The following is a 113473-nucleotide window of genomic DNA, read 5'->3' as shown; positions in this document are numbered from 1 at the left end:
TTCGTATCAATCTAAAATTACTACAAATACTTGTTTTGTATATTTTCCTTTGGATATGGATATAGAAAATACAGTATATTGTCAATTAAAAGATAAGATAACAGTCAGTGTGTTTATTGGAAATGAAATATTTAATGAGGAATTTTTTAAGAAGAAATTGTATTATAACTCTTTTTATTTCTTAGGTAGTAAATCTGAATATAAAAAGTTTCTTCATGTATATAAATCTAAATATATTAAGTGTATTTCCTATAAAAATTTGATAGATAGAATAAAAAGGTTTGATAATATTTTTTATAATTATAATATAAATCAAGAAATTGATTTGTTATTGCTAGAAGTTAAGAATTTTTATATCAATTCTCTAAATAGATTAAATAATATACTAAAAGGGCTAAAAACAGATTTACTTAGAATCCAAGATGATAAGCTAAAAGAACAATTACAGTATTATTATGAGTATAAACAAATAGAATATGATGAGTTAAGTATTAGTAAAAATAAATTCTGTAATTTTTACTCGGAAATTTTAAATTATATATTGAATAATGGTTTGTCAAATGAATATTTTGATATAACTCTTTTAAATTTAGAAAATCAATTTGAGGTAATAAATCTACTTATTAGAAAATTTTTTATCTGTTCTAATGTTAAAGATATTGAGGAAATGCATAATATAATTTTGCAACTAAAAAAAGCTAATTTTGATTATACTGAGATATTTGAGATATATCTTAAATATCTTAATCAAGATGTTTTGTCCAAAGAAGAATTATATTTAGTAGCGAATGTTAAAAATATTTATTTTAATAGTAAAATTAAAATAGCGATGTCTAGTGTCTTGAACTTATCTGAATCTGAACTGATAGAAATAGTTTCTTTTGTTGATAATGTTGAATCTGGTAAAGAGCTATATTATTTAGGCTTATCTTTATTTAATCGAAAAAATTATAAGAAGAGTATTCTAATGCTCTTCAGAGCCCTAGAATTGGAGTATCATGTTGCAGGAATAAAATTGTTAGAGATTTCAGAACAAATACATCAATCTAATATTAGAGTAGATAAATGGACTAATAATAAAATTAAGGAACTCATATCTGATTATTTAGATCCACAAACATGTTTTAAATTAGCTTTAGAGAATTTGAATGAAAAATCTAGTAAAGCAAATATCTTTTTGAAAATTTCTATATCAAAAGGATACTTGCCAGCTGTTGAATTTTTAGCTTATCAACTGTATGATAAATGCAAAATGCTTGATAATAAATCAATGGAAAAAGATGATAATCGGATAGCAGCTAGTAATGCAATTGATTTTTTTTGTATGCTTAGTCAGATAAAAAAAGATAATGATTATAGTTTAGAAATTGGTTTGTTACACTATAGATTGGGAAATTATCCTATTTCTTTAAAACTTTTGCGTAAGTGCCAGAGTGATATTGCTACTTATTATATAGCAATGATGTATCTTAATGGGCTAGGTATATCTAAGAATATTAAGAAATCCCGTGATTTATTTTTCAAAATTAGGCATTACAGGGATTCAAATGACTGGTATTTAGAATTAAATAAAATTATTAAAAAGGAAGAAAAGCGTAAGGATTCATATAATTCAAGTAAGAGTTATAATAGGAAAATTGATGTTGAAGACTATCATGATTCTTGGTGTTTTATATCCACTGCTACTTGTATCGCACTGAAAAAAACTTCTAATTGTGATGAATTAAATTTATTAAGAAGGTTTAGAGATACATATTTAAAATGTTTTGATAAGGATGGATTAAAACTAATAAATGAATATTATAGAATTGCTCCAACTATTGTAAATCATATAGATGAGGAGGAATTATCAAATCAAATCTATATCAATTTATATCAACATTATATATCTAAATGCTGTTTTTATATAAAAAATTATCGCTTTAATGATGCAAAAGCATTATATATTGAAATGGTGGCTAGTCTTTGTGAAATTTACAATATTACAATTTCTCCTGATATAAAGAAAATTTATAATTATAATAACTAAATGTATATACTTTAGGAGATATTAAATGCCAAAATTCTACCCAACAATAATAAATAGTTTCCACGGTAGTGAAGGAGAGCGTCTCGTATATGAGGCGCTCTCTAAATTAAATAACGAATATGTAATTTTTCATTCTTATAGATGGTTAGGGGAATTAAATCAACGTAGGAGTGAAGGTGAGGCAGATTTTGTTATTTTACATCCTAAAAAAGGTATTTTATCTATAGAGGTAAAAGCTGGTGGGATTTCCTATCGTGATGGAAACTGGATTCAAACGAATCGAAATACAAAGGAAGAAAAAATTATAGACCCTTTAGGACAAGCTGCAGAGAGTCAATTTAGGATTCAGAATTATTTACGTAAACATTATAATGGTCAAATGCCTGTTATTGGTCGTGCCGTATGGTTTCCATCTGTGGCAATTCATAATAAGGTTTCATTACCACTAGAAGTAAATAGAGATATTGTGTTTGATGTAGATTGCTTACTTAATCCACAGGAATCTATGGATAAAGCTTTTAGCTATTGGAAATCTAATTTAGGATTTAGAGATTCTGAATTATCAATTAATGATTTTCAGAACATGATTAAGACGTTGATGCCTACATTTAATATTGTTGAATCAGTTGCAAGTACAGCTCTTGAATCAACGAAAAGTTATATTCAAATGACGAAACAACAAGCATCTATATTGCATTTTTTACGTGAGCAGCCAACGGCTGTTATTCATGGCCCTGCAGGTACAGGTAAAACGATGTTGGCTATTGAAAAGGCTAAAATGCTGGCTGCTGAAGGTAAGAAAGTCTTATATTTATGTTTTAATGAGTTCTTATTATCTTATGTGAAAGAGCATTATTCTTGTGAGAATATAGTATTCCATAATGTGAGATCATTAGCTGAAGAGTTGATGCCTAATACTGATTATGCTATTTCTGAAATTATCCCCCAGTTTATAGAGTACTTTCAAAATGAATATGATGATTTAGAATGGTCTTATGAAAATGTAGTTATTGATGAAGGTCAAGATATTGATGAACGTATATTGGAACATATTTCTATATTAGTAGACATGTTAGGCGGTCATTATTATGTGTTCTACGATAAAAATCAGTATATAATGATGCATAAATCGACGCATTGGTTAGATACTTATGGGGATTGTCGCCTTGTATTGTATAAAAATTGTCGCAATACTGCAGAAATAGCAAAGACTGTAGGTACAACATTAAGTGATATAAAGAAAGATGCTTATATAAATGAACTGTCAGGGATAAAACCATTTGGCTCATTTTACAAGAATGAAAATGAATTACGTAACATTGTTACAAAGTTTGTTACAAAAATGATTCAAGATAAGGTTAAACCTGAAGACATTGTTATTCTTACTACAAGTAGTGTTCCTAACAGTATGTTAAAAAATATTTCTGCTATTAATGGAGTATCTATTTCTACTGAGCCAAAGAAAAATAATATATTGTTCACATCAGTTCGTAAATTTAAAGGATTAGAAGCCAAAGCAGTTTTACTAATTGATATTTTAGTCAATCGCCTCACTAATGAATTACATAAACGTTTGGTTTATGTTGGTTCATCGCGGGCAAATACATATTTACAATTAGCATTCTATGATAATGTACCTAATGAAGATTATAAGTCCATTTTAAATCATTTAGGTGTAAATGAAATCAATGGACCTAGTAAAGAGGCTTTATTAGATACGTTTGGTCTCGATTTATTAAAATAATATTTTGATGCGTTATTTTTTACGTATACACTTTTGTACAATATATATGTAATCAGTTAGTTAGTCTAATGTTGTTTTGTAGTATAGAGGTGTATGGTATGAAAACAGATGTTATCAAAGAAGCTCTTGAAAGTGTAAAAAAAGAAGATCCTAAATTATACGAGGATGTAGTAGAGTATGTTTCTTCCAATAGAAATAAGACCGGTGTTCATCCTGATGGGGTGTATCAAGAACATAGATGGCCTAATATTATAGGACCTATGCCTGGACCATTTCCTCATCCACGGAATCCATTTGAACAAAATCCATTTGGTGTATTTTGGCCATTGGCTGGTTTATATCTGTTCTATAAATTAGTTAGAAAGGTATGGCGATTATTACGAGGCAAGAATCATAATATTTCCATAGATGATATTATTACGTATATGAATAATCATAAATGATGTGTTGTATGGGAGAGTAATAATGGGTTCAAGAAAGTTAAAATTAGGTGATATCGTATTTTGTCAACGAAGCAATTTTCTCTTTGGTGATGTATATCAACATTATGGTGTATATGCTGGTTATCATAAGATTATCCATTATATAAAAGGGGATTCTCCACTAGATGGGCGAATTGCTGAAACTAGCATTGAAGAATTTTGTGAAGGAGATACCTTATATATTGCCGAAGACGATACGTTATTATCTATTTTCCAAGATGCAGATGTGACCTCTACTTTTTATGGGCCTCGTAAAACGGTTCAACGTGCTAGATCCATGATTGGCAAAGGCGATTATAATTTGTTTGGCCATAACTGTGAACACTTTGCTATTTGGTGTAAAACAGGTCAACTAGAATCTACACAACTTAGTATAGAAGGCATGACGGCAAGATTTCTACGACCATCACGCGGACCATTGAAATGGTTAGCTGATGAAATTTGGCGGGTAGAGGCCAAGTATTAGTAGTAACTATAAGGGACTAGCAATACAGTAAAATATGTGTTGCTAGTTCTAACTTTCAAAAAAAAGCAAAATATTAAAAAAAATAATTGTTGACACACACGGATACGTGTATTATAATAACATCATCAGGTGAAAGTAATCACCAACATGTAGAACAGAAAGACTTAGATTCTAACAGCAATCCTGTCACATATAACTTGATTAAGATGAGTATAGAATCTAGTATAATTTCATAGTTATCGTTCATAAACGATTCATAAGGTTAGACACTAGCAGCAATCTTTGATGATTTAACCAGAAAAAGTGATTTTGGAGACCCTTTGGTCTAGAGTATCGTGTCTAGTTATCCTTAGCCTCAGTGAGGTTAGTAATTGTCTTGAACTTTGTATTGTAACCGCTCATGGTTGTCTTGTTTATTTTGCTTTCAAAATTTACGTTGTGATAATCCGTAGCGGTTTTTTATATGCCAAGGAGATATGAACTATGAATACATTTATGGACGCTTTAACAAACAATGAGAAATCTTATACTGCTAATGACGGTACTGCGTATCGTACGAGCGGTAGTACATTGGTTGACCTTAATTTCTCTGTGCCTGCATTGCGTCAGGTCGCAGTTGATTTTTATGGTAAAAGTAAACATAACCGATATTTCTATGGTGCAGATCGCGCTATGGATGCAGTAGAAGCGTTACGTTTATTCATTACATCCTATGAGGAAGACCCTCTGTATACTATGAAATGGCTTATGTATGCCCGCCATATTAAGCTAGGTCTTGGTGAACGCGATGTATTTCGCATGATGCTCACTAAAATTGGTGACTTGCATCCAGAGATGGCATTGCAGTTCATCATCGGCACCGAGTTATGGAACTATGGCCGTTGGGATGATGTGTTACGCATCTTTTTTGATACTACAAGTGGTATCTTACACGATGGACTAGGTGAATTAATTGCCAATCAGTTTAGACGTGATGTAATGGCGTGTGGACTCGGTGACTCTATTAGCTTGTTAGCGAAATGGATGCCATCCAATAATACATCGTCTAAGAAAAAACGTTCTGAAGCAGTTATTTTACAATCCTTGTTACATCTAAATGCACGAGAGTACCGTAAAACTCTGTCTAGATTGCGCGAACATCTAGCGGTGGTAGATCGCAAGGCTTCTCTTAACCAATGGAACGATATTAACTATAATCATGTGCCATCTAAGGCGAATCTTAAATATCGTAATGCCTTTTTAAAACATGATGAAGAACGCCGCCAGGCGTATCTTACATCATTACAAAAGGGCGATGATTCTGTTAAGATTAATGCCAATTCTATGTTCTTATATGATATTGTGCAAGCCTATATAGACAATAATAGTTGCTGGAGGAATATTTTAAGACCGTATGATGAAACATTAGAGCAATTATGGCATGCCCAAGAATCACCTAAGGATTATGACGATATCTTAGTTATACGCGACGGGTCTGGATCTATGGGGCAACAACTATCTGGTAATAGTTCCGTTACCGCACTTAACGTAGCAGATTCGATTGCATTGTATTGTGCTCAGCATAATAAGAATGAATCCTTTAAAAATCGATTCATTACCTTTAGCAATCGCCCTCAGATGGTAGACATTTCGATGTGTGAAACTTTGCGAGATAAGCTAAGGCGATTGCATCGCTTTGACGATTACAGCAATACGGATATAGAGGCAACATTTGACTTAATTCTAGATACAGCTGTAAAAAATCATCTGCGTCAAGAGGAATTACCTTCAGCGTGCCTCATTATTTCTGATATGCAGTTTGATCAGGCTACAAAGCATGAGGATAATACGTCCGTTATTGAATCATGTCGTCAGAAATTTGAAGCCCTTGGGTATACTATGCCACGGCTCATTTTCTGGAATGTATCGGTCTATGCGCATAATACAATTCCTGTACAAATGCATCCAAGCGGTGTTATTCTCGTATCTGGATTCTCTAAATCTATCGTAGATATGGTGGTATCTAGAGAAGTCAATCCTGAAACGGCACTTAAAGCCGAATTAGATGCTAAATGTAGTATTGTAGATACAGTATTACAAGGCTATGTAAAGGTAGCGTAATATTTATATAATCTCATTAAAATAGGTTTCTATTAGTCGCAAAATGACTAGTAGGAACCTTCTTTTTGTGTAATTAATTTGTGCTATAATGAGTTATGGGTTTTATACTATAACAATCATTTTATATATACGAGGAATTAAGTATGGCAATTAGCAAAGAAGTACAAAAATCTAGCGAAATGAAGTTTGATGGTAAACTAATTAAGGTTACCTATGATATAGCTGATGTAAATGGAAATGATGCGTGGCGTGAAGTTGTCCATCATCCAGGTGCTACAGCAATCGTAGTTGTTACAGAAGACAATAAAATTGTGATGGAACGTCAATTCCGTTATGCCTTGCAACAGCCTTTACTTGAAATTCCAGCAGGTAAATTAGATCCAAATGAAGAGCCTCTAACTTGTGCTAAACGTGAGTTAGCAGAGGAAACAGGTTACCGTGCTAATCAATGGATCCCATTGGGAACTATTGCAACAAGTCCTGGTTTCTGTAATGAAGTATTACATTTATATTTAGCAAAAGAATTGACGATGGGTGAAACTAACTGGGATCCTGATGAATATGTAGAGCTTGAGTACTTTACATTACCTGAACTGCTAGAGGCTATTAAGAATGAACAAATTAAGGATAGTAAATCCTTAGCAGCTCTAATGTTAGCTATGCCTTATCTTAAGTAGACTTCCTTTGGGAGGAGTTATTATGTATAAAAGAATCATTATATTAGTTATGGATTCTGTTGGCATTGGTCATGCCCCAGATGCTGCAAAATTTAATGATGAAGGGGCTAATACATTAGGACATATCGAAGCAACTGCAGGTTTGATTCATTGTCCTACATTGCGTTCTTTGGGATTGGCCAATATTGCTGATATTAAGACCGATGAAACCTCTGTTATGGGGGCTTATGGGAAAATGGAGGAGGTCAGTACGGGAAAGGATACAACCAGTGGTCATTGGGAAATGATGGGCCATCCTGTGACGGTGCCGTTTCCAACATTTTACGATGGATTTCCTAAGGAATTAATGGCTACCTTTACCAAAGAAACCGGTTATGGGTATCTTGGTAATGAGGTAGCATCTGGCACTGAAATCATTGAGCGTCTCGGCGTAGAGCATATGAAAACGGGAAAACCTATTGTATATACCTCTGCCGATTCTGTATTTCAAATCGCAGCACACGAGGATGTAATCTCTCTAGAGGATTTGTATCGGATGTGCGAAATTACGCGTAATAAAGTATGCGTTGGTGATTATTATGTAGGTCGTATCATAGCTCGTCCGTTTGTAGGTAAACCAGGTCATTTTGTACGCACGTCCAATCGTCATGACTATAGCCGTATGCCTGAACACCGCATGGTGCAACAGGAATTACAATCTGCTCAAATTCCTACGGTAGCCGTCGGCAAAATTGGTGATATTTATGCTCATGTCGGATGGGATGAAAGCTATCCAACCAAATCGAATGCTCACGGCATGAATGTGGTGCCTTACTTATTAGGTTCCTCCTTTGAAAGAGGCCTCATGATGGTAAACCTTGTAGAGTTTGATAGTCTATATGGTCATCGCCGTAACGTAGAGGGCTATAAACGTGCCATCGAAGATTTTGATTACCAATTAAGTGGATTATTACCGTTATTGAAAGAAGATGATTTGCTTATCATCACAGCTGACCATGGTAATGATCCTACATGGCATGGTACAGATCATACGCGTGAACATGTTCCATTAATTGCCTATAGCCCAAGTATGAAAGAGGCTATCGATTTAGGTTTACGCCATAGTTTTGGTGATATAGGACAAACCGTATTGGCGAACTTTGGACTTTCACCATATGCAGTAGGCACATCATTTTTAAAAGATATTATGAAATAGTCGTATTGTGTAATATAATCCTTGCGTCACAATATCTTGTATGATATAATCATTCAGGTATAAGAAACGATTTTTAAGGAGGTGACTCAATTGCCAAACATTAAATCCAGTATTAGAAGCGTAAAAACGGATGCTGAACGTCGTGCGAAAAACGCCGCTGTGAAATCTCAAATCCGTACAGCAGCTCGTAAAACCGTTGAAGCTGTTCAAGCAGGCGCAGTAGAAGAAGCAAAACAAGCACTTGTTCAAGCTACTAGCGTAATTGATAAAGCAGCCTCCAAAGGTGTACTTCATAAAAACACTGCAGCTCGCAAAAAATCCAACCTTGCAGCTAAAGTAAACGCTTTATAATTTTATAGAGCCAAAGCCCATCATCGATGGGCTTTTTTTATACCCAAAGGACGCCAAAAGGCGTCCTTTTCTCTTGTACCTAGCAGTAACAAAATTGATTTATATATCGTAGAAGCAGAATGTAAAAATATATGTATATATGTTTTAAATGCTTGATATGGGGGAACACGGGTGGCCTAAAGCTGACTTTGGCCCTGCGAAGGCCGCAGGCCGTAGACAGACCCGGCCGGTGGAAGCTTTAGACCACCTGTGTTCCCATTCTTCTTAAGAAAGAATGCTTATTACATATATTTTTACATGGCTCTAAACGATGAAAAATCAATTTTATTACGCCCCAATATGCTATAATGAAACATATGATTAAGCGAGGTGTACTTATGAAAAAATTAATGATTATAGATGGCAGCAGCCTATTATTCCGTGCCTTTTTTGCGCTTCCTCCGTTGAAGTCTGCCCTTGGCACGCCAACGAATGCGGTATATGGTTTTTTGACGATGCTCATTAAATTATATGAAGAGATTAAACCTGATTATATTGCTGTAGCCTTTGATAAAGGTCGTCAAACGTTCCGTACGGAAATGTATAGTGAATACAAGGGTAATCGCCCTGATGCACCAGAGGATTTACGGCCTCAATTTAGTTTGATTCAAGATGTGTTGAAGGCTCTTGGCATTTGTGTTATTGAAGAGGAAGGTTATGAGGGGGATGATATTCTTGGTTCCTTGTCTAAGAAATTTGGATCTTCTGATTTAGCAGTGCAAATTATTACTGGTGACCGTGATAATTTACAGCTTGTTACCGATTACAGTCATGTATTCTTAACGAAAAAAGGTATCTCGGATATGCTGGAGGTTACCTTGGATAATATGACTGAATTATATGGCTATGGCCCAGATAAAGTTATCGAAATGAAGGCGCTTATGGGCGATTCTTCCGATAATATTCCAGGCGTTCCAGGGGTTGGTGAAAAAACAGCTCTTAAATTGATTAATGAATACGGTGATTTAGAGTCTGTATATGAGAATATCGATAACATTTCTGGCAAGAAATTAAAAGAGCGTCTTGTTGAAAATAAGGATTTGGCGTTCTTATCTCGTCAATTGGCTACCATCAAGACTGACATGGACTTGTCCTATACACTTGATCAATTTGTACAGAATTTCCACCTTGGCGAAGTAAAACCTATGTTTGAAACATTAGGTTTTACAAAATTGACACCTCGCTTGGCTAGTGTGATGGGCGCAGAAGGTAGCGATACAGAGGATTTTGGTGGACTCTTTAGTATGGCCGAAGAGATTAAAATTGAAGATCTATTAGATGCATCTGCTCTTACTGAGGACTTTTACAAAAATAAAACCATTGGTGTTCATATTATTACGGATGGCAAGGCCCCATTCCGTACGATTACATCTGCTTTCATTAATAATGGTGAAAGCATTATCAAGCTAGATGGTTCTCATAATGACAAATTATTGAATGCATTGAATGGTGCAAAGACGGTTGTAACGACGCAAAGTAAGGAATTGATGGAGGTTCTTTGCCACGATGAACCGGCTCAAATCCGTTTGTATGAAAATGGTGTGGCTCGTATTCACGATGTATCCTTGATGGCTTATCTATTGGACCCAACGCGTACCAATTATGGATATCTTTATTTAACAGAGCGTTTTAGTGTGTCACCCATTGCTACAGGTAGTATAGATGTAGAGTGCGTCTCTATGGTGAAAGCATTGCTTGCTATGGACGATGCTGCTGTTAAGGCATTGCAAGACGAATCCTTATGGGATTTATACAACAATATTGAATTGCCATTGATTCATACATTATTAGTTATGGAGAAAAATGGTATTTATATTGACCCTGTAAAATTAGAAGAAACAACTGTTAAATTCAAGGCGGAACTCGAAGCTGTTCAGCAAGAAATTTATGAATTGGCAGGGGAAACGTTTAATATTAATTCTCCAAAACAATTGGGAATCATCTTGTTTGAAAAGATGAATCTACCTGTCATTAAAAAGACGAAAACAGGTTACTCCACAGATGCAGAAGTATTGGATATGCTTCGTCATGAAAGCCCTATTGTAGAGAAGATTTTGGCCTATCGGTCAGTTGCCAAATTAGTTTCTACCTATTGTGAAGGCTTAGCGGTCCTCATCAATCCTGAAACGCATCGCATTCATACCACATTCAACCAAATGGTAACAGCTACTGGACGCTTGAGCTCTTCAGATCCGAACTTACAAAATATTCCTGTTCGTACAGAAAAGGGTCGTGAAATTAGAGCGTTATTCTATCCTGGAGAAGGCTTTGATACACTGGTGAGTGCCGATTATTCACAAATTGAGCTCCGCATCTTGGCGCATTTGTCTGGTGATGAAGCGTTAATTAAGGCTTTCAACGATGGTAAAGATATTCATAGATTTACCGCTGCTGAAGTGCTTGGAAAGTCTCAAGATGAGGTAACCAGCGAAGAACGGTCTCATGCAAAGGCTGTCAATTTCGGAATTATTTACGGTATTTCTGATTTTGGTTTATCTCGTGATTTAGGAATTACACGTCAAGAAGCAAAAAACTATATTGAGCTTTATTTTAGCCGCTATCCGAAGGTTAAGGAATATATGGATAACATGGTGAAAGAAGCCCATGAAACCGGTAAAGTACGTACGATGTTTGGTCGCATGCGCGAGTTACCAGATATTAATAGTCGTAATTTTAACCGTCGTTCCTTTGCAGAGCGTACGGCTATGAATACACCGATACAAGGTACTGCTGCTGATATTATTAAGCTCGCTATGAATAAGGTAGAATCCATTTTAGAAGAGAAGACATTTAAATCTCGCTTATTATTACAGGTGCATGATGAACTTGTATTAGAAGTGGTTAACGATGAATTGGATGCTATTCAAACGTTGCTTAAGGAAACCATGGAATCCATTGTAGAATTACATGTTCCACTTATCGTCGATGTACATAATGCGGAAAACTGGGCACTTGTAAAATAAATTTTACATATAACGTTTAGAGTAGAAGGATAGATGCAGGAGGCACATATGTTAAAAATAGGTTTAACAGGTGGAATTGCATCTGGCAAGAGTACAGTACTAGACTTTTTTAAAAAGAAGAATGTACCTTATATTGATGCCGATGTAGTAGCACGTGAAGTGGTTGATCTTGGTACGCCTGGACTCGCTGCTATTCGTGAATTATTTGGTGATACAGTGATTCTCAATGATGGTAGATTAAACCGTGAAGCGCTTGGGAGTATCATCTTTCACAATGAGGAAAAACGTTTACAGCTAAATAGTTGTTTGCATGGTTTTATTCGTCAACGTATTGATGAACTGACTGCGATGTATGAGGATGAAGAACAACCAGCTGTTATTTATGATATTCCTCTTCTCATTGAAGGTAAGTGGTATGAGCGACTTGATACGGTTTGGCTTGTCTATGTATCGCCAGAGGTGCAAGTTCACCGATTAGTGGAGCGCAATGGATATTCAAGAGAAGACGCATTAGCGCGTATTCAAAGTCAAATGTTATTAGATGATAAACGCTCATTTGCAGATGTCATCATTAATAATGATGGTACACCTGATGAATTATATATTCAGTTAGAAAAATTGTGGCATGAGAAACTACTACCGTTGTATAATAAATAATCATCAATATATGTGATTGAATCGATTCAAAATATATACGGTTAGGATTAAGGGGAGGATGTATGAAACGAAATACAGCAACAGCATTGGCTGTTGTCGTGTTGGGATGGTTTTATTTTAACCATATGCAAGATCCTGTAGCACGCTATACGGCATACCCCTTTGATTATAGAGATGTAGTTGTATCGGCTGCGGAAAAAGAAGAGGTGTCACCATCGTTGGTGGCTAGTGTTATTTTAGCTGAAAGTAAATATAAGAATACGGCGGAATCCGAGACGGGGGCGCTTGGACTGATGCAGCTCATGCCGGATACAGCCCGTTGGGTAGCACAACAAATGGGACATGGTAACTACACGGATCGTCAACTAAAAGAGCCAGAAACAAATATTCAGCTAGGTACGTGGTATTTAGGGTATTTATTAAAAGAATTTAACGGTGATGAAGTGCAAGCGTTAGCTGCTTATAATGCAGGTCGTGGACATGTAGAATCATGGATTAAGGAAAAAAATTGGAATGGCATGGTTGATACGATTCCATTTCCAGAAACGCGTATGTATGTTAAAACCGTTTTAACCTATCAAGAAAGGTATGAGTCACTATATGGAGAACATCATTGAAACCTGTAAGTCTTTAGACTATTCTTGGTTGCCACCGGAGATTGGTAATTTTAAACTCAAGGTGACAGGGCCCGATGAAATTGTGAAAGCGCAAGAAACATTAGCTGCAGGTGAAGCCGTGTTGACTTTACCTTTATTTCACTATGAAAATGATTTAGGTTGGAAGTGGTGTGCTCTCTATGATAAAGAGGTAGAGGATTATACCGTGCACGTAGTGATGCCTTTGTTCACATTTGTAGATATATCTTTTGTGCGCCAAGAGTTCGAACCGTATTGGCAGGGATTACAAGAACGCTGTGTACAAGGACTTTCAAAATTACTAATCAACAGTGCAGAAAATTTTACCTATACCTATATGCGTAAGGGGCTACAAAATTGGGATTATGAATCTGTTATGCCTGCTGAGTTAGAAGGATTTGTGCGAGATATAACACCTAAAAATGCGGTGCGCATGATTAATGGTTCTTATATCATAGGTGAATATCGAAAGATGGATGAATGTACAGGATTACTGTTGTACTATAATGAATATCGCGATGAATTCTTTGCAGAATTACGGTATCAAAATTATCCAGAAATTGATCATCATCTTGATGCTAAGTCATTAGATGATTTGGAACATGTACTATCTGAACATTTAAAAAATATACTGTGTGAACTAAATTCACGCGGTTAAATTGTACATTTTAGCGGAATTATGCTATACTATACATGACTTTTATATAAACTTTTTTAAGAGTGGGCTATTTTTTGCTCACTCTTTCGTTTATGATTGGGTGAAATTAGTCATATAATTGTATCAAATTGTATGATGAAAACAGCGTATATAATCGATATGTAGTATGTTATAAGGAGGCGATCGCTATGAAAAGAGAGGCCGTAGAGGAATTTGTATCCTCTGTAGTTGAAGGCGTTATAGCTGGCACGAATCTGGAATTAGTCGATGTCGACTATGTTCGAGAACGGGATTGGTATTTGCGCGTGTACCTTGATAAACCAGGTGGTGTCGATTTGGATGACTGTCAAATGGTCAGTGAAAAATTGAGCGCTGCTCTCGATGAGAAAGACCCTATTGCAGAAAACTATTTGCTTGAAGTGTCTTCTCCTGGTCTTGATCGAGTTCTAAAAAAGGATAAAGATTTCATTCGGTATAATGGCCGTGATGTAGATATCCAATTGTTCAAACCTATTAATGGTAGTAAACAATATACGGGTGTGCTACAAGGCTTTACAGATACAACGATAGAATTTTCAATCAATGGTGAAAGCGTAACATTTGAACGCTCTGCCATTGCACAAATTCGATTACATCTTGATTTTTAATATATGGAGGCATACGAGTGAGTCAAGAATTAATTCAAGCAGTTATGGTGCTGACAAAACAAAAAGGTTTTGCACCTGAGGTTATTTTTGAATCCCTAGAAGCTGCATTACTACAAGCATATCGTAAGGAACCACATTCTAATCCAGATGCGTATGTGGAATTGAATCGTGAAACTGGTGCCTATAAGGTAATGGCAAAGAAACAAGTTGTAGAAACTGTAGAATTACCAGAAACCGAAATCAGCCTTTTAGATGCTCGTAAAATTGATAAACGCTATGAAATTGGCGATATTGTTGAAGCAGATGTAACACCTGCTAATTTTGGTCGCAGTGCAGCTCATACAGCTAAACAAATGTTGATTCAACGTTTGAAAGAAGCTGAACGCAGTGTGGTTTACGAAGAATATTATAGCCGTGAAGGCGATATCATTACCGGTGTTATTACACGCGTTGAAGGTAAAAACGTATATATTAATCTTGGTAAAACAGAAGCTATCTTACCTCCAACTGAGCAAATCGGTACAGAAACATATCATGAAGGGGACCGCATTAAATGCTATATCGTAGAGGTTAAGAAAACTACGAAAGGCCCTCAAATTATGATTTCCCGTACTCATCCAGGCCTATTAAAACGCTTGTTTGAATTAGAAGTGCCAGAAATCTATGAAGGTGTGGTAGAGCTTAAATCTGTAGCACGTGAACCTGGTATGCGTTCTAAAATCGCTGTATATAGCCGCGATGAATCTATCGATCCGGTTGGTGCTTGCGTAGGTCCAAAAGGTCAACGTGTTCAACACATTGTAGACGAATTACACGATGAAAAAATCGACATTGTAAAATGGGATGAAGATCCTGCCATTTACATTGCGAACTCTTTAAGCCCTGCAAAGGTAATCTCTGTAGATGTTAGCGAAGAAGAAAAATCTTCTTATGTTGTAGTACCTGATTACCAATTGTCCTTGGCTATCGGTAAAGCTGGTCAAAATGCTCGCTTAGCAGCTAAATTGACAAACTGGAAAATCGACATTAAGAGTGAAACACAAGCTGCAGAAAATCCTTTCACAGGTTTTACAAGTACTGAAGCAGCGGAAAGCGAAGACTAATGAAAACCAAATCTCAACCTATGCGTACCTGTGTAGGCTGTGGTGAACCAAAGAGTAAGCGCGAGTTAATGCGTGTTGCTCTAAGCCCAGAAGGGACAATCAGTATCGACAGAACTGGTAAAGCTCCTGGTCGTGGTGCTTATATCTGTGCATCCATGGACTGTTTTGAGGCTGCGTATAAGGGTAAAAAATTAGAACGCTCTTTAAAGCATGCTGTATCAAAAGAGGTATATGAAGCATTGAAGCACGATTTGGAAGGTCATGAATAATTTCAGCATATGAATGAAGAAAAAGTTTTAAATCTCTTAGGCTTGGCACAACGGGCCGGAAAATTAAGTTCCGGAGATTTCATCGTAGAGAAAGCGATGAAAAAGAAAACCCCTAAGCTTGTTCTATTAGCAGGTGATTGTGCGGCCAATAATGAAAAGAAATACATACAATTAGCAGAAATACATCATATCCCATTGCGTAAAGTCGGCAGTAAAGAAACATTAGGTACGGCTATAGGCAAAGAAGTACGTGTAGTGGTAGCCGTAGAGGATGATGGATTTGCAAAAGCATTACTAAAAGAGATTGATCAGTAAGAAGGGGGTATGTAGATGTCCAAAAAGCGCGTACATGAAATCGCTAAGGAATTTGGCGTTGAAAGTAAACAGGTTATTTCTATTTTGCAACAACATAATTTTAATGTTACAAAAGCCGTTAATACAGTAGATGATGCAGGTTATACTGTGGTGAAAAATCAATTAGGTGGTAAGTCTAGTGGGGCCGATACAAAGGCGGCAGCTGCTCCAGCTAATCCAAGCAAACATGAAAAAGCGGCTGTTAAAGCTGAAAAACCTGCAAAAGCAGATAAACCAGCAAAAGAACAGAGTTATAAAAAAGAGGCTAAACATGATGATAAGAAACATGAAGATAAGAAATCCAATGTTCGTCATGTACAAATTAACGAGCCTACTAAAAAACAAAATAATGGCGGCAATAAACAAGATGGCCGTAATCATCAGAAACAAGATCGTCCTAATGGTCAACAACAAGGCCAAAAGAATGATGGCCAACAAGGTCAAAAAAATGACAACCGCCACAATGGTAATGCAGATAATCGCAACCGCAATGGCCGTGTAGATAACCGCAACAACGGTGGCAACCAACAAAATGGCAATGATCGCCGGAACAAGAAAAATAAAAAAGGCAATAACCGACCTCAATCCTTGTTGTCTACATCCATGCAAAAGAAGAAAAACAAGGTAAAACATCGTAACGAGCAATACTTGCAACATAAGGCGGAAGAAGAGCGTAAAGCGCAAGAAGCAATTGCTACGGAAATCGAATTAAGCGGTCCTTTAACAGTTAAAGAATTGGCTGAAAAAATGGGGCGTGAAGTATCTGAAATCATCAAAAAATTGATGCTCTTAGGTGTTATGGCTAGCATTAACCAAGAAGTAGATGTTGATACAGCTACTATCGTAGCCGAAGATTTTGGTGTAACCGTAACAGAAGTAGAACCTGAAGAGGATCCAACAGATGTTATCGAAATTGAAGACGCACCAGAAACATTGAAACCTCGTCCTCCTGTTGTAACTATCATGGGTCACGTTGACCATGGTAAAACATCCTTGTTGGACGTAATTCGCCAAACCAATGTAACAGCTGGTGAAGCAGGCGGTATTACACAACATATCGGTGCATACCAAGTTCGTTACAATGACAATAAGATCACATTCCTAGATACACCAGGCCATGAAGCTTTCACAGCTATGCGTCTACGCGGTGCGAAGTCTACGGATATCGCAGTTCTCGTAGTAGCTGCCGATGATGGTGTAATGCCACAAACTATCGAAGCTATCAACCATGCTAAATCTGCAGATGTGCCTATTATCGTAGCCATCAACAAAATGGATAAACCAGGTGCTAACCCTGATCATGTTAAACAACAATTATCTGAACATGGTTTGTTGCCAGAAGAATGGGGTGGCGATGTAATCATGGTTCCTGTATCTGCTAAGAAAAAACAAGGTATTGATGACTTGCTCGAAAATATCTTGCTTGTAGCAGAGGTTATGGAATTAAAAGCGAACCCTAATCGTAAAGCATACGGTGTTGTTATCGAGGCTCAACTTGATAAAGGTCGTGGTGCAGTATGTACAGTATTGGTACAAAAAGGTTCCCTTCGTGTAGGTGACACCGTTCTTGCTGGTACTGCATATGGTAAAGTTCGTGCCATGACAAATGAACGCGGCGAAAAAGTAAAGGTTGCTCGTCCTTCTATGCCGGTAGAAATCTTAGGCTTCTCCGAAGTTCCACAAGCTGGTGAAATCATTAACGGTATGGATGATAATGAAGCACGTGCTATCGCTGAGAAACGTATTGCTAAACAACGCGTACAAGAATTGCAAGCTACTCACAAAGTTACGTTGGATGATATCTTCAACCAAATTCAACAAGGTGAGTTAAAAGATCTTAATATTATCATCAAAGCGGACGTTCAAGGTTCTGTAGAAGCATTGCGTCAATCTTTAGAAGGTATTAAGAACCCTGAAGTTCGTATTGTTATCGTTCATGCTGCTGTAGGTGCCATTAACGAATCCGATATTATGTTGGCATCTGCATCTAATGCTATCGTAATGGGCTTTAACGTACGTCCAGATGCTAATGTTCGTCGTGCTGCGGAACAAGAAAAGGTTGACCTTCGTACGTACCGCGTAATCTATGATGCCATCAATGATGTTGAGTCTGCTATGCGTGGTATGTTGGCACCTGAATTTAAAGAGGTTGTCGTTGGTCGTGCAGAGGTGCGTCAAGTTATCTCTACACCTAAAGCTATCGTTGCCGGTTCCTATGTAACAGAAGGTCGTATTACGAACGATTCTGAAGTACGTTTGATCCGTGATGGTATTGTCGTATTTGAAGGTAAGGTTGATTCCTTACGTCGTTTCAAAGACGAAGTGAAAGAAGTTAAAACATCCTTCGAATGCGGTATCTCCTTGGAAGGTTACCGCGACATCAAGGAAGGCGACGTAATCGAAGCGTACTTGATGGAAGAAGTTGCACCTCAAATATAGGAGGTTACTATGAGTGATGTTCGTGTAAGAAAATTACAAGAATTCATCAAACAAGAAGTAAGTCAAATGTTGATGCGTGGGTTGAAAGACCCTCGCATCGGCTTTACGACGATTACCGATGTTCATGTAACTGGTGATTTACGTGAAGCTACGATTTATGTTTCCTTGTTTGGTTCCGATAAAGAGAAAGAAGATACTCTTATCGCATTAAAGCATGCATCTGGCCATGTACGTACCGAGCTTGGCAAGGTATTGAAATTGCGCCATATCCCTACGATTACCTTTGATAAGGATACATCGTTGGATTACAGCATGCATATTGAATCCCTTTTGAATGAAATCAAAAAGGATGAAGAAACAAATTAACACAAAGGATACAGAACATGAGTAAGATCACAATTAATCAATTACACATGGCTCTGTGTGAAGCTAATTCTATAATGCTCACTGTCCACGTACGACCAGATGGCGATGCTATTGGTTCTATGGTTGCCTTTTATGAGGCTCTCGTAGCGCAAGGCAAAACTGTGTATATGGTCGTGGATGATGTAATACCTGAAAAATATTCCTTTTTATCGTATATCGATCAAATTAAGGGTGTTGCCTATTTTGAAACACATCCTGTACAGGTTGATATGCTAATGGTATTAGATGCTAGCACGTATGAACGGATTGGCCGCGTAGGTGCACTCTTTAGTGCACCTATTTTTAATATAGATCATCATATTTCTAATTCAGAATTTGCAGATCATCTATATTTAAAACCTGATTTTGCGGCTACTGGTGAAATTATTACGGACTTGTGCGAACAATGGAATTGGCCTATTACAGAGTCTATGGGCAATGCTCTTTATATGGCGATTGCCACCGACTGTGGATTCTTTAAATTTAGCAATACTACGGCTAATACCCTAAAAATGGCTAGTCTATGTGTTGCTGCTGGTGCAAGGCCAAATGTTATTTCTGAAACGATTGAGGCCGTAAGTGCAGCACGTCTTGAATTAACGAAACAGGTAATGCAAACTATTGCTTTTTATAAGGATAATCGCGTTGCTACTATCGAGCTATCTCCAGAGGTTATGTCTATATTAGGCGACGATACAGATGGATTCGTCGACATTATTCGTAATGTAGATACTGTTGATGTGGCCATTTTATTGAAAGGTGAAAGCCCAAATCGCACGCGTATCAGCCTTCGATCTAAGGGGATAGATGTGAATGCTATTGCTAATCATTTTGGCGGTGGTGGTCATATACGTGCTGCTGGTTGTACCATAGAAGGTTCTATCGATGAGGCTAAGTCTCGTCTATTGGGGGTTATCAAATAATGGATGGAGTGCTGCCATTTTTAAAACCTCCTGGTATTACCAGTCATGATGCTGTAGGTATATGTCGTCGCATTTTAAAAGAAAAACGAATTGGTCATAGTGGCACATTGGACCCTATGGCCTATGGTGTATTGCCTATTTTTTTGGGTAAGGCCACACGTCTCATTGAATACACAGATGGATTTAATAAGACCTATGTAGCAGAATGTAAATTTGGTACTTTTACTGACACTGAAGATAGTACGGGACAGCCAGTATTACCTGATGATGATATAAATCTCACTAGTGGCGTTACATTACTGGCGGATCACTCTACAATTAATGAACGATTGATACCGCCAACGTGGGATGAATTATCATCAGTGCTATCTAGATTTGTTGGCACACAAGAGCAACGCCCATCCAAGTACTCGGCTATAAAAATTAATGGTATACGGGCTTATGAATATGCACGTAAGGGGATACCTGTAGAGTTACCAATGCGAACCATTTCGATTTCTAATATTGAATTGGTAGCTTATGGTTTTCCTTATTTTACAATTTGTGTCACCTGTTCTGGTGGTACCTATATTCGTTCGTTGTTACGTGATATATGTATTCAATTAGGCATTCCTGGGACCATGACTTCCTTGGCAAGAACTTGTGTGGGGCCTTTTGATATTCAATCTGCCTATATAGCGGAGGAATTAACGATTCACGGTGAAAAATTGTTGTTGCCTACGGATATTGCGGTATCCCATCTTTCAAAAGTGGACGTAAATAGTGTACAATTAAAGATGATGGTACAAGGTAAGGAATTACCAATCGTTGAGGCCTTTTCTCACACGATTCCATTTGAAAAGTATAGAGCCTATGGACCTCATGGTTTTGTAGGTATTCTAAAACGAACGAAACATTCACTTAAAGTGGATAAAAATATTTTTATTGAAGGATAAGTATGAAACAGTTACACTCGTTTGATGAATTACGTCAAATTAATCGTAAAATCGTATACGCATTAGGCACATTTGATGGTGTACACCGTGGTCATCAACGGGTCATTGGTAATGCAATAGCAGAGGCTAAGGCGCATGATGCCGTTACGGTTCTCGTCACATTTAGTGCGCATCCTATGACTATATTGCGACCTGGAGATGTTCCTAAACGGGTATTATCTGCCGATATTATGGATGAAATTTTAGAATCTTTAAAGGTAGATTATATCTTACGATTGCCTATGAATTTGGATATATTTACTATGTCACCTGATGAATTCTTAGATGCTCTTTGTCGTGATATAGATGTAGTAGGCATCGCAATTGGTACTAATTTTACATTTGGTGCCAAAGGAGCGGGCAATCCTCAGTTAATGCGGGAACGATTGTCTGCCAAAGGGATTCATATCATCGTTGAACCTTTGCTATCGACAGAAGAAGGTCCAATTTGTAGCACTAACATACGTAAGGCTATAGAAGAAGGGCATATGGAACAAGCTACAGCTTGGCTTGGACGTCCATACCAGTTTAGAGGTATCGTCATAAAAGGTGATCAACGAGGTCGTACATTAGGATTTCCAACCATTAACTTTTTATTACCTAATGAGATGGCAATTCCACCTGATGGGGTGTATGCTAATCGGGTTTGTATAGATGGCATTTGGTATGATGGGGTTGGAAATATAGGGGATAATCCAACTTTCAAAAATCAATATCATCGATGTGAAGTACATGTATTTGATTTTGACCAAGATGTATATGGTAAGGAAGTAACGGTTCAGTTTATTTCATATATACGCGGTGAGGTTAAATTTAATAATTTACAAGAATTGATTGATCAAATGAAAGTCGATGAAGAAACAGCAATTCGGATTTTACGTAATAACCCATAAGGGGGAGCTATGGATATTAAAGACGCACGCAAACAAATTGATAGTATTGATGCACAGTTAGTAGAATTATTTGAACAACGTTTATCTATCATTAAATCAATTGGTAAGTTTAAGGATGAACATCATTTACCTCTTATTGATGAAGAACGTGATCAAGAGATTATTTCTAGTCTTAAAACTGAATGTGACGATTCACGTATGTTGACATATATTGAATCTTATATGAAGGATGTCATTTCTATTAGCAATGAGTTCTTGAAGGAACACATGCATAAGCATATTTTCCTAATTGGTATGCCTGGGGCAGGTAAAACTACGGTTGGTAAAATGCTAGCTAAAGAATTAGGCCGAGATTTCTATGATTTAGATCAAACCATTCAAGATAAAGTGGGAAAAACCGTACAAAATATCTTTATTTATGACGGTAAGGATGCATTTAGCGAATATGAATACGAAACAATTAAAGAATTGATTCATAATAAGCCATCTGTTATTGCTACTGGTGGTGGTACGGTAACATCTGAAAAAATCGTAAACCTTATGCGTAATAATGGTTTAGTCGTTTTTGTAAATCGCGATGTTAACCATATTCTCGATGATTTGGATTTAGAAATTCGTCCGCTCGTGAAAGAAAGTATCGAGTATATTTTCAATGTATATGAAGAACGATATCCTTTATATGAACGCGTTGCCCATATTAAGATTGGCAATGAAGGTAGCATCACTGACGCCGTTCAAGAAATTATAGAAGCATTACCTAATACGGAGAAATAATGGAAGCATTACGAGGATTTGTATACCGAATTATATATCAAAATACACAGAACACGTATTGTGTATTTCTTGTGAAAGATTATAATGAGGAATACATTACTTGTACTGGTCGTTTCGAAGCCCCAAAAGAAGGGGAAGACATTGAGATTAAGGGACGTTATGTAGAGCATCAAAAGTATGGAATTCAGTTTGATGCATCTAGTATAGAAAAACTGAAACCCGATAATATGGGGGCTGCTAAGTTGTATTTGATGAACTTAGGCATAAAGGGTTTAGGTGAAAAGTCTGTAGATAAAATCTGTGATTATTTTGGCCTTCGATTATTAGATGTATTGCGTGAAGAACGGCCGGAAGAAATTAAAGATGTGCCTGGTTTACGTAAGGGTGTGAAGGATGAATTATACAACACGCTATTAGGAGAAGGTATTTTATCAGATTTAAATCACTTTTTTGAGTCTCATCAAATTTCTTCTAAATGGTCTCGTACTGTATACACATACTACGGGGCTTCTTCTATAGATGTTATACAAGATAATCCGTATAATCTATTACGTATTGCCCCCGATATGTTATTTAATACGGCGGATACATTAGCTATTAATTTAGGTATAGAGGCTGATGATGAAAGACGATTAGAAGCTGGTGTTAACTGGATTTTAGGAAATCTTGATAATCAAGGTCATACTTGTTTACCTGTCGATGAGTTGATAGGGCGCACCTATGATTTATTGCAAGTTGATGCTGATTTAATCGCTAATCATATTGACTCATTAATTTCTCAAGGTATCGTTTATAGCACCTACTATGATGATATATTGTATGTGTATCCTCCTGAAATGTATGTATCCGAAGTTGAAGGTGTACACTATACGCGTGATTTCTTAATTGAAGCTGATCCTATATCACTAGATATTCCTGATTTTATTGAACGATTTGAAGCCGATAATCATATTACCTTTGGTCCTGAACAGAAGGAAGCCATAGAATTATCATTCTTTGAGAAGTTTTCCCTTATTACTGGTGGACCGGGAACAGGGAAAACTACGATTATTAAGGCCTTAGTCAAGGGTTTTCAATTAGGTGGATTAGGTCGCATTATTCTCTGTGCTCCAACGGGACGCGCAGCTAAGCGATTAACAGAGGCCACTGAGTTTGAAGCAACAACCATACATCGTTTACTTATGCCTGTGGCTGGTAGTGATTCCTACGATTTCACAAAAAATGAAGATGATCCTCTTGATATTGATGTTATCATCATAGATGAAGCATCCATGCTTAATGTGCGATTATTTTATTCCCTTATGTCAGCTATACCTCGCGAAGCCCATGTTATTATCGTAGGTGATGTGGATCAATTGCCTCCAATAGGTGCTGGATTTGTATTGAAAGATTTACTTGATAGTGATATGGTCCCGTATACGCGGTTACAACATATTTATCGTCAAAGCTCTGGTAATAGTATCGTCGATAGTGCGTATGCTATTAACCGTGGTGAAATGCCAAATCTTGATACGACTAGTGATGAATTCACTTTCATTTCCGTTAACTCTCTTGGTGATATGATGAAAGCCATCGTTGATGTGTATAAACGGGAAAAAGAATTTGTCGATGATGAACTTGATATTCAAATCATTTCGCCTATGCGTAGAGGTAAGGCTGGCAGTACAAGTATATCTCAATATGTGCAGCAATCTGTAAATCCTCCAGAGAGTTATAAAGGGGAAGTGCGTGTTAATGGAATTACATTCCGCGTTGGTGATAAGGTAATTCAAGTTCTTAACAATTATGAATTAGAAGTTTTTAATGGTGAAATCGGCGTTATTTATGCCATTACCAAATCTGATATCTGCATTCGCTTTATTCATAAAGAGGTTCGCCTATCTATTGATGAAGCACATATGATTATGCCGGCCTATGCGATAACAGTTCATAAAAGTCAAGGCAGTGAGTATGGTGTTGTTATTATACCATTTGTTCCTATGTACGGTGGAATGTTACAACGAAACCTACTATATACCGCTGTTACACGGGCTAAGCGAAAGGTTATCATGATCGGTACAAAGAGCTCTGTAGAGCGTGCTGTTAAAACGGTTAATGGTGAAGAACGATATACATTATTTAAAGAACGTTTACAAGGAAGATGTGATGGATAATGAATCTATTTGATTTTTTATTTCCTCCTGTTTGTCCTCATTGTGGTACCCATGTACAACAACAAGGGGATTGGTGTGATGCTTGTATTGAAGAAGTTCTACATGTAAGACAAGTGCCATCTAAATTACTGTCCTCGCTAAATTCTGCTTGGATTCTAGCTGACTATCGAGGTGGTATTAAATCCATGATATATGACGTTAAATTTAACGAAAAAAAGGAGCAGTCCAAAGGGGCTGCTCCTTTTTTAGCATCGTACAACTTGAGGATGCACGATTATAGGCCTCATTATGTGATTCCTATACCATCAAGTGCAGAAAAAAAGAAGGTTAGAGGATATAATCAGGTGGATCTATTTTTTTATGATTGGGTGTTGTCATTTTCAAATTCTAATCGTATTGATGGTAGAAGCAGCGATGACAGTGTAAATGGAGTTATGGAATATAATACTGAAAAAGAGGTCTGTTATAAATGGTTTGATTGTTTATATAAAATGGATACCCATAAAGAAATGTGGAGCTTATCTGGTAGTGAACGGCATAGCACAATCGATAAGGCATTTATGTGGAAGGAAACTTGCGATTTCTCATTGTTATATGATAAGCGAATTTTATTAGTTGATGATATATTTACGACCGGAGCTACCTTAGAGTCAGCTGCTCGAATATTAAGAGCATATCATCCTCAATATATTGAAGCATTGACATTAGCTAGTGGTAGTTTTTAAAAATAAAAGGCTGTAATAGATTTTGTTCTATTACAGCCTTAATTATGTTGTTTAACCTAGTACATCGATAAATGCTTTTACAACATCTGGATCAAAGAGGGAACCAGATGCGCTAAACAATTCTTCTTTTGCTTTAGCTTTTGTTTTTGCCCAAAATTCAGTGGATGGATTCACAGTGGAATCATAGTAATCCGCAACAGCAATGATACGTGCCCCAAGTGGAATGTTGGCGCCACGTAAATGTTTTGGATATCCGGATCCGTCCCATTTTTCATGATGGTAACGAATATATGATAGGATTTGTTGACAACATGGATAGTTTTCAATCATATTAGCACCACTAGCAGCATGTTGTTTATATTTTGACATTTCTTGCTTGTTCAAGTATGGTGCTTTTTGAATCATCGCATTAGGAATCATCAAAAGACCTACATCATGTAATAGTGCAGCATGACGGATTTGTTCAATTTCATTTAATGGCAATCCCATTTTTGCAGCAATACTAACTGCATAATTGGAGACTTGTACAGAATGTGTATACAAGTGATAGCTTTTCATTTGTATCATTTGTAATAGTTGAGCACTAATGGCCTCTAAACTATCTTTCTCCAGTTCATACAGCCCGGACGGCTGCATCAATGATAACATAAACATAATAAACCCCTCTACTATACAAATATGTAAAGTCCCAACCCCAAGGACATTACATCGTACAACTTATAGTCCGTTCTTCTTTAACAGTATTCGTATTATACAACAATTTTTATGCTTTGTGTATCGGTATAATGTTTGGTTTTTGAATAGGTATTCATATTTAGCATAATAGAAAGTGTTGACAAAAAAGGAATGCATTAAGAATGGGATGTAAAAATCGTGTTTTAAGAATTATAATAGAAAAATGAAGAATTATTTTATATTCCTATTCCTATTTTCTATACATTGAAATTAAGACTTGCATTTTTTATTCTCATAACAGTGATATTGATTAACACATATGTTTGTATTATCTGCAAATAATAAAGATATAGACATAGATATAATTTATAATCTATAATATTAAAATACGGGTCTGTGGTTGTAAGTCGAGGCCAGTCGCAGGCAAAACGATCCACATAAGCAGTCCAAAGGGCTGTGAGCATGGTGCGGCTTAGATGTAAGTCCTGCCGGGACACCGAGAGGAGTAGTAGTGGGGAGCTATGGGCTTATGAGCGAACCTTCCAGCAGGCGAGTGTGGGGGCAAAGACCAGGTCAGCCGTATAACGGGCACATGAGGCTTTTCTCATGTGCTTTTTTTCATTTATACAGATGTATAAATGAAAATTGTAGATATTGCGTTTGTTAAGCTATATTTTGTATACAGGGAGTGCATATTAATACGTATTGTGTATAAAAATTAATAGAGAAATCATTAAAATATGGAATTTTAAAAATGTTATATACATTATTATTGACATAATTATTCCATGTATATATACTATATAAATAAACTTAGTTATATATGAGGTTAAGAAGATGTTTAATAAAAAAGTAAAAAAATTAGTTCTCGGTAGTTTGATGGTTGTTATGGCTGCATCTTTAGTTGGTGGTTGTGGATTTTCTTCTACAACAACGTCTAATAATAAGTTAATTGTTGGCACAAATGCTACATTCGTACCTTTTGAATTTAAAGATGATAAAACCCAAGATTATGCAGGTTTCGATATCGATTTGATTCGTGCAATTGGCAAACGTATTAACAAAGATGTAGAGCTTAAAAACGTTGCCTTTGATGCGTTGATTCCAGCATTAAATACACATGATATTGATGTGGCAGCTTCTGGTATGACAATCACCAAAGCGCGTAGTGAAAAGGTATTATTCTCATCTCCATACTATGAAAATGCATTAGCTATTGTATATAAAGATTCTAATAGCATTCATTCCTTAGACGATTTGAAGAATAAAAAAATTGCTGCTCAAATGGGGACAACTGGTTCCGATTTAGCTCATAAGATCGAAGGTACTTCTGTAAAAGAATTCGATCATAGTAATGAAGCGTTGTTAGAGTTGCAAAATGGTGGTGTTGATGCTACTGTTATTGATTTACCAGTTGCTCAATATTACAGCACAAAACATCCTGATGAACATATCCAAATCTTGCCATATCCAAATACAAAAGAGTACTTAGGTTTGGCTTTGAATAAAGATAATAAAGCTTTACAAGAGGAAATTAATAAAGCTATTGCTGATATGAAAGCAGATGGTGAATTTAATACATTATATAAAAAATGGTTTAATGTAGATGCACCTGCAGATATGCCTGTTGTGTTGGATTTTAAATAATTAGGGAGTTGTAAATGGACTGGAATGTCATAACGAGTAATTTACCATTATTATTATATGGGGCTTTAATGACCATAAAAATTACAGCTGTTGCTGTAAGCTGTGGTTTCATTATCGGTTTAATTGTTTCCTTAGCTAGAATGTCGAATTTCGTAATTGTTCGATTGATTGCTAAATGTTACGTAGATGTAATTCGTGGTACACCTATGTTAGTACAAATCTTTATGATTTACTTTGCATTACCTCAAATCATTGGCACTCGAATTGATCCTTATGTAGCAGCTGTTGCTGCTTGTAGTATCAATTCTGGTGCATATGTATCTGAAATATTCCGTGCGGGTATTCAATCTGTAAATAAAGGGCAAATGGAAGCCGGTCGTTCACTAGGTTTGTCTTGGTGGCAAACTATGCGCTTTATTATTATTCCGCAAGCGTTTAAAGCATCAATCCCTCCTTTGGGTAATGAATTTATTGCCATGCTAAAAGATTCTTCTTTAGTTTCTGTTATTGGTTTTGAAGAATTGATGCGTCGTGGTCAATTAATTATCGCTAAAACCTATGCGGCTACTGAAATTTGGGGAACGGTTGCCATTATCTATTTATGTATGACAATACCGATTTCTCGATTGGTTGCTTACCTTGAAAGGAAATATAACGTAAAATGATAGAATTAAAAGATGTGCGAAAATCATTTGGTAAAAATGAAGTATTAAAGGGCATCAATCTACAAATTGATAAAGGTGAAGTTGTTGTAATCATCGGTCCTTCAGGATCTGGTAAAAGTACAGTTTTGCGGACGATGAATTATCTAGAGGAACCTACAAGTGGTCATGTAATCGTGGATGGTATGGATTTATCCGATAAAAATAAATTGAATGCTGTACGCACAGAAGTGGGTATGGTATTCCAAAACTTTAATCTATTTCCACATATGACCGTATTGGATAATTTGATATTGGCTCCCGTAAATGTAAGAAAAACGGATAAGAAAGAAGCACAAAACATTGCTATGAAACTATTGGAACGTGTCGGATTAGCTGATAAAGCTCAAATGTATCCGGACTCACTATCCGGTGGTCAAAAGCAACGTGTTGCTATTGCACGTGCATTAGCTATGAAACCGAAGGTAATGTTATTTGACGAACCTACATCGGCACTTGATCCAGAAATGGTACGAGAAGTATTGGATGTAATGAAATCTTTGGCTGATGAAGGTATGACGATGGTTATCGTTACACATGAAATGGGCTTCGCTAAAGAGGTTGCGGATAGAGTGTTATTTGTCGATGGTGGTCAAATCTTAGAAGATGGCACACCAGCACAAGTATTTGATGCACCTTCTAGTGATAGAACAAAATTATTCTTGTCTAAAATTTTATAGATTCTTAGAAACAGCACTCATAATTACGTAGTTTATAATTATGAGTGTTTTTTGTTGCCCGTTATCTTATAACAAATTTTGATAAATTATATATATTTACTTTAGAAACTACTGTAATTAAGTGATTTTTCTAAATCTGTTAATTCATATAAATAGATATTAGATATAAATATTTGTGATAAATATACAGTTTATGCATTTGTATAGTGCAAAAAATATTTATAATACTCATATATTTTAGTTATAATGAAATAAATATGAGTCTTTATACTATAGAATATATAGAGTAAAACCAATACTTAAAAGGAATTAAGAATCAAATTTATTTATTTATTAGAGTTGAATCTGCATAATAATTTAAATGAAATACGAGTGTTGTAATTTGATATTTTATACACGCTATGTTATTATACAGATATAGAGCAAGACAGTAAGACAATATATATTTTATAGGAGGATATTACCCATGTTAGGTAAAGTAAAATGGTTTAGTGCAGAAAAAGGTTATGGATTTATTGAAAGAGAAGATGGTAGCGATGTATTCGTTCATTTCTCTGCTATTCAAGACGAAGGTTTTAAATCCTTATCTGAAGGTCAAAATGTAACATTTGACATTGTTGATGGCAATCGTGGTCCACAAGCAGCAAATGTTGTAAAAGCGTAATCATATACCAAATATTACATAAAAACTAAATTAAAAAAATCCCAACATCTTATTTGTTGGGATTTTTTGCACATTTAATAGTGTGCAATACATATTTCTACAAAAAATATAAAAATTTTTATCAAAAAAGAGGAGTTTTATATGTAGATGTAGAAATACTAATTAAGACACCAGAAATAGAGTAATAAGAACATTCTAACAACTGGTCGTTGATTTTTAGAAAGGGTGTTGACATATGAAAGTAGCAATCAGAGGTAAAAACATTGAAGTAACAGCGGCTCTTCGTGAGTATGTAGAAAAAAGATTGGGTAAGTTGACCCGTTACTTTGATGATGAGTTAGATGCACAAGCAGTATTATCTGTAGTGCGTGATAAAGCAACCATTGAAATTACATGTTTCGTTGATAAAATTGTACTTCGTGGCGTAGAAACAAATGATGATATGTATGCAGCAATCGATTTAGTAGTAGATAAAATCGTTCGCCAAATTCATAAACATAAAACTCGTTTGGCAAAACGTTTTAAACGTCAAGAAGCTTTCCATCCAGATGTAGCACCTCTTGATACACCTGTAGAAGAAGAAAAAATTGAAGTAGTAAAACGTAAACATTTTGCTGTTCGTCCTATGGATGTAGAAGAAGCTATCTTGCAAATGAACTTGATTGGACATGATTTCTTTATGTTCTTCAATGCGGAAACAGAAACAATGAATGTAGTATACCGCAGACATGATGGTTTCTATGGTTTGATTGAACCAGAATTAAAATAATATGATCGATTATTCAATTAATTATCTTTCTACGTTGATTTAATCGAGTGAAATATAGAATGGATACCAGAAACGGTATCCATTTTATATTTCTAGTTGTATATCTATAGAAAAGCCTTGAATTCTTTGACTATTCAAGGCTTTTTCGTTATAATGAATTAGATATAATAATGTAAGATATCCCGAAGAGGAGTGATTTGTTTGTTCGGCTTTTTACAAAGTCTTATAGGAAATAATAGCGCAAAAGAAGTTAAAAAAATGCGCAAAATCGTAGATCATATTAATGAACTAGAACCTAATTATGTAAAATTAAGTGATGCTAATCTCGTTGCTAAAACTGATGAGTTTAAGCGCCGCTTGCAAAAGGGAGAAACATTAGACGATATTTTACCAGAAGCTTTTGCCGTATGTCGTGAAGCATCAAAACGTGTACTTGGTATGCGTCACTTTGATGTGCAAATGCTAGGTGGTATTTGCTTGCATAGAGGTAATATTGCAGAAATGCGTACAGGTGAAGGTAAGACCTTGGTTGCTACCTTAGCTGTATATCTTAATGCTTTATCCGGTAAAGGTGTTCACGTTGTTACTGTCAACGATTATTTGGCTACACGCGACAGTGAGCAAATGGGTCGTTTATATAATTTTCTTGGCCTTTCTACTGGTTTGATCGTTGCAAATCTCGATTATAATCAACGTAAAGAAGCGTATGCTGCAGATGTAACATATGGTACTAACAATGAATTTGGTTTTGATTATCTTCGTGATAACATGGTTTCCGATGTATCTCAAATGGTACAACGTCCGTTGAACTATGCAATCGTCGATGAAGTTGACTCCATTTTGATCGATGAAGCGAGAACACCGCTCATCATTTCTGGCCCTGGTAGTCGCTCTACTGACAACTACTATAAATTGGCGCAAGTTGTACCACATCTTGTAAAAGATGAAGATTATACAATCGACGAAAAACAAAAGACGATTGCACCTACAGATTCTGGTATTACAAAAGTTGAAAAAATGCTAGGCATCGAAAATTTATATGATGCTGATAACATTGAACTCAATCATTTACTAGGTGCCTCTTTACGCGCTTATGCTATGATGCATCGCGATACAGATTATGTAGTAAAAGATGGTGAAGTTGTTATTGTCGATGAGTTTACAGGTCGTTTGATGTTTGGCCGTCGTTATTCTGATGGTTTGCACCAAGCTATTGAAGCTAAAGAAGGACTTAAGGTTGAACGTGAAAGCCAAACGTTAGCATCTATTACATTCCAAAACTATTTCCGTATGTATGAAAAATTGTCTGGTATGACTGGTACTGCTAAGACGGAAGAAAAGGAATTTAATGATATTTATGGTTTGGAAGTAATTCCTATTCCACCAAATCGTCCTTTGATTCGTGTGGACTTACCTGACCTTATTTTTAAATCTAAAGCAGCAAAATATCGTGCTGTTGTACGCAATGCTGTAGAACGTCATCAAACGGGTCAACCTATTTTGATTGGTACTACATCCATTACTCAATCTGAAGAACTTTCAGATATGTTATTGCGCGCTGGTGTACCACATAAGGTATTGAACGCTAAACATCATGAACAAGAAGCGGAAATCGTTGCCAATGCTGGTCAAATGGGTATGGTTACAATCGCTACAAACATGGCTGGTCGTGGTACTGATATCACATTAGGTGAAGGTGTTCCTGAACTTGGTGGTTTAGCTATCTTAGGTACTGAACGTCATGAAAGCCGTCGTATTGATAACCAATTACGCGGTCGTGCCGGTCGTCAAGGTGATCCAGGTTCTTCACAATTCTTCCTATCTTTGGAAGACGACTTGATGCGTATCTTTGGTGCTGATAATATTTCTGGCATCATGGATAAACTAGGAATGGAAGAAGATGAACCAATTGAACATTCCTTAATCACAAAATCTATCGAACGTGCTCAAAAGAAAGTTGAAGATCATAACTACAATATTCGTAAATATATCTTGGAATATGACGATGTTATGAATCAACAACGTGAAGTGTTATATGAGCAACGCCGTCGTATATTACGAAATGAATCTTTAAGAGATACCATTAATGAAATGATTGACAAGCTTGTAACTGAAGCTGTTGATACATATGCTGATGAAAAATTGTATCCTGAAGAATGGGATTACGAAGGTTTACATAAACACTTGAGTCAATACTTCTTGACTTCTGAACTTATGTCTGCAGAAGAGATGGAAGAATATACACGTCAAGAATTGGATGAACGTTTACACGAAATCGCACATAGCGAATATCAAGATCGTGTTGATCTTTTAGGTGAAGCAATGTTTAGCCAACTTGAAAAAGCGATTATGCTACGTGTTGTCGATAGTAAATGGATGGAACATTTGGATAATATGGATATGCTTCGTGAAGGTATTGGCCTTCGTGCATATGGCCAAAAAAATCCTTTGGTTGAATATAAATTTGAGGCCTATGATATGTTCCAGCACATGATTGAATCTATTCAAGATGAAACAATCATGGCATTGTACAAAATTCGTGCACAATTGATTCAAGAAATTGAACAACCAGTTGATCACTTAGAAGGTGCACAACCCCATCATGAAGATGTGTTGGAGCCACAAAACATAGATTAACATTTGTGAATGGCACGTTGCTCAATGGGAAAACACCTTCTGGGCAACGGCCATTTTTCATTTTAAAAATACAGTAAATCGTTACTATGTACATGTAGTAATTCTATAAAGGTGGTGAACATAAATTGTTAGAGGATTTAAAACCAATTATCTCTGGTTTAGAAGAGCGAATTTATGGAATGAGGGATTCACTTTAACATAGCTCAAAAAGAAGAACGAATCTTCACACTTGATGTACAGATGAGTGATCCTACATTTTGGGATAATCCTGATAAGGCTCGTGAGATTTCTCAAGAGGCAACACAATTAAAAAACTCTGTAGAGGGGTATAAACAGTTAGTGTCTGATATCGAAGATGCTAGTGTCATGTTGGATATGGCAATAGAAGAAGAAGATACCTCTATGGAGGGGGAAATCAAACAATTTGTAAATGGCATTCAAGAGGCTGTTGAAAAACAAGAGGTATTGCTTTTGCTCGGCGGCGAATATGATCAGAATAATGCTATTCTTACATTCCATGCTGGTGCAGGTGGTACAGAAGCACAAGATTGGTGTTCTATGCTGATTCGAATGTATTTGCGTTGGGCAGAAAAGACAGGGTTTTCCGTGGAACTTATGGATGAACAACCTGGCGATGAAGCGGGAATCAAAAGTGCAACATTTCTCATTAAAGGCGAAAATGCCTTTGGCTATTTAAAATCTGAAAAAGGCGTTCACCGTCTCGTTCGTATATCGCCATTTGATGCTGCTGCACGTCGTCATACTTCATTTGCAGCTGTTGACGTAATGCCAGAAATTGACGATACCGTAGAAATCAATATCGATATGAAAGATGTCCAAGTTGATACATATCGTGCAAGTGGTGCCGGTGGGCAGCATATTAATAAAACGGATTCTGCTGTTCGTATGACGCATAAACCAACGGGCATTGTAGTTCAATGTCAATCTCAGCGTTCTCAAATGCAAAATAGAGAACAAGCTCTTCGTTTATTACGTGCAAAATTATTTGAATTAGAACTTGAAAAGCAGGCTGAATTAAAAGAACAAATTGGTGGGACATACCAAGCTATTGAATGGGGAAGCCAAATTAGATCCTATGTATTCCATCCTTATAATATGGTAAAGGATCATCGTACATCGGTTGAAACTGGTAATGTACAGGCTGTTATGGATGGCAATATCGACCAATTCATAGAAGGCTATTTAAAGAAAGAAGCTAATTTAACAGTATAGGTGCTATAATGAAAAAATTTTTAATATTCATCGTCTTGCTTATCATTGTATGTGTGGTGGGTGCTCAATTTGTAGTTCCAAAATATATGGAATCTATTGTAGAAGATGAGTTAAATCAATCACTTAAACCTTCCAGCCAAACTGTTGTTATTGAATCTACACCCGCCTTTAAACTGGTTTACGGACAAGCAGATCACGCGGCAGGAACATTGGAAAATGTTCAATTAGGAAAGTTGAATTTTTCTAGTCTTCATTATGAGGCAAATAATATTGTTATTAATCCTATTTCTCTCATTGCATCTCATGAGGTTGAGGTCCTAAGTCTTGGTCCATCCTATGTAGAAGGTATTGTGTTAGAGGATGATTTAAAGAAATTCCTGATTCAGAATACAGAAGGTCTACAGGATGCTAATGTAGTAATTAATAAAGACCGTATAGCATTAACTGGGACTGTTAACATTATGGGGTCTTTGAAAGGAACAGCTAGTTTGGAAGGCGCCTTGCAGTTGAAAGATAATGTTTTATCATTTGCTCCTAGTCGATTTACAGTTAGTGGATTGACTATTGCAGGTATTACATCACAACAATTGCATCCTATTGCTATCTATGATTTTAATAATTTCCCAGTTCCGGTTAAAGCTGAGTCTGTTAACGTTGAAAATGGAGAAATTCATATTAAGATTAAACCTGTACTCAATTAGAAAGGAAATATCGTGCATACTGTTAAGAAAACTAAGCACTCATTAGTTCTTATACTATGTATCATAGTAGGACTAATTTCAGCACTCTATTTAGTAATGGAGCGCAATACAATTGAAAAGGCACAAAATCATATTGAGAATATAGTAGATTATGATGCTGTACTTCGAGCTAATGCCTTTGAAAAACGTAGTCAAAAAGATGCTTTTGATGCACTGAAAGAGGCGGGAATAACGGCATTTGCCATTTATGATAGAACATTAGAAAAGGCAAATGACGCTGGTGAAATTAAATTACTTTCATCACAAGATATGTCCGATGTTCGTATCAATGGTGGTTCTATTAAACCAGGCGCTACTTATGTTGCACTTATTCCTGGTAAAGAAGGCTATTATAAAGAAATTCGCGAAGACCTATATCATCGTATTAGTAAAGAAAAGGTTAAAGAATTTAATACTAGTATAGGACCCGTTTTAGAATTACAAGGTGCTACTTCAGATAGCTATGCGAAGATGAACTTAGGCATCTCTAAGATTCAAGCCATGGAAGTGGCCAATCGCGGATTTAATGTAATTGTTCGACCTACTAATTATCGCAATGTTACATCTGATGATATTAAATATGTATTTAATCGTCTAGATGGGGTTCCTCATGTAACAGGTATTATATTTGCTGGTAAAGAGGCATTAGGTGCACCAGATCATATTGATGAAACCTTAGAGGCTATGAATAATCTTCATATTCCATTGGTTGGTATTGAAGCTGTTAATCAGTTGCAATATGAGCCTCAGTTAGGATTCTTAGATATGGCGGCTAAGAAGAATTACAGTGTAGGTCGTGTTTACACAATTTCTAAAGATGAGTTAAAGAAGATTACTCCGGAAGAAGCGGCTCAACGATTCTATATTAGCGATATTGAGCGCAACATTCGATTTAATTTATTCCCTATGTATGAAGTAGGGCAAAATAATGAAACTGTGTTACAAACAACGATTAACTATGTACATAGTGCAACAGATAAATTGAGTGCTAAGGGCTATGAATTTGGGCCAGCAGATATTTATCCTGCCTATACACCTAATCCTTTATTAGTTGTTCTAACAATGATTGGTAGTATTGCGTTATTTGTGTATGTAGGACAAATGTTTATAGCTATGTCACAACACAAACAATTAGTTCTATTTTTTGCACTATCACTACTATCCATTGTTGGATTTATTGTAACTAGCGGTACATTATTAGTTCAAATTTGGGCTTTATCTGCAGCTATTATGGCACCTGTTGGAGCCTTGGTGATTCTTATGGAAGAATGGCGCAGATCAGATGGTACACGTCCTATAGGTGCGTGGAAATCTACGCTACTCGCATTACTCTATCTCGTAATAGCAACATTATTTGCTGCTATTGGTGGCATGTATATTGCGGCATTATTAGGTAATACAAAATTCTTTATGGAATTTGAAATCTTTAGAGGTGTAAAACTTACCTTCGTATTACCAATCATCCTTGTTATGATTGCATATCTACAACGCTTTCCATTATGGAAAGGTCGCATGATCAACTCTGGAACAGAAGCTAAGCAATTCATTAAAGAATTTCTAACTACAGATGTAAAAATGTATGTGTTCTTTGTGTTTGCTGCTATAGGTGCTGCGGCTTGGGTATTTGTAGGCCGTAGTGGTCATACGGCAGGTGTGCCTGTTCCAACATTTGAACTCGTATTGCGTAGATTCCTAGAGAATACACTATATGCTAGACCAAGAGAAAAGGAATTTATGATTGGTCATCCATTATTGATGCTCGCAACATTTGCATTCTTACGTAAATGGCCTATGGTTATTCACTTTGTATTAACTATAGCTGGCGTTATCGGCGTAGCGTCTATGGTTGAAACTTTCTGTCATATTAGAACACCTGTCTTCATGTCTATTATGCGTGGGTATGATGGTTTGTTGCTCGGTTGTGCTATAGGTATTGTTCTTATTCTTGCAGTTCGTTTCCTCATTTACATCTCGCAATGGGCTATGCATCGGGAGGACAGTCATGAGTAATATCGTTATTTCCGGTTACTATGGCTTTGGTAATGCTGGTGATGAAGCTATGCTTTGCGCCATTATCGACGCTATTCGTGATGTAGAAGACGATGCACATATTACGGTTATCTCCGGCAATCCTCAAGAGACTAGTAGAAAACATAATATTAAGGCTGTTGGAACATTTGCTGCCTTTGGTATTTTGAATGCCATACGTAATGCTGATTTAGTGATTAGCGGTGGAGGTAGTTTATTACAGGATGCTACAAGTATTCGAAATACCTATTATTATCTAAGTATCATGGGACTTGCAAAATTACTTGGAAAACCTGTTATGCTGTACTCTCAAGGTATTGGTCCTTTATATCGTAAATCTACAAAACGAGCTGTTAAATTTATGTTGAAATATGTAGATGGAATTACAGTTCGTGATTCCATTTCAAAAGATGAGTTGAATGCTCTTGGAATTTACGATGTTGAGGTTACGGCGGATGCTGTATTAGCTATGCATAAGGCCAATCCTAGTATCGGTGCTAATATTTTAACCAAGTATAATTGTGCTTCTATTGAAAGTGGTAGGAAACGTATCGGCATTGCTGTGCGTAGTTGGAAGGATGATACAGCGTATAGACAGAGTTTAGCAGATGTATTGAGCCGGTTAAGTTTAGAGCAAGATGCTGAAATAGTATTCATACCTATGTCTCATCCTGATGATACGAAGGAAGCAAAGATTATAGCTTCATTAATGAAGGTAAAACCAATCGTATTAGAAGGACCTTTTACCACAGAAGAGCAACTATCCTTATCTGGTAATGTAGATCTAATGATTGGCATACGCCTACATGCACTTGTATTTAGTTCCTTAATGGAAAAACCAGTTATTGGTATTTCCTATGACCCTAAAATTACAAGTTTTTTACATATGATTGAACAAGAACCAATTGGTACTATGACAGAATTAGATTCTAATGTTCTATATGATCGATGTGTAGAACTTTTACAATCTACAGAATCTTATCAACATTCATTCAATCGCATTCAAACATTGCGTAAGGTATCAAAACGCAATGCGGAATTTGCTATTTCACTTTTAGAAGAGTATTAAATATAAATTGGAGATTATCCAGAAAGTGAGGTCTTTATGGCTACATTGAGTCAAGATCAAAAACAATTAGTACAAGAGAAAGCAAAAGCGATTCGCGTAAGCATCGTACAGTCTGTTACAGCAGCTAAATCTGGACATCCAGGTGGCTCTTTATCCATTGCTGATGTAATGTCTCTGTTATATTTTGTAGAAATGAATGTAGACCCAAGTAATCCTAAAAAGCAAGATCGTGACCGTTTTGTGTTATCAAAAGGTCATGCAGCGCCAGCATTGTATGCGACACTTGCTGAAAAGGGATATTTTCCTAAATCCGAATTAATCAATTTGCGTAAAATTAATCATTTCCTTCAAGGTCATCCTGACATGAAGCATACACCTGGTGTAGATATGTCTACAGGTTCTTTGGGCCAAGGGATTTCTGCAGCTTGTGGTATGGCTTTAGCAGGTAAAATCGATAATACTGATTATCGTGTATATTCCATTCTCGGTGATGGAGAACTTGAAGAAGGTCAAGTATGGGAAGCTGCTATGTTTGCAGGCCACTATAAATTAAATAATCTGACTGCCTTTGTAGATTATAATGGTTTACAAATTGATGGTGATATTGAAAAAGTTATGTCCCCATTGCCAATTCCTGATAAATTTAAAGCTTTCAAATGGAATGTTATTGAAGTAAATGGTCACGATATTGATGAATTACATCAAGCTATTGAAGATGCGAAAGCTTTCACAGATGGCCCTACATGTATTGTAATGCATACTGTAAAAGGTAAAGGTGTTGCAGAAATGGAAGGTCAAGCTGGTTGGCATGGTAAGGCACCTAGTGAAGAACAAGGTGTGGCATTCGTAAATGAAATCATGGGGGTACAATAATGGGTAAAGCAACACGTGAAGCGTACGGTAATGCGCTAGCAAAAATCGGTAAAGAAAATTCTAATATTATTGTTCTTGATGCTGATTTATCAAAATCTACTAAGACGGATACATTTAAAAAAGAGTGTCCAGAACGTTTCTTTAATGTAGGTATTGCTGAACAAAATCTAATTTCTGTAGGTGCTGGATTGGCTGCAGCAGGTAAGATTCCATTCGTATCTTCTTTTGCTATGTTTGCCACTGGTCGTGCATTTGAACAAATTCGTAATGCTGTATGTTATCCAAAACTTAATGTAAAAGTATGTGCTACACATGCAGGTATTACTGTAGGTGAAGATGGTGCGACTCATCAAAGTTTAGAAGATATCGCATGTATGCGTGTTTTACCAAACATGACTGTGATTGTGCCAGCAGATGAAAAGGAAACTGAATCTGTCATTCAATGGGCAGCTAATTATAATGGTCCTGTTTATGTACGTCTCGGTCGTGCTGGTGTTGATGATGTAACTGCAGAAGGATATACTTTCAAACCTGGTAAATCCAATCAATTAAAAGATGGTTCTGATGTGACGATTATCGCTTGTGGTGCTTTGGTAGGACCAGCAGTTGAAGCAGCTAAACAACTAGAAGGTGAACAAATTTCTGCTCGCGTTATTAATATGGCATCCATTAAACCTATCGATGCTGATGCTATCATTAAAGCTGCTGAAGAAACAGGTGCTATTGTGACTGCTGAAGAACATAATATTTTAGGCGGTTTAGGTTCTGCTGTATCTGAAGTTGTTGTTGCACATAAACCTGTTCCTATGGAATTCGTCGGTGTTCAAGATACATTTGGGGAGAGTGGTACACCAAAAGAATTGATGGCGAAATATGGGTTAACAGCTGAGGATATCGTAAAAGCAGTTAAAAAAGTGGTGACACGTAAATAAAAGGGGAACCGATGATAGAATTTAAGAATGTTAGTAAAGTATATGAAAACGGATCTACCGCACTTGATAATGTGTGTATCACCATTAACGATGGTGAATTTGTATTGATTTGTGGTCATAGTGGGGCTGGTAAATCTACGTTGTTTAAATTATTAACTCATGAAGTTACACCAGATTCTGGTGTAGTTATCGTTGATGAGTTTGATGTTACAAAAATGAAACGTAGTAAAATACCAAAATTGCGTCGTAAATTGGGGGTAGTATTTCAAGATTTCCGACTATTACCTAACAAAAGCGTAGCTGAAAATATCTCTTTTGCCTTAGAGGTTATCGAGGAGAAACCTAAGGTGATTAAAGAGAAGGTAGCTCACGTTCTTGAATTGGTTGGATTATCTGATAAGGCGAATGATTTACCAGAGGATTTATCTGGTGGTGAGCAGCAACGTGTAGCAATTGCACGGGCTATCGTCAACCGTCCATCTGTATTAATTGCAGATGAACCAACAGGCAATCTTGATCCTAACACGAGTAAAGGCATTGTAGACTTGTTCAAGCATATCAATAATTTTGGCACTACCGTAATTATGGTTACCCATAATATGGATATTGTTACCTATTTAAATAAACGAGTTATCGAATTAAAAGATGGTCGTGTTCTTAGTGATAATATGAGGGGTGCAGAATTTAATGAAGCCTAGAACAATGAAATATTTCTTTAAGGAAGCCTTAAAGTCCATGAAACGCAATGGCCTTATGACATTAGCGTCTATTTCTACTGTAGCACTATCTTTATTTATGCTTGGTGTATTTCTCTGTGGTGTTATCAATCTTAATAACATGGCATCTAGCTTAGAGAATCAAGTTCAATTGAGTGTCTATTTGAAAGATGGGCTTACGACAGAACAAATTATGGCTGTTGGTAAGCAAGTGAAAGCAATTCCAAATCTAAAACACTTAGAATTTGTTAATAAAGAACAAGCCATGAAAGAATTTAAGGAACGTTTGGGTGATCAACAACAACTAGTCAACGCATTAGGTGGTGTCAATCCATTGCCAAACTCTTATGTCCTTACCTTTGAAAATCCTGAAGATGTTAAATCTACTGCTAAATTGGTTACTACATTCCAAGGCGTAGAAAGTACACATTATGGTCAGGATATCATTGAGGAATTGTTCCGTATTACACAAATTATCCGAATTGGTGGTATCGTACTCATTGGCTTCTTAGCGGCAGCCACATTGTTTATTATTTCTAATACCATTCGTTTAACCGTATTTGCTCGTCGCAAAGAGATTGCAATCATGAAATATGTAGGCGCTACAAATAGCTTTATTCGTTGGCCATTTGTAATCGAAGGCATGTTATTGGGCTTTATCGGTTCCATTATTGCCGTATTATGCGTGGGTGAGTTCTATCATTTTATTACCATGGAAGTATCTGATTCGCTTGCATTCTTCCCATTAGTTCCTATGTTCCCATTCTTCTATCAATTAGTAGCATGCTTAATTGGCGGTGGGATAGTTGTAGGTATTATTGGTAGTACCATTTCATTGAAACAATATATGAAAGTATAGTAGAGGGATTATGAGACAGTATACATTTAAAACTCGTCTCGTAGCAGCCCTTCTTTCGGGAGTGGTATTATGCGGGACACCAGCCTATATTATGGCTGAAGATGAAGATTTAACGAATCAATTAGATTCGATTCAACAACAAGTTAATCAACAAAATGCTGCAAAAGCAGATGCGGAAACTGTGATTGGTAGCGTTTCTGAACAGTTGAAACAAATTGAGGAACAACTTCGTCAAGCGACTGCTGAGTTAGGTACGATTAAAGACCAGCGTGTAGCTGTAGAAAATGATATTACAGTTAATGAACGTCAATTGGCAGAAGCTCAAAAACGATTAGAAGGTCGAGAATCCGTATTTTATAAACGAGTTCGTGATATTTATATCAATGGACGACTTAGTTATCTTGATGTAGTCATTGGATCTAAAGATTTTAGCGATTTCGCTAATCGATTAGAGGTTTTAAAACGAATTATCGATTCCGATATTACATTGATTAACGAAATTAAAAAAGAACGTGCTGAAATTGAAGCTCATAAACAAAAACTTGAAGCAGATCGTGCTAAGTTGGTTGAATTAGAAAAAGCGGCTCTTGCTAAACAGGCTGAAATTGAACAGAAAAAAGCAGAGCGTAACGTGGTTCTTCAAAAAGCACAAAATGATAGAGCAACTGCTATGCAAGCCATTGAAGAACTTAATGCTTCTTCAGCGCAAGTAAGTGCTATGTTGAAAGAGCGACAAGCTGCACGTGCCGCTGCAGCTGCTGCAGCCGCGGCCGCCGCAGCTCAATCCTCTGGTGGGCAAGGTGCATCAGATAATTGGGTACAAGGTACAGGACAACTTGGCTGGCCAGTTAGTGGTGAAATTACGTCCCCTTATGGCTATCGTGTTCATCCAATTTGGGGTACTACGATTTATCATTCCGGTATTGATATTGGCGTTGATGAAGGAACACCTGTTCATGCTGCTGATGGTGGCGTCGTAGTTTGGTCCGGATGGATGGGCGGCTATGGCTATGCTGTAGTTATCGATCATGGTAATGGACTTTCTACACTATATGGTCATAACTCTGAACTCGCTGTAGATGAAGGTCAATCTGTTGCGAAAGGTCAAGTTATTTCCTATGCCGGTAGTACGGGCAATAGTACAGGACCTCATGTTCACTTTGAAGTTCGTGTAAACGGGGATCCAGTTGATCCTATGGGTTATTTATAGAATGAATAATAATTTTAAAAGAATTGGTTTAGCGCTAATTAAATATATATTTGCGTCCATTATTATGTTGTGGCTCGTATTTTGGTATATTTCTGGATCAGCTATGGGGTTGCCTCGATTTGTGGTGACTTATTACATAGCGACTCAGAAATTTATGACGCCTGTAAGTAAAGCCACATTGTTTGATGGTATGTTGAAAGGTTTAGTAGCTTCCCTAGGAGAACCTCATAGTGTCTATTTAGATAAGGATGACTTTGAATCTATGAAGGAGCATACATCTGGCACATATGCAGGTGTGGGCATGGTTCTTGGACATGGTTCAAAGGGGTTAGAAGCAGCATCCGTTATTGATGATATGCCGGCTTATAAAGCTGGCATCAAAAGCGGTGATCACATCGTATCCATTGATGGTGTAGATACTAATTCTATGACGATTGAGGATGCAGCTTCAAAAATACGTGGTGAAGCTGGAAGCAATGTAACAATTGTGGTTGAACGGGATAATCAATTATTAACGTTTAACGTAACAAGAGAAGAAATTGTATTACCTACAGTAAAAAGTAAGATGCTAACCGACCACATTGGATATATTCGGATCAGTCAATTTGCTGAACATACAGCAGGGGATTTTAAAACTCAATATGAGCAGCTTCTCTCTGAAGGGATGACTTCGTTAGTCCTAGACCTACGCGATAACCCTGGTGGATTACTTAATAGTGCTCAAGATATTGCCAGCATTATTATGCCAGAAGGTACATTAGTATCTTTCACTACACGTGATGGAAAGAGAAAAAATTATGTATCCGATGGAAAAAATCCCGCATTGCCTATGGTTGTTCTTATTAATAAAGGCTCTGCTAGTGCATCTGAAATCATTGCCGGCGCTATTCAAGATAGAAAGTTAGGTACTATTGTAGGTACTAATAGTTATGGTAAAGGGACTGTTCAAAGCGTATATCCAAATCTAGAGGATGAAGGTATTAAAGTGACGATTGCTAAATACCATACCCCTAATGATCGTGTTATTGATGGCACTGGTATTCAACCAGATGTAGTTCTAGAATTACCAAAGGGAACTGCACCATCTAGTGATATGTCTGATATTCAAATTCAAAAGGCAATAGAACTATTAAAATAGTTTTGCAGAAAAGGATGTAATTATGTTTATAGATCGCGCTCGTGTATTTGTAAAAGCGGGTGATGGCGGAGACGGTATGTCCAGTTTTCGTCGAGAGAAATATGTTCCTAATGGCGGACCAAGCGGTGGCGATGGTGGTCAAGGGGCAGATGTCGTTTTAAAAGCAGATAAAAATATTAATACTCTTGTAGATTTTCGTTATAAACGCCAATTTAAAGCACCGAAGGGTGGCAATGGTGAAAGTGCTAATAAACATGGTCGTGGTGCAGAAGATTTAATTATCCCTGTTCCATTAGGCACTGTTGTTAAGGACGAAGAATCAGGTAAGGTATTCTGTGACTTGGTTCACGATGGTGATACCTTTATCATTGCTAAAGGCGGTCGCGGTGGTCGCGGTAACGCTAGATTCCTATCTAGTTCTAATCGTGCCCCTACCTTTGCTGAAAAAGGGGAACCAGGGGAAGAACGTTGGTTACAACTAGAGTTAAAGGTGTTGGCTGATGTGGGCTTGCTTGGTTATCCAAGCGTTGGTAAATCCAGTATTTTACGCAAAGTATCTAAAGCACAACCAGAAGTGGCAGCTTATCACTTTACTACTTTAACACCTGTATTGGGGGTTGTTACCATTTCTGGTGACCGTAGCTTTGTTTTAGCTGATATTCCGGGTCTTATCGAAGGTGCCAGCGAAGGTGTAGGCCTTGGACATAACTTCTTACGTCACGTAGAACGTACGAATATTCTCATTCATGTTCTTGATGTATCTGGTATAGAAGGACGTGATCCTAAGGTAGACTTTGATGCTATTAATGATGAGTTACGTAAATACTCAGAAAAACTAGCTAATAAGAAACAAATTGTAGCACTCAATAAAATTGATCTTGTCTTTGATGATGAAACAATTCCAAAAACAAAAACTTATTTTGAGGATAAAGGCTATGAAGTTTTCTTAATTAATGCACTAAGTGGCGAAGGTTTACCTGAGCTTATGGAACGTGCTTATTATTACGTAGAAAATTATGAGCCAGAAGTTGAAGCCACTGATGATACGGTTATGTATGAAGCGAAACCAGATACTGAATTTGTCATTACCCGTGGCGATGATGCTGCCTTTTATATTACAGGTAAGCGTATCGAACGACTTGTGGCGATGACCAATCTTGACGATGATCAATCGTTACGTCGATTCCAACGTATTTGGCGTTTCATGGAATTGGATAATAAATTACGTGAAAAAGGGTGCCAAGAAGGCGATGAAGTTGTTATTGGTGATCAACGATTCACATTTAGAGACTAGGAGTTATAATGACAGGAAAACAAAAACGGTATTTACGCTCACTAGCTGCTACTATGCCAGCTGTTGTGCAAATTGGTAAAAATGGCCTTGAGGATAGCGTCATTGATAGTACTAGAGCAGCACTGATGGCACGTGAGTTAATTAAGGTTAAATTGCTTAATAATAGTCCAGAAGATAAAGCGATTTTCCAAGAATTAGCTGATATGCTTGGGGCTGAATTAGTACAAGTTATTGGATTCAATGGTGTTCTTTATAAAGCTAAAAAAGAACCCAAAATTATATTACCGAAATAATAGTTATAACCTTTTTCCCTTATAGGAGATGATTGCATGAGAGATGCCATTAAGAATGCTAAACGCATTGTTGTAAAAGTGGGGAGCAGTACATTATGTTACCCAAATGGTCATTTAAATTTAGAACGGATAGAACATTTAGTCCGTCAATTATCAGATCTTGCCAACCAAGGGAAAGAGGTTATTCTTGTTTCCTCGGGGGCTACCGGTGCTGGACTTGCACCACTAGGATTTAAAGAAAAACCAAGAGATCTTGTGTTACGTCAAGCATCAGCTGCAGTAGGACAAGGTGTACTCATTCATATGTATGAACGCATGTTTAGAGAATATGGAAGAACCGTAGCTCAAATATTGTTGACTAAGGAGGATAGTACTTCTCGTCATAGTTATTTGAACCTACGTAATACACTACATGCTTTATTACAACTTCATGTCATCCCTATCATTAACGAAAATGATGTAGTAGCTATTGAAGAATATAAAATAGGCGATAATGATACCTTATCGGCCACTGTAGCAGGTATTGTAGAGGCTGATGTACTTATTATTTTATCTGATATTGATGGTTTATATACGGCCAACCCAGCTACAGATTCTACAGCTACTTTAATCCATGAAGTTTCTATGATTACAGATGAAACTTATGAAATTGCTGGCGGTGCTGGTTCAAGTATGGGAACCGGTGGAATGTATACTAAAATTAAGGCTGCCCATATGGCGACTAATTCAGGTATACATATGATTATTGCCAGTGGTGAATCAGATAATTCTTTACGTAAAGTATGTAAAGGTGAGAATATAGGTACATTATTTGTCGCTAATGATCAAGGTGTTTCACAAAAGCATCATTGGGTAGCTTATGGTAAGCGCTTAAGTGGCAGCATTACTATAGATGAAGGGTGTACAAGAGCTGTATTACATCACGGCGCGAGTATTTTACCAGCCGGTATTATAGAAGTGGATGGATCTTTTGAACCTGGTGATACAGTATCAATTATTGCTAAGGGAAAAGAAATCGCCAGAGGATTAGTGAATTATAGTTCTACAGATTTGCTCAAAATTAAAGGTCATAATACGCAAGATATAGCTCGTGTATTAGAAATTGATACAACATATGATGAGGTTGTTCATAGAAATAATTTAGTAATTATTCATTGATGAGGTGCAGTATGAATTCCTATGAAAGTATATTTAAAGAAATGGGTGAATCTGCACGAGCAGCATCTATTGTTTTACAGCAATTACCAGAGAAACGCATCAATGAGGTATTATGTGCTATGGCCGATGCGTTAGTTCAACACAGTGAACAAATTTTAACAGCCAATCACATGGATATGGATTCGGCTCGAGGCGTGGTACCTGATACGATGTTAGATAGATTACTACTATCTAAAAATCGTATTCATCAAATGGCAGAAGGTGTTCGTCAAGTTAGTCTATTACCATCTCCGGTAGGAACTGTACTAGAAAATATCGATAGGCCTAATGGACTTCATATTGAGAAGCGTGCTGTCCCATTTGGTGTTATAGGTATTATTTTTGAAGCGCGTCCCAATGTAACCGTTGATGCCGGAGCGTTATGCTTTAAAACTGCTAATGCCACCATTCTGCGCGGTGGTAAGGAAGCATTCCGTACAAATCGCATCATCGTATCCCTTATGCAAGACGTATTAGAAGCTCATGATTTACCAAGAGCAGCTATCCAGTTGGTAGAGGTTTTGGATCGTGAAGCTGTCAGTGTATTGCTACAACAACGTCGTTATATAGATGTAGTCATCCCACGGGGCGGTGCAGGATTAATACAACGCGTTGTACGCGATAGTATGATACCAGTTATAGAAACCGGAAGTGGTATCTGTCACACCTATGTTGATGCTGAAGCTAATATTGATATGGCTGTTGATATAGCTGTTAATGCTAAGGTGCAGCGTCCATCAGTATGTAATTCCATGGAAACTTTATTAGTCCATAGTTCTATTGCAAAAGAGTTCTTATTGGCCTTAGAAACAAAGTTAGCACATCACCATGTAATGATTCATGGCACACCAGAGGTCTTACAAATCGTTAATGGTGTTGCTGTGGATGATAATTCTTTTGAAACAGAATATAATGATTTTGATTTAAATGTAGCTATTGTATCATCTGTGGATGAGGCTATTTCACATATTAATCGGTATACAACTCATCATTCTGAAGCAATTGTTACCGATAATAATACGACTGCTCAGCATTTTATGAATTTAATCGATTGTTCGACAGTTTACCATAATGCTTCCACCCGATTCACAGATGGTTTTGAATTTGGATTTGGTGCTGAAATTGGCATTAGTACACAAAAACTTCATGCTCGTGGACCAATGGGATTACAAGCATTAACATCCTATAAATATTTTGTATTTGGTACAGGACAAATTCGTTCGTGATGCGTTTATATTATTTGATACGAGCCTATTATCGTTATATTCAAACGCCTAAGGGGCACTATGAGTGGGTATCGTATGTAAAAGCATTGGCATTATTTATCTTGATTTGCATTATAGTCATAAAGGGTGTGACTTATATATGGTAGAGAAACGGCGGATTGGTATTATTGGTGGAACTTTTAACCCCATCCACTTAGGACATCTAATGATTGCAGAGGTAGCAAGAGAAAGCTTTCATTTAGAAAAGGTTATATTTGTTCCTGCTAGAATACCTCCTCATAAACATAATGATGTTATTGATGCTAAGCATCGGTATGCCATGACAGCTGCAGCAGTAGCAGATAACCCGTATTTTGAAATATCCGATGTGGAAATGCGTCGTGAAGGGCCTTCATATACAATTGATACCATTCATCATTTCAAAAAAATATATGGAAATTCTGTTTCCTTTTACTTTATAGCTGGCACAGATACAATACGAGATTTACCTAATTGGAAATTTATTGATGAATTATTAGAGCATTGTCATTTTATTGGTGCTATGAGACCTGATGGCTCTCAAGTTGTTGATACAACATTAGAGTTATTAGGTTCCAAAGCTAAGAATAGAATCCATTTAATGAATGTGCCAGAAATGAAATTATCTGCTACTTATTTACGAGACCGACTGCGTCAAGGCTTGACGGTCAGATATATGTTACCTAAATGTGTAGTTCAATATATTGAGAAATATGATATTTATCGGAAGGAATAATTAAAGGTGGATATACAACAAATTGAAACCGATTTATCTAATAAATTAAGTAAAAAGCGTTTTATACACACTCTAGGTGTTGTAGAGTCCGCTGTTTATTTAGCAAAAAAATATGGGGCTAATGTAGAAGATGCTCGGTTAGCGGCATTATTACATGATTGTGCTAAAGAATTACCTCTATTAGAAATGCAAGATGTAGTTGCAGATTTGTCTTGTGATGTCGATATGTTACATAGCGGTGCGTTATTACATGGTTTAGCAGGTATGGTATTAGCGAATACTCAATATGGTATTACTAACCGGGATGTATTGGAGGCTATACGTGTTCACACAACTGGTAAAGTGGAGATGTCAAAGTTGGATAAAGTTATATTTTTAGCCGATTATATTGAGCCTAATCGCAATTTTCCTGGCGTAAATTATATTCGTGCTGCTGCAGAACAGTCCCTTGATACTGGGGTGTTATGTGGATTTGATACGACAATTCGACATTTAATTGATAGTGGTGATACTATTTATCCTCTTACAATAATTAGTCGTAATGATCTTATACAGCACATGAAAAAAGGAGGTGCCTACAATGGATGAGCTTGAAAAGGCGCGAGCCCGTCGTCGTAGAAGACGTCGAGAACGTCAAATGAAAAAAAATAAGCTTCAGTGGGGCCGTTTAATCATTGCATTCGTGTTAGCACTCACCGTTATTTGTGGTATAGGCTGGGGCATGTATAGTGGAATTAGCTATGTATATCATCGGGTAACGCAAACCGATACGGCAAGTGAAATAGAAGAATCCAGTGAACCTAAACATACTGATACCCTAAATGTAGAACAGAAGGCATTGGATAAGCCTGTGTATGTATTAATTGTAGGGCGAGATAAAAATAATCCGAGTCAAGCTGATTCATTATTCCTCATGTCTATCAATATGAATACCAACACGATGGATATTATTGGTATTCCTAGCAATAGTAAGATTGAAAGCAGAGATCAAAAATCTGCTTCTATGTTAAATCAAATGTATGCAGAAGGGAATATTGAATTAACAAAAGCAGTTGTAGAGGATATATTCCATATCAGTATACCTTACTATGTTGTCGTAGATGAGACAGCTTTCAAAAAAACAAGTGATGTTTTGGGTAGTCAGCAGTTTTATGTAGAAAAGAATATGGAACATGTTGATGCTGAAACAGGTAGCAAAGATATAGATTTGCGAAGAGGCTATCAAAATTTAGATAGTGACAATGCATTAGCATATTTACGCTATACAGATGAAAATAACGATAATTTTGGACGCGTACAACGACAAGAACGATTCTTGAAATTATGGGTTGATCGTGAACAAGATACATGGTTTATTACTAAAGCTTGGCATATTTGGCGTTTATGGAGCCATTATGAAAGTAATATATCCACTTGGGATGCCATTAAATTAATGCGTTCCATTGGACAAATGGAAAAGGACCATATTCATTTTTATATATTGCCTGGTGAAAAAGAAAAAATTAATGATGTTGTGTATTGGCATGTTAATCCAACCGAAGCTCAACGTTTAGTGGGAATAACGATGGGAACATTGGCACCTGAAGATTTAAGTCAATTTGTTTCTACACCTGAAACGAAAAAGGCGCCTGTTGCTGTAGAATCAGAACAAAGTACACGTGTAAAACCATCGGAACCAGGTTCTGAACCAGAAAAGAAAGAATAATAGGAGATACAATGAAACAAAAAGAAGAAATTAAACAACATGTATTAGCACTTGCACAAGCAGCTTATGATAAAAAAGGTCATGATATTGAAATCCTTGATTTGGAAGGTGTTTCCATGTTAGGTGATTATTTTATGATTGTAAGCGCCAATAATATTAAACAATCTCAAAGCATTGCAGATGAAATTGAGGATATAGCAGCAGAACAAGGTATGACGGTCCTCCATCGTGAAGGATATCGCGAAGGTGAATGGGTATTATTGGACTTTGGCGATATTATTTGTCACGTGTTTGGTAACGATGAAATTCGTGAATTTTATGGACTAGAAGCCTTATGGAACGATGCTGGACGTGTTCCTTTTGAAGGAGAATAATCTATGGCTAGCGAATTATTGGAAAATACCATTGCTACACTGCGTGTTCTACGCACTAGTGATCATGGCGCTTTCCTTGACGGTCAAACGGGAAATACAAATGATGATATTTTGCTCCATAAGGATCAACAAACTTCACCAGTTGCTATCGGTGATGATGTAGAGGTATTTCTATATCGTGACCCTAAGGGACGTTTGACTGCCTCCATGCGATTGCCTGCTATGAAGGTCGGTCAAATTGGTTATGTTGAGGTTATTAATGTAACTAATTTTGGTTGTTTCGTTGAGGTTGGTACTGAGCGGGGGATTTTTATGCCTCACGCTGAAATGCGTGGCAGACCTCAAGTAGGGGAAAAGGTATGGGTAAAACTATATACCGATAAATCTGGTCGTATGGCCGTTTCTATGGACGTTGATGATGAGATGAGACGCGCCTCTAAAGCTGCTACCGATGCTGTTGTAGGACAACAAGTAAGTGGTGCTATTTACAATTTGACTAGTGATGGAGCCTTTTTTATTACCCCTGAACGATGGATTGCTTTTTTACATCGATCAGAAATGACAAGAAAGTTAAATGTTGGGGAAATGGTAGAGGCTCGTGTTACCTTCAAACGAGAAGATGGTCGTATTAATGTGTCAATGCGTCCTATCAAAGAAAAAGCATTAATTTCTGATGGTCATATTATTATGGAATATCTTTTACAACGAGGCGGTAAAATGCCTTATAGTGATGAGTCATCAGCCATGTTGATTAAGGATAAGTTTAATATCAGTAAGGCTGCTTTTAAACGAGCTCTAGGTCATTTAATGAAATCTCGCCTTGTAGTACAAGAAGATGGGTGGACATTGTTGACAGAAACTGGTAAACAATGGACCCCAAATTCACAAGAGGACTAAACTATGAAGATTATTGTAGTAGGTGCTGGTAAGGTTGGGTATTCCTTGTGTGAAAGACTGGTGCAAGATGATCATGACGTATATCTTATAGACCGTTCTCAGGAGCGTATCCATAATCTTGAAAATACATTGGATGTTAGTTTAGTATGCGGTAATGGTAGCGACATACAGTTGTTGAATGAAATTGACTTATCTGATGTGGGGATGTTTATCTCAGTTACCGATTCAGATGAAGTTAATATGTTATCTTGTGCGGTAGCTAAAATAGCAGGTGTTCCATCTACTGTAGCACGTGTAAGGGATACAAATATCGTTGATCATATGGACGATCATATGAAAGAACGATTAGGTGTTGATTTATTCATTAATCCAGAAATGGTTACGGCTCAAGAATTACTTCATATTATTGAAACGCCTTCTGCCCTTGATGTAGAAGAATTTGGTCAAGGCGCTGTACGTTTAATGGAATTTAAAATTAATAATACATGTCCGCTTATTAATAAACCCTTAAAAGAATTAACCTTTCCAGAAGGTGTCTTATTGGTTGGCATTTTACGATTAGGTGAAATGATTATACCTCATGGTGAAAGTATATTATTACCAAATGACAGTGTTTTCTTTTTAGGTTTAAAAGACGGTATTAATGAAGTTGAACAAGAATGGTTTTCTAATCATGCAACCTTCCATAAACGGGCCGTTATTGTCGGGGCAGGTTTGCTAGGTCGCAATCTAGCTATCTTATTGGAAAAAGCAGGATTTACTGTTAAGGTCATTGAGAAGGATATTGAGCGTTGTGAAGCCTTGGCAGCACAAGTGGATAAAGCCATTGTCATCAATGGGGATGGTACGGATTTTGATTTACTAGAAGCCGAAGAAGTAGCTGATAACGATGTTATTATCGTATTAACTGATGATGATAAATTAAATCTGTTAGTTGCTTTGGTAGGTAAACATATGGGCATACCTAAAACCGTTGTTCGTGTAGGACGACCTGAATATATTATGCTCATGGAACAGGTCGGTATAGATATTGTATTTTCACCACGATTGATGACGGCAGGGCAAATACTACGATTTGTTCGCAGTGGTGAAGGGGTTGTCTCTATATCTACTTTTGAAGGTGGTAAGGCTGAATCCATAGAGATAATTATTACAGAACAATCCCCAGTAGCTGGTAAACAACTTAAAGATATTCGCCTTCCAGGTAAAGCCCTAGTAGGTGTTATACTTCGCGATGATGAAGCAATCGTTCCGCGTGGTAATACAGAGCTATTAGTAGGAGATCATATTGTATTATTCTCATTGCCTGAATCTGTTACTAAATTATTAAATTATTTAACGTAGGGGTTATATGCGTATACAGATTGTTATGTCCTTGGTAGGGAAATTACTCTATATTTTTGGAGCATTTCTTGTTATACCATTTATATATAGTATTCTATTTGAAACTGCATATTGGTCCTTTGGTGTTACCGCTATATTATCCATATTACTCGGTGCTTTACTAGTACTTGGAGGGCATAATAGCAAAACCTTTAGTTTGAGAGATGGCTTTTTAGTAGTTAGTTCCACATGGATATTAACAGCGTTATTAGGGGCTATTCCTTTTATTATATCTGGTATATTAGTTAATCCGATGGACGCGCTATTTGAATCTATGTCAGGTATTACCGCAACAGGTGCTACAGTTATTGCTGATGTAGATAGCATACCAAAGACCTTCATTCTTTGGCGTGGATTGATGCACTGGATTGGCGGTATGGGAATCATTGTGTTGATTCTATCGTTCTTACGAAATCTCGGTGCTGATGCTGCTCATTTTTTTAATGCTGAAGCATCTGTACCAAAACCAGGTGTAGTGTTACCTCGGATTCAATCTATAGCATCAAAATTATGGACATTGTACGTAATATTTACCATCATCTGTTTTATCATGCTTTGTTTAGGTGGTATAGATCCTTTTGATGCGTTGAATTATGCATTTTCAATTATTGCGACTGGTGGATTGACGCCGACTACTGCAGGTACTTTTTTATATAGTCAAAATACATATATATGTGTTGTATTTATTTTGTTTATGGTCATTGCAGGCGGTAATTTTGCCGTATATTATAATGTAGTTCAAAAAGGATTCTCAGCGTTATTCTCTGATTTTGAAACGCGTATGTATTGGCTTGTATTAGCTATTGGTATTCTTATTACCTTTATATCCTTATATTTTCAATCTAATTCTATGGATATAGGACAAGCCTTTCAAGATTCGGCTTTTACCTTAGTATCGATACAAACCGGTAGTGGTTTTGCCGTTTCCGATTATGATTTATGGCCTGCTGCGGCTCAAATGATGTTATTTATAGCCAGCTTTTTTGGCGGCTGTAGCGGATCTACGACCGGTGGCGTTAAGATTATCCGCCTAATTATTTTAATTAAAAGTAGTATTATATATTTGAGAAAAGCTATACACCCTGATATGGTTCAAGTGGTACGAATCAATGGAAAACCATTGCCAGATAAATGGGTGCGTATGACACAACAATTTATATTTCTATATTTAATGATTTATGTTATATCCGTATTTCTTATGACGTGTTTTGGCCTATCTACAGGTGATGCACTACAAATAGTAACCGCATTCCAAAGTAATGTAGGTTTAGCCTTTGGAGGTTATGGACCAACTGATTCCTTTGCATTATTACCTTTAGGTGCAAAAGGTGTGGCTATTGTGGATATGCTATTAGGTCGTTTGGAATTATTTACGATTCTAGTTATGCTTCATCCACAATTCTGGGAAGGATATTTTATAAAAAAAGATACTACAAAACGATATAGAATTTTATAGAAGCTTATATGTATACTGGATGTATTATGGGGGAAGGGATTGTATAATGGAGATTATAAAACGTCCATTAGGATTATATAAGGCAAATTGCTATGTATTAAAAGAAGACAATCAATCTCTCATAATTGATCCAGGATTTCATAGTAAGCATATAATTGATATGGTAGGGGAGTCTACACCTATTGCAGTTTTATTAACTCATGGTCATTGCGATCACGTATCGGCACTCGATGAAATTTGTGAGTATTACAATATTCCGGCGTATTTACATGAGGGGGATCATGAATTATTACAATTGATTCGCCGGCGCCCAAGTGTATATAAGAAAAAAATATTCACTCAATGTATTCCTTTGCAAGAAGGCATACTAACTATTGGCCCTTTTCATATACGGGTATATCATACCCCAGGGCACAGTGCAGGTTCCGTATGTTTTGAAATAGAAGGCCATCTATTTACAGGTGATACTATTTTTAAACGAAATGTTGGAAATAGCGATAATTACAATGGTAATGCAGGTGATTTACGTATAAGCTTACAAAAACTATTACAGCTAGATGATAATTTATTGGTTGAACCTGGACATAAAGATAGTACTATTTTGGGAGATGAAAAAAACTTCATCATGAATTTTCATATATAGTGTTGACAAAAAGTCAGATAACCGATATACTAAGCAAGTACTTTGGATACGGCCCCGTGGTGTAGCGGTTAACATGTCGCCCTGTCACGGCGAAGATCGTCAGTTCAAATCTGATCGGGGTCGCCATTCATGCCTCGGTAGCTCAGTCGGTAGAGCAACGGACTGAAAATCCGTGTGTCGACAGTTCGATTCTGTCCTGAGGCACCATGTACATGCGGGAATAGCTCAGCGGTAGAGCACCGCCTTGCCAAGGCGGGGGTCGCGAGTTCGAATCTCGTTTCCCGCTCCACTAATTTTATATGGCGGCATAGCCAAGCGGTAAGGCAGAGGTCTGCAAAACCTTTATTCCCCAGTTCGATTCTGGGTGCCGCCTCCACAAAATCGTTACCCATGCCGGGGTGGCGGAACAGGCAGACGCAACGGACTTAAAATCCGTCGGTTAGAAATAACCGTACCGGTTCGATTCCGGTCCTCGGCACCATTAAGACTAACTTCGGTTAGTCTTTTTTTGTATATCATTTTAACTGTATTTACAGGTAGGTATATAACGTGAGTAAACCGAATCTATTAATTAGTGAATGCCTTTGTGGTGTTTGTTGTCGCTATGATTGTGACCATAATCGAATAGAATGCTTAGAAGAGCTTAAGAACGTCTATAACCTTGTTCCGGTATGTCCGGAGGTACTGGGAGGGCTGTTAACGCCCAGACCTCCAGCGGAACGTGTAGGTAATCGAGTCCTAACAAGAGATGGTATCGATGTGACAGAACAATTTAAATGTGGCGCAGCATTAGCTTTAGCAACTGCTGTAGATAATAATTGTCGGTGTGCTTTATTAAAAGCCAAAAGCCCTAGTTGTGGATTTGGTGAACTATATGATGGTACATTTACAAGAACCCTTGTAAAAGGGGTTGGTGTCACGTCAGAGCTCTTATTACAACACGATATACAGATTTATACAGAAAAGAATGTATCGGCCCTTATAACGCAAAATAGCGACGATTGATGTAAATTCAATCGTCGCTATTGTTGTATTAGGATATCTTATTGTCCTGCATTTACAGGATCATTAGTCAATGGTTGTTCGCCTAATAGCGTTGTGAGATTATGTAGATTAAATCGATAAGCGCTATTACTAAAGTCTCTCGTTTTATCGTAACGACTATTTGGTGCATGCATGAGACCAACTAATGTATCGTACAATAAATCATTGGTGAAATATTGATGTTCATGACTATCTAGGGCTGATACTGTTTGAGGGTATGCAGCACGATATTGAGGTGATAAATACATCCAGAATGGAATGTGTGTCATCACAAAATCAAATGTATCTGGGTTGTGAGATTTATCTACGCTTTCACCATGGTCAGAAAAATATACCATAGCTTGAAGATTAAGATTATCTTTACCATATGTATAAATTTGTTGTAACAACCAATCTGTGTAGAGTTGACTATTTGCATAGGCCTCAATACCTTCTGGATTAGGGCCTTTTTTCCATTTACTAAATTCATGAGGATATCTATCGTTGTAATAAATGTGGCTACCCATAATATGAATTACAACAAAATTATTTTTGCTAGGATCAACCGTTTTTAACAATGGTAATAAAGATTCATCATAAAGATCGGAAAAACCATAGGATTCATGAGCCCATTTTGTGGTATCCGCCGTTTTAGCCATCAAGGAAATAGCTGTATCATACTCGCCAAATACGCCTTGATTACTAAACCAAGATGTTGTATAGCCTGCTTTTTTTGCCACATCTAAAATATTAGCAGAATCTAGGAATGGTCGATCATCGTATTGGTTGCGCTCCGAAAGGGCGCGTTCTAAGGTTGGTACCGTTTGTACATAGGAAGAGTATGCATGATTAAAGAAGATAAAATCTTTATTGTGATCACGCATATCCTCTTGCCAAGGTGTATCATCGTATTGGAATTTTGGATTATATACCTTCATATAATCACGGGAACTAGATTCGCCGATAACGAGAATGATGGTTCCTGGCGTTTTAGTAGGCGTTGTATCCTTTGTGTCCAAATTGAATGAATCAAATACAAGGTGGTGATTATCGTTGTACTGTTGCATTTCTTTAACATAATTACCTGCAGCTATCCAATTAGCTACGATGCATGTTTGGGGAAATAAGAAGAATGGTACGTAAACGATAAATGCTACCATGGATGCGATGAGTACGCCTAATCGTAAAGGACGCGTTGTGTTAAAATCGACAACTCGTTTCATTCCTAGGTTGCACCAATATAGGAAGAGCGTCCACAATATTAGTCCTATAACGATGGCAATAAGACCGGGGATACCAGCAGCATTCTTTAAGAATCCGAAGGCTTCTTCAGGATTTGTCATATATACTGCTAATAGACTTGCTGGTGTTAAGCAGTGCCAAGTGGTCATATAATAACCGATTTGTAATAATGGAATAAGACTAAGGACTGATGAGAATAATGCCAGTATAGCAGATGTTAATTTCTGTAGCCGTCCCGTTTGCGTTACCAAATATTGAATGCCGGATAGGCCCATAAATAAGAGTAAACCAAATAAAAAATCGTTGGCAAACTCATAGAAGTAAAGGGGCTTAACATAGGACCAGTGAAATAATAGCGGGAATGTGAGTCCCCAAAGTAGACCAACCAGACCATAGCCTAGAAATGCACGATGGAACACGGTACAGCTCATAAAGTATTGGAATAAGAACATTCCGACCATGGTCGGCACCGCAAGGATTGTAATGTCCTCAACATCTAGACCTAATGTGATTGGTTCATAAATAAAAAATAGTGCAATGTAGAGCACTATGCCTATAATGCCAAAACGCAAAATAGGATTTCGAATCAATGATTTCATTGATGATAACATAATGTATCCTTTCTAAAGGAGCTTACAACAAATATATATTTTTCTTCACATTATAAGATAACAAAGAATACTAAAAATTACAATTATATATGCTGTACGTAGAAGAAATCTTTAATTTAGGATATAATTATATAGTTATGAAGTAGTATCAATAAGGAATGGGGATTCATGGGGGACTATAATTATAAATTGGATGTATTCGAGGGCCCGCTCGATTTACTCTTACATTTAATTGAAAAACATAAGATTGAAATTACGGATATCCCAATTGTTGAAATCACTAGCCAATATTTAGAATATCTAGATAATTGGAATCATTTTGATATCCATTATAGTAGTGAATTCCTTGTAATGGCATCTACATTATTACAGATTAAGTCCCGCATGTTATTGCCTAAGGTAGAACCTGAACCTGATGAAAGCGAAGATCCACGAGATGAATTAGTAGCCAAGTTGGTTGAGTTTAAAAAGATAAAAGATTTTACTCAAATCTTAATGGAAAAAGCATCTATTGAATCAAATGTTTTTAGCCGTCCTGAAGAAACCAGTGTATTAGGATTGGATAGTTTTTATAACTTAGAATTATCTAAACTATATGATATATTTTATTCTGTTTTACATAAGCGTAATGAAACAGAATCAGAAGAGACAGTTCGTCAAGTAACGGTAGAAAAAGATGCATATAGCTTAGAGGACATGATTGTCTCCTTGGCCAGTCGTGCTCGCCGTGGAGAGCGGTTAGCCTTTCGCGAATTACTTGTTGCTATTGAAACTAAGAGTGGTATGGTAACGATTTTTATGGCCGTACTAGAATTATTAAAACAACAGGAATTGGCTATGTTTTATGAAAATGATGACATAATTTTCACAGCACCTGTCATGGGATTACAAAATGATGAAGAGGTAGAGGAGGAATAGCATGGGCGTATCAGATCTAGAAGCGGTACTATTTTCTGCGGCCAAACCTATTTCTATAGATGTTATACAAGATATTTTTGGACTTTCAAAACAAGACGCCTTGGAATATGTAGATGCATTATCATCTGAATTAGAATCTCATAAACGTGGTATACGTGTACGCGTTTCAGCAGCTGGTATTGAGTTGGTCAGTGCACCAGAAGCGGCCCCTTATATTGGGCATATACGAAGAAAAGAAGATAAATTATCTAATGCAGCTATGGAAACACTAGCGGTTATTGCATATAAACAACCGATTACAAAAGCCGAAATTGAAGAGGTACGCGGTGTTAATAGCGATAAGGTAATTAAACAATTATTGTCTCGAGCATTGATTGCCGAATTAGGACATAAGGATACGGTGGGACGCCCTATTTTGTATGGCACCACCGATGAGTTTTTGCGAAGTACTGGTGTTACATCCATTGATGATTTGCATAAAGAATTAGATACTGCCGAGGCTGATGCAACGAGTGTACCGGTAGATATTGTGGATAATGAAGAAGTAACAACTTCTTCTAATCAAAATGGGTTAGAAAATACATAGAAGAGGATATATAATGGAACGATTACAAAAATTTATTGCCAGCTGTGGTGTGGCATCTCGTCGCAAGGCGGAAGAATTGATTGCGGCTGGTAAGGTACGTGTTAATGGCCGCAAGGTGACAGAGCTAGGTGTCAAGGTCGACCCTATGAAAGATAAGGTTATGGTAGACGGTCAGTTGTTAGCTGTTGAGAAACCTGTATATTATTTAATGAATAAACCGAAAGGTGTTATTACATCTGTTACAGATCCACAAGGACGGGAAACTGTAATGGATTATATTAAAAATGAGAAACGTCGCATTTATCCAATTGGACGACTTGATTTACATACAGAAGGTTTATTATTGTTAACAAATGATGGAGAACTAGCTCAAAACCTTACACATCCATCTAAGGGCGTTGAAAAAACATATGAAGTTCGTATTAAGGGGCGTGTAAATGATTCTGATTTACAGGTTATCGCAGATGGCGTACCTCTTGAAGATGGTGTGACTTCACCTGCTACACTTGTAGATTTGGGCTTTGATGATCACAATGGAGTTCATGAGGTGGAAATTACCATTCATGAAGGTCGTAATCGACAAGTGCGTCGTATGTTTGAACACTTTGGCTATCGAATTCATAATTTAAAACGTATTGCTTATGGTGGATTAACCTTAAGTGGTGTTAAGCGCGGTGGTGTTCGTCAATTGACACAACGTGAAGTAAGTGCTCTTAAGGCGTTAGGAGCTTCTAAATGAAGCGCGTCGTAGTTATCGGAGGTGGCGCAGCGGGATTAATGGCTGCTGTCATCGCAGGACGAGAAGGAGCAAAGGTAACGCTTCTAGAGAAAATGAACTACGTAGGGAAGAAGATGGGGATTACAGGCAAGGGCCGTTGTAATATTACGAATGCTTGTGATATGTCTGAATTTATAAAGAATACTCCTGGTAATGGTAAGTTTTTATATGGTGCTTATGAGCGTTTTACAAACGAAGATTTGTTGCAGTTATTACATGATGCTGGCTTAGAAACCAAGGTAGAGCGAGGCGGCCGCGTGTTTCCCGCTTCAGATTCTGCGCTGGATGTACGAAATACCTTTATGAAGCTTATGAAACACTACGGTGTAGATGTTCATCTTGAGGAACCGGTTAAGAAAATTCTAGTCGATGACGATACTGTCACCGGTGTTGTAACAGATAAAGAAACTTATCACGCCGATGCCGTAGTTATTGCTACGGGAGGTAAATCCTATCCTGCTACAGGTTCTACTGGTGATGGATATATTTTGGCCTCTCAAGTTGGGCATACGATTACCGATATCCGTCCATCCTTGGTACCGATTGTAACCGAAGAATCGTGGGTGAAAGACCTGATGGGGCTTAGCTTGCGGAATGTTGAATTGTCTGTAATAGCTAAAAATAAGGTACAAGCCACGATGTTTGGGGAAATGATGTTTACTCATTTTGGCATTACCGGTCCAATTGTCTTATCACTCAGTCATACAGTGGGTAAGTTAATGCGTAAGAAAAATATTGGTACCATAGGTTTAGATATCAATTTAAAACCCGCATTATCTCCAGAGACATTAGATAAACGATTACAAAAAGATTTTGATCTATACTCTAAAAAACAATTGATTAACGGTATGAAAGATTTGTTACCAAGTCGGTTGATACCATTAATTATTGAGTTAGCCGGTATTGATCCGCAAAAACCAATCAATCAGATTTCAAAGGAAGAACGTCAACAAATCGGTTATATGTTGCAACACATGCCTCTGACAGTGAAGGGGTTGCGCCCTGTAGAAGAGGCTATAGTAACAGCTGGCGGTATTTCTTTAAAAGAATTTAATCCTAAAACAATGGAATCCAAGTTGGTGAAAGGCTTATATGGTGCTGGTGAAGTATTGGATATTGATGCCTTTACAGGCGGATATAATTTACAAGCCGCTTTTTCCACAGGATATGTAGCAGCTATGCATATAACTCACCCTGAAGCGTTTTAATGAGGATGTTTTACGCTGCATGATTGAATACTATATTTAATATAATTTATGAAAGTGATACAGGGAATTATGAATACACATAAAATTGCCGTCGCCGTAGATGGCCCAGCAGGGGCTGGTAAATCTTCTATTTCTAAAATAGTGGCAAAGAAATTAGGTTATCTATATATTGATACAGGTGCTATGTATCGTTCTGTTACATGGGCTGTACTGCATAATCATATTGATGTGCATAATCAAAAGGCCGTAGAAGCGTTATTGCCAGAATTAGATCTTACTATGGAGGCCAGTGATGATTCATGTAAGGTTTTTATCGCTGGTCAAGATGTAACTGACTGTATCAGAACACCACAAGTGAACAATGCTGTTTCTATAGTGGCTTCATATAAAGGGGTACGCCAATACTTAGTTGAACGACAACGTCTTATGGCTGAAGCAGGTGGAGTTATACTCGATGGTCGCGATATTGGTTCTGTTGTATTACCCGATGCAGAACTAAAAATTTACTTAACAGCTTCAGTTGAAGCTCGTGCTATGCGTCGTTATTTAGAGGTAAAAGGTACATCTAATGAGCAAACGCTAGAAGATATTAAAGATAGCGTTATGCAACGTGATGATATGGATAAGAACCGTAAAGAATCTCCATTGATTCAGGTAGAAGATGCTGTGTTGGTCGATTCTAGTGATATGACATTTGATGAAACTGTGGAACATATATTACATCTAGTACAGGAGCGAATCTAAGATGAACAAATTTTCTACATGGCTTTGGCGCACAGCCTTTTGGTTGCGCTATAAGGTTGGCTATGGATTAAAGGTATATGGTCGCGATAATTTCCCTATGGAAGGCCCGGTTATTGTGGTACCAAATCATTTGAGCAATAATGATCCACCTATTTGTGGCTATGCATTGCCAAGACATGTACACTTTATGGCGAAACAGGAATTATTTGTAAATCCTATTTCTCGATTTTTTTGTACCTGGCTTGGAGCCTTCCCTTTAAATCGTGGTGCCATAGATAAAATAGCTATTAGACATGCGTTGGGACTATTAAAGAATAATAAAGTCTTAGGGATTTTTGCAGAAGGCAATCGTCAAAAGAGTGGCAAACTTGGACGCTTTCATGACGGAGCTGCATCAATTGCCTTACGTACAGGCATTGGTATTACACCTGTAGCTATTATTGGTTCTCATAACATGAAGAGAAATCATGTGGCCTGTATTATCGGTAAACAGGTGCCGGTAAGCAAAGCTAAGCCTACGCCAGAAGCCATTAAGGCGGTTAACGATACGGTTAAAGCAGAAATACAACGGATGATTGATTCCTATCATGAGAATCGTATAGAGGAGACATTATGGAAATAATTTTGGCCGAAAACCATGGCTTTTGTTATGGTGTAAAACGTGCCGTTGAAATGGCCAACGAAGCTGCCAATGGTAAGGGGAAAAGCTATACATTAGGTCCTATCATTCATAATCCCCAAGTCGTGGGGCGTCTTGAAAGTAAAGGGGTCAGTCCTATTCAAGAGGTATCTGATATCGATGAGGGCACAATGATTATTCGTTCTCATGGTGTAGGACCTGCCATTTATGAAGAGGCTGAAGAAAAAGGTCTAGCCATTGTAGATGCTACATGCCCACATGTGAAAAAAGCTCAACAAGATGCTAAATCGGTTATTGAAGATGGTATGACACTAGTCATATTAGGTGAAAAAAACCATCCTGAGGTTAAAAGCATCAATTTATGGGCGAATAACAAGGGAATAATCATTGAAGATGAAGATTCCGCTAAAAATCTACAAGTTGTTGAAAAAATGGGTGTAGTTGTTCAAACTACCTTTTCACAATTCAAATTTAACAGTATAATAGAGATATTAGAGAAAAAATCTAAAAATCTTAAGATTTTCAAAACGATATGCAATGCAACTCAGGAACGTCAGAATTCTGCCGTTGAATTAGCTCGTAACGTAGATCTTATGATTGTGATAGGTGGTAAGAACAGCGGCAATACAAACCGATTGGCAGAGGTTTGTCGAGACGTTGGATGTACAACATATCACATTGAAACTTCTACTGAATTACAACTGGAATGGTTTAACCGAGTACAGACGGTAGGAGTAACAGCAGGAGCATCGACTCCCGACTGGATTATTAAGGAGGTCATTGAGACAATGAAAGATTTTGCAGAATTATTAGCAGCAGAAGGTCAAGAAGAATTTAAGAAAGGAAACGTTGTAGAAGGTCAAGTAGTACAAGTTGAAGATGAACGCGCATGGGTATCTTTTGGCTACAAAACTGAAGCAATTTTGAATAGAACTGAAATTTCTTATCCAGCACCAAACTCTGCCAAAGATGTGTTGAAAAATGGTGATGAAATTAAAGCAGTTATCATGAACCACATCAAAGAAGATAATCCTATTTATCTTTCCATGACTCGTTTGGCTAAAGATGAAGATTGGCAATATGTTATCGAAGCACAAGAAAAAGACGAACCTATCGTATGTAAAGGTATCGATGCTATCCCAGCTGGCTTGGTGGTAACAGTAAAATCCCTTCGTGGTTTCATTCCATTGTCCCAAGGTGATGTGCATTTCGTAAAATCTTTGGACAACTTGGTTGGTACTGAATTCGAAGCTAAAGTTCTTGAAATCGACGAAAAGAAAAACCGTTTGGTTCTTTCCCGTCGTGCAGTACTTGAAGTGGAACGTCAAGCTAAATTAGCTGAAGCATTGAAAAATATTAACGTTGGCGAAAACTATAAAGGTATCGTTCGTAAAATCATGCCTTATGGTGCATTCGTAGATATCGGTGGTATTGAAGGTTTACTTCATATTTCTGACATTTCTTGGCAAAAAATTAAAAAAGTGGAAGATGTTCTTTCCGTTGGCCAAGAAATCGAAGTTAAATTGCAATCCTTCGACCCTGAAAGCAACAAATTATCCTTGTCCTTAAAAGCTTTAACTAAGAGCCCATGGGATGTTGCTGAAGAAACTTTACACGTTGGTGATGTAATCACTGGTAAAGTTGTTCGTTTGGTAGCTTACGGTGCATTTGTAGCTGTTAACGATGATATTCAAGGTTTACTTCACATCTCTCAAATTACAAAACAACGTAATGCGAAAGTTGAAGATTACTTGAACCGTGGTCAAGAAGTTGAAGTTAAAATCATTTCTCTTAACAAAGATGAAAAGAAATTGGGCTTGGCTTTGACTGAGTTGATGGAAGCAAAAGAAACAGAAGAAGACGCTGAATAATTCAGAATCTTTTAATGAGGCTAATCAAGGTTTTCCTTGATTAGCCTTTTTGCGTACATTCCCTTTAATATGATAAAATGAAGTGATGTATATAGATAATAAAAGAGGTGAAAGTATGGCAAAACCATTAGTGGCCGTAGTTGGTCGTCCAAATGTAGGTAAATCTACATTATTTAATGCCATTGTTAATAAACGAATTTCTATCGTCGAGGATATACCTGGCGTTACACGAGATAGAATTTACTTCGATGCAGAATGGCTTAATCGTGAGTTTACAATGATTGATACAGGTGGTATCGAGTTCGTAACAGAGAATAGTCATGTCATTCCTAAAATGATGCGTTTACAAGCTGAACTCGCTATTGAAGAAGCTGATGTAATCCTCTTTGTGGTTGATGGCAAGCAAGGTATTGTACCGGCTGATGAAGAAGTGGCCAATATTTTACGTACTAGTGGAAAACCAGTAGTCCTTGTAGTGAATAAAATAGACAGTGTAAATCAAGAACCTAATATTTATGAGTTTTATAATTTGGGACTTGGTGATCCAATTGGCATTTCTGCAAAGAATTTAATGAATCTAGGTGATTTATTAGATGATACGGTTAAACATTTCCCACCGGTAGGAACTAATGTAGATGAAGAAGATACCATTCATGTGGCCATCATCGGTAGACCTAATGTAGGTAAATCATCCTTGACTAATGCACTATTAGGTCAAGATCGCGTTATCGTTTCCGATGTAGCTGGCACTACTCGTGATTCCATTGATACGCACTGGACACATGGTGATCAAAAATTTGTACTTATCGACACAGCGGGGATGAGACGTAAATCCAAGATTGATGAAGCTGTTGAACGTTACAGCATTGTTCGCTCTCTTCGTTCCGTTGATCGCTCTGATATTGTTGTACTTGTATTAGATGGCGTTGATGGCGTTACAGAACAAGATAAAAAAATTGCTGGTTATGCTTATGAAGCCGGCAAGGGCGTTATCATTGTAGTAAATAAGTGGGATCTTGTAGAAAAAGATGATAAAACTACATTGAGATATACAGAAGATATTTATGATGAATTAGGATTCTTGCAATTTGCACCAATTCTATTTGCTTCTGCATTGACAAAACAACGCATTCATCGTTTAGCAGATATGCTTAAATTCGTATCAGAACAACAATATCGTCGTGTTTCTACTGGTACATTGAATCAATTACTACAAGATGCTCAAACTGTAAATCCAGTTCCATCTCGTAATGGTAGAATTCCAAAAATTTACTATATGACACAAGCTAGTGTTAAACCTCCAACATTTATCCTATTTGTAAATGAACCAGAATTAATTCATTTCTCGTATATGCGTTTCTTGGAAAATCGTTTACGTGAAAGTTTTGGTTTCGAAGGTACTCCAATTCGATTAATCCTTCGCGGTAAAAAACGTGAAGATGAAGAGTAATAAGTACAAAGGGTAAGGGTGAAAGTTGTGAATGATATTATGCCTATTATAGGGTATGCATTATTAGCCTATGTAATCGGTTCGATTCCAAGCGGACTCATTATTGGTAAATTATTTTTTAATACAGATGTCCGCCTATATGGATCAAAAAATATAGGTGCTACAAATACCTATCGTGTTATTGGTTTAAAGGCAGCACTTCCTGTATTTTTCTGTGATGCATTAAAGGGTGCCATTGGGGTATTCTTGTTTTCCCATTTAAATCCTATGTACATGATCCTAGGTGGTATTTTAGCCATGATTGGACACAATTGGTCCGTATTTCTTGGCTTTAAAGGTGGCCGTGGTGTTGCAACTGGTTTGGGGGTACTCATTGCATTATCTCCAATAGTTGCAGTTATATGCTTTGCTATTTGGGGCGTCATTGTATATTTCACTAAATTAGTCTCTTTAGGTTCTATTGTGGCTGCTGCGCTTGTTCCTGTATTGATGTATGTAATGGGCGAATCCTGGTGGTTTGTAGGATTTGGTGCACTAGCTGCATTGTTTGTTATCATACGTCATCGAGAAAATATTTCTCGTTTACTAGCCGGTAAAGAATTAAAAGTAGAACGCGTTAAAAAAGGAGAGTAATATGAAAGTTTGCATCGTCGGATCTGGTAGTTGGGGGACAGCCCTTGCTATTAAATCTGTAGTGGCCGGAAATGATACAACCTTATATTGCAGACGTTCAGAGTTTAAGGATGAACTTATTAAGAACAGAGAAAATAAGTCATATTTAGCTGGTGTTATATTGCCTGATGAACTCATCATTAGTTCTGATCTACAAACATCTATTGAACAGGCTGATATTGTATTGATTGTTACACCATCCATTCATGTGCGTACAGCTTTACAAAATTTAAAAAAATATGCTCACAAGGATCAAATATATGTGTTGTGCTCTAAAGGTGTTGAACGGGAAAGTGGCAAATTATTGACTACAGTCATGAAGGAGGAATTATCTTCCGTCGGTTGTCATTTAACTGTTTTATCTGGTCCTAATCACGCAGAAGAAATTGGTAGGAACTTACCTGCTGCTGCTGTGGTTGGTACAACTTCTATGGATATAGGTAAAAAGGTACAACAAGCTTTACACAGCAAAGAATTTCGCATATATACTAGTGATGATTATATTGGTGTCGAATTAGCAGGGGCTACAAAAAATGTAATAGCCTTGGCTGCCGGTATCGTTGATGGCTTGTCTCTTGGGGATAATTGTAAGGCTTTATTACTAACTCGTGGTCTACATGAGATGACTCGATTTGGTTTAGCACTTGGTGCACGAAAAGAAACGTATGCAGGTTTAGCGGGAATGGGTGATTTAATTGCCACTTGTATGAGCCAACATAGTCGGAACCGTGCTGCCGGTCAACAATTAGCGGATGGCAAGACGATGGACTATATTATGAATCATACGAATATGGTTGTAGAAGGTTTTTTTGCAACATCGATTATTCGGGATATGGCCATAAAACACCACGTAGAAATGCCTATAACACAATCACTATATGAGGTTTTATATGAGGAAAAGTCACCTCAATTAGCATTGCAAGAATTGATGGGACGAGATAGCAAAATCGAAGTATCATAATTGTAAAAGATACTTTTATTTTAGGTATTTATATACTATAATTAATGAGTATAATCTAGTGAGGATTGTATGCGAATTATTGGAGGCACTGCAAAGGGCCATACTATAAAGGCTCCAAAGGGGATGGATACGCGTCCCACTTTGGATCGTGTTCGTGAAAGTATCTTCAACGTCTTAGCGCATCGTGGTATATATGGTGCTCGCGTATTAGATTTATTTTCTGGTACCGGAGCTGTTGCTATAGAAGCACTAAGTCGTGGAGCCGAGTCAGCGATTGCCGTAGATTTTAGGACGGGGAAGTTAATTCGTGAAAATGCTACACATTGTCGCGTTGATAATCGAATCCAAATTGTACCTAAGAAACTTTCACAACTAAAACATTTTATAGGTGACCAGCAGTTCGATTATATTTTTTCAGATCCACCATATGAAAATGGCTTTATACAGGAGACTATTGATTTTGTTGTGGCTCATGATGCATTAGCTGATGATGGTGTTTTAGTCTTAGAACATCATAAAGATGAGGCTTTCACCATGCCACCAGAATGGGAATGTATAAAGGAACAAAAATTTGGTTACACCCTTGTTTCATATTTTGTGAAACATAGTGAAAGGAGTTAGACCCTTGCGGATAGGAGTTTGCCCAGGAAGTTTTGACCCCGTTACAAATGGTCATGTTGACATTTTTGAGCGCGGTAGTCGTCTAGTAGACAAGTTGATTATCGCTGTAAGTTCAAATCCTAATAAGAATTCATTGTTTACTATGGAAGAACGCGTTGAGATGATTCGCAATGCGGTTAAGCATATTCCTAATGTAGAAATCGACTGTACAGGTGGATTGCTCATCGATTATGTTAAATCCAAAAATGCAAGTATTATTATTCGTGGACTTAGAGCTCTTAGTGATTTCGAATATGAATTTCAACGTGCTCTATTTGCAAAATACTTGGATGATGATATTGAAACGGTGTTTATTATGACCAATAATAAATATTCTTTTGTAAGCTCAACAGGGATTCGTGAGTTAGCTAAATTTGGTGGTAAGTTAGATGGACTTGTTCCTGACGATGTAAAGATAAAATTAGAAAAACGTTTTAACATCGATGGTAATAAATAATAGGAGTGAATTGTATGAAAACAGAAAAATTACTTGAAGATTTAGAGGTTCTTATTGAATCTAGCAGCCGTATTCCTATGACTACAAAACGCATGGTTGAAGAAGATGAAATTATGCGTATTATCGATGCAATTCAAGAATCTTTACCACTTGAGCTCGATGAATCTCGCCGTATTGTGGCCGAAAAAGATAAAGTATTGGCTGATGCTCAACGTCAAGCTGAAACATTAATCGATCAAGCCAAAGATTACATTGCTAAATTGACTGCTGAAAGTGAACTTGTTAAGCAAGCACAAGAACAAGCTAATCAAATTATCAATGCTGCAAACCAATCTTCTGAAGAGTTAAAATCTAGCTCTATTCAATATGCTGGTGATGTATTGAAATATGTAGAAAACAATTTAGAAAAAACGTTGGAAAGCCTTCGTCAAAACCGCGAAAGCTTGCAACAAAGTGAACAAAAAACTGAAAATCAATAATATATAATATGTTGTAATCAGATAAGATCATACTAATGATTGCAGAGAAAACCCCCGATAGATTTCTATCGGGGGTTTTGCTATTCCTCATACATAGGCGGTTTTTCTGGTTCAACAATCATTGTTTGATGAGTGTTAAAAATAACAAATCCTAAAGGTGATTTAGGTGGTTTTTTGATATTTTTTATATATGTATAGTCTACAGGCACCTTTGATGAATGACGGGCCTTACTAAAATAAGCAGCATATTTTGCTACTTGTGAAATGAGCATATCATCAGGTTCATGATTCGTACGTAAAATAAGATGGGAACCTTGAATATCTTGTGTATGAAACCACAGATCATTTGGTTTTGCAAAACGATGAGTTAAGTATTCATTCTGCTGGTTATTTCGTCCAATATAAAGCTCGCCTTCTGGGATTTCAAGATGAATATAATTGGATTTTCCTAGTTTATAGGAAAGAGGTTTTTTAGATTTTTTTATAATACCCGCGTCCATACATTCATGTCTGATCTCTTCTAAAGACTCTCTAGTTGTGGCAAGGGATAAGCTATATAATATAGTTCTGTAATACTCTATTTTAATAGTACTTTGGTCTAGTTGATATTGACCACTGATGATACGGTTTTTTAATTTGGTATACAGTTTGTAATACCATTGCCCATTTTCGACAATAGTTAATTCTGGCTTTAGTGGAATTGTTATGGTTTCTGCTGATTCTGAAAGTAAATTCTGTACGTCAATAGACGATTGGTAGTGTACTTGCAAATGACCGTTAATCATTAAAAGATCACCGTATAATTTATAGGTTTCCATCTTTTTAGTATCATCTAGTTCATCTTTGATTTTTTTATGACGTAATTCTTCTTTTTTTATAGCATTTGTTATAATACGTTCTAGTTCTTTATCAGCCGTATGAATTGAACCAGTGGCCACAATAGACTGTTCGATTGCTTTTGAGATGGTTGGATACGTTTCTATCAATGTAGAATCTGTTTCCAAAGGGAATGGCATATATATTTTTTTACCATTTACATTTTTATAGACATATAATTGAAAAGCCTTTAATAATTTTTCCTTTAGATTATGTAAAGCTCCGGATAATCTATGAACCGTATCATCTGATAAGGTATTAAGATCTTCCGTGCCATCTAAATTAGATATTGTTAGAACATAATCTAATAACGATTTACCAAATCCATTAAAGACAGAACGTATTGTATTGGTGACCGTACCTGAACCAAAGGTTCTAAGGAGATTTTTTATTTCTTCTTCATTAAAATCTAGTAAAGATACTCGGTTAGAATTAGGTGGTAATTCGTATGTCATCTTAGGACCCACAGAGCGTTCTCGATTCATCAAGGGGGATACATGAATAATAGATTCTAAAATCATGTCATTCTGTACAAAGATGCAGTTAGAATATTTCCCCATAAGTTCGATATATATTGCTGTAGAGGTAATGGAACCATCCATTTCAAGCTTATCAATATGTATACAGAGAATACGATCACCATTAATTTGTTCTACGGAGGTAATACGACTGCCTTCTATATGTTTTCGTAGAAACATGCATAATGAACTAGGTTCTTTGGGTAAATCTTGGATAGGTTTACATATATAGATTGCAGGATTGGCACCTACAGTTATCATAAGATTTACATCTTGATTAGCACTGCGTACTTTAAAGAGTAGTGAGTGTTTATCTACTTGATATAGTTTTTGTATTTGTCCATTCTGTAGGCTTTCATTTAATTCTCTTGCCAATACAGACATGGTTAATCCGTCTAAATTCATGGTGATCCTTTCATTTGGTAATTCACAATGTATAGTTTAGTATATCATAGATAATTAATAGATATCTTTAAAATTCGTGATACAATATATAAAAAGGAGGTTCATCTATGAATAGTATGACCGGATTTGGACGATCAACACGTATAGCAGATGGTTTACAATGCACAATTGAGATAAAATCTGTTAATTCAAGATTTTTAGACCTTAACATACGGAGTCCAAAACAAGTTAACTCTGTAGAACACAGTATTCGAAAATGCATTCAAAAGTCCTTACATCGTGGCAAAGTTGATGTGTTTGTTACGTTGCAGGATATAGATGATAGAGAAAAGCAATTCTTAATAAATAGCTCGTTAAAAAATCAAATACAAGACTTATTAGTGTTAGAAGGATTTTATAAATCTGCTCAAGAAGTGCCTTTAGCAGCAGTTATGTCTATATCCAATGAGTGGATTCAAATTAAAGATGATGAAATACAAGAAGATTCTCTTTGTTCTTTGATTACAGAAACTACGATGGAAGCTCTTGATGCTTTGGTCCATATGCGAACATCTGAAGGCGTACAAATTCAGCAGGATTTGCTAGAACGGCTTTCACATATGACGGCCATTATTGATGATATAAATGCTCATAAAGAAGATGCTGTGTTAGCTTATAAAGAAAATTTACGAAAGAAAATGCTTGAGTATGTAGACAATTTAGATATTGCTATTAATGAAGATCGTTTACTCCAAGAAGTTGCCATTATGGCTGATAAAACCGATATTACGGAAGAGATTGTCCGATTTAGGTCTCATGTGGTACAATTAACAAATACACTAAAGAAGGATGAACCTATTGGTCGTAAGTTAGATTTTATCATCCAAGAGATGAATCGAGAGGTTAATACGATCGGCTCAAAAGCCATGGATATTAGATTAACGGACCATGTGGTACAATTAAAATGTGAATTAGAAAAAGTTAGAGAGCAAGTACAGAATATTGAGTAAGGAGGTCTGTTTATGAGTATCCAATTACTGAATATTGGTTTTGGTAATATGGTTTCTGCTAATCGCGTTATCGCTATTATTAGCCCTGAATCGGCGCCTATTAAACGGATGGTTCAAGATGCAAGAGATAAAAGTCTTCTCATAGATGCAACTTATGGACGTAAAACTCGGGCTGTACTCGTTATGGACAGTGGACAAATAGTATTGTCGGCTATTCAACCTGAAACTGTGGCACATCGTATTGTGCAACACGAAGTCGATGAGGATACTGTAGAAGCTTAGGAGTTATTATGGCAGATCGAGGTTTATTAATTGTCATTTCAGGCCCATCTGGTGCAGGCAAAGGAACGATTTGTTCGAATATACGTGGTGAAATGCCTAATCTTGTATATTCTGTATCCATGACTACACGAGAACCACGGGTCGGTGAAAAAGAAGGAATTAATTATTTCTTTCGTACAAAAGAAGAATTTGAATCATTATTGTCAGAGGATGCGTTTTTAGAGTATGCTAAGGTATATGATAATTATTATGGCACTCCAAAACAGCATGTGATGAATTTGTTGGATGAAGGTAAAAGTGTACTCCTTGAAATTGATATACAAGGGGCTATGCAGGTTAAAGAGCGATTTAGTGATGCTGTATTTATATACATCGTACCACCATCTTTAACTGAATTATCTGAACGCCTTCATAATCGCGGAACTGATGCAAAAGAGGTTATTGATAAACGGTTATCATTGGCCTGTTCCGAATTAGCTCTGGCTCATCGTTACGATTACATTGTAGTCAATGATGATTTAGAGGATGCGTCTTTAAAGGTTGCTTCTATATTGCGCGCTGAAGCTTGTAAAATCAGTCGTAATAAGGAGCAAATTCAATATATTTATAAGCAATATCAAGAATCTAAGGAGAAGTGATAGTATGATGGTAAAACCTCCATTGAAAGCATTGGAAAAACGTGTGGATAGTAAATATACATTGGTAACATTAGCAGCTAAGCGCGCTCGTGAATTAACTGATGGTGAAGAGTGTCTTGCTACTGATATTCATAATACAGATAAACCTGTATCTTTAGCATTCTATGAAATTGCTGAAGGTGAAGTAACATATAAACGCACTAAAGAAGGTATTAAATAATTTTACTCAGAATTCCTTGTACATTTTGTACAAGGAATTTTTAAAAGGAGAATTATGAAAGGCAAACATATTATCGTAGGTGTTTCAGCAGGTATTGCTGCTTATAAAGCTATTGAAGTAGTTAGTCGTTTACGCAAGGCTGGGGCAGAAGTGAAAGTCGTAATGACCAAGAATGCCACACATATTGCTACACCTATGACATTTGGTGAAATTAGTGGACATCCTGTAGCTGTTGATATGTGGGAAGAAATTCACGATTGGAATGTAGAACATATTGCTCTTGCAACGTGGGCTGATGCTTATATCGTGGTACCAGCTACAGCCAATGTAATTGGTAAAATACGAGCAGGTATAGCCGATGATATGCTTACGACAACAATTATGGCAACGCCTGCACCTAAATTTTTATGTCCAGCTATGAATACAGAGATGTTTAATAATCCCATTGTACAGAGAAATTTAGAGGATTTATCGTCATTAGGATATCATATTATGCAACCGGATGCCGGTTGGCTGGCTTGTGGTGTAACAGGTGTGGGTAGATTACCATCACCAGAAGCCATCGTTAATTGGTTGACTGAAGAATTACAGTCCTTAGAAGGAACAGGTAAATTAGCTGGTAAGACTGTCCTTGTTACCGCTGGTGGAACACAAGAAAATATCGATCCCGTGAGATATATTGGCAACAGATCTAGTGGAAAGATGGGATATGCTATTGCCGCTGCCGCTGTTAAGGAAAAGGCTCGGGTTATTCTCGTTAGTGCACCTACATCTCTCGTTGTACCTGATGGAGTTGAATATGTGCCTGTAGATTCTGCAGAATCTATGCAAGAGGCTGTTAATTCCTATTATGAATCCACAGATGTGGTGGTTATGGCTGCGGCTGTTTCAGACTTTAGAGTAGCTAATAAAGCCCCTCAAAAAATTAAAAAAATGGAGACAATGACCTTAGAGCTTGTAAAGAATCCAGATATACTTAAAGGTCTAGGAGAACATAAAACCCATCAATTATTGGTTGGTTTTGCTGCAGAAACTGAGCATGTTGTCGATTACGGCATGGATAAGGTGCGTAGGAAAAACCTTGATATGTTAGTTGCCAATGATGTAAGCAAATCAAATGCTGGGTTTAATGTAGATACCAATGAAGGATATTTTTTATATCCAAATAAAGAGCCTAAAATAATGCCAAATATGCAAAAATCAGAATTAGCTAGATACATTATTGGAGAAGTTATTGAATTGTTAGCTGTAAAATAGCTTATGTAATATATCGAAAATTTGAAAGCGCATTACATAAGGCTGAACAGGATTTAGCGTTACATAAAGTGGATTAACTTGATTTTTCTACAAAAATGGTATACAATTTATATCATAATTTAACTCATCAAGAGTAGTGGAGGGAAAGGCCCGTTGAAGCTACAGCAACCCTTTTTAAAAGAAGGTGCTAATTCCAACAGTCATGGACTGATAGATGGGTCTCCCTCATGAGAGACCATGAGGGATTTTTTTATTATAGGAGGCAAAAATGGCAGAAAAACATATGTTTTTTACTTCTGAATCCGTTACGGAAGGCCATCCAGATAAAATAGCTGACCAAATTTCTGATGCTGTTTTGGATGCGATTATTGAAAAAGATCCAAAGGCTCGTGTAGCTTGTGAAACACTTGTGACTACAGGTTTAGTCCATGTCGTAGGGGAAATCTCTACAAGCACATATGTTGATATTCCTCGTGTAGTACGTGATACAATTCGAGAAATTGGTTATACTCGTGCAAAATATGGTTTCGATTGTGATACTTGTGGTGTGTTAGTATCTATTGATGAACAATCTGCAGATATCGCTATGGGTGTAGACGAAGCATTAGAATCTAAAGATGGTAATAGCGAAATCAATGATAAAATTGGCGCTGGTGACCAAGGCATGATGTTTGGTTACGCAACAAACGAAACACCTGAATATATGCCTATGCCAATTTCTTTAGCACATCGTTTATCCCGTCGTTTAGCAGAAGTTCGTAAGAACGGCACATTAACATATCTTCGTCCAGATGGTAAAACACAAGTTACTGTAGAATATGTTGACAATCAACCTAAACGTATTGATACAATCGTTATTTCTACGCAACATAGCCCAGAAGTAACACAAGAGCAAATTAAAAATGATTTGAAACGCTATGTTATTGATGCAGCACTTCCGGCAGAATTCATCGATGAAAACACTAAATTTTTCATTAATCCTACAGGCCGTTTCGTTATCGGCGGTCCTCATGGTGATGCTGGTTTAACAGGTCGTAAAATCATCGTTGATACGTATGGTGGTATGGCTCGTCATGGTGGCGGTGCTTTCTCTGGTAAGGATCCTTCCAAGGTTGACCGTTCCGCAGCATATGCAGCTCGTTACGTAGCTAAAAATGTTGTAGCTGCAGGTCTCGCAGATAAATGCGAAGTACAAGTAGCGTATGCGATTGGTGTTGCAAAACCTGTATCCATTTTAGTTGATACATTTGGTACTGCTAAGATTGCAGAAGAAAAAATTCAAGAATTAGTAAGCAAACATTTCGACTTGCGCCCAGCAGGTATCATTGAAATGCTTGATTTATTAAAGCCTCATTATCGTAAGACGGCTGCGTATGGTCACTTTGGTAGAACTGATGTTGATCTTCCATGGGAACGTACTGATAAAGCTGATATTTTACGTCACGAAGCTGGCTTATAATAGTAAAGACTTAGTAGACTTGTCTACTAAGTCTTTTTTTATCTCCTCTAGGATATGTTATAATAATTAGATTAGAGGAGGTGAACTAATGCGCGTAGCAAGTATTATTATTAATAGACCTGCCAAACAATTACATAAACCGTTAAGCTATTTGTTACCAGAGAAATTTGGTGATGTGAAAGCAGGGACTCGTGTATTAGTTCCCTTAGGTGGTAGTCGTGAAGAGGGCATCGTTATTGGGTATGAAGAACTATTAGAGAAACCAACATTTACTTTGCGTTCTATAATAGATATTCTTGATAGTGATCCTTGGTTTACTCGGGAAATGATGGATACGGCACAGAAAATTAGTCGTTATTTTTTGTGTTCCTTTGGAGATGCTTTACGTCTTTTTACTGTGCATAAAACATTAAAATCTTACGATGCACCAAAAGAAGAATGGCTCGTTGTAACGCCAGAGTTTAAGATTGATCAATTAAGTCCTAAGAAGCGCAAGCAGCGTGAGTTGGCTAACTATCTCATCGACGTAGGTGGGGCTCCTAAATCTTTATTAAGAGCCAAGGGCTATTCTTATATGGTCATTAAACAGGTCGGTGAAGAGCATGGCATTCATATTGAAGAACGCTTTAAAGATACAAAAACTTCTTTTACCGAATTGCTGAGTGGTGAAGAAACAATTCCGTTAACTGAAGCACAACAAATTGTATATGAACCGATTAAGCAGATGATGGACCTTGAATCGTATAATACATTCCTTTTGCATGGTGTAACTGGTAGTGGTAAAACACAAATTTATTTAAAAGCTGCTGCTCGTTGTATAGGAAAAGGTAAAACCGCCATTATTCTGGTTCCTGAAATTATATTAACCGATCAGATTGTTCGTCGTTTTGTTTCTACCTTTGGTGATGAAGTTGTTGTTTTCCATAGTAAACTAACCATTAGTGAGCGAAATAATAACTGGGAACGTATACGAAGGAAGGATAGCCATATCATTATTGGCGCTCGTTCTGCCGTTTTCGCGCCTGCTGAAGATATTGGGCTTATTGTATTAGATGAAGAACATGATACGTCCTATAAACAGGAAGATATGATTCGTTATAATGCAAAAAATGTTGCATTATGGAGAGGTATGGCTCATGATTGTCCTGTTATTTTAGGCTCTGCTACACCTGCTATCACATCGTATTACAAGGCTTTACAAGGACAATATAAGCTGTTAGAGTTGCCAACCCGTATCTTTGATCAACCGATGCCAAATGTTCAAATTGTAGATATGAAAGAAGAAATGATTCGTGGCAACTACTCGGTGTTCTCCGATGCTATGACACATCTTATTGATCGGACATTAGCGGATGGAAATCAGATGATTATTCTTTTAAATCGTCGTGGCTACAGCACATTTGTCATGTGTCGTGATTGTGGTGAAACGATTATGTGTCCTCATTGTGAGGTTGCTATGGTATACCATCAAGCTGGTGAAGAGTTGCGGTGTCACTATTGTGAGCACCATGAACCAATTCCTTCAGTATGCCCTAAATGTCATAGTAAAAGAATTAAATTCTTTGGCTCTGGCACACAAAAAGTTGAAGAAGAATTACGCAGACATTTTAAAGGCGCTCGTATTGCGCGTTTAGATCAAGATGTAACTAAGCATAAAGATATGGGCGAAGAAATTCTTCAAGATTTTGGTAAACATAAATATGATATTTTATTAGGGACCCAAATGGTTTCTAAAGGGCATGATTTTAAGGATGTAACAGCTGTAGGTATATTGACGGCTGATTCTGTCTTAAATATACCTGTTTATTCAGCATCTGAACGTGCATTTGATCTACTAACGCAAACATCAGGAAGAGCGGGTCGTGGTGATAAGGTTGGCAGTGTTGTTATACAAACATATAATCCTTTAAATTATGCTATAATAAAGAGTAAGGCTCATGATTATTTGGGCTTTTACAATGAAGAAATAGTAAATCGTAAGGACTTAGGGTATCCACCATTTCGCGAAATGATTTATATGGTTATAAGACATGGGAAGGAAGAAATGGCTGAATCGATTGCTCAAAAAATTGTAGATGATTTGGAAACAAATTTTAAATCACCATCGATTGATGTTAATGGTCCTTATGAAGCAGGCATTAAAAAGATTCGCGATATGTATCGTTTATCGATTATGATTCGCGGAGAAAATTTAGATGCCGTAAAAGATTATATATATAATTCTTGGATTTTTACACAAGAAGGTCTACTTATCGATGTAGACCCTATTTGATAAGAGGAGTATATGGCAGTACTTGAAGTAGTAAAAGCGGGACATCCCATATTAAAAGAGGTTGCAGAACCTGTAGAACATGTAAATAAAAAAATGCGTGCTTTAATAGAAGATATGGCCGACACAATGTATAAAACGGAAGGTGTTGGATTGGCAGCACCGCAGGTAAATGTATCCAAACGTATTATAGTTGTTGATGATCATGCTGGTAGTGGATTAATAGCGCTTATCAACCCTGAAATTATTCATGGTGAAGGAAGCCAAATTGGGCTAGAAGGCTGTTTAAGTGTACCAGGTTATTTCGGAGATGTGGAACGTTTTGAAAAGGTTACCGTAAAAGGTATCGATCCACATAATAAAAAAGTTATGATTAAAGCTGAAGGTTTTTTGGCTAGAATTTTTCAACATGAAATAGATCATTTAGAAGGTCATTTATTTATTGAAAAAGCTACAAACTTACGCCGTGTTGCAGATCATCCGGAGGAGAAGGAAATTGTCTAACAATAATCCATTACGCATAGTATTTATGGGCACGCCAGATTTTTCTGTTCCTACATTACGCGCATTAGTTGAGGCTGGTCATTCTATAGTAGGTGTATATTGCCAACCTGATAAACAAAAGGGACGTGGCAAGCAGATTCAAATGCCACCAGTTAAAGAAGCTGCGTTATCTTTGGATTTGCCCGTGTATCAACCTATAACATTACGTGATGATGCTGTTCAAAAGGAATTGATTGATCTTGCACCAGACGTTATCGTCGTAATTGCTTACGGTAAGATTTTGCCACCATGGCTTATTCGTTTGCCTAAATATGGATGTATTAATATCCATGCATCTATATTGCCAAAATATAGGGGGGCAGCACCTATCCATTATGCTATTTTAAATGGTGATACTAAAACAGGGGTTACCATTATGCATATGGATGATGGTTTAGATACAGGGGATATTATCGATATTGCAGAAATTGATATACTTCCAAACGAAACAACAGGCGCTTTATTTGAGCGCATTGCTGAATTAGGGGCTCGCACTATTTCTCCTGTATTAGATAAATGGGTGAAAGGTGAAATTACAGCCACCCCTCAAGATGACGCTTTAGCAAGCCACACTTCTAAGATTACAAAAGAAATGGGGTGTATTGATTGGCATCAACCGGCACATAAGATTGTCAACTTGATTCGTGGTTTAACTCCAGCACCTGGATGTTATTCTTTCTTACAGGGGAAACGGTTAAAGATTTGGTCTGCTCAAATGGTTGAGATTACATCTGTAAGCAATAAGATGACCACAATTTTTGTAAATAACAATGAGGTTCCTGTAGAATTTGCACCTCCTGGAACTATAGTGCATTCAGCAAAGGGACTTGTTGTGTCGACTGGTGATCAAGGTTTTATTCTCCTTATAGAGGTACAACCAGAAAATAAAAAGCGTATTAGTGCTCAAGATTTTATTAATGGTCATCAAATTAAAGGTGGTATTGCATTTGACGAAGTGTAATATATCTTACAAAAGATACCCATTATATTTAAAATTATCGGCTCTATCTTGTTTATTCATTTCAATAATCATGGGCTTCTCAATGTATATAGTTTGGCCAGGACTAGAAAGAATATCATACAACTTAGCTTTTATTAGTGAAAGTATCGGTGGACTTTTAATATTAGGTATTTGGGTACTTTGGTTTGTTCTAGCTATTGCTTCTCTAGGTTTTAGATATATTCATCCTATAGTTTTACGAATAGCTAATCGATTTATTTATTTACTTTTCCAATTATCATTAGGGCTAGGAAAGGCTTTCATAGGCATACAAAAAGATGAATTACGTCAAGCTATGATTGATTTAATTAATCATCTAGTGGTTATGAATTTATATAAAGTACCTCCTGAACGTATCCTTCTATTAACACCTCATTGTCTTCAAGAGAACACTTGTATTCATAAGGTGACACATGATGTATACAACTGTAAGCAATGTGGTCGCTGTCAGGTAGGAGGGTTATTGAAAATCGCAAAGGAATATGGTTGTCAATTCATAGTTGTCACTGGTGGTACATTGGCTCGTATGAAGGTTAAAGAAGCGAAACCTAAAGCGATTATTGCTATAGCTTGTGAACGAGATCTTGCAAGTGGCATGGCTGATGTATTTCCTATTCCTGTTATCGGAGTATTAAATGAACGCCCTAATGGACCTTGTTGTAATACGACTGTTGATATTAACAAGGTACGAGATGCTGTAGAGTTACTGATTGATAAGGATAACTATGAACGAAATTGCTAAAAACGGACAAAAACAGAATATACGATTATTGGCTGTAAAGGCATTATCTGATATCAATCGTAAGGGCGCCTATGCTAATATTGTTTTACAGGACTATATTTCAAAATATAATCTATCTGACTTAGACAGACGCTTCTTTACAGAACTTGTATACGGTGTGGTACGTAGACGCAATTATTTAGATGCTATTATCGTACATTTTGCCAAACGTCCTATAAAAAAATTGTCCTCTATGGTCGTAGAAATTTTGCGCCTAGGTATTTATCAGATTATCTATATGGATAAGGTACCGGAAAGTGCGGCAGTTAATGAATCAGTTAAATTAGCGAAGAAATTAACACGAGGTCTATCTGGCTTCGTAAATGCCATATTGAGATCTGTTATACGAGAACAAGATACTATTGGTATTGAAGATTTGGCGGCTAATGATATAGAAGCTATTTCTTTCATTTACAATATTCCTCTTTGGCTTATCAATTTATGGATACGTGAGTTTGGTCGTGATAAAACAGAGGATTTATGTGCATGGTTTAATGAACAGCCTAAATTGACGGCACGTATTAACACGATTCTTATTGATATTCCGCAATGTTTATCTTTATTAAATGAACAAGGTTGGGATGTTACTCAGGATACTAATTACAAGGATATAATTTATATTAATAGCCATCGTGGTAGCCTTGAAAAATCTGAGGCATTTATAAAAGGTTATATTACATTTATGGATAAGGCATCTATGCTAGTAGCACGTCTCGTAAATCCGAAACCTGGTGAGCGTATATTAGATTGCTGTGCTGCTCCAGGTGGTAAATCAATGTACATGGCAACTTTAATGGATAATGTAGGTTCATTAATGAGTTGTGATATACATGAACATAAGATTGAACTCATGAATTCAAATGCTGAACGATTGGGTGCTTCTATTGTTCATACAAAAGTACAGGATGCTACAAAATTACCAGATTCATGGAACTCGTATTTTGATCGAGTGCTCGTAGATGCACCGTGTTCTGGATTAGGTATACTTCAAAAGAAACTAGATATGCGTTGGCGAAAACAGGAATCGATACTTAGAGAATTACCACCATTACAGTTAGCGATTTTAGAACGCGCTGCTATGACTGTTAAGGAAAAAGGATATTTAATATATTCCACTTGTACATTAAACTACAAGGAAAACGAAGAGGTAGTCGAGGCATTTTTACAGAAACATAAGGAGTTTTCTATTATTCCTGTGGCGGATGATTTCCCACTTAAGTCAAATAGTGGTATGATTACAACATATCCACCAACAGATGATATGGATGGTTTCTTTATGGTTAAAATGCAACGTATTTCTTAACTAAGTTGTTAGCTTTGAATGGGAGCACTCATGATTGAATTGTTGGGTAAATCGTTGGTTGAATTGCAAGCGTTATTTGAGGAACATAAAATTCAAAAATTTCGTGCAAAACAATTGATTGATTACATATATCATCGTCATATTTTTGTATTTCAAGATATGACACAATTCCCTAAGACCTTGAGAGATTGGTTGGATTCTAATTGCATAATATCGATTCCTAAAGTGATTACTCAATCTGTATCACCTGACGGAAAAACACAGAAATTATTATTGGAACTTACTGATTACAGCAGAATTGAAGCCGTTCTAATGGAGCAACATTATGGCAATTCTGTATGTGTTTCTTCCCAAGTTGGATGCGCTATGGGCTGTGTTTTTTGCGCATCTACACAAGGGGGATTATTTAGAGATTTATCGGTTCCTGAAATTGTAGGTCAAGTTGTTCTCTTTAGTGCCTTAAAACAAGATGATATTCACTCTTTAGTTGTCATGGGTGCTGGTGAACCATTACAAAATTATGACAATGTATTGCAGGCGTTAAAACTTATTCACGACCCTATGACATTTGATATTAGTTATAGAAAAATGACTATTTCTACCTGTGGTTGGGTTCCTAATATTTATAAATTGGCAGATGAGGATCTTCCGATTACATTAGCGTTATCTTTACATGCTACAACAGATGAAACACGTCGCAAGATTATGCCTGTTGGATCTCGATACAAATTAGACGAGGTTTTAGATGCTGTAAAATATTATTATGAAAAAACACAGCGACGTATAACATTTGAATATATTTTAATAGATTCAATTAATGTATCGTTAGAGGAAGCTCATGAGTTAGGAAACATTGGCAAGGCATTTCCTAATTGTCATGTCAATCTTATTCCTGTAAATGGGAATGAACATATTAATTTGTATAAACCTTCTAGTAAACATATGAACATATTTAAGGATATTGTCGCTTCTTATGGTGTTTCTGTTACAATTCGTAAAGAAATGGGCGATGCTATTCAAGCCGCATGTGGACAATTAAAAGTAGCCCACGGTCGGAAAGAGGAGATTCATGAATAATATCGTAGGTTTAAGTAAAATTGGATTAGTCAGAAAACAGAATGAAGATCGCTTTTTTATTAGTGATAATATTTGTGCTGTTACTGACGGCATGGGAGGCTATAGAGGCGGAGAAATCGCCAGCACCTATGCTGTTGATGAAATAAAAGAATATTTACAATCTACTCCTACCATTAATGAAACGTCCTTAGTTGATGCTATATTACATGCGAATACACGCATAGTTAATCGTGTGGCACGAGAGGAACGGCTTAGTGGAATGGGAACTACTGCTGTTGTGGTTGCTAAGGTAGATGATAATCTACTTTGGGCTAGTGTCGGCGACAGTAGACTCTATATTTATAGAAATGATGAATTGACGCAAATTACCACGGATCACTCTATGGTTCAACAGTTATTAGATGCTGGTGAAATTACAAAAGAAGAGATGATTGTACACCCGCAACGTAATTTATTAACTAGAGCCGTCGGTGTTGAAGAAGATTTACATGTCGATAGTGGTACACTACCTGTAAAATCCGGTGATCGAATTCTATTATGTACAGATGGATTATCTGGGTATATTAGCGATGAAAGAATACGAGAAGTATTACATAATATTGATGATAATACAGATGTATTAAATACATTGATTGCTGATGTATATGATGCTGGTGCCGGTGATAATGTTACCATTATAGTAGGAACTATCTAATCTAGATATGGAGAGTTATAAATAATATGAAGATTAAAGATACATTGCTGGATAATCGCTATCGTATCCTGACCAAGATTGGTGTTGGCGGAATGGCCGACGTATATAAAGGTGAAGATACTTTATTAGGCCGTCCAGTAGCCATAAAAATTTTACATTCAAACTTTGCTAGTGACGATGAATTTGTAAGTCGATTTAAACGAGAAGCGCAGGCTGCAGGCAAGTTAAATCATCCTAATATCGTGAATATGTATGATGTAGGCTATGATCAAGGCATGCATTATATCATTATGGAATATGTAGACGGAGAAACACTTAAAGAATATATTACCCGTCATCATCGATTATCCATTGACGAAGCAGTTAAGATTACTATTGCTATCGGTGAGGGCTTAGAACATGCCCATGCAATGGGAATTGTTCATTGCGATATCAAACCACATAATGTAATTATTACAAATACAGGTCGTGTAAAGGTGACTGATTTTGGTATTGCACGTGCTATGAATACCACTAACACTGTTATGTACACAAATTCTATAATGGGGTCTGCTCATTATCTTTCACCAGAACAAGCTAGTGGAAAACCTGTCGATGGAAATACAGATATTTATTCCTTAGGTGTCGTTTTATATGAAATGTTAACTGGCAAGGTTCCTTTTGAAGGGGAAACACCAATTGCAGTAGCATTAAAACATGTACGAGAAAAGGTCATTCCACCTACAAGATATAATCCTTCGATACCACCATTGTTAGAAGCGGTTGTGATGAAAGCATTAGCTAAAAATCCTGCTGATCGATTTGATTCCATATCTGAAATGATGGGGGACTTACGTTTATCTCAAGGCTTTACGATGGGAAAAACACAACGTCATGAACCATACGATTTTGCGACACAAATGATTCCGGCTGTAGATCCAGATACATTAGATGATTTCAGTGATATCGATGATCCTACGCCTAATGAGGAAAAAAAGAAATCTATGCTTAGTAAGATTGCATCAATACCACAAAAATATATAGTTCTTGGTGCTGCCGTTATTTTCTTGATTGCATTTTTAGGTGCATTCTTGAGTTATGGTAATTTTTGGAGTAATACCACTGTTGATGTACCGAATGTAGTAGGTAAACAAGTCTCTGTGGCCAAAAATATTTTGGAAGATAAACACTTACGAGTATCGACAAGTGAGGTAACTAATACAGATGTTCCAGCAGGACAAGTTATTTCTCAAAGTCCTGGTGCTGGGGAAAAAGTTAAGGAACAGCGTACTATACATTTAGTTGTATCTAAAGGTGTTGGTGATATTACAGTTCCTGATCTTTCTGGTTTGACTGTAGATCAAGCACGTCAACGTCTTAAAGATTTAGGCTTAGTTGTGGGTAAAATCACACAAGGATCTGTTGAAGGAAAACCTGATAATGTTATAGTTGCACAAAGTCCTTCTGGTGATTCTAAGGTATCCAAAGGCACTACTGTTGATTTAGTTGTAAACAAAGCGCAAGCTAAGAAGGTAAAAATGCCAGATCTTGTTGGTATGACCTTAAAAGATGCTCGCCAAGTTTTGAGCTCCAACAATATTGGGGTTAATCAAATTGCTGGTTCAGTAGATGATAAATCAATCGTTACAGAACAAAGCATAAAAGCTGGTGAAGAGGTTTCTGAAGGTAGTAGCCTAAATCTAGCTACTGAATTAAAAGGAGATTCCTCTAAAAAAGACGATTCTAAGCAAAGTTCTTCTAACAGAACTAAGGGTACCGTAGATATAACTGTACCGTCTGGCTCTAAGAATCAAGAAGTCAAAATTGTAGTTCGGGATGATGAGGGTTCTTCCGTTATTTACGATGATACTAACAAACCTGGTGATCGCATCGTAAAAAATGTATCCGGTGTTGGTAATGTTCGGATACAGGTTTACCTAAATGGTGCATTAGTTCAAGATACTGCGTTGTAGGGGACTTATGAGTACAGGGATTGTAATTAAAAATATGAATGGTTACTTTTACATTCAAGATGAATTAGGAACCATTCATGAATGTAAGGTACGGGGACGTATTAAAAAGTCGAAATATAGTTTGCTCGTCGGTGATCGTGTGGAGTTTTCAGAAGATGGATTTGTTGAAACTATCTTGCCACGTCATAATTCCATGATACGTCCTGCTGTTGCTAATATTGACCAAGTCATCCTCGTCGTGGCTGCTCATAATCCTGACATTAATGAATTGTTGCTCGATAAAATGTTGGTCATGATTGAACATGCTGATATTCCCGTCATTTTATGTATAAATAAGTACGATGTTGGTGATGCATCAACAGATGCGTTAATCGATAAGTATAAAACAATTGGATATCGTGTTATCACTACGTCTGCTATCAATCACATTGGTATTGATGAATTGCGTAATCAGTTGCAGCATAAGGTAACTGCGTTTGCAGGACCATCTGGTGTTGGTAAAAGTAGTCTGTTAAATGCAGTGGATGAAAAATTTGCATTTCAGACTGGTGAAATAAGCGATAAGATTAAACGCGGTAAGCATACAACACGTCATGCGTCATTGTTTAGTTTAAACGCTGACTCATTTATAATGGATACACCTGGTTTTAGTTCTATTGAATTTACTGATATTACATTAGAACGATTGCCTACATTATTTCCTGAATTTTCTGATTATGTGGAAGCCTGTAAATTTAATCCTTGTTATCACGAACATGAACCAATTTGTGGTATTAAGGAGGCTTTGGCAGATCATAAGATTTATGAAAGCCGCTATGATGCGTACACGATAATCCGCAAAGATATACAGAACCAAAGAAAGAGGTTTTAAAATGATTAAAATAGCTCCATCTATGTTATCCGCAGATTTTTCAATATTGCGTGATGAAATTAAAAGTATTGAATTGGCTGGTGCTGATTATCTTCATATAGATGTCATGGATGGACACTTTGTGCCTAATCTTACATTTGGTGCACCTATTGTAAAAGCTATCCGCCCACATACTGCATTGCCGTTTGATGTACATTTGATGGTCACTAACCCTGCTGATTATGTCGAAGAATATGCAAAGATTGGTGTTGAGTACTTTACCTTTCATCAAGAAACGGTTCCTCATATGCACCGATTGATACAGCAGATTAAAGCAGTTGGTATGAAGGCCGGGGTTGCTCTTAACCCAGGAACACCAGTTTCGATGTTAGAAGATGTGGCCGGAGATTTAGATATGATTTTAATCATGTCTGTAAATCCTGGCTTTGGAGGACAATCCTTTATTCCTCGAGCAGTAGAAAAAGTAAAACAAGCGAAACTTCTATTAGATTCAATTGGTAATACCGATGCGGTAATAGAGGTTGATGGCGGTATCAATGATATTACGTGCATACCAATTAAGGATGCAGGTGCAACCATGTTGGTTGCTGGATCAGCTGTTTTTGGTGCTCCAGATAGAGCGAAGATGATTGAAGCAATACGTAATAACTAATATAAAATAAGAAACATATCTAGATACGAGTATAGAATCAAAATTTTTTCTTGTGATATATACTTTCATACAAAGGGTCAGTAATTCTTTTAGAATTGCTGACTCTTTACTTGCTTTTAGAATATTTTTTTGTTAAAATTACTAGGTATGAAAAATATGCACGTCGGTGGACTTCGGTACTGTGCCTAATTTTGGGTGACCCGAAGGATGAAGCGGCGGAGGTTAATTAACAGGAGGTGCCACAATGGCAGTAGTATCAATGAAACAATTATTAGAGGCTGGTGTACACTTTGGTCATCAGACTAGAAGATGGAACCCTAAAATGGCGAAATTCATCTTCACTGAACGCAATGGTATTTATATCATTGACTTGTCTAAAACAGTTAAAAAAGTAGAAGAAGCTTACAATTTCTTGCGTGAAGTTGCTTCCCAAGGCGAAGTAATTTTGTTCGTAGGTACTAAAAAACAAGCTCAAGAAGCTATTAAAGAAGAAGCTATCCGTGCTAACATGTTCTTCGTTAACGAACGTTGGTTGGGCGGTATGTTGACTAACTTCAAAACAATTGAAACTCGTATTAAACGTTTGAAACAATTGGAAGCTATGGCAGAAGATGGTACTTTCGAAGTATTGCCTAAAAAAGAAGTTATCGGTCTTCGTCATGAAATGGAAAAATTGGAAAAATATCTTGGCGGTATCAAAGATATGCCTAAAATGCCAGGTGCTCTTTTCGTAGTTGATCCTAAAAAAGAAAAAATCGCTATTGCAGAAGCTAAAAAATTAGGTATTCCAGTTGTTGCAACAGTTGACACTAACTGCGATCCTGATGAAGTAGAATTCCCAATCCCAGCAAATGATGACGCTATCCGTGCTGTAAAATTATTGGCTGGTAAAATGGCAGACGCTGTTCTTGAAGGTCGTCAAGGCGAATCTTTAGACGGTGCTGAAGCTGCAGAATAATTCTGCGAAGCTACTTAATCATTTCTGATTAGCATTTGAAAGATAAATCTATAACATATATAATTAGGGTAAGGACTATATCCTTACCTTAATTAGTACTAGGAGGAACAAATAATGGCAATTACTGCTGCTATGGTAAAAGAATTGCGCGACATGACTGGCGCAGGTATGATGGATGCTAAAAAAGCATTAGTTGAAACTGACGGTAATATCGATAAAGCGGTTGACCTTCTTCGTGAAAAAGGCTTGGCTGCTGCAGCTAAAAAAGCTGGTCGTATCGCAGCTGAAGGTGTAGTACAATCTTACATTCATGCTGGTGGTCGTATCGGTGTTTTGGTTGAAGTTAACTGCGAAACTGACTTCGTTGCTAAAACTGATGATTTCCAAAACTTGGCACGCGACATCGCTATGCAAATCGCAGCTGTTAACCCTACATACTTAAACCGTGAAGAGGTTCCTGCTGAAGTAATCGAACATGAAAAACAAGTATTGTTGGAACAAGCTAAAGTAGAAGCTGAAGAAGACGTTAAAGCAGGTCGTAAACCAAAACCTGAAGCTGTTTTGGAAAAAATGGTTAATGGCCGTATTGAAAAATTCTATAAAGAAAATTGCCTATTAGAACAAGCGTTCATTAAAGATGGTGATAAAACAGTTACTGATATCATTAATGAAAATATTGCAAAAATCGGTGAAAACATCAACGTACGTCGTTTTGTTCGCTACGGTTTGGGCGAAGGCATTGAAAAACGCCAAGATGACTTCGTAGCAGAAGTAATGGCATCTGTTGGTAAATAATTTATAAATAATAAGAGAACACCGTACCGTGTTCTCTTATTTTGCAATAGAGGAGTATACAAATGGCAAAGAGACACTTTAAACGTATTGTTTTGAAGTTAAGTGGTGAAGCATTAGCGGGTGATCAAGGCTTTGGTATTAACCCTGATGTAGTCGAAAAGTTTGCACAAGAAATCGCAGCATTGGCAAAATCCACTGATTTAGAAATCGCTATTGTTGTTGGTGGCGGTAACCTATGGAGAGGGTTAGCTGGTAGCAATCAAGGTATGGATCGTGCTACAGCTGACTATATGGGCATGTTGGCAACAGTAATGAACTCCTTAGCATTGCAAGATGCATTAGAACAAGCTGGCGTAGATACACGCGTTCAAACAGCTATCGAAATGCAAGAAATTGCAGAGCCTTATATTCGTCGCCGTGCGATTCGTCACTTAGAGAAAAAACGTATCGTAATTTTTGGCGCAGGCCTTGGGAAACCTTATTTCTCTACTGATACAACAGCTGCATTGCGCGCTGCAGAAATTGAAGCTGATGCAATTTTGATGGCTAAAAAGTTTGCTGATGGTGTGTATGATTCTGATCCAAAAACAAATCCTAATGCCGTTAAATTTGATGAATTAACATATAATGACATTATTACAAAAGAATTGAAAGTAATGGATTCTACATCCACTACATTATGTAAAGATAATAATATCCCTATTATCGTTTTCAGCATGGATATTCCAGGTAATATTACTAAAGCTGCAAAAGGTGAAGAAGTAGGGACGATAGTTCGCGGAGAATAAACCACTATGGAATTAAAAGAATTAATGCAACAACAAGAAGAGCGTATGAATAAGTCCATTGAGTCTTTGAAGCATGAATTCGCTTCTATTCGTACCGGCCGTGCAAGTACTGCATTACTTGATAAGGTGATGGTTGATTACTACGGATCTCCTACGCCAATTAATCAAGTGGCTAATATTTCTGTACCAGAACCTCGTATGATTTTAGTTGCACCATGGGATAAATCCATGATTGGTGCTATTGAAAAAGCTATTTTACAATCCGATTTGGGATTAAACCCAGGTAATGATGGTACGGCTATTCGTTTGACAATTCCTCAATTAACGGAAGAACGTCGTAAAGAAATTGTTAAAGTAGTTCATAAAAAAGCTGAAGATGCAAAGGTAGCAGTTCGTAATATTCGTCGCGATGCTAATGATGCATTGAAGAAAGAAGAAAAAGCTAAAACTATTACTGAAGATGATGCTAAAGATGGTTTAGATCAAATTCAAAAATTAACGGATAAAAAGATTAAACAAATCGATGAATTGAAAGCCGTTAAAGAAAAGGACGTATTAGAAGTATAATGACTAATTCTAGTAGTCTTATTGGAATGCCTTGGCAGCTTGCAAAGTCTCAATTGCAGGCTGCCCATATTCCTTTTAAGGTAATAGTTGGCGATAATTTTAATCGCTTTTTTGAGATAGCCTCTGAAGGCTATTATGTCGCAAGAATCACTGAATCTGAGGATATGCTTCATATCATTTTATATAGACCTATGGTTTCAAGTGATTTTGGACATACTCTGGAGGTAATGTATGCTGAGGAAACTATTTAAACGCGATACCTCATCTACAGTTAATATAGATGAACACAATGTACCTCGTCATGTAGCTATTATTATGGATGGCAATGGACGTTGGGCAAAGCGTCGTGGCATGCCTCGGTCAATGGGACATCGAGCAGGTGCTGATGTATTAAAAGAAATTGTTATTGCTGCTGATGAAATCGGTGTAAAAGCGTTAACAGTATATGGATTCTCTACGGAGAATTGGAAGCGGCCTGAGCAAGAGGTTTCTCTTTTGATGGCTTTGATTAAAGAATATTTACAAAAAAATGTACAATATATGCATAAACATAATGTTCGTATACGTTTTATTGGATATATTCAAGGACTTTCAGAAGAATTACAAACGATTATTTCTGATTCCGAAGCATTAACTAAGAATAATACAGGCCTAACCTTACAATTAGCTATTAATTATGGTGGGCGTGATGAGATAGTACGAACTGTACAAGGAATAGCACAATCTGTGCTGGATGGTCAATTTGCAGTTCAAGATATTACTGAACAATATGTTAGCAGTCATTTGTATACGCAAGAGTTTAGTGATGTCGATTTACTAATACGTCCTAGTAAAGATTATCGTATTAGTAACTTTTTATTATGGCAGTTAGCATATGCCGAATTTTGGTTTACTGATTTACATTGGCCAGATTTTACAAAAGATACATTATTAGAAGCTATAGCAGCTTATCAAAAACGAGAACGTCGTTTCGGTGGCTTGCAAGAGGAATAATAGATGCTTAAAACACGTGTTATCACTGCAGTTATTGGGTTTATCATTGCATTAGGTGCTATTACACTAGGTGGCTTAACATATGATATACTCATTACCTTATTAGCACTTATTGGATGGCGAGAATTTATACTGCTCAGTAAGGCTAAACATGTTCGTGTACCGGTATTATGGGGATACATTTCCATAATCGCTATCATGATTTCCTTGTGGTTTGGCAGTTATACAGTAGGTATGGCTTGCTTTGTATTTGCCATTATTTCCAATTATCTTATGTGTACATTTGGTGAAAATACATATTCTATGAGTAGCGTTTCCTATAGCTTATTTGGTTTGCTATATATAGTAATGGGACTAGGCTCATTATTATTGATACGTCATGACTGGCTCTATAGTTCATTAACGATGCCTGTTGTTGGTGAAAGCTGGGGCGTAGTTATGCTATGGCTACTATTGTTTTCCACATGGGCTAGTGATACCTTTGCGTACTTTGCTGGCCGTGCATTCGGTAAACGTAAAATTGTACCTTCCATAAGTCCTAATAAGACATTAGAAGGTTTTATAGGTGGTTTTATAGGTTGCGTTGTCACTGGTATTGTGTATGCCGTTATCAGTCATATACCAGTCTATATGGGTGCCTATGTAGGCATTATTTGTGGTGTATTAGCACCTTTAGGTGATTTATTTGAATCTAAATTAAAACGACTATGTAATGTGAAAGACTCAGGTACACTATTACCTGGTCATGGTGGGGTTTTAGATCGTTTTGATAGTTTGATGTTTACCGCACCTGTTACATTATTATTAATTTTATGTTTTGCATAATAAACATAAACAGAAAAGAAGGCTTTTATGAAGTATGTAAGTATATTGGGAAGCACTGGCTCTATTGGTACGCAAACATTAGATGTTATTAAGCAACATCCTGATCAATTTAAAGCCGTTGCATTAGTTGCTCACCGAAATATTGATTTATTGGAACAACAAATTAATGAATTCAAACCGTTAATAGCCGGTGTAGTTGATGAGCAAGCATATATGCTTCTTAAAGAACGTTATCATGGTTCCACTAAAATTATAGGTGGTAAAGAAGCTTTGATTAGTGCCGCTACAATTCAAGAAGCCACCATGGTGGTTACGGCTATTGTTGGTGCTGTTGGTATTGAGCCAACTGTAGAAGCCATTAAGGCTCGTAAAACTATCGGTCTTGCCAATAAGGAAACATTAGTAGCTGGTGGACCTTTAATTACGGCACTTGCTAAAGAATATAATGTTTCTATTTTACCTATAGATAGTGAACATAGTGCCATCTTCCAATGCTTGGAAGGACAAGCTAAATCAAATGTAGATTCTTTGATTTTAACGGCTTCAGGTGGACCTCTTCGTACCTGGTCTAGTGAACGGATTGCTTCAGCTACGGCTGAGGATTGCTTAAAACATCCTACATGGAATATGGGAAGTAAAATTACTATCGATTCTGCTTCCTTATTCAATAAAGGCCTTGAAGTAATTGAAGCTCATTGGTTATTTGACTTTGATTTTGATCATATCGACGTAGTGGTTCATCCGCAAAGTATTATTCACTCTATGATACGTTTGAATGATGGTGCCATCCTTGCACAAATGGGGAATCCTGATATGCGTGAGCCAATTCAATATGCTTTGACATATCCTAAACGGATGCACCTAGATATGAAACATTTGGATTTTAAAGAATTACTCACCCTTGAGTTCATGCCTCCTAGAGTGGAGGATTTCCCTGCATTAAAGTTAGCGTATGAAGTAGGTAAAATTGGGGGCTTTAAACCAGCCGTGTTTAATGCAGCTAATGAAACTGCTGTATATGCATTTTTAGATGGAAAAATTGTATTTAGCGATATCTATAAAATCGTTACCGCTGTTTTGGCATCCATGGGAACAGATGATGAATTTACCCTTGATAATTTACTAGCTATCGATCAATGGGCTCGCATAAAAGCTTCAGAATTTATAAATAGGAGATAGTATGATTACGGCTTTAGCCACAATATTTGTATTTGGCTTAATCGTGTTTATTCATGAATTAGGTCATTTTATAACTGCAAAATTATCTGGCATGCGTGTCGATGAATTTGCAATTGGGTTTGGCCCTGTTTTATTAAAAAAACAGTATGGCGAGACCTTATACTCTGTTCGTTGTATTCCTTTAGGTGGTTTCAATCGCATCGCTGGCATGACACCTGATGAGCCATTAGATGATGGTTCATTCTATACAAAACCAGCTTATAAGAAACTCATTGTTATCTCTGCTGGTGCCATTTTTAATTTCTTATTGGCTATAGTCATTTATTTCGGTCTAAATGCTACAGTGGGCACAATGGTATCTACTGATAAACCTATAATTGGCAGTGTTATTACAGGTGGTGCTGCAGATTTAGGAAAATTACAAGGTGGAGATATTATACTTTCCATTGATAATAAGCCTATCTCCAAGTGGTCAGAGATTTCTGAGCAGTTGAAAGGCACGGCTAATCACGGTGTTACGGTTGTAGTCAATCGTGATGGTGAAACAGTGGAAACCACAGTTATTCCAAAGATGGAAAAGGATACACCAAAGTTAGGTATATATCAAGCTTATGAAACAATACCTCATAGTATTGGCGATTCTTTTGTATTAGCTATTCAAAAAACTGGATATATTATTGTAGCCATGGTAGACGGATTACGTGAAATGGTTGTGGGCACAGAACAGGCTGAAGTATCTGGTCCTGTTGGCATTTCCCATATGGCCGGTTCCATAGCGCAACAAGGTTTTGCACCTCTATTGAGTTTTGCTGCATTACTAAGTATTAACTTAGGTGTCATGAACCTTTTGCCATTACCAGCTCTAGATGGGGGACATCTCATTATCATTTTAATAGAGGCTATTACAAGACGTAAATTACCTGCTAAAGCGTTGATGTATATTCAAATGATTGGTATTGCGTTATTAGTTACAATATTTGTATATGCCACTGCAAAAGATATACTACAATTACTATAAATAAGTCATAGTTAGGAGTTATATATGATTACTAGAAAACCAACAAATGGTATCTATGTAGGCAATGTAAAAATTGGCGACTATGCACCTGTTAGTATTCAGTCCATGATTACTACTGATCCTGTACATACGGAAAAGGCGATTGCTGAAATCAATCGATTAGCCGATGCTGGTTGTGAATTAGTTCGTGTTGCAGTTCCTACAATGGAATCTGCAAAAGCATTAAAAGCGGTACGTGCAGGAATAACCATTCCTCTTATAGCAGATATTCATTTTGATTATAAATTAGCATTAGAAGCCATTGATAATAATGTAGATGGTCTTCGAATTAATCCAGGTAATATCGGTGGAGAGGATAAGGTGTTGGCCGTTATTGAAAAGGCTAAACCTAAGCAAATACCAATTCGCATTGGTGTTAATGCAGGTTCTTTACCACAATATATATTAGACGCTTATGGAGGTCATCCAACGGCTGATGGCATGGTTGAAACCGCATTAGAACACGTGCGAATTTTAGAGAAATTAGATTATAAGCAAATGAAAATTTCTATAAAGGCTACCGAAGTACCACTTATGGTAGAAGCTTATAGAAAGCTTTCAGATAAAATACCATATCCATTACATTTAGGTGTAACTGAGGCTGGTACCATTAAACAAGGTACCATAAAATCTGCCATGGGTATTGGTGCTTTATTGTTAGATGGTATCGGTGATACGTTACGCGTTTCCTTAACAGGTGACCCAATTCATGAAATTGAGGTAGGTAAAAGTATTTTGAGCAATTTAGGCCTTAGAAATTTTGGGGCTACCATGATTTCATGCCCAACATGTGGCCGTTGCCAAGTTAATTTGTTTGATATGGCAAGTATTGTAGAAGAACGGTTGGCTTCTATTGCAGCGCCTATCAAGGTCGCTGTAATGGGCTGTGTAGTAAATGGTCCTGGGGAAGCTAGGGAAGCCGATTTTGGTATTGCCGGTGGTAAAGGTCAAGGTATCGTATTCAGAAAAGGTGAAGTATTAAAAACGGTACCTGAATCTGAACTCGTAGATACTTTATTTAGAGAAATAGATCAATATTTAGAAACAATTGATAAGGAGTAATTGTATGTTAGCCAGTAAATTATATGCCCCAACATTGCGGGAAGTTCCATCTGATGCAGATGTGGTAAGTCAACAGCTTATGTTGCGCGCAGGTTTTATGCGTAAGGTTGCTAATGGTTTATATAGTTTTTTACCTTTGGGCTGGCGAAGCATCAAAAAAATTGAAGCTATCATTCGCGAAGAAATGGACCGTTCTGGTGCACAAGAGATTATGATGCCTATTTTGCAACCAGCAGAGATTTGGAAAGAATCGGGTCGTTGGAATGCGTATGGTGCTGAAATGATGCGTATCAATGATCGTCATGATGTGGAGTACTGCTTAGGACCAACTCATGAAGAAATGATTACAACATTGGTAAAAAATGAAATCAATTCATATCGTCAACTTCCAGTTAATCTTTATCAAATCCAAAGCAAATTCCGCGATGAACGTCGTCCACGATATGGTCTAATGCGTAGTCGCGAATTCATTATGAAGGACGGATACTCTTTTGATATTGATGATGCAGCGGCAGATGTATCTTACAAAAATATGTATGATGCATATAGTCGTATTTTCACTCGCTGCGGGCTAACTTTTAGACCTGTAGAAGCGGATAGTGGTGCCATTGGTGGTAGCAACACTCATGAATTTATGGCTATTGCTGAAGCTGGTGAAGCAGATATTATTCACTGTTCCGCTTGTGACTATGCGGCGAATATTGAAATTGGTAAACCTGGCATTATGAAGCAAGCAGAAGAAGCTTTAAAAGAATTAGAAGTAGTAGATACACCTCATGCATCTACTATTGAAGCTGTTGCAGAAATGCTCAATTTACCTTTGGAAAAAACTATTAAAGCTGTAGTATATGCTATTGAAGATACAGTAATTCTAGCTATGGTTCGCGGTGATCATGATGTGAATGAAGTGGCTGTTCAACATGCTGTTAATGGTTCTGTAGAACCTGAAATGGCAACACCTGAACAATTGGAAAAGGTTGGATTGACAGCTGGCTTTATCAGCCCAGTAGGTCTTAAACAAACTGATGATTTTGCTATTGTAGTAGATGAATCTGTTATGGAAACTTACAATGTTTGTGGTGGTGCTAATAAAGCAGATGCTCACTACATCAATATCAATCCTAAACGTGATTTTAATACAGAAGATATTATTGTAGCACCTATTCGTTTGATTACTAAAGACGATGTGTGCCCTGAATGTCATAGTCCTCTAGAATACAGTAAGGGTATCGAAGTAGGCCAAGTATTTAAACTAGGTACTAAATATTCTGAAAGCTTACAAGCTACATACCTTGATCAAAATGGTCGCCCTAATGCAATGGTTATGGGCTGCTATGGCATCGGCGTTAGCCGTACATTAGCTGCAGCTATTGAGCAATACCACGATGAAAATGGTATTATTTGGCCTCGTGCTATAGCTCCTTTTGAAGTCGTTATTGTTCCTATCAATGCAAAAGATGAAGCTCTAATGTCTACAAGTACAGCTATTTACGATACGTTGTTAAATAATAAAGTAGATGTATTATTAGATGATCGTAAAGATCGAGCTGGTGTTAAGTTTAAAGATGCTGATCTTATTGGCTATCCATTGCGTATTACAGTAAGTAAAAATACGTTGGAAAGCAATGAGGTTGAAATCCGCGTTCGTAAAACAGGTGAAGCTATTAATTGTCCAATTGATGACGTATCTAACAAGGTACAAGAATTGTTGAGTCAATTATAATTAAATTGCGATTCTAGTGAAAGCTCATTGGAATCGCAATTTTTATATTTATATATTTGTGAATATATTCGATGTTAAAATGAAAACTTTTAGCTAATACCTTGTAAAAACTTGAATAAACAAGCGGAATAAGTCATAATAAAATGATAGGGTAATGTAATAATTTGGAGGTAATTATGCGTGTAGATTTTCATATGCATTCTACATTTTCTGACGGTGTAGAAACACCAGAACAGCTTTTACAACATGTTAGTGAAGCTGATTTGAAGATGATTGCATTAACCGATCACGATGAAATTGCTGGCATAGATAGGATGTTGCAAATTAATAGTTCTATTCAAATTATTACAGGTTGTGAGTTCAGTGGTCACTATAAAGGTAAAGACATTCATATTTTAGGTTATGGGTTTAATCATCATGATGAGGGCTTGAAAAAATTCATCAATTTTTTCAAAGAAAAACGCGAATCCAGAATAAAAGAAATTATATCTCGCTGTATTGCTCATGGTTATGATATTTCCTTTTCTGAATTACAAGCATTATATCCAAATACTAAGTCCTATGGTAGACCGCATGTTGCTAGATTATTAATCGATCATGGCTATGCGAAAGATGTACAAGATGTATTTGATGGTATATTAAATTCTAAAAGCCCTTGTTATATACGTAAAGTAAAATTAGAAGTACCCGAAATTTTAGATATTATTCATAATGCAAATGGTCTAGCTGTGTTAGCTCATCCAAAACTCGTCCGTAATGATGATTATGTTACAGAATTATTAAACTATAACTTTGATGGTGTAGAGGTATATCATTCTAAACATGATCATGATGATGAAGTAAAATATTTAGCTATGGCAAACGAACGAAATTTATTTGTTACAGGTGGATCTGATTATCATGGAATACCTAATAGATATCCTTATCACTTAGGTGAATATGTTGTAGATAGTAATCTAGTAAATCAATTTATTGAACGCATACGCTGTATATCTGCGTAATTATAGATGTGAGGTGTACTATGGAAGTTATTGCTTTTGTAGGTGGTAGTGGGACCGGTAAAAGCCATCGGGCTCTCGTACTAGCTCATGAAAATAGTGTGGAATGCATTATTGATGATGGTATTTTAATTCATGATAATAAAATTGTAGCCGGCTTTTCTGCAAAAAAAGAATCTAGCCGTTTAAAGGCTGTTCGTCGTGCTATATTCCAAGATCCTGTTCAAGTTAAAGAGGTTCGTAGTCAATTAGATGCGATAAATCCTAATCGTTTGATGATTATCGGTACATCTGATAATATGGTCAAAAAAATTACAAAGGCCTTGGGGATTCAAGAACCAGATCGATATATTCGCATTGAGGATGTGGCAACCCCTAAAGAAATCGAAAAAGCACAGTATGCACGATTAAAGGAAGGCAAGCATATCATTCCAGTTCCAACAATGGAATTAAAGCCTCATTTTAAAGGCTATCTTATCGATCCAATTAAGACGATTTGGCGTCGCCGTACATTGCGTAAACAAGATCCTGATAAAATTGGTCAAATTGGATCTGAAGGCTTTGAACGTTCTGTTGTTAGACCAGCCTTTAGTTATTATGGTCGTCTAACCTTTGATGATGAAGTCATCATTAAATTAATTCGAAACGGCCTAAAAAAGGTACCTGGTGTTGATGCCTCATCAGATATCGCTTTCAAAAAGAGCTCTAAAGGGCAGAATGGTTTAATGTTAGATATGTCAGTTGTTATTGAACAAGGACATCCAGTTAAACCACTGATGCAACAGGTACAAAAATCTGTACGCAACGAATTAGAATATATTACAGGCATGTCTGTAGAGCGGATGTCTATAAAAGTAAAAAATATTGTAGAAACAAAACGTAAGATTATAAAACATATTTAGGAGATAGAATGAAGTCATATTATATATATACCTATGGTTGTCAAATGAATACCGCTGATTCTGAGCGTCTTTCACATCAACTTGAAACAGTAGGTTATATACCGACCGATGATGTAGAATCGGCAGATTTAATATTATTGAATACCTGTGCAGTACGTGAAACGGCAGAAACGAAAGTATTTGGTCGTATCGGTGAATTAAAACGTTTAAAACAAAAAAATAAAAATTTGATCATTGCTATTACAGGTTGTATGGCACAAAAAAATCAAGCTGAAATGTTTAAACGCGCACCTCATATCGATATTGTCCTAGGTACTCATAATATTCAACATATTAATGAAATGATTGCTGAGGTTCAACGTACCCATAAGCATCAAATCAATGTTGACATGGATAATACAGTACTTCCAGAATTACAGGCAAAACCTAATGGTACATTTTTTGCTTGGGTACCGATTATGAATGGTTGTAATAAATTTTGTACTTATTGCATTGTTCCTCATGTGCGCGGTCGCGAAATTAGCCGTCCCGTAGAAGCAATTGTAAAAGAAGTAACAGAGTTGGGTGCAAAAGGGTTTAAGGAAATTACGTTGTTAGGACAAAATGTAAATTCCTATGGCTTAGATTTTAAAGATGGTACTGATTTTGGCACATTAGTAGATGCCCTTGATCATATCCCAGGCATCGAACGTATTCGTTATATGACTAGTCATCCTCAAGATATGACCAAATCAATGATTGATGCATTGGGGCGCTCTAGTAATATCGTTACGCATTTACATTTACCAATTCAATCTGGTTCTGATAGAATTTTAAAGAAGATGAATCGCCATTATACGGTGGAACATTATAAAGAATTATTATCCTACTGTAGAGAAAAAATTAAAAATGTGGTTGTAACAACTGATATTATCGTAGGTTTTCCTGGGGAGACTGAGGAAGATTTTGAACAAACGCTTCAATTATTAAAAGATGTTCGCTATGATATGGCTTATACTTTTATTTACTCTAAACGGTCTGGTACGCCTGCTGCTACCATGGATGAGCAAGTTCCAGAAGAAGTAAAACGCGTTCGTCTACAACAATTGATGGATATTCAAAATGAAATTTCTTTAGAACTCAATAAAACTATGGAAGGCAAAGTATTTGATATTATTGTAGAAGGTCCAAGTGCTAAAGATGAAACCATGTGGTTCGGTCGTACGTCCGGGAATAAGATGGTACTATTCCCAAAAGATGATGAGTTAACTATCGGTGATACTGTACCAGCCTATATTGATAAAGCACAAACATGGGTCTGCTACGGTACCATTCAAAAGGGGTAAGAATGGCAAAAAAAGTAACACCAATGATGGAACAATATTTAGATATTAAATCGCGACATAGCGATGAGCTTCTATTTTTCCGACTTGGTGATTTTTATGAATTATTTAATGAAGATGCATTAATTGCATCTCGAGAATTGAATATTACCTTAACAGGTAGACCAACAGGCAATGAGGAACGAACACCTATGTGTGGCGTTCCTTTTCATGCTGCTGAAAGTTACATAGAAACTTTGGTTAAAAAGGGGTACAAGGTTGCTATTTGTGAACAATTAGAGGACCCTAAGGCCGTAAAAGGCATCGTTAAACGGGATGTTATCCAAGTCATCACACCGGGAACTGTAATGACAGAAAATGGTAACGATGCACGGAGTAATAACTTTTTAGCCTTGTTTTATTTAGTTAAAGAAGCATGGATTCTTGTGTTCTCCGACGTATCTACAGGCGAGGTTATTTGGGATCGTGTACCACAGGATAATATAAGTCAAATATATGATTCCCTTAGCATGTATAGACCTGCTGAAATCATTGTTCCTGAAGGCACTATTTTGCCACAAACGATAGTAGATTTCATTCATAATCAATTTAATAATGTAGTATTGTCTCCGTTTACTTCCTTTGAAAGTGTAGATTCTGCATGTAAACTCGCAAATAATCACTTCCAAGACATGGGACTTATGGAAGAAGATGTATTAGCTGCATTAGGCTTTATGCTCTTATATTTACAAGATGTTATTAAGACCGAAATTTCTCATATTAATTATGTACATCAAATGGATGTAGGCAATCGGTTAATCCTGGATACATCATCTTTGCGCCATCTTGAGATTACTCACAATTTACGCGATGGTGGTGTAAAGGGAACATTATTAGATGTGCTTGATAGAACATTAACGCCTATGGGGGCCCGTTTATTAAAACAATGGCTGGAAAGCCCTCTTACAGATATACCGACCATTCAACGACGACAAGCTGCAGTTGCTGAACTGATATCTCGCAATGCAGAACGCTATGAAATACAAAGTTATTTGGATTGTATTTATGATTTCGAACGTATCGTAGGTCGTATTGAAACTGGATCTGTATCGCCGCGAGACTTTACATCACTTCGGGAATCCTTGCAAGTATTACCTAATATTAAGACTCTGCTTAAAGAGTTTTCTGGCTTATCATTGACATCTATTAATAGTCGTATTGATGATCATGCAGATATATATGATCTGTTGAGTAGAGCTATTGCAGAGCAACCTGCGTTAACATTAAAAGATGGTCGAGTTATTCGAGATGGCTATAATGAAGAATTAGATGAACTTCGTTCATTAGCTACTAATAGTGAAGTTTGGCTTCAAAAATTAGAGGATAAGGCTAGGGAAGAAACTGGTCTTAAACTTAAAACAAAATATAATAAGGTTTTTGGCTACTTCTTTGAGGTTAGCAAAGCTCAAGTTGATAAGGTACCAGCCTATTTTATTCGGAAACAAACCACTGTTAATGCAGAGCGTTATATTACACCTGATTTAAAAGAATTTGAAATTAAAATTCTCAGTGCCAAGGAAAAGATTGTTTCCTTAGAGCAACAACTATATCAAGATTTACGTAATCAAATTAAAGGGGTTATTAAAAAGGTTCAGGAAACAGCTAGAGCTTTAGCAGAACTTGATGTTCTTGCATCATTAGCGACTGTTGCATATGAGTCTAATTATATTTGTCCGAATATCGTTATGAATGGTCAAATTAATATTCGCGATGGACGTCATCCAGTGATAGAGAAATTCTTGAAAAGAGAGGTTTTTGTCCCTAATGATGTCGTACTCAATCATGATGACGAAGAATTTATGCTTATAACTGGTCCTAATATGGCTGGTAAATCCACATATATGAGACAGGTAGCAATTCTTATGATTATGGCTCAAATAGGCTCCTTTATACCTGCCAGGGAGGCCACTATTTCTCCTGTAGATCGTGTATTTACACGTGTTGGTGCGAGCGATGATATTTCTACAGGCCAAAGTACTTTCATGGTTGAAATGAAAGAAGTTGCCTATATTCTTGAAAATGCTACATCTAAGAGTTTGATTATTCTTGATGAGATTGGTCGTGGTACAAGTACCTTTGATGGTTTAAGTATTGCACAAGCAGTGGTGGAGCATATTTGTAAACATATTCATGCTAAGACATTGTTTGCAACGCATTATCATGAATTAATTCCTTTAGAAGAGGTATATCCAAGACTTAAAAACTACACAGTAGCTGTAAAAGAAAAAGGAAAGGATATAGCCTTTTTACGCCGCATCATTAGAGGTGGAGCTGATAGAAGTTATGGTATCCACGTAGCAAAATTGGCAGGTTTGCCAGCGCAAGTTTTAAAACGAGCCGAAGTTATTCTAGAATCATTAGAAGAGCAGAATACTGATTCAGATGATTTAAATAATCGTGTTATTACATCAGAAACTGTTATTAAATATAATAAACCTACTGTTGATACAGATGATTTTGGCAATTTATTCACCCATTCTGTGGTAGATTCACTGTTGGCTATTGACGTTAATACCATGACGCCTATTGAGGCTTTAAATGCAATTCATCAATTACAGGCAGAAGCGCGTAATGGAGGCGGTAAATAATGGCAACCATTCATGTCTTAGATGAGACCACCATTAATAAAATAGCGGCTGGAGAAGTCGTAGAACGGCCTGCATCCGTGGTAAAAGAACTCATTGAAAATTCTATTGATGCCGGATCTACATCTATTGAGGTAGAAATCGGTGAAGGCGGCAGCGCATATATGCGTATTACTGATAATGGCAAGGGGATGACTGAGGAAGATGCACGCCTTGCTGTTCTAAGGCATGCAACCTCGAAGATTCAATGTGTAGAAGATTTATTTGATATTGCATCCTTAGGATTTCGGGGGGAGGCTTTGGCGAGTATCGCCTCTGTTTCTCATTTTGTTTTGACAACTAGAACCGTTGATCAAGAACTTGGTACACGAATCCTTATCGATGGAGGAACCTTTACTGATTGTATTCCTTATGGTGCTGCCCCAGGCACGACGATTGAAGTGAAGGAGTTATTTTTTAATACACCAGCTCGTCGTAAATTTCTTAAAACAGAACGCACTGAATCATCGAAAATTCAAGATATTGTTGGTAAATTAGCATTAAGTAACCCGCATATTGCATTTAAATTAACCATAGATGATCGTGTGGCCATCATTACACCAGGCTCTGGTTCTATACTAGATACGGTGGCTGCATTGTATGGATATAAAACTAAGAATGATATTTTCACTATAGCTTATGAAAGTGAGGATATTTATATTGAAGGTGTTGTATCTAAGCCAACATTATTAAAGAGCACGCGAATTTGGCAAACTATTATCGTTAATAATCGCGTCATCTCTGATAAGACGATTTTAAAGGCTATTGATAATGCGTACCATGCATTATTACCTAAATCAGGATATCCATTGGTTTTATTGCACATCACTGTGCCTGCCAACATGGTTGATATCAATGTTCATCCTCGTAAGAGCGAAGTGAAATTTGAAGATGATAAAATTATATTTAAAGCTGTGTATCATGCAATTCTAAATGCTTTAAATAACCCTCTTCATGAACGATATGAACGGGAGTCATCGTCATACATACAACCTTTAGAAACAGAAGCAAAAGTTAGTGGCTATGATTCATATCAATCACCACAGGTATTCAGTGATCATAGTGATACAGCCGAGCATATCGCAACAGCCATTGATTATGATAAGGTCTTTGGAGGACGACGCACTAAGGGATATGAGGTATTACGTCAGGATACTCGCGATTTTGTAGATGCTTTAAAAGAGAAAGGGTTTACTCCACCAGCTCCTAAGGCCACATTCGAACAAGAGTCTTTTGAGGAATCTTCCTTTACATCTGTGCCAACAGCTTATACTAGCTATACTACGGAAGATAAAGAGCGATTCCATCAAATACAAGAACAGCATATCGAAGATGAATCTAGAGATATACAAAAATCTGGCTTTTTACCAATGGGGCAAGTCGCATCTTGTTATATATTGGCTAAAAAGGGAGATGATTTATATATAATAGACCAACATGCTGCGCATGAACGAGTTCGTTATGATAAATTGTGTAAGTCCTCAGAATCTATACCAATGCAAAGTTTATTAGTTCCTCTATATAGCAATGCTACAGAGGACGAAATGAATATTGTTGAAAATGATCAACAAGCATTGTTGGATTTAGGTTTCGAAGTAGAACTTGGTGGACCTAATCAAATTAAATTAGTTGGTGCACCTGTCGATCTAGTGGAAAGTAAAGCTCAGGAAATTTTATCTTATGTCTTTACTTATTTGCATAACCATGAACAGCCTACAAAGGCACAATTGCGTCATGAAATGCTAGCTTATGCATCTTGTAGGGGGGCCATTAAATCTGGACACAATCTTAATATGTACCAAATGACCACACTTATTGAAGATTTATTCCATACAGATAAACCTTATGTCTGTCCTCACGGTCGCCCAACTATTATTAAATTTACACCTGATGAATTAGGTAAGTTATTCTTAAGGTCTTAATATGATAATTACAACATCACAAAAAGCATCTTCAGAGGTCAAAGCAGAAACAAAAGAATTAGCTAATTCATTAGGTCTAATATACAAAGAGCGTCATAAAAAACCTATTTCTGAATTGTTATTAGAGGATATGCCCATAGCGGTTGTTTCTAAGAATCAATTGACAATTCATTTTAACGAGGAACAGGAACATAGGTTTCACTTATCAATGGCACAATTGCGTATTTTACGCCTACAACGCGGAGATGATGACCACCTTGTAAAAGCTATAGAATCGTTAAGCGCGGACTCTTCTAATTCCATATCTATAGTTGATTGTACGCTAGGTCTTGGCAGTGATAGTATTATCATGTCTTATGCGTTTCCAAATGCACATATTATAGGACTAGAGGCATCATATCCTATATGGTTATCTACGTGGTTTGGATTGAAACATCATATTCATGAGGATATGACTGTAACAAATGCACTACGTCGCGTTGATGCTCGTCATGATAATTTTGAAAGCTTTTTACAGGGGCAACCAAATGATAGTGTGGATATATTATATTTTGACCCTATGTTTGAAGTCCCTATTGAAGAAAGTCCTCAATTTAAACCATTGAGAGGACATACTTCGGAAGGTAGAATCACAGATTCTGTTATTCAGGAAGCTAGGCGCGTTTGTCGATTAGGTTTTATTATCAAAGAACGGCCGTTTAGCTCTGTATTTAAAGATTTTCCACCATCTAAATGGGTGGGTGGCAAATATAGTCGTATCGGCTATGGTGTTTACAGTAATAAGGGGTTACAATGGAAAAGTTGATAACAATTGTAGGTCCTACAGCTGTAGGTAAGACTGATCTAACATTAGCATTGGCCAAACGCTATCATGGTGAAGTGATTTCTGGTGATGCGTATCAGGTATATAAACATTTGAATATAGGCACTGCTAAACCTACTGCTGATGAATTATCTATAGTTCCACATCATCTTATTGATATATTAGATCCTAATGATGATTACAGTGTATCAATTTTTCAACAACAGGCTAAGACATTAATTGATACGTTAAATCAAAATCAGGTACTGCCAATTCTATCGGGTGGCACAGGTTTATATGTGCAATCATTGCTGGAGAATTATAATTTCAATGATATAAAACCTAATACAGAGCTCAGAAGCGAATTGGATGAGCTATATGCTGAATATGGCATAGATGGCTTACGTCAGTATGCTCAGAATTTGGCAGAAAAAGGTGGCATAGAAATTAAATATACCGATAAACATCGGTTATACCGTGCTATTGAATTAATGACGGCTGGTGATTTTGATGCATTAACAAGTCAGACAAAAGACGGTTTATCCTATGAGGGTCCTGTTATTGGATTACAACGTGAACGCAGTGATTTATATGATCGAATTAATCGTCGCGTAGAAATCATGTTTGAAAAAGGCCTCGTTGATGAAGTCAAACAGTTACTAACAAATGGAGTGAATCCAAACTGTCAGGCCTTTAAAGGTATTGGCTATAAAGAGGTTGTTCAGTATTTAGAAGGATTCATCAGTTATGACGCATGTGTTGATTTAATTCAAAAAAATACGCGTCACTTTGCAAAACGACAGATTACGTGGTACAAACGTATGCCGTATATAAAATGGATTACCATAGATTCACAAACAACAGAATCCGAAATTTATGGTATGGCTTGTAATATAATTGACTCAAGTTTTTTTAGAAATAAAGGATAGAGAATGACATTAGAAGAAATACGAAGTAAAGCCCTTGAAATGGCAGAACCACAATTTAAAAAGTTTGAACCTATTGCATTAGCAAATACTAAAAAAGTACTTGAAGCATTTAAAGAATGTCAAGTATCCGATTACCATTTCACTGGTACAACCGGTTATGGTTATAACGATGTAGGCCGTGAAAAATTAGATGAAGTATTTGCCTATGTGTTTAAAGGTGAAAAGGCTCTCGTGCGACCTCATTTTGTATCTGGTACTCATGCATTGGCCACTACTTTGATGGCCATTATGGGGAATGGCTCAAAAGGGACTGAATTTATCTATGCCGTTGGAGCTCCTTATGATACCATGCAATCTGTTATAGGCTATACTCGTCCTGTTAAGGGCTCATTGATTGAAAAAGGCTTTACCTATACAGAAGTGCCTCTAAAAAATAATACTTATGATTTGGAGGCTATCGGACATGCTGTTAATTCCAATACGCGTGCAGTCGTTATACAACGTTCTCGTGGGTATAGCACTCGTGAACCATTATCGATTGCGGATATTAAGGCTATCGTTGATGTTGTGAAAGCAAAGAATCCGAATACCATTTGTTTTGTAGATAATTGCTACGGTGAATTTACGGAGCTTCAAGAACCATTAGAAGCTGGTGCTGATATTATGGCGGGTTCTCTCATCAAAAATGCTGGTGGTGGATTGGCACCAACCGGTGGATATATCGTGGGCCGTGAGGATTTGGTAGAAGATGCATCATATCAATTGACGGCTCCAGGGCTTGGTGATCATATGGGTTCCTATGCTCCTGGATATCGTTTATTTTTCCAAGGCCTATTTATGGCTCCTCATGTAGTTTTACAAGCCCTTAAAGGAGCTGTATATACAGCTGCGGTAGGTGAATTACTAGGATATGAGGTGTTCCCTAAGGTAGATGCAGACCGTTATGACTTAATTCAAGCCATCAATTTAAAAAATGGTGAGGAAATGGAGCATTTCTGCGTAGGCATGCAAGCTTACTCTCCTGTAGATGCTCATGTGCATCCAATCCCTGGTGATATGCCTGGTTATGAAGATAAAATTATCATGGCTGGCGGTACATTTGTACAAGGGTCATCTATTGAACTCAGTGCTGATGGTCCCGTGCGCTCTCCATATACAATCTTTATGCAAGGTGGGCTCGTATTTGAACACTCTATGCTCGGTATATTGGGTGCTGCAGAAGAATTATTAAAACATAGATAACCTTTTGAATCTCTTTCTTTTATTGAAAGAGATTCTTTCATTTCAAATCTTTTCAATATACCTAATTCTAGGATATAATATAAGTTGCTATAATTTCATAGCAATACTACTCGGACTTTTACACCGAATTAGTGTTTTTACACGTCAGGCTTTCACCCTGATTAGATTTATGATCAAGAGATCATTAAAAGGAGAAAGTATGGAAAAAGTTATCGCTGTAGCTATGAGTGGTGGCGTAGACAGTTCTTTAACTGCTGCAATGCTACTAAAACAAGGCTATAAAGTATTTGGTATTACCCTATGGCTATGGGTGAGTGGTACTCCTTATGATGAGGTTCCCCTCGCCGTAACAGATGCTAAGAAAATGTGTGATTTTCTTGGTATTGAACATCACGTTATCGATGCGCGAGATGTATTCTACGATAATGTGGTAGATTACTTTGTAAAAGAATATGCTTATGGGCGTACACCAAATCCTTGTGTATTCTGTAATAAAAATATCAAATTTGATTTGATGCTTAATCGTGCTCTTGAACTCGGTGCCACCCATATGGTTACTGGTCACTATGCACAGGTTAATTATAATGAGGATACTGGTTTATATGAACTGCATAAAGGTGTTGACCCTACAAAGGATCAAAGCTATGTTATGTACAATATGAACCAACGAATTTTGAGTCATCTCATGTTCCCTTTGGGTGGACAATGTAAGACTGAAACTCGTAAACTAGCTGCTGAGTATAATTTGCCTGTAGCTAAAAAACCGGATAGTGTAGATATTTGTTTCTTGCCTCATGGTAACTACCAAAAACTAGTGGTAGAAGAAATGAAGACGAAACCAAAATCTGGTAATATCGTTACTGAAGATGGTGAAGTATTAGGGAAGCATAATGGTTTATTTAATTACACCATTGGTCAACGCAAAGGACTAGGCATTGCCTATAAACACCCTCTATATGTTATCGGATTTAATGGTGAACGAAATGAAGTTATTGTAGGACCTAATGAACGACTTTTTACAAATCGTATGATTTGTAAGTTTTATAATTTCTTAGATGATACAATCCATAAAGAGTTAAAGGCGGAAGGTAAAATTCGTTACGCAGCCAACCCATCGCCTTGTACAGCACGTATCTTAGACGATGATACGATGGAGGTTATCTTTGATGAACCACAACGGGCTATTACACCAGGTCAGTCCGTAGCCTTTTATAATGGCACTCAACTATTAGGAGGTGCTGTTATCGATCGCGTATGTTAGAAAGGAGAATACAAGTTCCTTGAACTTGTTCACATAGTATGTCAACGAAAAAGATTAGAAACTTCTGTATTATAGCTCATATCGACCATGGTAAATCTACCATCGCTGATAGATTAATTGAATATACTGGTACTCTACAAAAACGAGAAATGGAAGCTCAAGTATTAGATTCCATGGATTTAGAACGGGAACGTGGTATTACTATTAAAGCGCAATCTGTTCGTATTTTGTATAAGGCTCAAGATGGTGAAGAATACATTTTGAACCTTATTGATACGCCGGGCCATGTGGATTTCAGCTATGAAGTATCTCGTTCTCTTGCAGCTTGTGAAGGGGCATTACTCGTAGTAGATGCTGCACAAGGTGTAGAGGCTCAAACGTTGGCGAATGTGTATCTCGCTTTAGAACATGATCTTGAAATTATTCCTGTTATCAACAAAATAGATTTGCCTTCTGCCGATCCTGATCGGGTTAAACATGAAATTGAAGATATCATTGGTTTAGACGCATCAGAAGCAGTATTATGTTCTGCTAAATCTGGCATCGGCATTCCAGATATTTTAGAAGCTATTGTAAATAAGGTGCCTGCACCACCAGATAAATCTGATGAACCCACAAGAGCCTTGATATTTGATAGCCGCTTTGATGCTTATAAAGGTGCTATTGCTTATGTGCGCGTAAAAGAAGGTACTATTAAAGCAAAAGATACAATTCGCATGATGCATGATAAAAAAGATTTTGATGTAACCGAACTTGGTATCTTTACTCCTAATCTTGTGCCTGTTCAGGAATTACCATGTGGTTCTGTAGGTTGTATAGCGGCTAGTATTAAAAATGTAAAGGATTGTCATGTAGGCGATACCGTTACATTAGCAGATAACCCTGCGCCAGAACCATTACCGGGCTATCGCAAAGCTGTATCTATGGTATATTGTGGCTTATATCCAACAGATTCTAAGGACTATGAAAATCTTCGTGATGCATTAGAAAAGTTACAGCTTAATGATGCTGCTTTAGAATATGAAGCAGAAACATCTTTGGCCTTAGGCTTTGGTTTCCGTTGTGGTTTCTTAGGCTTACTACATATGGATGTTATTCAAGAGCGTTTAGAGCGTGAATATAATCTAACACTTATTACGACGGCTCCATCTGTTAACTACAAGGTTTACAAGACAAATGGAGAAATGCTAGAGGTAGATAATCCTGCAAAATTACCACCTCCAACGGAAATCGATTATATTGAAGAACCTTATGTAAAGGCTACTACCATTGTACCTAAGGATTTTGTTGGTACCATTATGGAATTATCTCAAGATAAGCGCGGCGAATACCAATCCATGGAATACTTAGATGAAACACGTGTATCCGTCGTGTATCATTTGCCATTGAGTGAAATCATTTATGATTACTTTGATAAGTTGAAATCAGCCACAAAGGGATATGCATCTCTAGACTATGAATTAATTGGCTATAAACAATCGCCAATGGTTAAGATGGATATCTTATTGAATGGTGAACCGGTGGATGCATTATCTATCATCGTACATAAGGATCGTGCCGCTACACGTGGTCGTGCATTAGCTGAGAAGTTAAAAGAATTAATTCCTCGTCAAATGTTTGAAATTCCAATTCAAGCAGCAGTAGGGACAAAAATTGTAGCTCGTGAAACTGTAAAAGCTTGGCGTAAGGACGTATTAGCAAAATGTTACGGCGGTGATATTTCTCGTAAACGTAAGTTGCTAGAAAAACAAAAAGCTGGTAAGAAACGTATGAAAGCAGTTGGTTCTGTAGAAATTCCACAAGAAGCATTTATGGCAATCTTAAAGGTAGAAGACTAAAATATGGAAACAAATCGTAATGATTTGTTTGTACTGCGGGATATGGGGATATACATCCATATCCCGTTTTGCAAACAAAAATGTATATATTGTGACTTCCCTGCGTATCAAAACTTAGAGGACTATTACGAGACGTATTTGTATGCCTTGGTTCAAGAAATGGCTATGTTTGGTGACGCATATCCAGAGTCTCGGACTAAACTTGTAGACACCGTATATTTTGGAGGTGGCACACCTACAGAATTGTCCTTATTACAATTAGAACAGATTTTGAATACCCTTAAAAATACCTATACTATATCTCCTGATTGTCAATTTACTATTGAATCAAATCCTGGAGAGGTAGATCAGTCGTATTTAAAGAGGCTAAACCAATTAGGCTTTTCCCGTATCAGCTTTGGGGTTCAAACATTTGATGACACATCTCTGTTACGTTTACATCGAAGTCATAATTGTAAGGCGGCTATTGATGCAGTTCAATGGGCCTTTGAGGCGGGATTTCAAGATATTAATATCGATTTAATATATGGATTACCGAATCAAACAACTGATGAAATTAATAAGAATTTAGATATTGTTAGTACCTTGCCAATTAATCATATTTCTACCTATGGTTTACAAGTAGAACGAGGAACAAGATTATATCATTTGGTTGAAAAAGGACTCATTACGTTACCTGATGAATCAACAGAGGATAGAATGTACGATATGATGATGCAAGGCATTCAAAGTCTTGGTTTTGAACGATATGAAATTTCAAATTTTGCCAAAGATAAGGCATATAGTAAACATAATTTGAAATACTGGCAATATTGTGATTATTTAGGCTTTGGTGCGGGGGCTCATTCCTTTTTTAACGGTGTAAGACGAGCTAATAATCGCAATGTTATGCCTTATGCTAGAAAGATAGACTGTTTTGAATTTCCCGTTGTTGAAGAGGAAGTTATAGATTCCAAGCGAGCTAAAGAAGATTATTGCTTTTTAAGCTTACGAACCAAGTGGGGAATTAATACGGTCGATTTTAGCGAAAGATTTGATATACGATTAGAAGATATATATGGCTCTATTTTAGATGATTTAACTAAAAAGAATCTAATTATAAAAGAAGGAGACTTATATCATCTAACGCCAGAAGGGGCTAAGCACGGTAATTATGTATTTAGTCAATTTATAAAGGAGTAAGATTTCTCACAGTTTCTCAATAAGCAACATGTTAGGATAAATAGGATGATGATGAATATGCATGCTTATTTAGGAGGAAAGATGAAGACATCTGTAATATTACATGGTTTACATAATCAATTTTCATTAGATCAAATGAAAGCATGCATCAGTTTAGCTGAAAAATATGGTGGCTCCTTTAGACATGTAGTGACGGGCATACAAATTACAGGCATTGAAAAGGATGATAAGGAGGCACTCATATCTGAACTACCTGATGGAGTAACAACTGTAGTTCATAGAGGCGTCAATTCGTTGATTGCCTGTGTGGGCAAAGGGAAATGTAAAAATGGTCAAATGGAAACGGAAGAACTAGCTGACTATATAGAACGTAATCATTATGGCCGTAAAACAGGTCATAAATGTAAAATTGGCATCAGTGGTTGTGGCCGTAACTGCCCGGATTCTATGGTAAAAGATATTGCTTTTATCGGTACATCGCAAGGCTTTATGCTTGCTGTAGGTGGTAATACAGGTATGCGTCCAGAAGCTGGAAAAATACTGATGCGTAAATTATCTATTGAGCAGGCAAAGAAGGCTGCTGATATATTGATTGATTGGTATGCAGAATATGGAGAGCCAAAAGAACGGATGGGAAAATTATTAGAACGTCTTGGTAATCCACTAGAAAATAAAATATTATGATAAAAATATGCTCTTAGTAAAAAGACCTAAGAGCATATTTTTATTTTATTGACAAACTGCTCTAAACACTGATGTACATTGTCTTTTTGACTAATTTTTATAAAATAGAAGATTGTCTTTTTGACTTATTTTTGATAAAAGTCACATTGTCTTTTTGACTAAACTGATTTTATTAGGGTTTTTAAGGATAATTTTACTTGACATTTTATTTTGGTATGGTAATATTATACATGCGATTAGCACTCGA

Annotated in this window: 108 protein-coding genes, 5 tRNA genes and 1 riboswitch; of the genes, 110 read left to right on the top strand and 3 right to left on the bottom strand. The window is 36.8% G+C overall.

Annotated elements, in window-relative coordinates; translation table 11 throughout:
- The 24 genes from RYP29_RS01730 to RYP29_RS01615 form a co-directional block, all read left to right on the top strand.
- The coding region (locus tag RYP29_RS01730; protein ID WP_311531806.1) for a CFI-box-CTERM domain-containing protein at positions 1–2029 on the top strand (2029 nt) is incomplete at its 5' end.
- 25 nt (positions 2030–2054) lie between these two features.
- Positions 2055–3773 (top strand): NERD domain-containing protein, encoded by a 1719-nt coding sequence (locus RYP29_RS01725; RefSeq protein ID WP_311531804.1) that lies wholly within the window; start codon positions 2055–2057, stop codon positions 3771–3773.
- Between the two features lie 98 nt (positions 3774–3871).
- A complete protein-coding gene (locus RYP29_RS01720) occupies positions 3872–4216 on the top strand; it encodes a hypothetical protein (protein WP_311531803.1) in 345 nt (114 codons plus the stop codon).
- A gap of 22 nt (positions 4217–4238) precedes the next feature.
- The gene (locus RYP29_RS01715; RefSeq protein WP_311531801.1) at positions 4239–4721 is read left to right on the top strand and encodes a lecithin retinol acyltransferase family protein; all 483 of its coding nucleotides are present in this window, start codon (positions 4239–4241) and stop codon (positions 4719–4721) included.
- A gap of 483 nt (positions 4722–5204) precedes the next feature.
- A complete protein-coding gene (locus RYP29_RS01710) occupies positions 5205–6821 on the top strand; it encodes a DUF2828 family protein (protein WP_311531799.1) in 1617 nt (538 codons plus the stop codon).
- 143 nt (positions 6822–6964) lie between these two features.
- Positions 6965–7498, top strand: a complete 534-nt coding sequence (locus RYP29_RS01705; RefSeq protein ID WP_311531797.1) for an NUDIX hydrolase — start codon at positions 6965–6967, stop codon at positions 7496–7498.
- 22 nt (positions 7499–7520) lie between these two features.
- The gene (locus RYP29_RS01700; protein WP_311531795.1) at positions 7521–8693 is read left to right on the top strand and encodes a phosphopentomutase; all 1173 of its coding nucleotides are present in this window, start codon (positions 7521–7523) and stop codon (positions 8691–8693) included.
- A gap of 90 nt (positions 8694–8783) precedes the next feature.
- Complete coding sequence (gene rpsT, locus RYP29_RS01695; RefSeq protein ID WP_005378787.1) at positions 8784–9044, top strand: 30S ribosomal protein S20; 261 nt, start codon at positions 8784–8786, stop codon at positions 9042–9044.
- 377 nt (positions 9045–9421) lie between these two features.
- Complete coding sequence (gene polA, locus RYP29_RS01690) at positions 9422–12046, top strand: DNA polymerase I (protein ID WP_311531793.1); 2625 nt, start codon at positions 9422–9424, stop codon at positions 12044–12046.
- Between the two features lie 48 nt (positions 12047–12094).
- A complete protein-coding gene (gene coaE / locus RYP29_RS01685) occupies positions 12095–12703 on the top strand; it encodes a dephospho-CoA kinase (protein WP_311531792.1) in 609 nt (202 codons plus the stop codon).
- Between the two features lie 62 nt (positions 12704–12765).
- A complete protein-coding gene (locus tag RYP29_RS01680; RefSeq protein WP_005379024.1) occupies positions 12766–13320 on the top strand; it encodes a lytic transglycosylase domain-containing protein in 555 nt (184 codons plus the stop codon).
- The gene (locus tag RYP29_RS01675; protein ID WP_005378862.1) at positions 13304–13996 is read left to right on the top strand and encodes a hypothetical protein; all 693 of its coding nucleotides are present in this window, start codon (positions 13304–13306) and stop codon (positions 13994–13996) included. Before RYP29_RS01680 ends, RYP29_RS01675 begins: the two co-directional genes overlap by 17 nt.
- 188 nt (positions 13997–14184) lie before the next feature.
- The gene (gene rimP / locus RYP29_RS01670) at positions 14185–14643 is read left to right on the top strand and encodes a ribosome maturation factor RimP (RefSeq protein ID WP_005378889.1); all 459 of its coding nucleotides are present in this window, start codon (positions 14185–14187) and stop codon (positions 14641–14643) included.
- Positions 14644–14660: 17 nt separating this feature from the next.
- A complete protein-coding gene (gene nusA / locus RYP29_RS01665; protein ID WP_287502816.1) occupies positions 14661–15746 on the top strand; it encodes a transcription termination factor NusA in 1086 nt (361 codons plus the stop codon).
- On the top strand, positions 15746–16015 hold the full coding sequence (rnpM, locus tag RYP29_RS01660; RefSeq protein ID WP_005378858.1) for an RNase P modulator RnpM: 270 nt from the start codon (positions 15746–15748) through the stop codon (positions 16013–16015). The genes nusA and rnpM overlap by 1 nt, the downstream gene beginning before the upstream one ends.
- Positions 16016–16024: 9 nt before the next feature.
- Positions 16025–16330 (top strand): ribosomal L7Ae/L30e/S12e/Gadd45 family protein, encoded by a 306-nt coding sequence (locus RYP29_RS01655; RefSeq protein WP_311531791.1) that lies wholly within the window; start codon positions 16025–16027, stop codon positions 16328–16330.
- Positions 16331–16345: 15 nt separating this feature from the next.
- Entirely contained in the window at positions 16346–18808 is a 2463-nt protein-coding gene (gene infB / locus RYP29_RS01650) for a translation initiation factor IF-2 (protein ID WP_311531789.1), read from the top strand.
- A gap of 9 nt (positions 18809–18817) precedes the next feature.
- Positions 18818–19174, top strand: coding sequence for a 30S ribosome-binding factor RbfA (rbfA, locus tag RYP29_RS01645; protein WP_281741549.1), 357 nt, complete (start codon positions 18818–18820; stop codon positions 19172–19174).
- 17 nt (positions 19175–19191) lie between these two features.
- Positions 19192–20136: a bifunctional oligoribonuclease/PAP phosphatase NrnA gene (locus RYP29_RS01640; protein ID WP_311531785.1), complete on the top strand. Its 945-nt coding sequence runs from the start codon at positions 19192–19194 to the stop codon at positions 20134–20136.
- Positions 20136–21071, top strand: coding sequence for a tRNA pseudouridine(55) synthase TruB (gene truB, locus RYP29_RS01635; RefSeq protein ID WP_311531783.1), 936 nt, complete (start codon positions 20136–20138; stop codon positions 21069–21071). The genes RYP29_RS01640 and truB overlap by 1 nt, the downstream gene beginning before the upstream one ends.
- Before the next feature lie 2 nt (positions 21072–21073).
- On the top strand, positions 21074–22003 hold the full coding sequence (locus tag RYP29_RS01630) for a bifunctional riboflavin kinase/FAD synthetase (protein WP_311531781.1): 930 nt from the start codon (positions 21074–21076) through the stop codon (positions 22001–22003).
- A gap of 9 nt (positions 22004–22012) precedes the next feature.
- Entirely contained in the window at positions 22013–22777 is a 765-nt protein-coding gene (locus RYP29_RS01625) for a shikimate kinase (protein WP_005383814.1), read from the top strand.
- Entirely contained in the window at positions 22777–24930 is a 2154-nt protein-coding gene (locus tag RYP29_RS01620) for an ATP-dependent RecD-like DNA helicase (RefSeq protein ID WP_311531777.1), read from the top strand. The genes RYP29_RS01625 and RYP29_RS01620 overlap by 1 nt, the downstream gene beginning before the upstream one ends.
- A complete protein-coding gene (locus RYP29_RS01615) occupies positions 24930–25655 on the top strand; it encodes a ComF family protein (protein ID WP_227041157.1) in 726 nt (241 codons plus the stop codon). Before RYP29_RS01620 ends, RYP29_RS01615 begins: the two co-directional genes overlap by 1 nt.
- Positions 25656–25706: 51 nt before the next feature.
- Here RYP29_RS01615 and RYP29_RS01610 read toward each other — a convergent pair whose 3' ends face one another.
- Positions 25707–26309 (bottom strand): HD-GYP domain-containing protein, encoded by a 603-nt coding sequence (locus RYP29_RS01610; RefSeq protein ID WP_005378919.1) that lies wholly within the window; start codon positions 26307–26309, stop codon positions 25707–25709.
- Between the two features lie 858 nt (positions 26310–27167).
- Between RYP29_RS01610 and RYP29_RS01605 the strand changes: the two genes are divergently transcribed.
- The 34 genes from RYP29_RS01605 to RYP29_RS01440 all read left to right on the top strand — a co-directional run bounded on the left by RYP29_RS01605 (position 27168) and on the right by RYP29_RS01440 (position 56453).
- Entirely contained in the window at positions 27168–27977 is an 810-nt protein-coding gene (locus RYP29_RS01605) for a basic amino acid ABC transporter substrate-binding protein (RefSeq protein WP_311531775.1), read from the top strand.
- A gap of 14 nt (positions 27978–27991) precedes the next feature.
- Entirely contained in the window at positions 27992–28642 is a 651-nt protein-coding gene (locus RYP29_RS01600) for an amino acid ABC transporter permease (RefSeq protein ID WP_009661171.1), read from the top strand.
- Complete coding sequence (locus tag RYP29_RS01595) at positions 28639–29358, top strand: amino acid ABC transporter ATP-binding protein (protein ID WP_287531929.1); 720 nt, start codon at positions 28639–28641, stop codon at positions 29356–29358. Before RYP29_RS01600 ends, RYP29_RS01595 begins: the two co-directional genes overlap by 4 nt.
- A 466-nt stretch (positions 29359–29824) precedes the next feature.
- Positions 29825–30022 carry a cold shock domain-containing protein gene (locus RYP29_RS01590; RefSeq protein ID WP_005379075.1) on the top strand — a complete coding sequence of 66 codons (198 nt, stop codon included), beginning with the start codon at positions 29825–29827 and terminating at the stop codon, positions 30020–30022.
- Positions 30023–30257: 235 nt separating this feature from the next.
- Positions 30258–30791 carry a ribosome hibernation-promoting factor, HPF/YfiA family gene (gene hpf, locus RYP29_RS01585; protein ID WP_005378989.1) on the top strand — a complete coding sequence of 178 codons (534 nt, stop codon included), beginning with the start codon at positions 30258–30260 and terminating at the stop codon, positions 30789–30791.
- A 201-nt stretch (positions 30792–30992) separates the two neighbouring features.
- Complete coding sequence (gene secA / locus RYP29_RS01580) at positions 30993–33428, top strand: preprotein translocase subunit SecA (protein ID WP_287510125.1); 2436 nt, start codon at positions 30993–30995, stop codon at positions 33426–33428.
- A gap of 125 nt (positions 33429–33553) precedes the next feature.
- Positions 33554–34661, top strand: a protein-coding gene (prfB, locus tag RYP29_RS01575) for a peptide chain release factor 2 (RefSeq protein ID WP_227041155.1) whose coding sequence is annotated in 2 segments (ribosomal slippage) — positions 33554–33610 and positions 33612–34661 — 1107 coding nt in all. Because the reading frame shifts where the segments join, the coding sequence is not laid out codon by codon here.
- Positions 34662–34669: 8 nt separating this feature from the next.
- The gene (locus RYP29_RS01570) at positions 34670–35362 is read left to right on the top strand and encodes an LmeA family phospholipid-binding protein (RefSeq protein WP_270524294.1); all 693 of its coding nucleotides are present in this window, start codon (positions 34670–34672) and stop codon (positions 35360–35362) included.
- Between the two features lie 12 nt (positions 35363–35374).
- Entirely contained in the window at positions 35375–37411 is a 2037-nt protein-coding gene (locus RYP29_RS01565; RefSeq protein ID WP_311531764.1) for a DUF5693 family protein, read from the top strand.
- Positions 37404–38498: a polysaccharide pyruvyl transferase CsaB gene (gene csaB, locus RYP29_RS01560; protein ID WP_311531763.1), complete on the top strand. Its 1095-nt coding sequence runs from the start codon at positions 37404–37406 to the stop codon at positions 38496–38498. Before RYP29_RS01565 ends, csaB begins: the two co-directional genes overlap by 8 nt.
- 36 nt (positions 38499–38534) lie before the next feature.
- Positions 38535–39371: a transketolase gene (locus tag RYP29_RS01555; protein WP_311531762.1), complete on the top strand. Its 837-nt coding sequence runs from the start codon at positions 38535–38537 to the stop codon at positions 39369–39371.
- A complete protein-coding gene (locus tag RYP29_RS01550; RefSeq protein WP_311531761.1) occupies positions 39371–40303 on the top strand; it encodes a transketolase family protein in 933 nt (310 codons plus the stop codon). The genes RYP29_RS01555 and RYP29_RS01550 overlap by 1 nt, the downstream gene beginning before the upstream one ends.
- Before the next feature lie 11 nt (positions 40304–40314).
- Positions 40315–41001: a cell division ATP-binding protein FtsE gene (gene ftsE, locus RYP29_RS01545; RefSeq protein WP_156931178.1), complete on the top strand. Its 687-nt coding sequence runs from the start codon at positions 40315–40317 to the stop codon at positions 40999–41001.
- Entirely contained in the window at positions 40991–41878 is an 888-nt protein-coding gene (gene ftsX / locus RYP29_RS01540) for a permease-like cell division protein FtsX (RefSeq protein WP_281741537.1), read from the top strand. Before ftsE ends, ftsX begins: the two co-directional genes overlap by 11 nt.
- A 10-nt stretch (positions 41879–41888) precedes the next feature.
- Positions 41889–43088: a peptidoglycan DD-metalloendopeptidase family protein gene (locus RYP29_RS01535; protein ID WP_311531758.1), complete on the top strand. Its 1200-nt coding sequence runs from the start codon at positions 41889–41891 to the stop codon at positions 43086–43088.
- 1 nt (position 43089) lies between these two features.
- Positions 43090–44226 carry a S41 family peptidase gene (locus tag RYP29_RS01530; RefSeq protein ID WP_311531756.1) on the top strand — a complete coding sequence of 379 codons (1137 nt, stop codon included), beginning with the start codon at positions 43090–43092 and terminating at the stop codon, positions 44224–44226.
- A gap of 22 nt (positions 44227–44248) precedes the next feature.
- Positions 44249–45520, top strand: coding sequence for a GTPase ObgE (gene obgE / locus RYP29_RS01525; RefSeq protein ID WP_311531754.1), 1272 nt, complete (start codon positions 44249–44251; stop codon positions 45518–45520).
- A gap of 8 nt (positions 45521–45528) precedes the next feature.
- On the top strand, positions 45529–45813 hold the full coding sequence (gene yhbY, locus RYP29_RS01520) for a ribosome assembly RNA-binding protein YhbY (RefSeq protein WP_105084275.1): 285 nt from the start codon (positions 45529–45531) through the stop codon (positions 45811–45813).
- Between the two features lie 36 nt (positions 45814–45849).
- Entirely contained in the window at positions 45850–46971 is a 1122-nt protein-coding gene (proB, locus tag RYP29_RS01515) for a glutamate 5-kinase (RefSeq protein ID WP_311531752.1), read from the top strand.
- Between the two features lie 11 nt (positions 46972–46982).
- Positions 46983–48236: a glutamate-5-semialdehyde dehydrogenase gene (locus RYP29_RS01510; RefSeq protein ID WP_311531750.1), complete on the top strand. Its 1254-nt coding sequence runs from the start codon at positions 46983–46985 to the stop codon at positions 48234–48236.
- A 139-nt stretch (positions 48237–48375) separates the two neighbouring features.
- Entirely contained in the window at positions 48376–48990 is a 615-nt protein-coding gene (nadD, locus tag RYP29_RS01505; RefSeq protein ID WP_311531748.1) for a nicotinate-nucleotide adenylyltransferase, read from the top strand.
- A 6-nt stretch (positions 48991–48996) separates the two neighbouring features.
- The gene (gene yqeK / locus RYP29_RS01500; RefSeq protein ID WP_311531746.1) at positions 48997–49578 is read left to right on the top strand and encodes a bis(5'-nucleosyl)-tetraphosphatase (symmetrical) YqeK; all 582 of its coding nucleotides are present in this window, start codon (positions 48997–48999) and stop codon (positions 49576–49578) included.
- Positions 49571–50695, top strand: a complete 1125-nt coding sequence (locus tag RYP29_RS01495) for an LCP family protein (RefSeq protein WP_105084280.1) — start codon at positions 49571–49573, stop codon at positions 50693–50695. Before yqeK ends, RYP29_RS01495 begins: the two co-directional genes overlap by 8 nt.
- Before the next feature lie 11 nt (positions 50696–50706).
- Positions 50707–51069 carry a ribosome silencing factor gene (rsfS, locus tag RYP29_RS01490; protein WP_005378863.1) on the top strand — a complete coding sequence of 121 codons (363 nt, stop codon included), beginning with the start codon at positions 50707–50709 and terminating at the stop codon, positions 51067–51069.
- Positions 51070–51072: 3 nt separating this feature from the next.
- Positions 51073–51966, top strand: a complete 894-nt coding sequence (locus tag RYP29_RS01485) for a S1-like domain-containing RNA-binding protein (RefSeq protein WP_311531744.1) — start codon at positions 51073–51075, stop codon at positions 51964–51966.
- 3 nt (positions 51967–51969) lie between these two features.
- Positions 51970–53310: a Trk system potassium transporter TrkA gene (trkA, locus tag RYP29_RS01480; protein ID WP_311531742.1), complete on the top strand. Its 1341-nt coding sequence runs from the start codon at positions 51970–51972 to the stop codon at positions 53308–53310.
- A 7-nt stretch (positions 53311–53317) separates the two neighbouring features.
- Positions 53318–54805 (top strand): TrkH family potassium uptake protein, encoded by a 1488-nt coding sequence (locus RYP29_RS01475; protein ID WP_311531741.1) that lies wholly within the window; start codon positions 53318–53320, stop codon positions 54803–54805.
- A 46-nt stretch (positions 54806–54851) separates the two neighbouring features.
- Positions 54852–55448 carry an MBL fold metallo-hydrolase gene (locus RYP29_RS01470; RefSeq protein WP_311531740.1) on the top strand — a complete coding sequence of 199 codons (597 nt, stop codon included), beginning with the start codon at positions 54852–54854 and terminating at the stop codon, positions 55446–55448.
- A gap of 50 nt (positions 55449–55498) precedes the next feature.
- A tRNA-Asp gene (locus RYP29_RS01465) sits at positions 55499–55574 on the top strand.
- Positions 55575–55579: 5 nt separating this feature from the next.
- Positions 55580–55655 (top strand) — tRNA-Phe (locus tag RYP29_RS01460).
- A 7-nt stretch (positions 55656–55662) separates the two neighbouring features.
- Positions 55663–55737, top strand: a tRNA-Gly gene (locus tag RYP29_RS01455).
- A 12-nt stretch (positions 55738–55749) separates the two neighbouring features.
- Positions 55750–55824 (top strand) — tRNA-Cys (locus RYP29_RS01450).
- A 16-nt stretch (positions 55825–55840) separates the two neighbouring features.
- A tRNA-Leu gene (locus RYP29_RS01445) sits at positions 55841–55929 on the top strand.
- 68 nt (positions 55930–55997) lie between these two features.
- Positions 55998–56453: a DUF523 domain-containing protein gene (locus RYP29_RS01440; protein ID WP_311531738.1), complete on the top strand. Its 456-nt coding sequence runs from the start codon at positions 55998–56000 to the stop codon at positions 56451–56453.
- A 38-nt stretch (positions 56454–56491) separates the two neighbouring features.
- Here RYP29_RS01440 and RYP29_RS01435 read toward each other — a convergent pair whose 3' ends face one another.
- Positions 56492–58324 (bottom strand): phosphoethanolamine transferase, encoded by a 1833-nt coding sequence (locus RYP29_RS01435; protein ID WP_311531737.1) that lies wholly within the window; start codon positions 58322–58324, stop codon positions 56492–56494.
- A 168-nt stretch (positions 58325–58492) separates the two neighbouring features.
- Between RYP29_RS01435 and RYP29_RS01430 the strand changes: the two genes are divergently transcribed.
- The 13 genes from RYP29_RS01430 to RYP29_RS01370 all read left to right on the top strand — a co-directional run bounded on the left by RYP29_RS01430 (position 58493) and on the right by RYP29_RS01370 (position 69748).
- On the top strand, positions 58493–59242 hold the full coding sequence (locus tag RYP29_RS01430) for a segregation/condensation protein A (protein WP_311531735.1): 750 nt from the start codon (positions 58493–58495) through the stop codon (positions 59240–59242).
- Position 59243: 1 nt separating this feature from the next.
- Complete coding sequence (gene scpB, locus RYP29_RS01425; protein ID WP_311531732.1) at positions 59244–59828, top strand: SMC-Scp complex subunit ScpB; 585 nt, start codon at positions 59244–59246, stop codon at positions 59826–59828.
- A 13-nt stretch (positions 59829–59841) separates the two neighbouring features.
- Complete coding sequence (locus tag RYP29_RS01420; RefSeq protein ID WP_105084290.1) at positions 59842–60567, top strand: pseudouridine synthase; 726 nt, start codon at positions 59842–59844, stop codon at positions 60565–60567.
- Positions 60564–61814, top strand: coding sequence for an NAD(P)/FAD-dependent oxidoreductase (locus tag RYP29_RS01415; protein WP_311531729.1), 1251 nt, complete (start codon positions 60564–60566; stop codon positions 61812–61814). The genes RYP29_RS01420 and RYP29_RS01415 overlap by 4 nt, the downstream gene beginning before the upstream one ends.
- Positions 61815–61883: 69 nt before the next feature.
- A complete protein-coding gene (gene cmk / locus RYP29_RS01410) occupies positions 61884–62558 on the top strand; it encodes a (d)CMP kinase (protein WP_311531728.1) in 675 nt (224 codons plus the stop codon).
- Between the two features lies 1 nt (position 62559).
- The gene (locus RYP29_RS01405; protein WP_311531726.1) at positions 62560–63180 is read left to right on the top strand and encodes a lysophospholipid acyltransferase family protein; all 621 of its coding nucleotides are present in this window, start codon (positions 62560–62562) and stop codon (positions 63178–63180) included.
- A complete protein-coding gene (locus RYP29_RS01400; RefSeq protein ID WP_105084294.1) occupies positions 63171–65069 on the top strand; it encodes a bifunctional 4-hydroxy-3-methylbut-2-enyl diphosphate reductase/30S ribosomal protein S1 in 1899 nt (632 codons plus the stop codon). The genes RYP29_RS01405 and RYP29_RS01400 overlap by 10 nt, the downstream gene beginning before the upstream one ends.
- A 115-nt stretch (positions 65070–65184) precedes the next feature.
- On the top strand, positions 65185–66519 hold the full coding sequence (der, locus tag RYP29_RS01395) for a ribosome biogenesis GTPase Der (protein ID WP_005381310.1): 1335 nt from the start codon (positions 65185–65187) through the stop codon (positions 66517–66519).
- A gap of 39 nt (positions 66520–66558) precedes the next feature.
- A complete protein-coding gene (gene plsY, locus RYP29_RS01390) occupies positions 66559–67152 on the top strand; it encodes a glycerol-3-phosphate 1-O-acyltransferase PlsY (RefSeq protein WP_227068177.1) in 594 nt (197 codons plus the stop codon).
- Between the two features lies 1 nt (position 67153).
- On the top strand, positions 67154–68152 hold the full coding sequence (locus tag RYP29_RS01385) for an NAD(P)H-dependent glycerol-3-phosphate dehydrogenase (RefSeq protein WP_311531725.1): 999 nt from the start codon (positions 67154–67156) through the stop codon (positions 68150–68152).
- Between the two features lie 69 nt (positions 68153–68221).
- A complete protein-coding gene (rsmD, locus tag RYP29_RS01380; RefSeq protein WP_311531724.1) occupies positions 68222–68773 on the top strand; it encodes a 16S rRNA (guanine(966)-N(2))-methyltransferase RsmD in 552 nt (183 codons plus the stop codon).
- A gap of 4 nt (positions 68774–68777) precedes the next feature.
- Positions 68778–69269: a pantetheine-phosphate adenylyltransferase gene (coaD, locus tag RYP29_RS01375; protein WP_005378904.1), complete on the top strand. Its 492-nt coding sequence runs from the start codon at positions 68778–68780 to the stop codon at positions 69267–69269.
- Between the two features lie 14 nt (positions 69270–69283).
- On the top strand, positions 69284–69748 hold the full coding sequence (locus tag RYP29_RS01370) for a hypothetical protein (RefSeq protein ID WP_005378819.1): 465 nt from the start codon (positions 69284–69286) through the stop codon (positions 69746–69748).
- 80 nt (positions 69749–69828) lie between these two features.
- On the opposite strand, the gene RYP29_RS01365 is transcribed toward RYP29_RS01370, so the two are convergent.
- Positions 69829–71547: an NFACT family protein gene (locus tag RYP29_RS01365; protein WP_311531723.1), complete on the bottom strand. Its 1719-nt coding sequence runs from the start codon at positions 71545–71547 to the stop codon at positions 69829–69831.
- 107 nt (positions 71548–71654) lie between these two features.
- Between RYP29_RS01365 and RYP29_RS01360 the strand changes: the two genes are divergently transcribed.
- From RYP29_RS01360 to RYP29_RS01170, 39 genes are all read left to right on the top strand, one after another.
- The gene (locus RYP29_RS01360) at positions 71655–72536 is read left to right on the top strand and encodes a YicC/YloC family endoribonuclease (protein ID WP_105084298.1); all 882 of its coding nucleotides are present in this window, start codon (positions 71655–71657) and stop codon (positions 72534–72536) included.
- 12 nt (positions 72537–72548) lie between these two features.
- Positions 72549–72818 (top strand): extracellular matrix/biofilm regulator RemA, encoded by a 270-nt coding sequence (gene remA, locus RYP29_RS01355; RefSeq protein WP_005379012.1) that lies wholly within the window; start codon positions 72549–72551, stop codon positions 72816–72818.
- Positions 72819–72826: 8 nt separating this feature from the next.
- Positions 72827–73456, top strand: a complete 630-nt coding sequence (gene gmk / locus RYP29_RS01350; RefSeq protein ID WP_005378959.1) for a guanylate kinase — start codon at positions 72827–72829, stop codon at positions 73454–73456.
- A 4-nt stretch (positions 73457–73460) separates the two neighbouring features.
- Complete coding sequence (rpoZ, locus tag RYP29_RS01345) at positions 73461–73676, top strand: DNA-directed RNA polymerase subunit omega (RefSeq protein WP_005378818.1); 216 nt, start codon at positions 73461–73463, stop codon at positions 73674–73676.
- A gap of 54 nt (positions 73677–73730) precedes the next feature.
- Entirely contained in the window at positions 73731–74933 is a 1203-nt protein-coding gene (gene coaBC, locus RYP29_RS01340) for a bifunctional phosphopantothenoylcysteine decarboxylase/phosphopantothenate--cysteine ligase CoaBC (RefSeq protein ID WP_311531720.1), read from the top strand.
- 121 nt (positions 74934–75054) lie between these two features.
- Positions 75055–75154, top strand: a riboswitch (SAM riboswitch).
- Positions 75155–75201: 47 nt separating this feature from the next.
- Complete coding sequence (gene metK, locus RYP29_RS01335; protein WP_005379087.1) at positions 75202–76392, top strand: methionine adenosyltransferase; 1191 nt, start codon at positions 75202–75204, stop codon at positions 76390–76392.
- Between the two features lie 88 nt (positions 76393–76480).
- On the top strand, positions 76481–78664 hold the full coding sequence (gene priA / locus RYP29_RS01330; RefSeq protein ID WP_311531719.1) for a primosomal protein N': 2184 nt from the start codon (positions 76481–76483) through the stop codon (positions 78662–78664).
- A gap of 12 nt (positions 78665–78676) precedes the next feature.
- The gene (def, locus tag RYP29_RS01325) at positions 78677–79165 is read left to right on the top strand and encodes a peptide deformylase (protein WP_311531718.1); all 489 of its coding nucleotides are present in this window, start codon (positions 78677–78679) and stop codon (positions 79163–79165) included.
- Positions 79158–80165 (top strand): methionyl-tRNA formyltransferase, encoded by a 1008-nt coding sequence (gene fmt, locus RYP29_RS01320; protein WP_311531716.1) that lies wholly within the window; start codon positions 79158–79160, stop codon positions 80163–80165. The genes def and fmt overlap by 8 nt, the downstream gene beginning before the upstream one ends.
- Positions 80122–80946 carry a DUF116 domain-containing protein gene (locus RYP29_RS01315; RefSeq protein WP_311531715.1) on the top strand — a complete coding sequence of 275 codons (825 nt, stop codon included), beginning with the start codon at positions 80122–80124 and terminating at the stop codon, positions 80944–80946. The genes fmt and RYP29_RS01315 overlap by 44 nt, the downstream gene beginning before the upstream one ends.
- On the top strand, positions 80930–82288 hold the full coding sequence (rsmB, locus tag RYP29_RS01310; RefSeq protein ID WP_311474801.1) for a 16S rRNA (cytosine(967)-C(5))-methyltransferase RsmB: 1359 nt from the start codon (positions 80930–80932) through the stop codon (positions 82286–82288). Before RYP29_RS01315 ends, rsmB begins: the two co-directional genes overlap by 17 nt.
- A 30-nt stretch (positions 82289–82318) precedes the next feature.
- Complete coding sequence (rlmN, locus tag RYP29_RS01305; RefSeq protein ID WP_311531714.1) at positions 82319–83365, top strand: 23S rRNA (adenine(2503)-C(2))-methyltransferase RlmN; 1047 nt, start codon at positions 82319–82321, stop codon at positions 83363–83365.
- Complete coding sequence (locus RYP29_RS01300) at positions 83358–84059, top strand: Stp1/IreP family PP2C-type Ser/Thr phosphatase (protein WP_311531713.1); 702 nt, start codon at positions 83358–83360, stop codon at positions 84057–84059. Before rlmN ends, RYP29_RS01300 begins: the two co-directional genes overlap by 8 nt.
- 26 nt (positions 84060–84085) lie before the next feature.
- On the top strand, positions 84086–86011 hold the full coding sequence (pknB, locus tag RYP29_RS01295) for a Stk1 family PASTA domain-containing Ser/Thr kinase (protein ID WP_311531712.1): 1926 nt from the start codon (positions 84086–84088) through the stop codon (positions 86009–86011).
- A gap of 7 nt (positions 86012–86018) precedes the next feature.
- Positions 86019–86882, top strand: a complete 864-nt coding sequence (rsgA, locus tag RYP29_RS01290; protein WP_311531711.1) for a ribosome small subunit-dependent GTPase A — start codon at positions 86019–86021, stop codon at positions 86880–86882.
- 1 nt (position 86883) lies between these two features.
- Complete coding sequence (gene rpe / locus RYP29_RS01285) at positions 86884–87534, top strand: ribulose-phosphate 3-epimerase (RefSeq protein ID WP_311531710.1); 651 nt, start codon at positions 86884–86886, stop codon at positions 87532–87534.
- A 244-nt stretch (positions 87535–87778) separates the two neighbouring features.
- Positions 87779–88492 (top strand): 30S ribosomal protein S2, encoded by a 714-nt coding sequence (gene rpsB, locus RYP29_RS01280; protein WP_005386735.1) that lies wholly within the window; start codon positions 87779–87781, stop codon positions 88490–88492.
- A gap of 114 nt (positions 88493–88606) precedes the next feature.
- Complete coding sequence (tsf, locus tag RYP29_RS01275) at positions 88607–89287, top strand: translation elongation factor Ts (RefSeq protein ID WP_205096497.1); 681 nt, start codon at positions 88607–88609, stop codon at positions 89285–89287.
- A gap of 62 nt (positions 89288–89349) precedes the next feature.
- Complete coding sequence (gene pyrH / locus RYP29_RS01270) at positions 89350–90075, top strand: UMP kinase (RefSeq protein ID WP_005378934.1); 726 nt, start codon at positions 89350–89352, stop codon at positions 90073–90075.
- A gap of 6 nt (positions 90076–90081) precedes the next feature.
- On the top strand, positions 90082–90642 hold the full coding sequence (gene frr, locus RYP29_RS01265; RefSeq protein ID WP_301834269.1) for a ribosome recycling factor: 561 nt from the start codon (positions 90082–90084) through the stop codon (positions 90640–90642).
- Positions 90642–90893: a hypothetical protein gene (locus tag RYP29_RS01260; RefSeq protein ID WP_311531703.1), complete on the top strand. Its 252-nt coding sequence runs from the start codon at positions 90642–90644 to the stop codon at positions 90891–90893. Before frr ends, RYP29_RS01260 begins: the two co-directional genes overlap by 1 nt.
- Positions 90874–91635 (top strand): isoprenyl transferase, encoded by a 762-nt coding sequence (locus tag RYP29_RS01255; RefSeq protein WP_311531701.1) that lies wholly within the window; start codon positions 90874–90876, stop codon positions 91633–91635. Before RYP29_RS01260 ends, RYP29_RS01255 begins: the two co-directional genes overlap by 20 nt.
- A 3-nt stretch (positions 91636–91638) precedes the next feature.
- A complete protein-coding gene (locus RYP29_RS01250) occupies positions 91639–92460 on the top strand; it encodes a phosphatidate cytidylyltransferase (protein ID WP_311531700.1) in 822 nt (273 codons plus the stop codon).
- Positions 92461–92487: 27 nt separating this feature from the next.
- Positions 92488–93639, top strand: a complete 1152-nt coding sequence (locus RYP29_RS01245) for a 1-deoxy-D-xylulose-5-phosphate reductoisomerase (RefSeq protein ID WP_311531698.1) — start codon at positions 92488–92490, stop codon at positions 93637–93639.
- Position 93640: 1 nt separating this feature from the next.
- Positions 93641–94657, top strand: a complete 1017-nt coding sequence (rseP, locus tag RYP29_RS01240; protein ID WP_311531696.1) for an RIP metalloprotease RseP — start codon at positions 93641–93643, stop codon at positions 94655–94657.
- Between the two features lie 24 nt (positions 94658–94681).
- The gene (ispG, locus tag RYP29_RS01235; protein WP_311531695.1) at positions 94682–95758 is read left to right on the top strand and encodes a flavodoxin-dependent (E)-4-hydroxy-3-methylbut-2-enyl-diphosphate synthase; all 1077 of its coding nucleotides are present in this window, start codon (positions 94682–94684) and stop codon (positions 95756–95758) included.
- Positions 95759–95762: 4 nt separating this feature from the next.
- Entirely contained in the window at positions 95763–97481 is a 1719-nt protein-coding gene (locus RYP29_RS01230) for a proline--tRNA ligase (RefSeq protein ID WP_311531693.1), read from the top strand.
- Positions 97482–97657: 176 nt separating this feature from the next.
- Entirely contained in the window at positions 97658–98482 is an 825-nt protein-coding gene (locus RYP29_RS01225) for a PHP domain-containing protein (RefSeq protein ID WP_311531691.1), read from the top strand.
- 20 nt (positions 98483–98502) lie between these two features.
- Positions 98503–99381 carry an Asp23/Gls24 family envelope stress response protein gene (locus RYP29_RS01220; protein WP_009661250.1) on the top strand — a complete coding sequence of 293 codons (879 nt, stop codon included), beginning with the start codon at positions 98503–98505 and terminating at the stop codon, positions 99379–99381.
- 8 nt (positions 99382–99389) lie between these two features.
- Positions 99390–100706 carry a tRNA (N6-isopentenyl adenosine(37)-C2)-methylthiotransferase MiaB gene (gene miaB / locus RYP29_RS01215; RefSeq protein ID WP_156718499.1) on the top strand — a complete coding sequence of 439 codons (1317 nt, stop codon included), beginning with the start codon at positions 99390–99392 and terminating at the stop codon, positions 100704–100706.
- Positions 100707–100708: 2 nt separating this feature from the next.
- The gene (gene mutS / locus RYP29_RS01210) at positions 100709–103330 is read left to right on the top strand and encodes a DNA mismatch repair protein MutS (protein ID WP_311531690.1); all 2622 of its coding nucleotides are present in this window, start codon (positions 100709–100711) and stop codon (positions 103328–103330) included.
- Positions 103330–105288, top strand: a complete 1959-nt coding sequence (gene mutL, locus RYP29_RS01205; RefSeq protein ID WP_311531689.1) for a DNA mismatch repair endonuclease MutL — start codon at positions 103330–103332, stop codon at positions 105286–105288. Before mutS ends, mutL begins: the two co-directional genes overlap by 1 nt.
- Position 105289: 1 nt before the next feature.
- On the top strand, positions 105290–106093 hold the full coding sequence (locus RYP29_RS01200) for a class I SAM-dependent methyltransferase (RefSeq protein ID WP_311531687.1): 804 nt from the start codon (positions 105290–105292) through the stop codon (positions 106091–106093).
- Positions 106081–107019, top strand: coding sequence for a tRNA (adenosine(37)-N6)-dimethylallyltransferase MiaA (gene miaA / locus RYP29_RS01195; protein ID WP_311531685.1), 939 nt, complete (start codon positions 106081–106083; stop codon positions 107017–107019). Before RYP29_RS01200 ends, miaA begins: the two co-directional genes overlap by 13 nt.
- Before the next feature lie 3 nt (positions 107020–107022).
- A complete protein-coding gene (locus RYP29_RS01190) occupies positions 107023–108261 on the top strand; it encodes a methionine gamma-lyase family protein (RefSeq protein ID WP_311531684.1) in 1239 nt (412 codons plus the stop codon).
- Positions 108262–108460: 199 nt separating this feature from the next.
- On the top strand, positions 108461–109522 hold the full coding sequence (gene mnmA, locus RYP29_RS01185; protein ID WP_311531682.1) for a tRNA 2-thiouridine(34) synthase MnmA: 1062 nt from the start codon (positions 108461–108463) through the stop codon (positions 109520–109522).
- Positions 109523–109560: 38 nt separating this feature from the next.
- Positions 109561–111360, top strand: a complete 1800-nt coding sequence (gene lepA, locus RYP29_RS01180) for a translation elongation factor 4 (RefSeq protein ID WP_311531681.1) — start codon at positions 109561–109563, stop codon at positions 111358–111360.
- Positions 111361–111363: 3 nt separating this feature from the next.
- Positions 111364–112542 carry a radical SAM family heme chaperone HemW gene (gene hemW / locus RYP29_RS01175; protein WP_311531679.1) on the top strand — a complete coding sequence of 393 codons (1179 nt, stop codon included), beginning with the start codon at positions 111364–111366 and terminating at the stop codon, positions 112540–112542.
- An 81-nt stretch (positions 112543–112623) separates the two neighbouring features.
- Entirely contained in the window at positions 112624–113226 is a 603-nt protein-coding gene (locus RYP29_RS01170; protein ID WP_311531677.1) for a nitrite/sulfite reductase, read from the top strand.
- Positions 113227–113473 lie beyond the last annotated feature (247 nt).

The organism is uncultured Veillonella sp., assembly GCF_963534045.1.
Classification (GTDB): Bacteria; Bacillota; Negativicutes; order Veillonellales; family Veillonellaceae; genus Veillonella.
The sequence above is the reverse complement of the archived record's forward strand: the minus strand, read 5'-3'. Positions and strand labels throughout refer to the sequence as shown.

Excerpts from the sequence above, each read along its gene's own strand:
- hemW (WP_311531679.1), top strand. The coding sequence starts at position 111,364 with ATGGAAACAAATCGTAATGATTTGTTTGTACTGCGGGATATGGGGATA.
- polA (WP_311531793.1), top strand. The coding sequence starts at position 9,422 with ATGAAAAAATTAATGATTATAGATGGCAGCAGCCTATTATTCCGTGCC.
- RYP29_RS01385 (WP_311531725.1), top strand. The coding sequence starts at position 67,154 with ATGAAAGTTTGCATCGTCGGATCTGGTAGTTGGGGGACAGCCCTTGCT.
- RYP29_RS01255 (WP_311531701.1), top strand. The coding sequence starts at position 90,874 with ATGCTGAGGAAACTATTTAAACGCGATACCTCATCTACAGTTAATATA.
- rsmB (WP_311474801.1), top strand. The coding sequence starts at position 80,930 with ATGAACGAAATTGCTAAAAACGGACAAAAACAGAATATACGATTATTG.
- RYP29_RS01220 (WP_009661250.1), top strand. The coding sequence starts at position 98,503 with ATGGAAGTTATTGCTTTTGTAGGTGGTAGTGGGACCGGTAAAAGCCAT.
- RYP29_RS01595 (WP_287531929.1), top strand. The coding sequence starts at position 28,639 with ATGATAGAATTAAAAGATGTGCGAAAATCATTTGGTAAAAATGAAGTA.
- RYP29_RS01555 (WP_311531762.1), top strand. The coding sequence starts at position 38,535 with ATGGCTACATTGAGTCAAGATCAAAAACAATTAGTACAAGAGAAAGCA.
- infB (WP_311531789.1), top strand. The coding sequence starts at position 16,346 with ATGTCCAAAAAGCGCGTACATGAAATCGCTAAGGAATTTGGCGTTGAA.
- ftsX (WP_281741537.1), top strand. The coding sequence starts at position 40,991 with ATGAAGCCTAGAACAATGAAATATTTCTTTAAGGAAGCCTTAAAGTCC.
- RYP29_RS01245 (WP_311531698.1), top strand. The coding sequence starts at position 92,488 with ATGAAGTATGTAAGTATATTGGGAAGCACTGGCTCTATTGGTACGCAA.
- rseP (WP_311531696.1), top strand. The coding sequence starts at position 93,641 with ATGATTACGGCTTTAGCCACAATATTTGTATTTGGCTTAATCGTGTTT.
- ispG (WP_311531695.1), top strand. The coding sequence starts at position 94,682 with ATGATTACTAGAAAACCAACAAATGGTATCTATGTAGGCAATGTAAAA.
- RYP29_RS01605 (WP_311531775.1), top strand. The coding sequence starts at position 27,168 with ATGTTTAATAAAAAAGTAAAAAAATTAGTTCTCGGTAGTTTGATGGTT.
- RYP29_RS01370 (WP_005378819.1), top strand. The coding sequence starts at position 69,284 with ATGAAAACAGAAAAATTACTTGAAGATTTAGAGGTTCTTATTGAATCT.
- rnpM (WP_005378858.1), top strand. The coding sequence starts at position 15,746 with ATGAAAACCAAATCTCAACCTATGCGTACCTGTGTAGGCTGTGGTGAA.
- RYP29_RS01600 (WP_009661171.1), top strand. The coding sequence starts at position 27,992 with ATGGACTGGAATGTCATAACGAGTAATTTACCATTATTATTATATGGG.
- rlmN (WP_311531714.1), top strand. The coding sequence starts at position 82,319 with ATGATTGAATTGTTGGGTAAATCGTTGGTTGAATTGCAAGCGTTATTT.
- RYP29_RS01715 (WP_311531801.1), top strand. The coding sequence starts at position 4,239 with ATGGGTTCAAGAAAGTTAAAATTAGGTGATATCGTATTTTGTCAACGA.
- pyrH (WP_005378934.1), top strand. The coding sequence starts at position 89,350 with ATGGCAAAGAGACACTTTAAACGTATTGTTTTGAAGTTAAGTGGTGAA.
- RYP29_RS01365 (WP_311531723.1), bottom strand. The coding sequence starts at position 71,547 with ATGAATTTAGACGGATTAACCATGTCTGTATTGGCAAGAGAATTAAAT.
- RYP29_RS01655 (WP_311531791.1), top strand. The coding sequence starts at position 16,025 with ATGAATGAAGAAAAAGTTTTAAATCTCTTAGGCTTGGCACAACGGGCC.
- rpsB (WP_005386735.1), top strand. The coding sequence starts at position 87,779 with ATGGCAGTAGTATCAATGAAACAATTATTAGAGGCTGGTGTACACTTT.
- priA (WP_311531719.1), top strand. The coding sequence starts at position 76,481 with ATGCGCGTAGCAAGTATTATTATTAATAGACCTGCCAAACAATTACAT.
- RYP29_RS01250 (WP_311531700.1), top strand. The coding sequence starts at position 91,639 with ATGCTTAAAACACGTGTTATCACTGCAGTTATTGGGTTTATCATTGCA.
- RYP29_RS01590 (WP_005379075.1), top strand. The coding sequence starts at position 29,825 with ATGTTAGGTAAAGTAAAATGGTTTAGTGCAGAAAAAGGTTATGGATTT.
- def (WP_311531718.1), top strand. The coding sequence starts at position 78,677 with ATGGCAGTACTTGAAGTAGTAAAAGCGGGACATCCCATATTAAAAGAG.
- rsmD (WP_311531724.1), top strand. The coding sequence starts at position 68,222 with ATGCGAATTATTGGAGGCACTGCAAAGGGCCATACTATAAAGGCTCCA.
- csaB (WP_311531763.1), top strand. The coding sequence starts at position 37,404 with ATGAGTAATATCGTTATTTCCGGTTACTATGGCTTTGGTAATGCTGGT.
- nadD (WP_311531748.1), top strand. The coding sequence starts at position 48,376 with ATGGTAGAGAAACGGCGGATTGGTATTATTGGTGGAACTTTTAACCCC.
- RYP29_RS01710 (WP_311531799.1), top strand. The coding sequence starts at position 5,205 with ATGAATACATTTATGGACGCTTTAACAAACAATGAGAAATCTTATACT.
- rpoZ (WP_005378818.1), top strand. The coding sequence starts at position 73,461 with ATGATGGTAAAACCTCCATTGAAAGCATTGGAAAAACGTGTGGATAGT.
- der (WP_005381310.1), top strand. The coding sequence starts at position 65,185 with ATGGCAAAACCATTAGTGGCCGTAGTTGGTCGTCCAAATGTAGGTAAA.
- ftsE (WP_156931178.1), top strand. The coding sequence starts at position 40,315 with ATGATAGAATTTAAGAATGTTAGTAAAGTATATGAAAACGGATCTACC.
- RYP29_RS01700 (WP_311531795.1), top strand. The coding sequence starts at position 7,521 with ATGTATAAAAGAATCATTATATTAGTTATGGATTCTGTTGGCATTGGT.
- RYP29_RS01260 (WP_311531703.1), top strand. The coding sequence starts at position 90,642 with ATGACTAATTCTAGTAGTCTTATTGGAATGCCTTGGCAGCTTGCAAAG.
- RYP29_RS01510 (WP_311531750.1), top strand. The coding sequence starts at position 46,983 with ATGAATTCCTATGAAAGTATATTTAAAGAAATGGGTGAATCTGCACGA.
- mnmA (WP_311531682.1), top strand. The coding sequence starts at position 108,461 with ATGGAAAAAGTTATCGCTGTAGCTATGAGTGGTGGCGTAGACAGTTCT.
- truB (WP_311531783.1), top strand. The coding sequence starts at position 20,136 with ATGGATGGAGTGCTGCCATTTTTAAAACCTCCTGGTATTACCAGTCAT.
- RYP29_RS01535 (WP_311531758.1), top strand. The coding sequence starts at position 41,889 with ATGAGACAGTATACATTTAAAACTCGTCTCGTAGCAGCCCTTCTTTCG.
- RYP29_RS01625 (WP_005383814.1), top strand. The coding sequence starts at position 22,013 with ATGGATATTAAAGACGCACGCAAACAAATTGATAGTATTGATGCACAG.
- RYP29_RS01720 (WP_311531803.1), top strand. The coding sequence starts at position 3,872 with ATGAAAACAGATGTTATCAAAGAAGCTCTTGAAAGTGTAAAAAAAGAA.
- frr (WP_301834269.1), top strand. The coding sequence starts at position 90,082 with ATGGAATTAAAAGAATTAATGCAACAACAAGAAGAGCGTATGAATAAG.
- RYP29_RS01230 (WP_311531693.1), top strand. The coding sequence starts at position 95,763 with ATGTTAGCCAGTAAATTATATGCCCCAACATTGCGGGAAGTTCCATCT.
- mutL (WP_311531689.1), top strand. The coding sequence starts at position 103,330 with ATGGCAACCATTCATGTCTTAGATGAGACCACCATTAATAAAATAGCG.
- coaBC (WP_311531720.1), top strand. The coding sequence starts at position 73,731 with ATGAAAGGCAAACATATTATCGTAGGTGTTTCAGCAGGTATTGCTGCT.
- yhbY (WP_105084275.1), top strand. The coding sequence starts at position 45,529 with ATGACAGGAAAACAAAAACGGTATTTACGCTCACTAGCTGCTACTATG.
- RYP29_RS01610 (WP_005378919.1), bottom strand. The coding sequence starts at position 26,309 with ATGTTTATGTTATCATTGATGCAGCCGTCCGGGCTGTATGAACTGGAG.
- mutS (WP_311531690.1), top strand. The coding sequence starts at position 100,709 with ATGGCAAAAAAAGTAACACCAATGATGGAACAATATTTAGATATTAAA.
- RYP29_RS01675 (WP_005378862.1), top strand. The coding sequence starts at position 13,304 with ATGGAGAACATCATTGAAACCTGTAAGTCTTTAGACTATTCTTGGTTG.
- RYP29_RS01420 (WP_105084290.1), top strand. The coding sequence starts at position 59,842 with ATGGAACGATTACAAAAATTTATTGCCAGCTGTGGTGTGGCATCTCGT.
- RYP29_RS01640 (WP_311531785.1), top strand. The coding sequence starts at position 19,192 with ATGAGTAAGATCACAATTAATCAATTACACATGGCTCTGTGTGAAGCT.
- RYP29_RS01620 (WP_311531777.1), top strand. The coding sequence starts at position 22,777 with ATGGAAGCATTACGAGGATTTGTATACCGAATTATATATCAAAATACA.
- RYP29_RS01300 (WP_311531713.1), top strand. The coding sequence starts at position 83,358 with ATGAATAATATCGTAGGTTTAAGTAAAATTGGATTAGTCAGAAAACAG.
- obgE (WP_311531754.1), top strand. The coding sequence starts at position 44,249 with ATGTTTATAGATCGCGCTCGTGTATTTGTAAAAGCGGGTGATGGCGGA.
- metK (WP_005379087.1), top strand. The coding sequence starts at position 75,202 with ATGGCAGAAAAACATATGTTTTTTACTTCTGAATCCGTTACGGAAGGC.
- plsY (WP_227068177.1), top strand. The coding sequence starts at position 66,559 with ATGCCTATTATAGGGTATGCATTATTAGCCTATGTAATCGGTTCGATT.
- rimP (WP_005378889.1), top strand. The coding sequence starts at position 14,185 with ATGAAAAGAGAGGCCGTAGAGGAATTTGTATCCTCTGTAGTTGAAGGC.
- lepA (WP_311531681.1), top strand. The coding sequence starts at position 109,561 with ATGTCAACGAAAAAGATTAGAAACTTCTGTATTATAGCTCATATCGAC.
- RYP29_RS01495 (WP_105084280.1), top strand. The coding sequence starts at position 49,571 with ATGGATGAGCTTGAAAAGGCGCGAGCCCGTCGTCGTAGAAGACGTCGA.
- RYP29_RS01430 (WP_311531735.1), top strand. The coding sequence starts at position 58,493 with ATGGGGGACTATAATTATAAATTGGATGTATTCGAGGGCCCGCTCGAT.
- RYP29_RS01435 (WP_311531737.1), bottom strand. The coding sequence starts at position 58,324 with ATGTTATCATCAATGAAATCATTGATTCGAAATCCTATTTTGCGTTTT.
- RYP29_RS01470 (WP_311531740.1), top strand. The coding sequence starts at position 54,852 with ATGGAGATTATAAAACGTCCATTAGGATTATATAAGGCAAATTGCTAT.
- RYP29_RS01415 (WP_311531729.1), top strand. The coding sequence starts at position 60,564 with ATGAAGCGCGTCGTAGTTATCGGAGGTGGCGCAGCGGGATTAATGGCT.
- miaA (WP_311531685.1), top strand. The coding sequence starts at position 106,081 with ATGGAAAAGTTGATAACAATTGTAGGTCCTACAGCTGTAGGTAAGACT.
- RYP29_RS01315 (WP_311531715.1), top strand. The coding sequence starts at position 80,122 with ATGGTCATCAAATTAAAGGTGGTATTGCATTTGACGAAGTGTAATATA.
- RYP29_RS01550 (WP_311531761.1), top strand. The coding sequence starts at position 39,371 with ATGGGTAAAGCAACACGTGAAGCGTACGGTAATGCGCTAGCAAAAATC.
- RYP29_RS01725 (WP_311531804.1), top strand. The coding sequence starts at position 2,055 with ATGCCAAAATTCTACCCAACAATAATAAATAGTTTCCACGGTAGTGAA.
- coaE (WP_311531792.1), top strand. The coding sequence starts at position 12,095 with ATGTTAAAAATAGGTTTAACAGGTGGAATTGCATCTGGCAAGAGTACA.
- RYP29_RS01200 (WP_311531687.1), top strand. The coding sequence starts at position 105,290 with ATGATAATTACAACATCACAAAAAGCATCTTCAGAGGTCAAAGCAGAA.
- rbfA (WP_281741549.1), top strand. The coding sequence starts at position 18,818 with ATGAGTGATGTTCGTGTAAGAAAATTACAAGAATTCATCAAACAAGAA.
- tsf (WP_205096497.1), top strand. The coding sequence starts at position 88,607 with ATGGCAATTACTGCTGCTATGGTAAAAGAATTGCGCGACATGACTGGC.
- RYP29_RS01475 (WP_311531741.1), top strand. The coding sequence starts at position 53,318 with ATGCGTATACAGATTGTTATGTCCTTGGTAGGGAAATTACTCTATATT.
- RYP29_RS01225 (WP_311531691.1), top strand. The coding sequence starts at position 97,658 with ATGCGTGTAGATTTTCATATGCATTCTACATTTTCTGACGGTGTAGAA.
- RYP29_RS01615 (WP_227041157.1), top strand. The coding sequence starts at position 24,930 with ATGAATCTATTTGATTTTTTATTTCCTCCTGTTTGTCCTCATTGTGGT.
- rsfS (WP_005378863.1), top strand. The coding sequence starts at position 50,707 with ATGAAACAAAAAGAAGAAATTAAACAACATGTATTAGCACTTGCACAA.
- miaB (WP_156718499.1), top strand. The coding sequence starts at position 99,390 with ATGAAGTCATATTATATATATACCTATGGTTGTCAAATGAATACCGCT.
- cmk (WP_311531728.1), top strand. The coding sequence starts at position 61,884 with ATGAATACACATAAAATTGCCGTCGCCGTAGATGGCCCAGCAGGGGCT.
- proB (WP_311531752.1), top strand. The coding sequence starts at position 45,850 with ATGAGAGATGCCATTAAGAATGCTAAACGCATTGTTGTAAAAGTGGGG.
- RYP29_RS01630 (WP_311531781.1), top strand. The coding sequence starts at position 21,074 with ATGAAACAGTTACACTCGTTTGATGAATTACGTCAAATTAATCGTAAA.
- RYP29_RS01190 (WP_311531684.1), top strand. The coding sequence starts at position 107,023 with ATGACATTAGAAGAAATACGAAGTAAAGCCCTTGAAATGGCAGAACCA.
- rsgA (WP_311531711.1), top strand. The coding sequence starts at position 86,019 with ATGAGTACAGGGATTGTAATTAAAAATATGAATGGTTACTTTTACATT.
- RYP29_RS01400 (WP_105084294.1), top strand. The coding sequence starts at position 63,171 with ATGGAAATAATTTTGGCCGAAAACCATGGCTTTTGTTATGGTGTAAAA.
- rpe (WP_311531710.1), top strand. The coding sequence starts at position 86,884 with ATGATTAAAATAGCTCCATCTATGTTATCCGCAGATTTTTCAATATTG.
- RYP29_RS01405 (WP_311531726.1), top strand. The coding sequence starts at position 62,560 with ATGAACAAATTTTCTACATGGCTTTGGCGCACAGCCTTTTGGTTGCGC.
- RYP29_RS01680 (WP_005379024.1), top strand. The coding sequence starts at position 12,766 with ATGAAACGAAATACAGCAACAGCATTGGCTGTTGTCGTGTTGGGATGG.
- gmk (WP_005378959.1), top strand. The coding sequence starts at position 72,827 with ATGGCAGATCGAGGTTTATTAATTGTCATTTCAGGCCCATCTGGTGCA.
- RYP29_RS01485 (WP_311531744.1), top strand. The coding sequence starts at position 51,073 with ATGGCTAGCGAATTATTGGAAAATACCATTGCTACACTGCGTGTTCTA.
- scpB (WP_311531732.1), top strand. The coding sequence starts at position 59,244 with ATGGGCGTATCAGATCTAGAAGCGGTACTATTTTCTGCGGCCAAACCT.
- hpf (WP_005378989.1), top strand. The coding sequence starts at position 30,258 with ATGAAAGTAGCAATCAGAGGTAAAAACATTGAAGTAACAGCGGCTCTT.
- trkA (WP_311531742.1), top strand. The coding sequence starts at position 51,970 with ATGAAGATTATTGTAGTAGGTGCTGGTAAGGTTGGGTATTCCTTGTGT.
- RYP29_RS01570 (WP_270524294.1), top strand. The coding sequence starts at position 34,670 with ATGAAAAAATTTTTAATATTCATCGTCTTGCTTATCATTGTATGTGTG.
- RYP29_RS01170 (WP_311531677.1), top strand. The coding sequence starts at position 112,624 with ATGAAGACATCTGTAATATTACATGGTTTACATAATCAATTTTCATTA.
- RYP29_RS01705 (WP_311531797.1), top strand. The coding sequence starts at position 6,965 with ATGGCAATTAGCAAAGAAGTACAAAAATCTAGCGAAATGAAGTTTGAT.
- RYP29_RS01360 (WP_105084298.1), top strand. The coding sequence starts at position 71,655 with ATGAATAGTATGACCGGATTTGGACGATCAACACGTATAGCAGATGGT.
- pknB (WP_311531712.1), top strand. The coding sequence starts at position 84,086 with ATGAAGATTAAAGATACATTGCTGGATAATCGCTATCGTATCCTGACC.
- remA (WP_005379012.1), top strand. The coding sequence starts at position 72,549 with ATGAGTATCCAATTACTGAATATTGGTTTTGGTAATATGGTTTCTGCT.
- RYP29_RS01530 (WP_311531756.1), top strand. The coding sequence starts at position 43,090 with ATGAATAATAATTTTAAAAGAATTGGTTTAGCGCTAATTAAATATATA.